Annotated in this window: 106 protein-coding genes and 1 tRNA gene (1 of these 107 only partly in view); 60 read left to right on the forward strand and 47 right to left on the reverse strand. The window is 54.2% G+C overall.

Annotation, left to right across the window (positions count from 1 at the left end; translation table 11 throughout):
* From HCX89_RS22910 to HCX89_RS16635, 11 genes are all read left to right on the forward strand, one after another.
* Positions 1-1675, forward strand: a 1675-nt coding sequence (locus HCX89_RS22910) for a type VI secretion system Vgr family protein (protein WP_254428402.1), incomplete at its 5' end; no start/stop codon positions are given.
* Positions 1675-2232 carry a hypothetical protein gene (locus tag HCX89_RS16590; protein ID WP_144159300.1) on the forward strand — a complete coding sequence of 186 codons (558 nt, stop codon included), beginning with the start codon at positions 1675-1677 and terminating at the stop codon, positions 2230-2232. The genes HCX89_RS22910 and HCX89_RS16590, both read left to right, overlap by 1 nt.
* A gap of 45 nt (positions 2233-2277) precedes the next feature.
* Positions 2278-3141: a DUF4123 domain-containing protein gene (locus tag HCX89_RS16595; protein WP_144159297.1), complete on the forward strand. Its 864-nt coding sequence runs from the start codon at positions 2278-2280 to the stop codon at positions 3139-3141.
* Entirely contained in the window at positions 3138-5219 is a 2082-nt protein-coding gene (locus HCX89_RS16600) for a DUF2235 domain-containing protein (protein ID WP_167716733.1), read from the forward strand. The genes HCX89_RS16595 and HCX89_RS16600 overlap by 4 nt, the downstream gene beginning before the upstream one ends.
* A 1-nt stretch (position 5220) precedes the next feature.
* On the forward strand, positions 5221-6330 hold the full coding sequence (locus HCX89_RS16605) for a DUF2931 family protein (RefSeq protein ID WP_167716735.1): 1110 nt from the start codon (positions 5221-5223) through the stop codon (positions 6328-6330).
* A gap of 22 nt (positions 6331-6352) precedes the next feature.
* Complete coding sequence (locus HCX89_RS16610; protein ID WP_025886893.1) at positions 6353-6637, forward strand: type VI secretion system PAAR protein; 285 nt, start codon at positions 6353-6355, stop codon at positions 6635-6637.
* Positions 6638-6737: 100 nt separating this feature from the next.
* Entirely contained in the window at positions 6738-7319 is a 582-nt protein-coding gene (locus HCX89_RS16615; RefSeq protein ID WP_025009963.1) for a hypothetical protein, read from the forward strand.
* Positions 7320-7410: 91 nt separating this feature from the next.
* Positions 7411-7998 carry a hypothetical protein gene (locus HCX89_RS16620; protein ID WP_045283090.1) on the forward strand — a complete coding sequence of 196 codons (588 nt, stop codon included), beginning with the start codon at positions 7411-7413 and terminating at the stop codon, positions 7996-7998.
* A 3-nt stretch (positions 7999-8001) separates the two neighbouring features.
* Complete coding sequence (locus HCX89_RS16625) at positions 8002-9084, forward strand: rhomboid family intramembrane serine protease (RefSeq protein ID WP_025886895.1); 1083 nt, start codon at positions 8002-8004, stop codon at positions 9082-9084.
* Between the two features lie 254 nt (positions 9085-9338).
* On the forward strand, positions 9339-9674 hold the full coding sequence (locus HCX89_RS16630; protein WP_025009965.1) for a hypothetical protein: 336 nt from the start codon (positions 9339-9341) through the stop codon (positions 9672-9674).
* A gap of 65 nt (positions 9675-9739) precedes the next feature.
* On the forward strand, positions 9740-10330 hold the full coding sequence (locus tag HCX89_RS16635) for a CBS domain-containing protein (protein WP_025886897.1): 591 nt from the start codon (positions 9740-9742) through the stop codon (positions 10328-10330).
* A 63-nt stretch (positions 10331-10393) separates the two neighbouring features.
* Here the strand turns inward: HCX89_RS16635 and HCX89_RS16640 are convergent, their stop codons facing one another.
* The 3 genes from HCX89_RS16640 to pntA form a co-directional block, all read right to left on the reverse strand.
* The gene (locus HCX89_RS16640; RefSeq protein WP_167716737.1) at positions 10394-11638 is read right to left on the reverse strand and encodes an alpha/beta hydrolase; all 1245 of its coding nucleotides are present in this window, start codon (positions 11636-11638) and stop codon (positions 10394-10396) included.
* 155 nt (positions 11639-11793) lie between these two features.
* A complete protein-coding gene (gene pntB / locus HCX89_RS16645) occupies positions 11794-13278 on the reverse strand; it encodes a Re/Si-specific NAD(P)(+) transhydrogenase subunit beta (RefSeq protein ID WP_167716739.1) in 1485 nt (494 codons plus the stop codon).
* Between the two features lie 11 nt (positions 13279-13289).
* Positions 13290-14816, reverse strand: coding sequence for a Re/Si-specific NAD(P)(+) transhydrogenase subunit alpha (gene pntA / locus HCX89_RS16650; RefSeq protein WP_028780235.1), 1527 nt, complete (start codon positions 14814-14816; stop codon positions 13290-13292).
* A 433-nt stretch (positions 14817-15249) separates the two neighbouring features.
* On the opposite strand from pntA, the gene HCX89_RS16655 reads away from it, so the two are divergent.
* From HCX89_RS16655 to HCX89_RS16665, 3 genes are read left to right on the forward strand one after another with little or no spacing between them, the layout of a single operon-like run.
* Positions 15250-17064 carry an assimilatory sulfite reductase (NADPH) flavoprotein subunit gene (locus HCX89_RS16655; protein ID WP_167716741.1) on the forward strand — a complete coding sequence of 605 codons (1815 nt, stop codon included), beginning with the start codon at positions 15250-15252 and terminating at the stop codon, positions 17062-17064.
* Positions 17065-17096: 32 nt separating this feature from the next.
* Entirely contained in the window at positions 17097-18803 is a 1707-nt protein-coding gene (cysI, locus tag HCX89_RS16660) for an assimilatory sulfite reductase (NADPH) hemoprotein subunit (RefSeq protein WP_167716743.1), read from the forward strand.
* Positions 18796-19557, forward strand: a complete 762-nt coding sequence (locus tag HCX89_RS16665) for a phosphoadenylyl-sulfate reductase (protein ID WP_167716745.1) — start codon at positions 18796-18798, stop codon at positions 19555-19557. The genes cysI and HCX89_RS16665 overlap by 8 nt, the downstream gene beginning before the upstream one ends.
* 506 nt (positions 19558-20063) lie before the next feature.
* Here the strand turns inward: HCX89_RS16665 and HCX89_RS16670 are convergent.
* Together HCX89_RS16670 and HCX89_RS16675 are read right to left on the reverse strand one after the other, a co-directional pair.
* Positions 20064-21539, reverse strand: a complete 1476-nt coding sequence (locus tag HCX89_RS16670) for a S41 family peptidase (RefSeq protein ID WP_167716747.1) — start codon at positions 21537-21539, stop codon at positions 20064-20066.
* A gap of 71 nt (positions 21540-21610) precedes the next feature.
* Complete coding sequence (locus HCX89_RS16675) at positions 21611-22522, reverse strand: phospholipase A (RefSeq protein WP_037474669.1); 912 nt, start codon at positions 22520-22522, stop codon at positions 21611-21613.
* A gap of 384 nt (positions 22523-22906) precedes the next feature.
* On the opposite strand from HCX89_RS16675, the gene cobA reads away from it, so the two are divergent.
* Genes cobA through cysC form a run of 5 tightly spaced genes read left to right on the forward strand, consistent with a single transcriptional unit; the run spans position 22907 to position 28456 of the window.
* Positions 22907-23728: a uroporphyrinogen-III C-methyltransferase gene (cobA, locus tag HCX89_RS16680; protein ID WP_025009975.1), complete on the forward strand. Its 822-nt coding sequence runs from the start codon at positions 22907-22909 to the stop codon at positions 23726-23728.
* Positions 23729-23746: 18 nt separating this feature from the next.
* On the forward strand, positions 23747-24655 hold the full coding sequence (cysD, locus tag HCX89_RS16685; protein WP_025009976.1) for a sulfate adenylyltransferase subunit CysD: 909 nt from the start codon (positions 23747-23749) through the stop codon (positions 24653-24655).
* Positions 24655-26070, forward strand: coding sequence for a sulfate adenylyltransferase subunit CysN (cysN, locus tag HCX89_RS16690; RefSeq protein ID WP_167716749.1), 1416 nt, complete (start codon positions 24655-24657; stop codon positions 26068-26070). The genes cysD and cysN overlap by 1 nt, the downstream gene beginning before the upstream one ends.
* Position 26071: 1 nt before the next feature.
* Positions 26072-27808, forward strand: a complete 1737-nt coding sequence (locus tag HCX89_RS16695) for an SLC13 family permease (RefSeq protein ID WP_025009978.1) — start codon at positions 26072-26074, stop codon at positions 27806-27808.
* Between the two features lie 9 nt (positions 27809-27817).
* Positions 27818-28456: an adenylyl-sulfate kinase gene (gene cysC, locus HCX89_RS16700; RefSeq protein WP_025009979.1), complete on the forward strand. Its 639-nt coding sequence runs from the start codon at positions 27818-27820 to the stop codon at positions 28454-28456.
* A gap of 14 nt (positions 28457-28470) precedes the next feature.
* Here the strand turns inward: cysC and HCX89_RS16705 are convergent, their stop codons facing one another.
* Complete coding sequence (locus HCX89_RS16705) at positions 28471-29301, reverse strand: TIGR03899 family protein (RefSeq protein WP_167716750.1); 831 nt, start codon at positions 29299-29301, stop codon at positions 28471-28473.
* A gap of 65 nt (positions 29302-29366) precedes the next feature.
* Positions 29367-30569 carry an MFS transporter gene (locus HCX89_RS16710; RefSeq protein WP_167716752.1) on the reverse strand — a complete coding sequence of 401 codons (1203 nt, stop codon included), beginning with the start codon at positions 30567-30569 and terminating at the stop codon, positions 29367-29369.
* Positions 30570-30878: 309 nt separating this feature from the next.
* Between HCX89_RS16710 and hemG the strand changes: the two genes are divergently transcribed.
* Both hemG and HCX89_RS16720 read left to right on the forward strand, forming a co-directional pair.
* A complete protein-coding gene (gene hemG / locus HCX89_RS16715; RefSeq protein ID WP_025009982.1) occupies positions 30879-31421 on the forward strand; it encodes a menaquinone-dependent protoporphyrinogen IX dehydrogenase in 543 nt (180 codons plus the stop codon).
* A gap of 12 nt (positions 31422-31433) precedes the next feature.
* Positions 31434-31958: a cytochrome b/b6 domain-containing protein gene (locus HCX89_RS16720; protein WP_045283083.1), complete on the forward strand. Its 525-nt coding sequence runs from the start codon at positions 31434-31436 to the stop codon at positions 31956-31958.
* A 63-nt stretch (positions 31959-32021) separates the two neighbouring features.
* Here the strand turns inward: HCX89_RS16720 and HCX89_RS16725 are convergent, their stop codons facing one another.
* Entirely contained in the window at positions 32022-33638 is a 1617-nt protein-coding gene (locus tag HCX89_RS16725) for an AMP-binding protein (protein ID WP_167716754.1), read from the reverse strand.
* 235 nt (positions 33639-33873) lie between these two features.
* On the opposite strand from HCX89_RS16725, the gene HCX89_RS16730 reads away from it, so the two are divergent.
* Positions 33874-34443: an NADPH-dependent FMN reductase gene (locus HCX89_RS16730; protein WP_144221379.1), complete on the forward strand. Its 570-nt coding sequence runs from the start codon at positions 33874-33876 to the stop codon at positions 34441-34443.
* A gap of 49 nt (positions 34444-34492) precedes the next feature.
* Here HCX89_RS16730 and ccoG read toward each other — a convergent pair whose 3' ends face one another.
* The 3 genes from ccoG to HCX89_RS16745 all read right to left on the reverse strand — a co-directional run bounded on the left by ccoG (position 34493) and on the right by HCX89_RS16745 (position 38132).
* Entirely contained in the window at positions 34493-35899 is a 1407-nt protein-coding gene (gene ccoG, locus HCX89_RS16735) for a cytochrome c oxidase accessory protein CcoG (protein WP_045283683.1), read from the reverse strand.
* A gap of 184 nt (positions 35900-36083) precedes the next feature.
* Positions 36084-37505 carry a sigma-54-dependent Fis family transcriptional regulator gene (locus HCX89_RS16740; protein WP_028780222.1) on the reverse strand — a complete coding sequence of 474 codons (1422 nt, stop codon included), beginning with the start codon at positions 37503-37505 and terminating at the stop codon, positions 36084-36086.
* Between the two features lie 84 nt (positions 37506-37589).
* The gene (locus tag HCX89_RS16745) at positions 37590-38132 is read right to left on the reverse strand and encodes a thioredoxin family protein (protein WP_167716756.1); all 543 of its coding nucleotides are present in this window, start codon (positions 38130-38132) and stop codon (positions 37590-37592) included.
* A gap of 199 nt (positions 38133-38331) precedes the next feature.
* Here HCX89_RS16745 and HCX89_RS16750 point away from each other — a divergent pair, with 199 nt between their 5' ends.
* The gene (locus HCX89_RS16750) at positions 38332-38949 is read left to right on the forward strand and encodes a LysE family translocator (protein WP_025009988.1); all 618 of its coding nucleotides are present in this window, start codon (positions 38332-38334) and stop codon (positions 38947-38949) included.
* Here the strand turns inward: HCX89_RS16750 and HCX89_RS16755 are convergent.
* Together HCX89_RS16755 and HCX89_RS16760 are read right to left on the reverse strand one after the other, a co-directional pair.
* On the reverse strand, positions 38938-39837 hold the full coding sequence (locus tag HCX89_RS16755) for a LysR family transcriptional regulator (RefSeq protein ID WP_028780220.1): 900 nt from the start codon (positions 39835-39837) through the stop codon (positions 38938-38940). The two genes, HCX89_RS16750 and HCX89_RS16755, sit on opposite strands and share 12 nt — an antisense overlap.
* A 200-nt stretch (positions 39838-40037) precedes the next feature.
* A complete protein-coding gene (locus tag HCX89_RS16760; protein ID WP_025009990.1) occupies positions 40038-40364 on the reverse strand; it encodes a DUF3144 domain-containing protein in 327 nt (108 codons plus the stop codon).
* A 332-nt stretch (positions 40365-40696) separates the two neighbouring features.
* On the opposite strand from HCX89_RS16760, the gene ung reads away from it, so the two are divergent.
* Positions 40697-41365, forward strand: coding sequence for a uracil-DNA glycosylase (gene ung / locus HCX89_RS16765; RefSeq protein WP_025009991.1), 669 nt, complete (start codon positions 40697-40699; stop codon positions 41363-41365).
* Between the two features lie 114 nt (positions 41366-41479).
* Here the strand turns inward: ung and HCX89_RS16770 are convergent, their stop codons facing one another.
* Complete coding sequence (locus tag HCX89_RS16770) at positions 41480-43435, reverse strand: methyl-accepting chemotaxis protein (RefSeq protein ID WP_062793434.1); 1956 nt, start codon at positions 43433-43435, stop codon at positions 41480-41482.
* Between the two features lie 301 nt (positions 43436-43736).
* Here HCX89_RS16770 and HCX89_RS16775 point away from each other — a divergent pair, with 301 nt between their 5' ends.
* From HCX89_RS16775 to HCX89_RS16795, 5 genes are all read left to right on the forward strand, one after another.
* On the forward strand, positions 43737-44777 hold the full coding sequence (locus HCX89_RS16775) for an ABC transporter substrate-binding protein (protein WP_167716758.1): 1041 nt from the start codon (positions 43737-43739) through the stop codon (positions 44775-44777).
* Entirely contained in the window at positions 44774-45781 is a 1008-nt protein-coding gene (locus HCX89_RS16780) for an iron ABC transporter permease (RefSeq protein ID WP_044733791.1), read from the forward strand. Before HCX89_RS16775 ends, HCX89_RS16780 begins: the two co-directional genes overlap by 4 nt.
* Complete coding sequence (locus HCX89_RS16785; RefSeq protein WP_037436757.1) at positions 45778-46518, forward strand: ABC transporter ATP-binding protein; 741 nt, start codon at positions 45778-45780, stop codon at positions 46516-46518. Before HCX89_RS16780 ends, HCX89_RS16785 begins: the two co-directional genes overlap by 4 nt.
* 39 nt (positions 46519-46557) lie before the next feature.
* Positions 46558-47367, forward strand: coding sequence for a class I SAM-dependent methyltransferase (locus HCX89_RS16790; protein ID WP_123115769.1), 810 nt, complete (start codon positions 46558-46560; stop codon positions 47365-47367).
* Between the two features lie 107 nt (positions 47368-47474).
* Positions 47475-49478: a TonB-dependent siderophore receptor gene (locus HCX89_RS16795; protein WP_217351537.1), complete on the forward strand. Its 2004-nt coding sequence runs from the start codon at positions 47475-47477 to the stop codon at positions 49476-49478.
* Between the two features lie 82 nt (positions 49479-49560).
* On the opposite strand, the gene HCX89_RS16800 is transcribed toward HCX89_RS16795, so the two are convergent.
* Complete coding sequence (locus HCX89_RS16800; RefSeq protein ID WP_123115771.1) at positions 49561-50121, reverse strand: PepSY-associated TM helix domain-containing protein; 561 nt, start codon at positions 50119-50121, stop codon at positions 49561-49563.
* Positions 50111-50578, reverse strand: coding sequence for a DUF4920 domain-containing protein (locus HCX89_RS16805; protein ID WP_025009997.1), 468 nt, complete (start codon positions 50576-50578; stop codon positions 50111-50113). Before HCX89_RS16805 ends, HCX89_RS16800 begins: the two co-directional genes overlap by 11 nt.
* 276 nt (positions 50579-50854) lie before the next feature.
* Between HCX89_RS16805 and folM the strand changes: the two genes are divergently transcribed.
* Complete coding sequence (gene folM, locus HCX89_RS16810) at positions 50855-51562, forward strand: dihydromonapterin reductase (protein ID WP_202880021.1); 708 nt, start codon at positions 50855-50857, stop codon at positions 51560-51562.
* A 1-nt stretch (position 51563) separates the two neighbouring features.
* On the opposite strand, the gene HCX89_RS16815 is transcribed toward folM, so the two are convergent.
* From HCX89_RS16815 to HCX89_RS16830, 4 genes are all read right to left on the reverse strand, one after another.
* Positions 51564-52451: a universal stress protein gene (locus HCX89_RS16815; RefSeq protein ID WP_144217865.1), complete on the reverse strand. Its 888-nt coding sequence runs from the start codon at positions 52449-52451 to the stop codon at positions 51564-51566.
* A gap of 135 nt (positions 52452-52586) precedes the next feature.
* Positions 52587-53561 carry a LysR family transcriptional regulator gene (locus HCX89_RS16820; RefSeq protein WP_025886919.1) on the reverse strand — a complete coding sequence of 325 codons (975 nt, stop codon included), beginning with the start codon at positions 53559-53561 and terminating at the stop codon, positions 52587-52589.
* Positions 53562-53715: 154 nt separating this feature from the next.
* Positions 53716-54474 carry an outer membrane protein OmpK gene (locus HCX89_RS16825; RefSeq protein WP_107353176.1) on the reverse strand — a complete coding sequence of 253 codons (759 nt, stop codon included), beginning with the start codon at positions 54472-54474 and terminating at the stop codon, positions 53716-53718.
* A gap of 43 nt (positions 54475-54517) precedes the next feature.
* Positions 54518-56296, reverse strand: a complete 1779-nt coding sequence (locus HCX89_RS16830; protein WP_045283691.1) for an aryl-sulfate sulfotransferase — start codon at positions 56294-56296, stop codon at positions 54518-54520.
* Between the two features lie 332 nt (positions 56297-56628).
* On the opposite strand from HCX89_RS16830, the gene HCX89_RS16835 reads away from it, so the two are divergent.
* Both HCX89_RS16835 and HCX89_RS16840 read left to right on the forward strand, forming a co-directional pair.
* The gene (locus tag HCX89_RS16835; RefSeq protein WP_037474656.1) at positions 56629-57249 is read left to right on the forward strand and encodes a thiol:disulfide interchange protein DsbA/DsbL; all 621 of its coding nucleotides are present in this window, start codon (positions 56629-56631) and stop codon (positions 57247-57249) included.
* Between the two features lie 5 nt (positions 57250-57254).
* Complete coding sequence (locus HCX89_RS16840) at positions 57255-57863, forward strand: disulfide bond formation protein B (protein WP_234503509.1); 609 nt, start codon at positions 57255-57257, stop codon at positions 57861-57863.
* Between the two features lie 66 nt (positions 57864-57929).
* Here the strand turns inward: HCX89_RS16840 and HCX89_RS16845 are convergent, their stop codons facing one another.
* A complete protein-coding gene (locus HCX89_RS16845; RefSeq protein WP_167716760.1) occupies positions 57930-58349 on the reverse strand; it encodes a VOC family protein in 420 nt (139 codons plus the stop codon).
* Between the two features lie 42 nt (positions 58350-58391).
* Positions 58392-58994, reverse strand: coding sequence for an NADPH-dependent FMN reductase (locus HCX89_RS16850; RefSeq protein ID WP_109247550.1), 603 nt, complete (start codon positions 58992-58994; stop codon positions 58392-58394).
* Positions 58995-59133: 139 nt separating this feature from the next.
* On the opposite strand from HCX89_RS16850, the gene HCX89_RS16855 reads away from it, so the two are divergent.
* Positions 59134-59772, forward strand: coding sequence for a metalloregulator ArsR/SmtB family transcription factor (locus tag HCX89_RS16855; protein ID WP_167716762.1), 639 nt, complete (start codon positions 59134-59136; stop codon positions 59770-59772).
* The gene (locus HCX89_RS16860; protein ID WP_167716764.1) at positions 59762-60475 is read left to right on the forward strand and encodes a 16S rRNA pseudouridine(516) synthase; all 714 of its coding nucleotides are present in this window, start codon (positions 59762-59764) and stop codon (positions 60473-60475) included. Before HCX89_RS16855 ends, HCX89_RS16860 begins: the two co-directional genes overlap by 11 nt.
* Positions 60476-60490: 15 nt before the next feature.
* Here HCX89_RS16860 and HCX89_RS16865 read toward each other — a convergent pair whose 3' ends face one another.
* Both HCX89_RS16865 and HCX89_RS16870 read right to left on the reverse strand, forming a co-directional pair.
* Positions 60491-61573 carry a methyl-accepting chemotaxis protein gene (locus tag HCX89_RS16865; RefSeq protein ID WP_167716766.1) on the reverse strand — a complete coding sequence of 361 codons (1083 nt, stop codon included), beginning with the start codon at positions 61571-61573 and terminating at the stop codon, positions 60491-60493.
* A gap of 137 nt (positions 61574-61710) precedes the next feature.
* The gene (locus HCX89_RS16870; protein WP_028780202.1) at positions 61711-63246 is read right to left on the reverse strand and encodes an MFS transporter; all 1536 of its coding nucleotides are present in this window, start codon (positions 63244-63246) and stop codon (positions 61711-61713) included.
* A gap of 336 nt (positions 63247-63582) precedes the next feature.
* Between HCX89_RS16870 and HCX89_RS16875 the strand changes: the two genes are divergently transcribed.
* Complete coding sequence (locus tag HCX89_RS16875; RefSeq protein ID WP_025886927.1) at positions 63583-63840, forward strand: DUF333 domain-containing protein; 258 nt, start codon at positions 63583-63585, stop codon at positions 63838-63840.
* Between the two features lie 24 nt (positions 63841-63864).
* On the opposite strand, the gene HCX89_RS16880 is transcribed toward HCX89_RS16875, so the two are convergent.
* Together HCX89_RS16880 and trpS are read right to left on the reverse strand one after the other, a co-directional pair.
* A complete protein-coding gene (locus tag HCX89_RS16880) occupies positions 63865-64422 on the reverse strand; it encodes an acyloxyacyl hydrolase (RefSeq protein ID WP_167716768.1) in 558 nt (185 codons plus the stop codon).
* Positions 64423-65102: 680 nt separating this feature from the next.
* Positions 65103-66104 (reverse strand): tryptophan--tRNA ligase, encoded by a 1002-nt coding sequence (gene trpS / locus HCX89_RS16885; RefSeq protein ID WP_025010003.1) that lies wholly within the window; start codon positions 66102-66104, stop codon positions 65103-65105.
* Positions 66105-66437: 333 nt separating this feature from the next.
* On the opposite strand from trpS, the gene HCX89_RS16890 reads away from it, so the two are divergent.
* Complete coding sequence (locus HCX89_RS16890) at positions 66438-67037, forward strand: HupE/UreJ family protein (protein WP_167716770.1); 600 nt, start codon at positions 66438-66440, stop codon at positions 67035-67037.
* A 74-nt stretch (positions 67038-67111) separates the two neighbouring features.
* On the opposite strand, the gene HCX89_RS16895 is transcribed toward HCX89_RS16890, so the two are convergent.
* From HCX89_RS16895 to yjjX, 6 genes are all read right to left on the reverse strand, one after another.
* Positions 67112-67188: transfer RNA gene (locus HCX89_RS16895), tRNA-Pro, on the reverse strand.
* Between the two features lie 112 nt (positions 67189-67300).
* Complete coding sequence (locus tag HCX89_RS16900; protein WP_167716772.1) at positions 67301-67753, reverse strand: SufE family protein; 453 nt, start codon at positions 67751-67753, stop codon at positions 67301-67303.
* A 3-nt stretch (positions 67754-67756) separates the two neighbouring features.
* The gene (locus HCX89_RS16905) at positions 67757-68971 is read right to left on the reverse strand and encodes an aminotransferase class V-fold PLP-dependent enzyme (RefSeq protein WP_101095430.1); all 1215 of its coding nucleotides are present in this window, start codon (positions 68969-68971) and stop codon (positions 67757-67759) included.
* A gap of 79 nt (positions 68972-69050) precedes the next feature.
* Positions 69051-70091 (reverse strand): NADP(H)-dependent aldo-keto reductase, encoded by a 1041-nt coding sequence (locus tag HCX89_RS16910; RefSeq protein ID WP_167716774.1) that lies wholly within the window; start codon positions 70089-70091, stop codon positions 69051-69053.
* 367 nt (positions 70092-70458) lie between these two features.
* Complete coding sequence (locus HCX89_RS16915) at positions 70459-71460, reverse strand: bifunctional helix-turn-helix transcriptional regulator/GNAT family N-acetyltransferase (RefSeq protein ID WP_167716776.1); 1002 nt, start codon at positions 71458-71460, stop codon at positions 70459-70461.
* A gap of 192 nt (positions 71461-71652) precedes the next feature.
* Positions 71653-72189 carry an inosine/xanthosine triphosphatase gene (yjjX, locus tag HCX89_RS16920; RefSeq protein ID WP_167716778.1) on the reverse strand — a complete coding sequence of 179 codons (537 nt, stop codon included), beginning with the start codon at positions 72187-72189 and terminating at the stop codon, positions 71653-71655.
* A gap of 233 nt (positions 72190-72422) precedes the next feature.
* Between yjjX and HCX89_RS16925 the strand changes: the two genes are divergently transcribed.
* Positions 72423-74984 (forward strand): acylase, encoded by a 2562-nt coding sequence (locus tag HCX89_RS16925; RefSeq protein WP_167716780.1) that lies wholly within the window; start codon positions 72423-72425, stop codon positions 74982-74984.
* Positions 74985-75100: 116 nt separating this feature from the next.
* Here the strand turns inward: HCX89_RS16925 and HCX89_RS16930 are convergent, their stop codons facing one another.
* Positions 75101-75550, reverse strand: a complete 450-nt coding sequence (locus HCX89_RS16930) for a GNAT family N-acetyltransferase (protein ID WP_025010009.1) — start codon at positions 75548-75550, stop codon at positions 75101-75103.
* A gap of 302 nt (positions 75551-75852) precedes the next feature.
* Between HCX89_RS16930 and HCX89_RS16935 the strand changes: the two genes are divergently transcribed.
* Entirely contained in the window at positions 75853-77175 is a 1323-nt protein-coding gene (locus tag HCX89_RS16935) for a dicarboxylate/amino acid:cation symporter (RefSeq protein WP_028780193.1), read from the forward strand.
* Between the two features lie 86 nt (positions 77176-77261).
* Here HCX89_RS16935 and HCX89_RS16940 read toward each other — a convergent pair whose 3' ends face one another.
* On the reverse strand, positions 77262-77675 hold the full coding sequence (locus HCX89_RS16940) for an META domain-containing protein (protein WP_025886935.1): 414 nt from the start codon (positions 77673-77675) through the stop codon (positions 77262-77264).
* A 94-nt stretch (positions 77676-77769) separates the two neighbouring features.
* On the opposite strand from HCX89_RS16940, the gene HCX89_RS16945 reads away from it, so the two are divergent.
* Positions 77770-77979, forward strand: coding sequence for a hypothetical protein (locus HCX89_RS16945; RefSeq protein ID WP_234520348.1), 210 nt, complete (start codon positions 77770-77772; stop codon positions 77977-77979).
* 56 nt (positions 77980-78035) lie between these two features.
* On the opposite strand, the gene HCX89_RS16950 is transcribed toward HCX89_RS16945, so the two are convergent.
* Together HCX89_RS16950 and HCX89_RS16955 are read right to left on the reverse strand one after the other, a co-directional pair.
* Positions 78036-78896 carry a GGDEF domain-containing protein gene (locus HCX89_RS16950; protein ID WP_167716782.1) on the reverse strand — a complete coding sequence of 287 codons (861 nt, stop codon included), beginning with the start codon at positions 78894-78896 and terminating at the stop codon, positions 78036-78038.
* Positions 78897-79025: 129 nt separating this feature from the next.
* Positions 79026-79973, reverse strand: a complete 948-nt coding sequence (locus tag HCX89_RS16955) for a deoxycytidine triphosphate deaminase (protein WP_028780191.1) — start codon at positions 79971-79973, stop codon at positions 79026-79028.
* A 129-nt stretch (positions 79974-80102) separates the two neighbouring features.
* Here HCX89_RS16955 and HCX89_RS16960 point away from each other — a divergent pair, with 129 nt between their 5' ends.
* Complete coding sequence (locus HCX89_RS16960) at positions 80103-80639, forward strand: GNAT family N-acetyltransferase (RefSeq protein WP_167716784.1); 537 nt, start codon at positions 80103-80105, stop codon at positions 80637-80639.
* A 26-nt stretch (positions 80640-80665) separates the two neighbouring features.
* Positions 80666-80995 (forward strand): hypothetical protein, encoded by a 330-nt coding sequence (locus HCX89_RS16965; protein WP_167716786.1) that lies wholly within the window; start codon positions 80666-80668, stop codon positions 80993-80995.
* A gap of 61 nt (positions 80996-81056) precedes the next feature.
* On the opposite strand, the gene metK is transcribed toward HCX89_RS16965, so the two are convergent.
* Complete coding sequence (gene metK, locus HCX89_RS16970; protein WP_025010015.1) at positions 81057-82208, reverse strand: methionine adenosyltransferase; 1152 nt, start codon at positions 82206-82208, stop codon at positions 81057-81059.
* A gap of 444 nt (positions 82209-82652) precedes the next feature.
* Here metK and tkt point away from each other — a divergent pair, with 444 nt between their 5' ends.
* From tkt to fba, 4 genes are all read left to right on the forward strand, one after another.
* On the forward strand, positions 82653-84647 hold the full coding sequence (tkt, locus tag HCX89_RS16975) for a transketolase (RefSeq protein ID WP_167716788.1): 1995 nt from the start codon (positions 82653-82655) through the stop codon (positions 84645-84647).
* A gap of 131 nt (positions 84648-84778) precedes the next feature.
* Complete coding sequence (gene epd, locus HCX89_RS16980; protein ID WP_025010017.1) at positions 84779-85795, forward strand: erythrose-4-phosphate dehydrogenase; 1017 nt, start codon at positions 84779-84781, stop codon at positions 85793-85795.
* Between the two features lie 88 nt (positions 85796-85883).
* The gene (locus HCX89_RS16985) at positions 85884-87059 is read left to right on the forward strand and encodes a phosphoglycerate kinase (protein ID WP_025886944.1); all 1176 of its coding nucleotides are present in this window, start codon (positions 85884-85886) and stop codon (positions 87057-87059) included.
* A 114-nt stretch (positions 87060-87173) separates the two neighbouring features.
* Complete coding sequence (fba, locus tag HCX89_RS16990; protein WP_025886945.1) at positions 87174-88241, forward strand: class II fructose-bisphosphate aldolase; 1068 nt, start codon at positions 87174-87176, stop codon at positions 88239-88241.
* A gap of 60 nt (positions 88242-88301) precedes the next feature.
* Here the strand turns inward: fba and HCX89_RS16995 are convergent, their stop codons facing one another.
* The gene (locus HCX89_RS16995; protein ID WP_025010020.1) at positions 88302-88793 is read right to left on the reverse strand and encodes a DUF2938 domain-containing protein; all 492 of its coding nucleotides are present in this window, start codon (positions 88791-88793) and stop codon (positions 88302-88304) included.
* A gap of 115 nt (positions 88794-88908) precedes the next feature.
* Here HCX89_RS16995 and HCX89_RS17000 point away from each other — a divergent pair, with 115 nt between their 5' ends.
* On the forward strand, positions 88909-89589 hold the full coding sequence (locus HCX89_RS17000) for a metalloregulator ArsR/SmtB family transcription factor (RefSeq protein WP_167716790.1): 681 nt from the start codon (positions 88909-88911) through the stop codon (positions 89587-89589).
* An 18-nt stretch (positions 89590-89607) separates the two neighbouring features.
* Here HCX89_RS17000 and HCX89_RS17005 read toward each other — a convergent pair whose 3' ends face one another.
* Positions 89608-91023: a PLP-dependent aminotransferase family protein gene (locus HCX89_RS17005; RefSeq protein WP_025010021.1), complete on the reverse strand. Its 1416-nt coding sequence runs from the start codon at positions 91021-91023 to the stop codon at positions 89608-89610.
* Between the two features lie 141 nt (positions 91024-91164).
* On the opposite strand from HCX89_RS17005, the gene HCX89_RS17010 reads away from it, so the two are divergent.
* The 7 genes from HCX89_RS17010 (at position 91165) to HCX89_RS17040 (ending at position 97815) form a co-directional block, all read left to right on the forward strand.
* Positions 91165-92562: a cytochrome ubiquinol oxidase subunit I gene (locus tag HCX89_RS17010; protein ID WP_028780185.1), complete on the forward strand. Its 1398-nt coding sequence runs from the start codon at positions 91165-91167 to the stop codon at positions 92560-92562.
* Positions 92563-92564: 2 nt separating this feature from the next.
* On the forward strand, positions 92565-93572 hold the full coding sequence (gene cydB / locus HCX89_RS17015) for a cytochrome d ubiquinol oxidase subunit II (RefSeq protein ID WP_025010023.1): 1008 nt from the start codon (positions 92565-92567) through the stop codon (positions 93570-93572).
* A gap of 73 nt (positions 93573-93645) precedes the next feature.
* Positions 93646-93738, forward strand: a complete 93-nt coding sequence (locus tag HCX89_RS22915) for a DUF2474 family protein (protein WP_223828965.1) — start codon at positions 93646-93648, stop codon at positions 93736-93738.
* Positions 93739-93888: 150 nt separating this feature from the next.
* Positions 93889-94626 (forward strand): YdiY family protein, encoded by a 738-nt coding sequence (locus HCX89_RS17025; protein ID WP_044733810.1) that lies wholly within the window; start codon positions 93889-93891, stop codon positions 94624-94626.
* 221 nt (positions 94627-94847) lie between these two features.
* Positions 94848-96302, forward strand: coding sequence for a sodium:proton antiporter NhaD (nhaD, locus tag HCX89_RS17030; protein ID WP_025010025.1), 1455 nt, complete (start codon positions 94848-94850; stop codon positions 96300-96302).
* A gap of 111 nt (positions 96303-96413) precedes the next feature.
* Complete coding sequence (locus HCX89_RS17035; protein WP_144135312.1) at positions 96414-97202, forward strand: helix-turn-helix domain-containing protein; 789 nt, start codon at positions 96414-96416, stop codon at positions 97200-97202.
* Positions 97195-97815 carry a hypothetical protein gene (locus HCX89_RS17040; protein WP_144380054.1) on the forward strand — a complete coding sequence of 207 codons (621 nt, stop codon included), beginning with the start codon at positions 97195-97197 and terminating at the stop codon, positions 97813-97815. The genes HCX89_RS17035 and HCX89_RS17040 overlap by 8 nt, the downstream gene beginning before the upstream one ends.
* Here HCX89_RS17040 and HCX89_RS17045 read toward each other — a convergent pair.
* On the reverse strand, positions 97812-98357 hold the full coding sequence (locus HCX89_RS17045; RefSeq protein WP_144380053.1) for a hypothetical protein: 546 nt from the start codon (positions 98355-98357) through the stop codon (positions 97812-97814). The two genes, HCX89_RS17040 and HCX89_RS17045, sit on opposite strands and share 4 nt — an antisense overlap.
* 10 nt (positions 98358-98367) lie before the next feature.
* Positions 98368-99189, reverse strand: a complete 822-nt coding sequence (locus HCX89_RS17050; protein ID WP_025886951.1) for a hypothetical protein — start codon at positions 99187-99189, stop codon at positions 98368-98370.
* A 426-nt stretch (positions 99190-99615) separates the two neighbouring features.
* Here HCX89_RS17050 and HCX89_RS17055 point away from each other — a divergent pair, with 426 nt between their 5' ends.
* The 3 genes from HCX89_RS17055 (at position 99616) to HCX89_RS17065 (ending at position 102597) form a co-directional block, all read left to right on the forward strand.
* Entirely contained in the window at positions 99616-100362 is a 747-nt protein-coding gene (locus HCX89_RS17055; protein WP_028780179.1) for a helix-turn-helix domain-containing protein, read from the forward strand.
* On the forward strand, positions 100355-100864 hold the full coding sequence (locus HCX89_RS17060; protein ID WP_025010031.1) for a hypothetical protein: 510 nt from the start codon (positions 100355-100357) through the stop codon (positions 100862-100864). The genes HCX89_RS17055 and HCX89_RS17060 overlap by 8 nt, the downstream gene beginning before the upstream one ends.
* 125 nt (positions 100865-100989) lie before the next feature.
* Positions 100990-102597 carry a hypothetical protein gene (locus HCX89_RS17065; protein WP_243756825.1) on the forward strand — a complete coding sequence of 536 codons (1608 nt, stop codon included), beginning with the start codon at positions 100990-100992 and terminating at the stop codon, positions 102595-102597.
* Between the two features lie 21 nt (positions 102598-102618).
* Here HCX89_RS17065 and HCX89_RS17070 read toward each other — a convergent pair whose 3' ends face one another.
* From HCX89_RS17070 to HCX89_RS17085, 4 genes are all read right to left on the reverse strand, one after another.
* Entirely contained in the window at positions 102619-103239 is a 621-nt protein-coding gene (locus HCX89_RS17070) for a LysE family translocator (protein ID WP_044733813.1), read from the reverse strand.
* Positions 103240-103367: 128 nt separating this feature from the next.
* Positions 103368-104081, reverse strand: a complete 714-nt coding sequence (locus tag HCX89_RS17075; RefSeq protein WP_045283706.1) for an RNA pseudouridine synthase — start codon at positions 104079-104081, stop codon at positions 103368-103370.
* A gap of 59 nt (positions 104082-104140) precedes the next feature.
* Complete coding sequence (locus tag HCX89_RS17080) at positions 104141-104815, reverse strand: hypothetical protein (protein ID WP_071238554.1); 675 nt, start codon at positions 104813-104815, stop codon at positions 104141-104143.
* 100 nt (positions 104816-104915) lie between these two features.
* On the reverse strand, positions 104916-106253 hold the full coding sequence (locus HCX89_RS17085; RefSeq protein ID WP_028780176.1) for a Na+/H+ antiporter NhaC family protein: 1338 nt from the start codon (positions 106251-106253) through the stop codon (positions 104916-104918).
* A 289-nt stretch (positions 106254-106542) separates the two neighbouring features.
* On the opposite strand from HCX89_RS17085, the gene HCX89_RS17090 reads away from it, so the two are divergent.
* On the forward strand, positions 106543-107820 hold the full coding sequence (locus tag HCX89_RS17090) for an O-acetylhomoserine aminocarboxypropyltransferase/cysteine synthase family protein (RefSeq protein ID WP_101058255.1): 1278 nt from the start codon (positions 106543-106545) through the stop codon (positions 107818-107820).
* Positions 107821-107858: 38 nt separating this feature from the next.
* Here HCX89_RS17090 and HCX89_RS17095 read toward each other — a convergent pair whose 3' ends face one another.
* Both HCX89_RS17095 and HCX89_RS17100 read right to left on the reverse strand, forming a co-directional pair.
* On the reverse strand, positions 107859-108320 hold the full coding sequence (locus HCX89_RS17095; RefSeq protein ID WP_071238552.1) for a DUF1090 domain-containing protein: 462 nt from the start codon (positions 108318-108320) through the stop codon (positions 107859-107861).
* 102 nt (positions 108321-108422) lie between these two features.
* Positions 108423-111569, reverse strand: a complete 3147-nt coding sequence (locus HCX89_RS17100) for a DUF2339 domain-containing protein (RefSeq protein ID WP_167716792.1) — start codon at positions 111567-111569, stop codon at positions 108423-108425.
* A 254-nt stretch (positions 111570-111823) separates the two neighbouring features.
* Between HCX89_RS17100 and mpl the strand changes: the two genes are divergently transcribed.
* The 3 genes in view from mpl to hpt are tightly spaced (at most 7 nt apart) and all read left to right on the forward strand, a layout consistent with a single transcriptional unit that may run on beyond the window.
* Positions 111824-113206: a UDP-N-acetylmuramate:L-alanyl-gamma-D-glutamyl-meso-diaminopimelate ligase gene (gene mpl, locus HCX89_RS17105; protein WP_167716794.1), complete on the forward strand. Its 1383-nt coding sequence runs from the start codon at positions 111824-111826 to the stop codon at positions 113204-113206.
* Entirely contained in the window at positions 113203-113844 is a 642-nt protein-coding gene (locus tag HCX89_RS17110; protein ID WP_025010042.1) for a flavin prenyltransferase UbiX, read from the forward strand. Before mpl ends, HCX89_RS17110 begins: the two co-directional genes overlap by 4 nt.
* A gap of 7 nt (positions 113845-113851) precedes the next feature.
* Positions 113852-113874 carry the 5' portion of a hypoxanthine phosphoribosyltransferase gene (gene hpt / locus HCX89_RS17115; protein WP_025010043.1) on the forward strand. It continues 508 nt past the right edge of the window, so only the first 23 of its 531 coding nucleotides appear in the window; it begins with the start codon at positions 113852-113854; its stop codon lies off the right edge, out of view.

Here is a 113874-nt window from a genome sequence, read left to right on the forward strand (position 1 = left end):
CAATGCAGCGGAAGAGGACAACAGCAGCCGCGGCACGACTTACAGTAACGAGATAGTGGCGGTGCCATCCTCCATGCAATGGCAAGCGGAGCCGAAGGCCAAACCACAGATGGCGGGGCCGCAGATAGCGACCGTGGTGGGGCCGAAGGATGAAGAGATATTTTGTGACGAATACGGCCGGGTGAAGGTGCAATTCCCCTGGGACAGATATGCCAAGGGTGACGAGCACGGCAGCTGCTGGATACGGGTCAGCCAGGGCTGGGCCGGTGGTCAGTATGGCTTTATGGCGCTGCCACGGATAGGACATGAAGTGATAGTGTCGTTTTTGGACGGCGACCCGGACCAACCCATCATCACCGGCCGGGCCTTCCATGCGGTGAACCAGGTGCCTTACGCGCTGCCGGCCCACAAGACCCGCACTGTGCTGAAGACCCAGAGCCACAAGGGCGAGGGCAGCAATGAGCTGAGGTTTGAGGATGAAGCGGGGGAAGAGGAGATTTACCTGCACGCGCAGAAAGACCTGAACCTACTGACTGAGAATGACAGACACGAGCATATCAAGCACGACAGCCACCTGGATGTGGACAATGAAAGGCGCAGCCGCATCGGCGGCAACGAGCATCTGACGGTGTTGGGCGAGTCCCGTCAGCAGGTAACAGGCGACAAGAGCCTGATAGTGGATGGCAGCCAACAGATCAAGGTTGCAGACAAATACCTGCTGCAGGCCGGGCCGGAAATTCAACTGAAAGCCGGTGCCAAGATAGTGATCGAGTCCGGTGCCGAAGTAACGCTTAAGGCCGGTGGCAGTTTTGTCAAAGTCGATCCGGCCGGGGTGCATCTTTCCGGCCCAGGGATCAACCTCAACTCAGGGGGTAGCCCAGGCAGTGCCAGTGGTTTCAGCGGTTTGGCACCTGTGTTACCCGGCGCGGTTGAACAGGCAATATTGCCTCAGGGGGGAAGTGTTCCCCTATCTGCGCTGTTGGTTGCCGAGGAGTTCGCCGCGCCTTCGGTGCAGGTGTGCCCGCTGACCGAAGAGGCGGCTCAAGCTCAGGCGCAAAGCTCTGCTGAGACTTCAGCTGAAGTCGATACGGCAGAAACAGCAGACGCTGCGACCGGTGGCGGAGCGGCATCTGCAGTGGTGCCCGGTGCCGCTGATAGTCAACAAGCTGAAACGCAGCCACAGACAGAAGAGACTGAAGCCGAGCGTTTTCGCCGTGAAGTGATCCGGCCGACGCTGGCAAAACTCGATGTGGTCGATGAAGATGCTGAAATTCTATTGCTGGGGACGGCAGCTCATGAGAGCCATCTGACCATGAGAGATCAGATGGGTAACGGACCCGCCAAGGGGCTGTACCAGATGGAACCGGCGACCCACAATGATATCTGGGACAACTTCCTGAAGTATAAGTCGAAATTGGCGAAGAAGGTTTCGGCACTGCAAGGCTCGGATGACAGACTATCCGAGCTGCGCAACAATGATGAATACGCCACCGCCATGGCTTACGTGCACTATGCCAGAGCCAGATTCAGAACCGGAGAGGCCTTCCCTGATGGTCAGGATATCAAGGCGGTAGCCAAATATTGGAAGCAATACTACAACACTGTGCTTGGCAAGGGCACAGTGGAGAAATTTGAACAGGACTGGTGGCGTATCACCGGTAAGGCAGACAAATAATGAGGCAGTTGGTATTAGCTTGGGTGTTGTTGTGTTGCGGTGTGATTCCGGCTTGGGCAACAACCGCAGAAAACGGTTTTTCCCAGAAGTCAGCGGAGGCGAGTTTAACGCTTGAGTTGCGGACTATCGCCAGAGTGGATGTCTCCGCCCTCTGGTTTAACGATAGCGAAGGCGATCGCATGCCCACCGCGGAGCTTTATCTGACGCAATATAATCGCCAGGGTTATCCGCGGATCATCGACGGTTTCACAGGTCATACCCCCCAATTGCAAGCGGTTGATCTCGACGGAGATGGACAAGTTGAGATTCTGCTTAGATACAAGGCAGGCGGGCATCAGACCCTGATGAATGTTTATCGGCTCGAGGGCAATCTGCTGCGGCAACTGCCTTCCGATGACTTGGTATCGGATAGAGATGGAATAGAACTGCAGTACACCTCCGCCGGAGAGCCAAGAATCAGAGTCATCAGCGGCAGAGATACAAATACTGATAAGGCTTTGCTGGTTACCACAGATTACCGCTTGCAAGATGGCAAGCTGGTTGAAGCCAAGGATTGATTGCTGCCGAAGTCGCCGTGCGGCTTTGGTTATCAAGGAGTGGAAATGTTTGTGCAACGGAATGACACCCTGAGTGAATTAGGCTATTGGCTGCTTAATCCCCTGGCCAATGAAAAGCTACTGCCCGCTTATTATCAACAGGGCGGCGTGGATGCCGTGCCTTTGTTTCAGGGCACTTTGCTCGAGTCCCATAAGGATAAGGGGCCATGGTTGGTGCCGGCACAGCCGGAATTGTTGCAGCAAGCGCCATTTGCCGATTGTCCTATTCTGGCGCTGGAGAGTCATTTGCCCAGGCCGCAACTGCTTGCCCACTTGAAGAGCCTGCTTCTGGCTGCATGTGATGGTGAACGAGTGGTATTCCGCTTCTATGACCCCAGAGTGCTGCAACCTATGCTGCCGCGCTTTAGTCAAGTTGAGTTGGGGGCTTTTCTGGGGCCGATAACCCGTTTGAGCTTTGTCGGCAAGCCGTTGCCAAGCGGCAACAGCGACGACCCTATGGATGAGGCGCAGCATCTTGACCCCGCCAGCCCCGTTAAGGCCCAGCATGGCAGCATTGTAGTGCAGCACCCGGGCGAGCCCGGTTATACCGAGCATGCGGATATCTGGTGGCAGATGAAACCCGAGCATCTGGCCGGACAAAGTGACATCCAGCGCCATATCTATATTGTTGAGCGCCAGTTATGGCGAGAGTTGCATCCCTTGATGAGTCAGCAACCCAAGCGGCGGGAGATCATTAAGGCGGCGATTCTGCGGGGGCGTGAACAAGGGGTGGATGAAGAGGATATCCCTGTCTTTGCTGCAGCGCGTCTGGGGCGCAGTGTCAGCTATCCTATGCCGGCGATCGCCCAAGGAATGAGATTGAATCAACAGGACTTTTTGAATTTGGCTAAATGGATGGAGCATGCATGAGTCAGCACACTATCCCCTGTGAAACCTTAACTGACTGGATTGAAATCGACTTTCGTGATGAAAGCAATCAGCCCTTATCCGGGTTAACAGCCACTGTTACCGATGCCGCCGGCAACAGTCGACAGCTCAAGTTGACAGGGGGGCCGCAACTGATCACCTGTTTGGCGCCGGGTGCGGTGATGCTGACTTTTGATACCAACAGCTGGCTCAAGGCTGTGATGTCCAGGCGTCCCCTGAATGCTGCCGAAACCTCCGCCGTGCCTGAATATGTTAAGGCGGTCAAGGGCTTCAACAATACGGTTAAACAGCATTTGCAGGCAACGGTTGGTGATTTTTGGCAACAGCCGCCCACAGCAGCCGTGGCCGAGCGCCATCAAGCCGGGAAAGGCAAGAGTGGTGCGATAGAGCTGCTCAGCCGCAACTCCTATGTAGTGGAGATCCAGGCATTCAAATGGTTAACCGTGCGTATGGGGCTGTTTTTCGATGGCACAGCCAACAACACCTATAACGTTGATTGGGGCCGGCAACAGCAGGAGCGGGCGGCGCATTACTGTATGAACCGCTTCTCGGTGGAGTCACAGGAACAGGCCCTGGAACTGGCGGCTCAGTGTCAGGCACCCATGCCCAAGGCGATGGAGAATCTCAGTGCCACCAATGAATACACCAATGTGCAGAAACTTGAGTGGCTTTACGCCAATCAACTCTATGGCGCGGGCCTTTTGCAGTTTGGCTTGTATGTCAAAGGGATAGGTACGTCTCTGGAAGAGCCGGCTAACGGCATAGATGATGATGATGCCTTTGCCGGGGTGGCAGCAGGACGCGGGGATAACGGTGTTGAGTCCCGGGTGGAGCAGGCATTGAATGATGTCTGTCAGAACAAGCTCAAGTCGCAGTGGGGCCGCCTTGCCAACCAGTATGATGGTGTAGGCAAGTTTGAGTTTGATCTCTTTGGTTTCAGTCGTGGCGCAGCGGCGGCACGTCATTGCGCCAACATGGTGCTCAGGGAAAAAGATAACCTGTTCCAGGCCGCGCTGGCGAAGCATTGCAGCGATGTACCGCTGCGCTCGGATATGGACTGGCAAAACAATGAGCATTGTCAGATCCACTTCGTCGGTATTTACGATACCGTCGCCGCAATTGCGACCCTGTGGGACGGCATAGATCCCCATGATGAACACAATGGTGATGTGAAGCTCTGGCTGGATCCCAAGCGGGTGAAGAAGGTGGTGCATCTCACTGCCAATCCAAGGGATGAGTTCAGGTATAACTTCTCGCTCAATAGCCTCAACAACGCCTCTCGAAACCCAACGGCCCCCTTCTTTGAGGCTGTATTGCCCGGGGCACACTCGGATCTTGGCGGTGGCTACTATTCACGCCAGTTTTTCGATGGCAAGGTGCAGTCCTACAACCCGCTGTTTACCGAGACCAAGCTGGTTGCCGCCTATCACAGCCGCTTGCCGAAAAACGCCGTCAGCAGCAATAGCCCAGTGGCCTTTGGTCAAGGGGACGATCCGGCATTGACCGCCAAAGTGATGGCCTCAGATGCAGGTAAAAAGGTGCTGCGGGAAATCGATCGTTTGGTCACCATGAACTGGTGTCAGACCTCGGACTTGAGTATCGATTATGTGGTCAGGCCTGTATTGCAGGGCAACAAGAACAGGGAGCCGGAAGAGAGGGTAACGGTGAAGCTGACCATGACGCGGATTGTTGAAGGGGATCTGTCACGCCTGTATCTAAGACTGATGGCCGGTTTGGCCAAGTTCAGCGGCGTGAACTTTGATGAAGGCGCCTTCGAGCAGAAATGGAGCTCGGACAGCAGCTACAAGGTGGAAGATCTCAACGGTCACTTTAACCTGCTTGGCCGTTCATTCGCCGCTATTTGCGAAGAGGTATTGCAGCAGGCGACGCAGGGGCAACTGCACCCGCTGCTTGGCGATGAATCTTTCAGGCGGGCACTGAGGCCACACTTTATTCACCACAGCGCCGATGTGGTATCGGTCGCCGGTGGTTTTATCGTGCCTTATATCCCCAACGACGGCAATGCTCGTGCCGTGCACCCGGCCGTAAAAGGGAAATAGTATGCCTATGGGGTTTGCCACAGTACTTCGCCTGTTGTTATTGCTGATGAGCGGCTTTCTGTTTGCCTGTTCGGGAGGCAGCATGACCGCCAGAGCCGCGTCTCAGAGCGAAGGTATTCCCTGGGATATAGAGATAGTGGCGCCTTTTTATTATGAAGTCATGCCCATGGGCAATCCTGTGCCGACTGTCTATGGCCTCAACAGTAAGCAGGACTGGACTTCGGTGCATACCGGCTTTCGGCGGATCCCGGACCTCAAGACCCATAAGGCCAATGCCTCCGGCGGGCTGGATCCCTGGACACTGGATTTTTGTTTCAACTGCATCAGCAGTTTTTATAACGCCGATGCCTATGTTCAGCCGCCGGAAGAGATATTTATCCGCTATCTGGCGCTTACTGAAGAGCGGGTCTATGAACTGAGTTTCCGCCTGCCTGATGAGTTGCAGCGGCAGATGTTGGCCGCGGCAACCGGCGATAATGACAGTGGTAAAGCTTGTCAAACCGGCATTTTATTTGGCTTGTTGCCGGGCGGCGAAGCCAAGGTTTGGCTCGCGGTTTGCGGCCGTTATCAGTACCTGCGTCAGGCCCAGGCTCAGTTTGGCCCCATGACACTCGATGCAAGCGACAGGGATTATCGCCAGTATATGCTGGCCATTGAAGGGCAGAGGCGCAAAAATGCCGCGTCCGCAGAGTCTTTGCTGCCTGTCCGCCCTGAGAGGCTGGAGTCGATGCGCCAAAGTGGCCCGGGAATGGAGCAAGAACCGATGTTGGTGAGCGATAGCCGCTGCTGGGCCGATAAGCCCGAGCGCCCCTTGAGCCCACAAACGCCGCTTAGTCTGCAGCAACAACGCTGGCTCAGCCGTTTATGGCTCGATGCCAAGCCGCTGCTGGATAGCAGTGAACTCTATTACAGCTTGCCGCAGGCGGTCACTCTGGCCTGGGAGGAAGCCGCCGCCAAGGGCCTGACTCCAAGAGAGTCTGAATTATGGGTGCTGGCCAGAGTGGCTGCATCATCGAGCGGCGAGTTGGCACCCTTGGCAGCCAGGCTGCAGCTGACAGATACAGAGCTTGCCATGGTGCAGCAATGGGCAGATGAATTTTGCGGACGTTAATCAAGGTATTAAGGAGTCAGTTATGGGTAATGCCGTTAAGTTGGGCGATATAGGGACAGATCATGATGGGTTTCCACCCACGCCGGTGACTTCGGCCTCTTCCACGGTCAAGGTGGATGGTATTCCGCTGGCACGTCAGGGCGATTCATTGGCCCCCCACGACAAGCCCAAACATCCGCCGCACCCTCGTACCATTGCCGCGGGTTCGGGCAGTGTTTTTATCGATGGGAAACCCGCCGCCAGAACCGGCGATGCGGTTGACTGCGGCGGTACTCTGGTGGGCGGTGGCACTGTGAATATTGGTTGAGATCTGAGGGGTAAAAATGGCCCATGGGACTGGCTCGTTGCAGTGGCCTTCTGTATGATGGCGGCCTTGAAAATTCAGTCAGTTCCACAGAGGTATCGAAATGGAAGTCAATCAAGAGCAGAGCCAGCGTCGTGGCGCCAAAAAGATCAGATTTGATAATCAGGAGTTGGTGAAAACCAGCTTTTGGGTCAGCCAAATTTTTATGATTATCGCCACTGTTGCCGGGGTTTATTTAGCGGCGCAGGAAGGTCTGTCACAGGCGATTAAGTTTGATAGCCTGACCAATATGCAGAACAACTATCATCTGCAACATTCTCTCTATGAAGAGCTGAAAGACAATGTCACTGTAATGACAGAGTATGCTGAGCGAATAGAGAAAGAAAAACCTTATAATATCAAAGAATATCATCCAGTTATGGCGGACTTTGTCTGGCAAAACATGAAGTATTCTGCCTACACCCTGGAAACCCCCAGCGATATCCTCTCCGGTGCCCGTCGTTTCTACATGGGCTCTGAAGATATTGTCGGCAAGATTGAACGTAAGTTCTATGGCCCAAGCTTTGGTACCAAACAACTGAGAGTACTGATTGAAGAGGTCGAAACCAAGACCTTGCCCAAGTTGGAGCAGAGCTATAAGAAGATGGCCGACGAACTGAAACGTGCCGGTATGGATGTAAACTGACAAATCCGGTTGTTGTTTGGGAATCGGCCGACAGATAACTGAGTTTCCCTGACTCACAATGACAGGTTTAATGCCATCATTGGGAGTTACTATGGAAAGGAAATCTGAGCCGGTATCAAACGGCCGTAAAATTCATTTTGACAATAGTGAGCTGGTGAAAACCAGCTTCTGGGTGAGCCAGCTGTTTATGGTGGTGGCAACGGTTCTGGGCGTTTATCTGGCGGCGCAGCAAGGGCTGTCACAGGCGATTAAGTTTGATTCTCTGGTCAATACCCAGAACAACTATCATCTACAACGTGCCTTGTATGACGAAGTGCGGGATAACCTGCAGACGCTGGAAGCCTATATGGCGGACATAGATAAACTCAGACCGCTGGACTTGCGGTCATTGCATCCCCAGCTTAGCGATTTTGTCTGGCAAAACATGTATTACTCGGCCAATGCACTGGAAACACCGGCTGAGATCCTGACCGCTATCCGCAGGTTCAGAATTGAATCTGCCCAGCTGATTGAAAAAATGGAAAAGCAAGAGTTGAGCCGCGGTGTCGGTACAACCAGGTTAAGAGCCTTGGTAGGGAAGATTTCGGCCGATACTCTGCCTAAGCTGCAGCTGAGTTTCCAGCGTATGGAGCTTGAGTTGCAGCGTAGTGGCATGGATGTGAATATCACAGAGGAATAATCCATGAGTTTAAAATGTCCCGGGTGTCACAGCGAGTCGATGCGCACCTTTGAGCTTTACGGTGAGCAGGTGGACAGCTGCAATCAATGTGAAGGCATCTGGTTTGACAACGGCGAGCTTAACGGTGCGCTGTCAACAGCCGACAATGGCAACGATCATGTGCGCATCGAGGAGTCGCTGGGGCCGCACCTCGGGCTTTCCAAGCGCCAGTGTATGCACTGTGAAGAACAGATGCACAGATACCATCTGATGGACGGCTATCAGATAGAGCTGGATGTCTGCCACAGTTGCAGTGGGGTTTGGGTCGACAAGGATGAAAGGGATAAGGTGGTGCAATCCCCAAGGCTGCAAGGGCTACTGGCCGAGCTGAATGGCAAGATCAGTGTGAAGACTTGGCTGTTTCAGTTTTTGTCGCAAATGCCGGTGGAGTTTAATCTCAAAACCCGTTCACAACCCGCCATCACCTACCTGCTGCTGGCACTCAATATCATGATCTTTGCCGCTTATGGCACAGACTTGGACATAGCCGACACCGTATTTGCCAACTTTGCCCTGCGGGCCGATGAGGTGTTGCACGGCAGCCATGTATGGACCCTGTTCAGCCATATGTTCCTTCACGGCGACTGGATCCACCTGGCGGGCAATATGTACTTCCTCTATGTGGTTGGCGACAATCTGGAAGACGCCTTGGGACGCATGAGATTCCTTGGGCTTTATCTGCTTTGTGGCCTGGCGGCTGCGGCGGTGCAGATTATTGCTGATCCCGGCTCCAATATCCCTATGGTGGGTGCCAGTGGCGCCATTGCCGGCCTGTTTGGCATGTATCTATTGTGGTTCCGTCATGCCAGCCTGACCTTTATGTTTGTTATCTACCAGAAGAAGCTGTCGCCTATGGCTTTCTTTGCCATCTGGCTGGTATTCAACGTGGTTGGTTTGATGATGGCCGGTGAAGGCGTGGCTTACTGGGCTCATATCGGTGGCTTTGCCATGGGACTTATCCTGGGGTTTGGCCTCAAATCCAGAGTGATGCAGCAAAATCCCTTGCTGGCGATGCTTAATGAGCCAGAGGTGAAGATCCGTCGCTGAGTTTCAGTTAGATTCGTAGGTAAGGTGCGAATAAGTCCTCGTGGCACTCTCTTATGCAGAGAGTGGCTTGCACAGCAATTGGCGTTCAAGGCATCCGACTGAAGGTATGCCGGGGCCTGTCGAAGTCGGCCTTCTCCAATAAACCCCGGTCAGTTCTCTGAGCGGGGTTTATTTTTTACCGCTGAAAAATATTGCGCTTTTTTCCAAGGCAGTGTTATTGTCGGTAAATGGGTGTTTTGAGATCTGGATCACAGATGAGCCGAATCGAGAGGTGGTTTGCATTATTGCTGGTCAGTATTTTGCTGACGGGCACTCTTGCAGCTATCCCCAAGGCCCATTCTCAGCAGGTTTCTCTGGTACCGGTTTCAGCCTCAATACCTCTGGCGGTGCAGGGAGATAATTCCCAAGGCCTGTTCCTCAAGACGCTGACAGATTCTCAGGAACCGACGCTTCCGAAACAGAAATCTACTCATCTGGCGCCTTCGGCCGAGTTGGTACTGCGCTTGCCGTCGCTGGAGTCATTGCAATCCCATGCACTGCATGTATTTCCTCAGGCACAGACCCGCGCACCGCCATTAGACCTCATTTGAAAACCGTCTTTCGGGTTCGCACTAATGCGAAGCCCGGCAACCCAGTTTCCAAGTGAGGTAACAATATGAAAACACTTCATCCTTTTGCGATTGCCAGCAACGACAGGCTGCAAGCCTCTGCTTTAGCCAATCAACTCAACCCTTATGACAATGCCTTAGAGGCCATGATGGACTTCAGCCACAGTGCACGTATGGTCATCAGTGCCGATATGCCGGCGCCTGATGCCTCAGCCCTGATGCAGAGTGAACACAGCGCATTGCACTTTGTCATTAATGCCCGTCATGAAATGCTGGGTATTATCACCCAGGAGCTGTTGGCGCCGGACAATCTGCTCAAGCTTGTCGACAAGGCCCATCAACCTTCCTCCTGGACGGTATTTGATTTGATGCTGCCAAGAGAGCAACTGCAGGCACTGGCCTATGATGAGGTTGCCAACGCCAGCGTCGCCGATGTACTGCAGAGCCTGCGTCACAGCCGCGAGAACTATTTTGCTGTGGTCGATACCCAGACCCATCAGATCCGCGGATTGTTGAGCCTGGCCGATATCAGCCATCGTTTAAATGTTGGCCAGTTGAGGGAAGACAAGGGCGGCAATCTGCTGAATATTCTGCGGCAGATAAACACCAGTCATGGCCTGGTTCAGCAGATAGCCTGATTTCGGCGCTGTTGCCAATAATGTGAATGATAAAGGCCCGGCAGCCTTGGCGCGCCGGGCCTATTACTGCAGTTCCCACCACTCCCAGCTTTCCAGTTGATAGGCTTCGGCCAGTTCCAGCGCCTTGGCATGAGCTGCTTTTGCCCCAAAGCTGTCGCCTTCAGCCGCCAGTGCCAGGCTCAGTTGTTGCTGCCAATCAGCCTGGGTTGCGCCCGCTTTTGAGGTCATCAGCAAGAGTTCCTTGGCCAGCTTAAACTCGCCCCGGTTGTTGAGCACTTTGGCAAAGCCGGCACTCAGCTCTGCAAGATCCTCTGGAAACTGCTTCTTGGCCAGGGCGAGCACTTCGGCCATCTTTGATTTCTGCTCGCTGTAATAGAGGTACTTTCCCAAGGTGTAGGCCTGCAGCCAGTCGAAATGAAAGCCGCTCCAAAGTGTTTTCTTGGCCTCAAAGTGCGCCAGTACCTCTTCGTAATCGCCAAGCTGCAGCAAGGGGCCAACATCGGTAAAGTAACCTGGCGTCAGGCTTTCCAGCCCGGCAAGCAGCGCCGGCATGGCGGTGCTGTAGTGCGTCTCTGAGGGAAAGAAACGGTAGTCGAAGTGCCATTCGGGCGCCTGCTCAGCGAGCAGTTTTCTGAATTCATCCACACCCATGCCTTGCTCGTTGGCCAGAGAGAGAAAAAGCCTGGGGTAGGCCGATGTCTGCCTAGGCTGTTTCAGCCAAGGAGCGGCCCGCTCAAGCAGCGCCATATTGTCGTACCAGATGCTGGGACTCATGGCGAGAAAAGCACTGAAAGGACTCTTGGATTGCAACATCATCTGCAGGCTCAGCAAGCCCCCCAGAGAATAACCGGCAAGGGCATTGTGGCCCGAGGTGCGGTAGTGTTTATCGATATAGGGCACGAGTTCCTGTTGCAGGTGGGCGAGCATTTTGTCGCTGCCGCCAAATTCTGCGCCTTCAGCCGATGGCCAGGTGGTGGAGTAGAGGTAGTCTTTTTGCCCCTGCATGGCGATACCCACTACTATCATGGGCGGTATCTTGCCCATTCTGGCGAGGTTATTGACCGCAGCGGAGACATGGCGGAATTGGAAGTCGGCATCGACGATATAGAGCACGGGATAACGGCGACCACTGTCTTGGGTGGCATGGTAGCGCTCCGGCAAGGACAGCATCCAGCGCCGCTCGCTTTGGTAGACCTTGGATGCCAGAGTATCACTGTAGCCATAGAGCAAAGGCTCTGGCTTGGCCAGGGCGACTGAACTTAAAAGAAGTGCCGGCAATAAAGCCAGCAGCGGCAGCCTGAGTTTCATGGTTCATCCTTGGTTGTTTTTTAATTTTGTACCTGAATAAACTCCTGGAGGAAAGTGGCGATAGGCACGACCACTGGCAGAGGCAAGCACAAGGCAAAAGAAGAGGGAGCCTTCAGGCTCCCTCTGTTAGTCATGCTGTAGCTGCGATAGGCCGCTTAGAGTGATTTCAAAATCGCTTCTACGCTGGCCTTGGCATCGCCGAACAACATCTGGGTGTTGTCTTTGAAGAACAGTGGGTTCTGCACCCCGGCATAACCTGTGTTCATCGAGCGTTTGAAGCCGATGACATTGCGGGCCTTCCACACTTCCAGTACCGGCATGCCGGCGATTGGGCTGGAAGGATCTTCAGTGGCTGCCGGGTTAACCGTGTCGTTGGCACCTATCACCAGTACTGTATCTGTGTCTTCGAAATCATCATTGATCTCGTCCATCTCCAGCACTATGTCATAAGGCACTTTGGCCTCGGCCAACAGCACGTTCATATGGCCCGGCAGACGTCCGGCAACCGGGTGGATACCGAAGCGCACCTTAACCCCCAGATTACGTAGTTTCTGGGTGATCTCGGCCACGGGATATTGTGCCTGGGCTACTGCCATGCCGTATCCGGGGGTGATGATCACTGAGCTGGAGTTTTTCAGCAGCTCGGCCACATCCTCGGCTGTGGTTTCACGGTATTCGCCCATCTCTTCATCACCGCTGGAAACGGCGCCATCGGTACCGAAACCACCGGCAATCACAGAGATAAAGGAACGGTTCATTGCCTTACACATGATGTAAGACAGGATGGCACCGGAAGACCCCACCAGGGCACCTGTGACGATCAGCAGGTCGTTGGACAACATAAAGCCCGCCGCTGCAGCCGCCCAGCCAGAGTAGGAGTTGAGCATGGATACCACAACCGGCATGTCGGCGCCGCCTATGCTGGCTACCAGGTGCCAACCAAAGGCAAAGGCTATCAGTGTCATGATAAGCAGAGGCCAGATACTGCCACCTACGTTGACGAAGTAAATCATCAGCAGCAGGGATACCACAACCGCCAGCAGGTTGAGCTTGTGGCGATGAGGTAACATCATCGGCTTGGAGGAGATAATGCCTCTGAGCTTGCCGAATGCGACTACTGAGCCGGTGAAGGTCACTGCACCGATGAAGATCCCCAAGAAGACTTCCACCAGGTGGATGTTGAGCATGGCGCCAGTCATGGGCTCATGCGCTGCCGAGGCGGCGGCTTGCTCTATGGCTGCCCTGGCGGCTTCCAGAGTGGCATTGAGGTCATTACCGACAGTGACTATTACTTCGTTTATCGCCTGTGGGTGCAGGCCGAGGAAAGAGTTGAAACCCACCAATACGGCGGCCATACCCACAAAACTGTGGAGAATGGCGACCAGCTCAGGCATTTCTGTCATCTCAACCTTGAGCGCCAGACGAATACCTATGGCACCGCCTATCACCATGGCGATAATGATCCAGTGAACACCATTGGTTTCAGGATTCAGTATGGTAGCGATCAAAGCGATCGACATTCCTATGATCCCAAACAGGTTTCCATTTTTTGCAGACTCCTGCTTCGATAAGCCGGCGAGGCTTAAGATGAAGAACAGGGCCGCTATGATATAGGCTGCTGTTACCAGTCCTTGAGACACGATATACCCCCTTAATCCTTACGGAACATCTTCAGCATGCGCTGGGTGACGGTAAAGCCACCAAAGATGTTGATACTGGCAATCAGCACGGCGATAAATGCCAGTGCGGTCATCAGGGCCGAGCCCTGGCCAACCTGCAGCAGTGCACCTACCACAATAATGCCGGAAATAGCGTTGGTGACTGACATCAATGGCGTATGCAGCGCATGAGTCACGTTCCAAACCACGTAGTAACCCACCACACAGGCGAGCACGAATACAGTAAAGTGCGACAGGAACTCAGCCGGAGCCACCGAGGCCACGGCACCGAAGGCGGCCACACCCAGAGCGCCCAAAATATACTTGAGCTTGGATGGCGCTTTCTCTTCAGCCTTTTTCGGCTCGACTTTGGCTGCCGGTTTCTTGGGCGCTGCGGTCACAGAGATCTGTGGTGGCGGGAAGGTGACTTCACCGGCCTTGACGACCGTCATGTTGCGCATCACCACGTCTTCAAAGTCTATGTTGGCGTTGCCGTCTTTCTCCTTGCACATCAACTTCATCAGGTTCACCAGGTTGGTGCCGTAAAGCTGGGAGGATTGTGCCGGCAAACGCCCTGGCAGATCTGTGTAACCTATGACTTTAACGCCATTGTCGGTCACAAACAGTTCGCCGCTTTGGGTGTATTCGCAGTTGCCACCGGTAGCGGCCGCCAGGTCCACTATCACAGAGCCCGGCTTCATGGAGTCGACCATCTCTTTGGTGATGAGCTTGGGCGCAGGCTTGCCTGGAATCAGTGCGGTGGTGATGATGATATCCACTTCCTTGGCTTGCTCGGCGAACAGCGCCATTTCAGCCTTGATGAATTCATCAGACATCACTTTGGCATAGCCATCGCTGGAAGAGCCGTCTTCCCCGCCGAAGTCCAGCTTAAGGAACTCACCGCCCATGGACTCGATCTGTTCGGCCACTTCCAGACGGGTATCGAAGGCGCGTACTATGGCGCCCAATGAACCGGCGGCACCAATGGCGGCAAGACCGGCAACCCCGGCACCTATCACCAACACCTTGGCCGGTGGGACTTTACCCGCGGCAGTGATTTGGCCGGTAAAGAAGCGGCCAAACTCGTGGGCAGCTTCCACCACGGCGCGATAACCGCCGATATTGGCCATGGAGGAGAGGGCGTCGAGGGACTGGGCACGGGAGATCCGCGGCACCATGTCCATCGCCATCACGTTGATGTTGCGTTGTGACAGCTTTTCCACCAATTCAGGATTCTGGGCCGGCCAGATAAAACTTACCAGGGTGGCACCATCTTTGATTTGGCTGATTTCATCTTCGGTTGGCGCGTTGACCTTAAAGATCAAGTCGGCCTGCCATACATTCGGTACCACACTGGCACCGGCGGCTTCGAAGGCGGCATCACTGAAGCTGGACAGCGCACCCGCGTCTGCTTCCACTGCCACTTCAAAGCCGAGTTTTTTAAGTTGCTCTACCGTTGCCGGGGTCGCAGCGACCCGGGTTTCACCGGCGAGACTCTCTCTCGGTATTCCAATCTGCATGACTATTCCCTGATGGTTGATAAACAAAATTCACCCCGCCAAAACTCCGCTGGCAGAGTGAAAGAATGCAAGTCTGTTGACCTGGACTCGGGGACTGGTCTTTCCCTTCCATTGGGGACTTCCTGAAATATTCTCAGGAACCAAGCCCGCTCATGAATGAAATCCTGGGTGTGGGGTACAGATATTCCCTTCATGGCACCTAGCGTGCTTTTGGCATTGTCGCAAGTCTTTCAATGGAAACAAGCTCATATTCTTCATGTGGTGTGTTTCTCCACTGGTCAGAGCAAATTCTTTGCGCCAGGCCACACTTTTGTAGCTTAATTTTTATACCATGCATATTCCTTATTGATATAAAAAATTAAATATTATTCTTTTTTGCTTTTCGATGGCGGGGCTAAGCTTGCTGACATTACTCTGTCACCGGGCCGTCTCAATGTTACTGAAAGAACTCTCTTCACTGGCTTCGCCACTATCAGCGCCACAAGTGGATAAGCTTAAACAACTCACCGCCGAGCTCAGCCCGCTGCAGCTGGCATGGGTCAGTGGTTATCTGGCCGCCAGCGCTCAGGGGCAGGAGGGCGCTCCCCCCCAAAGCCAGAGCGGGCAAACTCTGACCATACTCTATGGCAGTCAGACGGGCAATGGCCGGGGTATCGCCAAGGCGTTGGCCGCCAAGGCCCAGAGTCTGGGCTATGGAGTTAACCTGGCATCTATGGGCGAATACAATGTCCGTAACCTCAAGCAGGAAACCCTGCTGGTGGCCGTAGTGAGTACCCATGGTGAAGGTGAAGCTCCCGATGATGCCATTGAGCTGCACAAGTTTCTCGGCTCCAAACGTGCCCCCAAGCTGGATAAGCTTCAGTATGCGGTTCTCTCTCTGGGAGATTCCTCCTATGAGTTTTTCTGCCAGACAGGCAAAGACTTCGATGCCCGCCTGAGTGCCCTCGGGGCCAAGCCTTTACTGCCGAGAGTGGACTGTGATGTGGACTATCAGTCACAGAGCGACAACTGGCAAACCGAACTCCTCGAGCGGGTTAAGCCTCTGTTGCAGGTGGCCGATGGCGCTGCGACCAATGTAGTGTCTATCAATGCCGCCAATCTTGGTATCAATAGCAATACCGGCCTGGAGTATGACAAGCAAAACCCCTACAGCGCCGAAGTGATAGTCAGCCAGAAACTGACGGGCCGCGATTCACTCAAGGATATCCGTCATCTGGAAATCGATTTGGGCGAGTCGGCCATCAGCTATCAGGCGGGTGATGCGCTGGGGGTCTATTTCCATAACGATGAGGCTCTGGTGGCCGAAATTCTCGAGGCGCTGGCGCTGGAGCCGGATACCCGGGTCCAGCTTGGCGCCGAGTCTTTGGAGTTGCGTGATGCCCTGATTGAGCACAAAGAGCTGACCCAGCTCTATCCCGGTCTGGTGCAGTTTTGGGCCGAAACCGTACAGAGCGACGAGCTGCTTACTATTAGCCAAGACAAGGAGCAGACCCGGCGGTTTATCCTCAGCCACCAACTGGTGGACCTGGTGAAACGTTATCCTCTCAATGGCGCCAAGCTGGATTCGGCCCAGGCTTTGTTGGACAAGCTTCGCCCCATTACCCCAAGGCTATACTCCATTGCCTCGAGTCAGAGTGAAGTGGAGTCCGAAGTGCATCTCACAGTGGCGCTGGTGGAAGAGGAGCGTGATGGCCAACGCCGTTTCGGCGCCGCATCTCACTTCCTGGCCCGGGCCGAGGAGGGCGCTCAGGTGCGGGTGTATGTGGAACCCAACAAGCACTTCCGCCTGCCCGAAGACCCACAGACGCCTGTGATCATGATAGGCCCGGGAACCGGTGTCGCGCCATTTCGGGCCTTCATGCAGCAAAGAGTGGCCGAGGGCGTGGCAGGCGACAGCTGGCTGTTCTTCGGTAATCCCCATTTCGAGCAGGATTTTCTCTATCAGACCGAGTGGCAACAGTACCTCAAGAGTGGCGCCCTGAGCCGGATCTCGCTGGCCTTCTCCCGGGATCAAGCGGAGAAAGTCTATGTTCAGCACAAGATTAAACAACAGGCCAAAGAGCTGTGGCAGTGGCTTGAGCGCGGGGCTCATATCTACCTGTGCGGCGATGCCGAGCGAATGGCCAAAGATGTGCACCAGGCACTGCTGGAAGTGGCCATGGAGCAAGGCGGTTTGACGAGCGAGGCGGCCGAAGTGTTTCTCGATGAACTGCGCAGCGCCAAGCGTTACCAGAAAGATGTCTACTGAGCTGAAGAACCTAGGAATAAAGAGATAAGGCCATGAGTGAGCAGAAATTATCCGCCAACGAGCATATCAAGACCGACAGTGACTATCTGCGCGGCACCATACGTGAGGGCCTGGGCACAGAAGTGACAGGCGCCTTCAGCGACGACGATCAGCAGCTGATCAAGTTTCACGGTTTCTATCAGCAGGACGACAGGGATCTGCGCAACGAACGTAAGGAGCAAAAGCTCGAGCCGCTGTACAGCTTTATGCTGCGGGCCCGGGTGCCGGGTGGTGTCTGTACTCCAGAGCAGTGGTTGGGCGTGGACAAGATAGCCTCGGAGCTGACCAGCTCCAACAGCATACGTTTGACGACCCGGCAGACATTCCAGTATCACGGCATCCCCAAGCGCAACCTGAAAACCATTATTCAGGGGCTGGACAGGGAAGCGCTGGACTCGATTGCCGCCTGTGGTGATGTGAACCGCAACGTCATGTGTAACCCCAACCCGGTAGAGTCCAAGCTGCATCAGCAGGCTTATTTCTGGGCCAAGAAGTTGTCGGATCATCTGCTGCCGCATACCCGTGCCTATGCCGAAATTTGGCTCGACGAGGAGAAGCTGCTCAGCACAGAGGACGAGCAGCCAGCCAAGGTCGAGCCTGTGTACGGCAAGACCTACCTGCCGCGTAAGTTCAAGATGGCGGTAGCTGTGCCACCGGACAACGACGTGGATGTTTACACCAATGACCTGGGTTTTATTGCCGTGGCGCAAGAGGGGGAGCTGGTGGGCTTCAATCTGGTGGCCGGTGGCGGTATGGGTTCGACCCATGGTGAAGTGGAAACCTTCCCGCGGCTGGCCGATGACTTTGGTTTTATCAAGGCCGAAGACACCATTAAGTTTGCCGAGGCCGTGATGACGGTACAGCGCGATTGGGGTAACCGCAGCAATCGTAAACGCTCCCGCCTCAAATACACCATAGTGGATCACGGCTTTGAGGCCTTTAAGGCCGAGGTTGAGAAGCGTGCCGGGGTTAAGTTCGCCCCCAAGCGTGAGGTGGTCATAGGGGATCGCGGCGACAGATATGGCTGGGTTAAAGGCATAGACAACCACTGGCATCTGACCCTGTTTATCGAAGGTGGCCGGGTGAAGGATACCCAGGGTAAGTTGTTGCAGACCGGGCTTCGGGAAATCGCCAAGATACATAAGGGCGATTTTCGGATGACTTCCAACCAGAACATCATCATCGCCAAAGTGGCGGATGAGGATAAGTCTGAAATCGAAGCACTGGCACGTAAGCATGGCCTGATGGGGCAGGTGATCACCGCAACCCGTGGCCATTCTATCGCCTGTGTGGCGCTGCCGACCTGCGCCCTGGCCATGGCCGAAGCCGAGCGTTATTTCCCCGAGTTTATCGACCATGTGGATGCGCTGCAGGCCAAGCACGCCATAGGTGAGCAGGCGATAGTCGTGCGCATGACGGGCTGTCCCAATGGCTGTGCCCGCCCCTTTGCCGCCGAAATCGGTTTTGTGGGCAAGGCCCCTGGGCGCTACAACATGTATCTGGGCGCCAGCTTCGAAGGCACCCGATTGAACAAGATGTACCGTGAAAATATTCAGGAAGCCGAAATCCTCAGCGAGCTGGATAACCTGTTTGGTCGCTATGCCGCCGAGCGCGAAACCGGCGAGAGCTTCGGTGATTTCACGGTGCGCGCCGGAATAGTGAAACCTGTATTGGACGCAGCGAGGGACTTTCATGGCTGATACCACAAGTTTATTGCACAGCGCCGAGGCGCTGCTGGCCTTGCTGGATGCGCCGGCCGCTGAGCAGCAAAGCGCCCTGGCTGCCATCAATGGCTATCTTGGCGGATTGAGTGCCGAGGAGCGGATCCAATGGGCCCTGGCCTATCTGCCCGGGAGCCATGCCTTGTCGTCCAGCTTTGGTATTCAGGCGGCAGTGATGTTGCATCTGGTGAACTCGGTGCAGCAAGACACGCAAGTGATCTTGACCGACACCGGCTACCTGTTTCCCGAGACCTACCGTTTTATCGATCAACTGACCGAGCGGCTCGGACTCAATCTCAAGGTCTATCGGGCCGAGACGAGCGCAGCCTGGCAGGAGGCCAGATTCGGTAAGCTTTGGCAGCAGGGGCTAGAGGGGCTGGAGCAATACAACCGCATCAATAAGGTGGAGCCGATGCAGCGGGCACTGGCTGAGCTGGAAGTTGGCACCTGGTTTGCCGGTTTGCGCCGTTCCCAGGCATCGACCCGGGAAGGGTTGCCGATTTTGGCCATCCACGGCAAGCGCTATAAGATGCTGCCGATTATCGAGTGGAGCAACAAGCAGGTGCATGAGTATCTCAAGCGCTATGACTTGCCCTATCATCCCCTCTGGGAACAGGGTTATGTCTCTGTGGGTGATACCCATTCGAGCAAGCCCCTGGAACTGGGGATGACGGAAGAAGAGACACGTTTCAACGGGCTAAAACGCGAATGTGGATTGCACTACGAGATCTGATTTGTGGCCGCTGTCATCAGCGGCTTTTTTCTGCCTGTGGACAAGTTGCCCGGCTTGTCATCTTGTGGTCATCTTGGGGCATTAGCCTTGGCAATTCCGATTGTTAGTGCCTCTGGATAATCGGAGCTCATACTTTAGTACATATTTGTTCACAGGGTTATGCACAGGATGTTTTTCTGGTTTATAATCCAAAGTTCCCGCTGGGGAAAGTGTGATATGCCATTCTGTATCGGGTGTTTTTATGAAACATCGGCTTAGCGGCAGGCAGTGAGGTCGGCAATACACATCAAGACGGCTCGCCCTTTTGGCATCGGTTGCCCAAGTTTTTCAGCAGTCGGTCGCGAGTGACCCCGAGCTTTGATTGGCTTGCTGGCGCAGCTTCAAAGCACTCTCCGTGTCCCGGATAGCCCGATCACCCTTTCATGGGGCTATCCGGGAATTGTTTCTTCCTTGCTTCAATCCTCTTTGACTCAATCTCCCGCAGGCTTTTATCCCTGCTGGGCTTGTTACTGCTGATCTTTTTCTGATTGATGGTCCTCTACTTGAGTGTCTTTTGCCTGAGTGTCCCCGGATTGCCCCTCTGCAGAATGCTGCAGGCTTTGCTCCGGGGAGATGAGAGACAGCAATCCCTGCCATTGCAGGGGTTCATCTGTTGGCAGTTGCAGATCCGGCTCTGTGCCGATGCCGGAAAGCAACTGGCCATAGCCGTCATAGCCAAGCGAGGCGCTGATACTCAGTTGCAGGCCACTGGCCGGCAGGGTGAAATGATGCAAACGCCCCAGATCGCCACGGGTCGGCTCGCCGACCAACAGCGCCCTGCGCCAACGTTTGGCTGCATAGGCAATCCATTCACACTCCTGGCGGCAATCCGGGCCAATAAGCAGTACCAGGCGTCCCGAGTCAGGCACAGGCGCAGCAGCCAGCTTGGGGATAGGGCGGGCATACCAGTTACTCAGGCTGGGCAGGGGCTGGTTGTCCAGCGCGGCCCGCACCGGCGGAAACGGCGCGAATTGAGTGAGCGGCTCAAAGTGCAGTGGCCGCAGAAAGTCGCGCCGCAGCTGCGGTGAGCGGCGGTAGCGGCCATAGCCCAGAGGTTGGCTGCTGAGCCCATTGTGATAGTTGCCGAGAAATTGCAGCAGGCTGTCGCTGAAGCCTCGGGCGTGGCGCAGATCCAGCACCAGGGTGTGATTGCTCATCGCGCGCAGCAGATCTTGTTGCAGCTGAGGATCTGTCTCTATTGCGTTGAGATCCGTCAGGCTAAACAGGGCTGTGTTAGGCGCCAATTGTTGCCAGCTGGCCAGAATGGACAAAGGGGCACTGCGAAACTGCAGCGGTACTTTCATCTCTATGTTTTGCGGCTGGAGATCGGCGCCATAGAGAGTCAGCAGCACCTCTTCTTTGACTCTGAGTCCCATCTCCCGCCTTAGCAGATCCAGCTGTTGCAGCCAGGGCATCTGCATCTGCACGCTATTTTGCTGCTCCGGTGGCAGGAAGCGATTGGCAATCTTCTGCCAATGGCTGATGGGCAGGCCGTCGATATGGCTGATAAAAGGCGTGTCACTTTGAAGGGGCTCGTCTCTGTCATTGAGGGCCAGCCACTTGTCTTCCATGGGCCTGAGCCTGAGGGGCAAGACTCCGGAAGGCAACGCCGCTTGGCTGAGTCGAATGCCCGGGTCTTTCAACTCTCCCAGCAGCTTGTTGACTTCGGCGGTGAAACGGTTGATGGCAATGCTGTCTCGGTATTCCTGTTTCAGCCGTTGCAGCCGTTTCTCGAGCCGGGATTCAATGTCCGGATCCAGCACCATAAAGGCCGAATGCTGCTGCAATTGTTTGAGCAGCACAGTCAGATCGGCCTTCATCTGCCTTTGGCTAAGCTGCTCTTTTTTCGGTGGCTCCGGTAGCAGGAATCGTCCCAACTGCAGACTGGAAATCAGCAGCAGGAGAATAAAACAGCTAACCACTTCACGGAATCCCGGCTTCATATCACTCCCTGATATCAGCCTCTGAACCAAGAGATGGCGCAGAGGCAGTCATCGAGTTTGTTCTTGGCGGCTCAAAGAATATCGTTGATGGCGACACCTATGCCTATACGCTGGTTATGGGCGTTATAGTCGATAAGGCTTTCGCCGTAGCCATTGAAGTATTGTGCATACAGACGCAGGTTACCCAAGATGGGGTAACTCCAGGTAAATTCCACTGCGCCGCGGTTGGGGCTTTGCAGATTGTTACGCAACATCAGGCTGAATCTGTGGTCGTCTATGCCGTAGACACCTGTCAGCTCGAAGTGGCCGAGGTAATCACTGATATCCGGGTTGTCGTCGCCACGGGGATCGCCCTCATATTCTTTTTCACTTTCCGGGATCCGCCACCACACCTTGGCCGCCAGCGCTATAGGGCCCTTGTCGAACACCATGGTGCCGTAAATGCGGTTCCAACTGCGGGACAGATCGCCTGACTTGCCATTGGATTGATGCACGGCGCCAAAGCCCCAGAAGGAGTTGGTGAAGCCGGCTATTTTCCAGTCGTTGTTGAACAGCATAAAGAGTTCGGGTTCGTGGTTGGTTTCCCGAAACGGTGAAGAGATATCCTTGTTGTATACCTGCCACCAGGATTGGTTGGTATAGGCGAAAAACAGGTGACCATTGTCGCCAAACACGTTGTACATCAGCGGGAATTTAAAGCTTATCTGAAACTTGGCTTCATATTCGTCCAGGGTATAACCCTCTTCAGCCGCTTCCGCCGCAAAGGGAGTCATATTGGGTGATGGGTTATAGGTGACCGGCAGTATATAGTTGACCTTGTGCGGAGTGATCACAAAGGGCCGCTCTGAGGTTTCCAACTCCTCTTTTACCCTCTGATCGACCAGCGAAGGCTTGCTGTCTTCGGCGGCATAGAGTTGGCTGGTCGGCAGTATTGCCAGGGCCAAGGTCAGGCCGCTGAGGCTGGAACGGATTTTGGTATACATATTCTTCCCTGTTGTCTCTGAGGCTTGATGGAGTGCCCGGCTGTTGCTTTGGCTTGAGAGTGTAACATCCCGGCTTTACTGTGCACATTCCCATCCCAAGCCGTTGTCACCGAGATAAAACTATAATTTTTTGCCATAAGTTAGTGCCAAAAGCGGCAGTAGACAATAGGAAATTTCAGCAATCCACTTCCACTTTGATTTTGTAATTTATTGAAAATAAAAAGTAATGTTTTTTATTGACAGATTTCTCAGTCTCCGGGCGCTTTCTTGTTACCGCGATTCCTTTCTATATATCTAAAAGTAATAACAACTAATGATTATCTATTTATAGTGGAATATAACTAGCCGCTATATTGCTTACATCAGCAAGATGGGGAATAGCGCATGGAATTACTGACACTGCCCGGCAAGCGGGCCAAGGGCAAAGTTTATCTGCTTGGAGCCGGTCCCGGCGATCCTGAGCTATTGACCGTCAAGGCCTGGCACCTGCTGCAGCGCGCCGATGTGGTGCTGTTCGATGCCTTGGTCAGTCCCGAGATCCTGGCGCTGATCCCCGAAGGTGCCGAGCGCATCGCCGTGGGCAAACGGGCCGGTGAGCACAGTGCTTCTCAGAGTGAAATCAACCGTTTGTTGCTGACCAAGGCTTTTACCCGCCAAACCGTGGTCAGGCTCAAAGGGGGCGATCCCTTTATCTTCGGTCGCGGCGGCGAGGAGTTGCAGACTCTGGCACAGGCCGGCGTCGCCTTCGAAGTGGTGCCTGGCATCACGGCCGCCAGCGGTACCGCCGCCTATGCGGGTATTCCCTTGACCCACAGGGATTTTGCCCAAGGGGTCAGCTTTATTACCGGTCATTGCCAGCTGCAAAACCGCCCCATGGATTGGCAAGGCTATGCCAACCCGGCCAACACCCTGGTGGTGTACATGGGGATCCTCAATGCCGGGCTCATTCAGCAACAACTGATTGCCCATGGTCGCAGCCCGCAGACGCCGGTGGCCATAGTATCCAAGGCCACGACCAGACAGCAGCAGCTTGTTATCGGCACTCTGGAGCAGTTGCAAACCCTGGCTCAGGACCCGCGGGTAGTGATGCCGGCGCTGATGATCATAGGCGAAGTCGTCGCTCTGGCAGACAGCCTCAGCTGGTTTGAACCCGAGGCGGCAAATAATGACCTGCAACTACAACATGATGCTGCTACAGCACTTTGAATCAATTGGAGAAATAAGATGTCAGGGCCAGTGTTGAGTCACCTTGAACAGTTGGAAGCCGAGAGCATCCAGATCTTTCGCGAAGTTGCCGCCGAATTCGACAACCCGGTGATGTTGTACTCCATCGGCAAGGATTCTTCCGTGCTGTTGCATCTGGCGCGCAAGGCCTTCTATCCGGGCAAGATCCCATTCCCCTTGCTGCATGTGGATACCGACTGGAAGTTTCGCGAGATGATACGTTTTCGTGATCAGGCGGCCAAGAAGTACGGCTTCGAGCTTCTGGTGCACAAGAACCCGCAAGGCCTGGCGATGGGCATGAATCCCTTTACCTTCGGCTCGGCCAAGCACACAGACGTGATGAAGACCGAAGGCCTGAAACAGGCCCTGGATAAATACGGTTTCGATGCCGCCTTTGGCGGCGCCCGCCGCGACGAGGAGAAGTCCCGCGCCAAGGAGCGTGTCTATTCCTTTCGCGATCGCCATCACCGCTGGGATCCCAAGAACCAGCGCCCCGAGCTGTGGCATACCTATAACGGCCAGGTCAACAAGGGGGAGAGCATCAGGGTCTTCCCGCTCTCCAACTGGACCGAGTTGGATATTTGGCAATACATCTATCAGGAAAACATCGACATAGTGCCGCTCTATTTTGCCGAGCAGCGCCCGGTGGTGGAGCGCGATGGCAGCCTGATCATGGTCGATGACGAGCGGATGCCGCTCAATGAAGGCGAAGTGCCCGAGTATCGCCGGGTGCGTTTTCGCACTCTGGGGTGTTATCCCCTGACCGGCGCCATAGAGTCCAGTGCCGCGACACTGGCAGAGATTATCGAAGAGATGTTGCTGTCCCGCTCCAGTGAGCGTCAGGGACGGGTCATCGACAGGGATTCGTCCGGGTCGATGGAAAAGAAAAAGCGTGAGGGGTATTTCTAATGTCGGTTGCACAACAAGTCAATGAGCTGGGTATAGAGCAATATCTTGAAAATCAGCAGCATAAATCGCTTTTGAAGTTTCTGACCTGTGGTTCCGTGGATGATGGCAAGTCAACCCTGATAGGCCGTTTGCTGCACGACAGCGCCCAGATCTATGAAGATCAACTGGCGGCACTGCACAAGGATTCCAAGAGCCATGGCACCACGGGCGAAGCCGTGGATCTGGCTTTGCTGGTGGATGGCCTGCAGGCCGAGCGCGAGCAGGGGATCACCATAGATGTGGCCTATCGTTACTTCTCTACCGAGAAACGCAAGTTCATCATTGCCGACACTCCCGGGCATGAGCAGTACACCCGCAATATGGCGACCGGCGCTTCCAACTGCGATCTGGCGATTATTCTGATCGACGGTCGCTACGGGGTGCAGACCCAGACCCGCAGACACAGCTTTATCTGCTCTCTCTTGGGGATCAAGCAGTTCATCGTGGCCGTCAATAAGATGGATCTGCTGGATTTCAGTGAGGAGCGTTTCGAGGCGATCAAGGCCGACTATCTGGCGTTTGCCGGCCAGTTGCAGTTGGACGATATCCACTTTGTACCGCTGTCGGCACTCGATGGCGACAACCTGGTGAACCGCTCGGCGCGCACCCCTTGGTATCAGGGCGAAACCCTGCTTGCCATGCTGGAGAGTGCGCCTGTGACCGGCTTTAACCACGCCTTCGATGCCCGCTTCCCGGTGCAGTATGTCAGCCGTCCCAACCTGGATTTCCGCGGTTTTGCCGGTACCTTGGCCTCCGGCAGTCTGCAAGTTGGCCAGAGGGTCAAGGTGCTGCCCTCGGGGAAAGAGTCGACTATCGCCTCGATTGTCACCTTCGATGGTGAGCTCAAGCAGGGCTATGCCGGCCAGGCACTGACCCTGACCCTGAGTGATGAGATTGATATCAGCCGCGGCGATGTGATAGTGCCGGCGGCGAGCCCTCTGGGCGTTTCCAACCGGTTGCTGGCCAAGGTGGTGTGGATGCACGAACAGCCGCTGACACCCGGCAAGCAATACAACATCAAGCTGGGAACCAAAAAGGTGCCAGCCAGTGTCAGCCGCATACTGCACAGCATAGATGTGAATACCTTGGCACAGGACAGTGTTGCCGAGCTGAGCCTCAACACCATAGCCCTGGTTGAACTGGAGTTGAGTGAGGCCGTGGTGTTCGATGCCTATAGTGACAATCGCGATACCGGCGGTTTTATCTTTATCGATCGCATCAGCAATGTCACTGTCGGTGCCGGTATGGTGCAGCAGGCGCTTGGGGAAACTGAAAAAACGACCCATTTCAGTGAGTTTGAATTGGAACTCAATGCCTTGATCCGTAAGCATTTCCCCCATTGGCAGGCGCTGGATATCCGCGCTCAGGGAGACTGAATTGTCTGAAACCTGGATCCTGGGGTTAATACTGCTTGCGCTGGTGGCCGGACTCGTCAGTGGTCTGGCATCACCGGCCATGCTGTTTACCATAGCGGCGCTGCTCAGTTACCTCTTGGGTATGCTGGAGCTTGAGTCGCTGCTGGGCAGTTTTACCAACGCCAGTCTGGTGACTCTGGTGCTCCTGGTGCTGGCAACCACGGCACTGGAGAAGACGCCCTTGCTCGGCAGGCTCAGCCAGGTCATAGGCTCAGGCTCCTTGGGGCTGACCATGGCCAAGCTGGGGTTTTCCACTGCGTTGCTGTCATCTTTCACCAACAATACCGCCGTGGTGGCCTCGCTGATTGGCGTGGTGCGTCGCAATCAGCAGCACGCACCGGCCAAGTTATTGCTGCCCTTATCCTACGCGGCGATTTTGGGCGGCACCCTGACCCTGATTGGCACCTCGACCAACCTGATAGTGAACTCCTTTGTTGAAAACGCCGGGCTGAAACCCCTGGGCTTTTTTGAGTTTTCCTTGATTGGCCTGGCCGTGGTGGTGGCCGGTATCGCGCTTTTGGTGTTGCTGTCACACTTGTTGCCCGATGGCGATGAGCAACATGGTGATGAAAGTCTGCCCTATCTGTTGGAAGCCAAAGTGCTGCCCGGCTCGACCCTGGTGGGCCGCAGCGTGCAGGACAACAGACTCAGAGCCCTGAAAAAGCTCTATCTGGCTGAGCTCGAGCGCAGCGGCATTCGCATCTGCCCTGTGCCGCCGCAACTCGTGCTGGCCGCGGGGGATGTGCTGCGCTTCAGCGGCGCGGTGGAGTCGGTGGAGTTGCTGCATCAATTCGATGGTTTGGAGTGGTTCGGCAAGCAGCAGGCCAGGGGCCAGAATCTGGTGGAAGCCGTGCTGGCGCCGTCTTCGGCTTTGGTGGGATCGTCGCTCAAGGCCTCACGATTTCGGGAGCAGTTTGATGCCGCCGTAATGGCGATTCGCCGCGGCCATCATCCACTCAAGGGCGGCTTGGGCGACATAGTGCTGCAGGCCGGAGATGTGTTGCTGTTGACTCCGGGCGATGGCTTTGGCCGTAATCCGCGTCTCAGTACCGACTTTGCCGCCGTCAGCGGCCTGGACTTGAGTGTCAGGCTGGACAGTCGCCGCAGTCAGTGGGTGCTGGCGGGCTTTGTGCTCACCATAGCTGCCAGTCTGCTGGGCTGGCTGCCGCTGGCCAAGGGGCTGGTGCTCTTGTTGCTCAGTTATCTGGCGATAGGTGCGGTGACCCTGGGCGAGCTCAAACGGCGGTTCCCGCTGGAGCTGGTGTTGATTGTCGGCAGCGCCCTGAGTCTGGCCAATCTGATGTTGGATACCGGCTTGGCCAAAGGGATGGCCGATACTCTGCTCGGCGCCTTTTCCGGCTTTGGGGTCTTTGGCGCCTTTGTCGGGGTTTATTTGTTGACCTTGCTGTTGACCGAACTCATAACCAATAACGCGGCGGCGGCCTTGGCTTTTCCCGTGGCCTATGCGATTGCGACCAGCTTCGGGGTCGACAGTCGGCCCTTTATTCTGGCAGTGGTGTTTGGTGCCAGCGCCAGCTTTATTTCGCCCTATGGTTACCAAACCAATCTGATGGTGTTCAATGCCGGTAATTACCGCTTTATTGATTTTGTGCGCTTGGGGCTGCCGCTGTCGCTGCTTTACTCGGCGATAGTTTTGTTTCTGGTGCCCATGCTGTTCCCCTTTGATGCGGGTCTTTAAGGAGTGACGATGAAGAATTCTACCCAGCCCAATGCCGATATCGTTTGGCATCAGCATGCTGTCGATCAGGCGGCCAGGGCAGCCCAGAAGGGCCAACAACCTGTGCTGCTCTGGTTCACCGGGCTGTCCGGCGCCGGCAAGTCGACCCTGGCAGGCGCCCTGGAGCGGGCACTGTTCGAGGCGGGGTTTCACACCTATCTGCTCGATGGCGACAATGTGCGTCATGGTCTTTGCAAAGATCTCGGTTTCAGCGCCGCCGATAGGGATGAAAACCTGCGAAGAGTGGGCGAAGTGGCGCACCTGATGGTGGATGCCGGTTTGCTGGTACTGTCGGCCTTTATCTCGCCGACCCGGGCCGAGCGTGATGCCATTCGCTGCCGGTTTGCCGCGGGGCGTTTTATCGAAGTGCATGTTTCCACGCCACTGGCTGTGTGTGAGGCCCGCGATCCCAAGGGCTTGTATCAGAAGGCGCGTAAGGGGGAAATCCGTGACTTTACCGGGATTTCGGCGCCCTACGAAGAGCCGCTGGCTGCCGAGTTGACCATAGATACCAGCAAGGGCGATCTCAATACCCAGGTGCAGGCATTGTTGGATTACCTCTCTGCCTTGGAAGTGATCCCGTCGACGCGATTACAGGCCAGCGCCTGAGGCTTAGTAGATGCCTAGCTAATGCTGAAGTCTTTGGTAAACAAGGCCTTCAGCGCATTGATATAGGCTTCGTCTTCCCTTGGACGCACCAAGAGTGCCAGTTCATCGCCCACTGGGGTAAAGCGGTAGTAGCTGAACAGCAGGTGGCCTGATTTGGGGGTCAGCTTCAGGTGTTGCTGTTGGATCTGCAGTTGCAGCGGGCTCTTGCTGTCCAATATGCCGGTCTCGAACTCGCCCCTGTGCAGTATGCCGCCGTCCACCAGGGTGAGTATGCTTGAGTAGGGCATGCCGAATTGCGACAACCCCAGGTTGACCGCGCTGTGTTTACGAAAATACTGGCCTATGCCGCCGCTGACTCTGTAACCACTGATAAGCTTGAGTCGGCTCTCATTGTTGACCTTGACCGCCATTCCCAGCGCTTTTTCCAGTATGTGTGCCTCTCTCAAGGTCAACTGTTTCAGGGTTGCCAGGGTACGCAGGCTGAAATTGCCTGGATTGATAATTTCACTTGAGAGTATCCGAGCCCACAGATCCTGCATCTTGCGATTGTGGATCTGCTCGGCCATTTGGAAGAATTGATGTACCCAGTCGGGATCCAGCTCCACCCCGGTCACATCGGACGGGGTATAGCTCAGTGCCATGGCGTAGATGTTTTCCAGGTTGCGTTGGTACTGGGCTTGTTGTTTGTCGATGCGAAAGGCCGCCCGTTCGGCGACGCTGGCATTGGCGGGTTTATAGTCCTGCTCAGAGGCGAGCCCCAGCAGGCGCCCGAGGCGCAGTGCCTTCTTGCGGGCCGATGCCTGACCTAGCTCTTCTATTTCTCTGGGGAGTTTTTCCTCTGCCATCTTGATTATCTTCTAGCGAAAACTGTGCTTCTTTATGCATAATTTTCAGTTAGTTGTCCAGTAATTCAGCCGGCTTCCTGCTGTTGGGTTTCTGCAACGAGAACCTTGTGCCAACTGAGTTCTCGTCCGGGGGCCGGGTCCTTGGGCACCAGGCGTGCCAGCAACAGCGAACAAGCGGCGAGTCCGGCACCGATATAAAACACTGCCGCAGGTGAACTGAGCCAGAGTACTCCGAGCAATACCGGGATCACCACGGCCGCGATATGATTGATGGTAAAACTGACCGACATGGTGGCGGCAATGTCTTTGGGATCGGCAATTTTTTGGAAATAGGTCTTGATGGCAATCGCCATGGCAAAAAGCAGGTGATCTATCACATAGAGCGCCGCTGCCATGTGGCCGTCCTCCACCAGTGCATAACTGATAAACAGCAACACCAGGCCGATATATTCCAGGGTCAGGGCGTGCCTTTCTCCTATGCGGCCGATAAAGCGGCCTATGGCCGGGGCAAACAGCAGGTTGACTACATAGTTGATCAGAAACAGAGCCGTGATCTCACTGACGCTGTAACCGAACTTCTCCACCATCATAAAGCCGGCGAACACCATGAAGATTTGCCGTCTGGCTCCCGAGAAAAAGGTCAGCAGGTAATAGAGCCAGTAGCGTTTTCTGAGGATGATTTTCTTGTGCTGAACTTCGCCGGTATCGAACCTGGGGAAATAGCAGTAGAGAGTGATCACCATCAGCAGCCCCAAGGCGCCTATGAGGCTGTACATCCAGACATAGTCCAGCTTGAATACTGTCATCACCAACCAGATGCTGCCGTAGCCGCCCAAGGCGGCCGCTGCGCGCCATGACATGGCCTTTCCCATAAAACCGGCTGTCTGGGACTTGTCGACCCACTGCAGGGTCAGGGATTGATTGATGGTTTCAAAGTAGTGAAAGCCGACCGACATTAAAATGGTCGTCAGATAGAGCCCCAATACCTGGGGAAAGAAACCGGTAATGCCCACCCCGATACACAGCAGCGCCAGCGACAACAGGGCGAAGGCCTGTTCTTTGATCAATAGAAGCACAAAAATGGCGCTAAAGGCCAGAAACCCAGGAACCTCCCTGAGGCTTTGCAGCATGCCTATTTCGGCGCCGGTAAATTGTGCTCTTTCAATAACAAAGTTGTTCAGCAGGGCCTGCCAGACGGCAAATACCAAGGACATGACAAAGGTCATCCACAGTAGCAAGGCCTGGGGATTGCGGGTTGGTTGCTGCATCTTGTTTCGAACATGGCTGGGGAGTATCAGCTTATGCTAATACCTGAACCTGGAGATAACCAGAAAACTTTGTTGAAAAATATAATCCGCCTGTAAAGCCACTGTAGCGCCAGGGTTCCACTGCCATAGAGGCTTATTGAGGGGCGGTTACTCAAAGGGTCCCACAGCGGTTATTTTTTGTGAACTACCCGGTATTTCCGCGGCTTGGACAGCGTTTCGCCCTTTGGCCGTGATCTGTTTCATGTAAATAAGCTAATGGATCACCTAAGATGACACCAGTACTAAGAGATTGAACTACTAGGGGTTAAGGTGAGCAAGACTCTTCTGCTGTATTCCAGCGTGCATGGTCAGACCCGCAAGATCTGTGACGTTATGGCAAAGCAACTTGGCGCTCTGGGGCAGCAAGTGACCATGGCGGCGATTGATGATGCGCCGGATCTGGCCGATTTTGATCGGGTTGCCATTGGAGCCAGTATTCGTCACGGCAAACACAATCCCGCGGTGTTCGACTATATCCGCCAACATCAGCAGCAGTTGGAAAGCAAGGCCAATGGTTTCTTTTCCGTGAGTCTGGTGGCGCGCAAGCCGGAAAAAAATACCCCTGAAACCAACCCTTACATGCAGGCGTTTCTTGCCAAGACTGAATGGAAGCCCAAGCAACTGGCTGTGTTCGGCGGTAATCTGGACTACCAGGGCTACGGGGCCATGGACAGAAATATCATACGTTTCATCATGTGGATCACCAAGGGGCCGACCGATCCCAATACCTGCATCGAATACACAGATTGGGGCAAGGTGCAGGAATTTGCCGAGCAATTGGCGGCGCAAACTCTGATCTCCAGGGCGGGTTAAAGCGAGGCTGAAATGGCTCTGTTGCAACGTCTTTGGCGCTTTTATAGTGCCCATCAACACTTGTTGTTAATCCTCTTGTGCCTGTTTCTGGTGCTGGGCAGTGGCAGTCTGATGATGATCCGCAGCATCAGGGCCGGCGCCGGCTTCTGGGATCTGAGCCATGTTTATCTCGGGCTCCTGTGCGTACCTTTGTCGCTGACATTTCTTGTGAGCAACTGCACCTCGGGCCGCTGGCGCCAGTATTTCAGCCTGTTTATCGGCGATTGGCGTCAGATAGGCGCCGATATCGGCGGCTTGTTTAAAGGCAAGTTACCGGTCGCCGGAGGCAAGGGGCTGTTTAGCCTGATAGAAGGGCTGGGGATGTTGCTGCTGCTCGGTGTGGCCCTGACCGGCCTGCTCTGGTATTTGACCCAAGGCTCCAGTGATGCGCTGTTCTGGCGAGGCTGGCACAAACATCTGGCCCACGGTTTTATTGGCTTTTTGATAGTACACGCCATCTGTGCCCTCAGTCATCTGCTTGACTTCTTTCGTCAGTAGGGCGCTTAAAGTAAAAAGCTTTGACAATAAAAATGCCGCTTAACAGCGGCATTTTTATCTGACTTATTTGCGCAGTTCACGCCTGAGTATCTTGCCGACCGTGCTCTTGGGCAGTTGGGCGACAAACTCTATCACCTTGGGCACCTTGTAGGCCGCGAGCTCCGCTCGGCAGTGTGCCTCTATGGCTGCTTGAGCCTTGGTGGCATCGACCTCAGGTTTGAGCACTATTACCGCCTTGACGGCTTCACCGCTGCGCTCATCTTCAACACCGATAACCGCGCATTCAAGTACCAACTCACAGCGAGCCAGCACGTTTTCGACGTCATTGGGGTAAACATTGAAGCCGGAAACGATAATCAGATCTTTCTTGCGATCCACTATGCTGTGATAGCCATCTTCACTCTCAATGGCGATATCTCCTGTCTTGAAGAAGCCATCCTCTGTCATCACAGCCGCAGTCTCATCGGGCTTTTGCCAGTAACCACTCATCACCTGAGGGCCGCGCACCGCCAGTTCACCGGCTTGACCCGGTGGCAGGGGCTGGTCATTGCCATCGAGAATCTGCACTTGAGTCTCGATAACCGGTTTGCCTATGCTGCCCAGACGTTCCAGTCCTGGCGCGTTGAGGGAGATAACCGGCGAGGTTTCACTCAGGCCATAGCCTTCAGATATGGTGCAGCCTGTGGTTTGTTGCCAGAGTTTGGCTGCCGCTTCGGTGAGGGCGGTACCGCCGGAAATAGTGATCTTCAGATGGGAAAAGTCCAGTTCACGGAAGGTTTGCTGGTGGCACAGACCGACAAAAAGGGTGTTAAGCCCGGCAAATCCGGTAAAGGGATATTTGGCTAAGGTCTTGATCAGCGAGGCTATGTCCCTCGGGTTGGGAATAAGTACCGTCAGAGCGCCGCGCTCGAAGTAAAGCACCAGATTCACCAAAAAGGCGTAAATATGGTAGATGGGCAGCGGGGCGACGAAGATCTCTTCCCCCTGTACCAGGTTGGCGCCGATACGGGATTCACATTGCAGGGCGTTGGCAATCAGGTTTCTGTGGCTGAGCATGGCCCCCTTGGAAAGGCCTGTGGTACCGCCCGTGTATTGCAGCGCCACCAAATCGTCCAGAGTCAGCTCTACTTCGCTGAATTCCAGCTGACGTCCCAGCTCAAGGACTTTGGTGAATTCGATATTTTTCAGGCCGGTTCTGGGCTGAATTTGCGGCTCGATAAGATCCAGCGGGTGGGTGGAAATCACGGTTTCAATCGGGGTGCTGGCAACGACTTTGGCCAGAATGGGCAAGAGATCTGACAGTACCACCAGCGCCTTGGCGCCGGAATCCTTGAACTGATGGATCAATTCCCGCTCGGTATACAGGGGGTTGGTATTCACCAGCACCAGGCCTGCGCGAATCGCGCCATAGGCGGCAATAACGAACTGGCTGATATTGGGTAGCTGGATGGCGATGCGATCGCCGACTTGCAACTGGGTGTTGTGTTGCAGGAAAGCGGCAAAGGCGCGTGAGTCCCTCTCCAGTTCCCGGAAGCTGATGGCCTTGCCGAGGCAGGCAAAGGCGCTCTTGTCGCCGTAACGCTCACAACTACTGACTATCATATCTGCAAGAGAGTCATAGCGGGAAAAATCCAACTGAGTCTGGCTATCGTATACCTGATTCTGTATCACTCTTGTCATCACCTTTTCCTTTGGGATTTGTTATTGTTATTTGGTTTTGAACGCTTATTTAGCCCTGATATTAACTCTGGCCCCTGTCTCCCCCGAGACTTTCTGCGCTGTGCTGAATGCTGCGCCAAAAAGTTTTGCAACGATCTGGATTCAGGTTAGAGGCAAAGCGCAGCCAAGGCAATGGTGGCGAATGAAAAATCCTGTTCAATAAATAGGTTAATCGACTGTAATTAAGGATAAAAACATGCAGCAACTGCGGATAAAGATTATTTCCGGTAGCCTGAGAAAAGGCTCGTTCAACACCCGTCTGGCCCATTATGCCGCCGCCGTGGCCGCCGAGCTGGGGCTGGAGTCTGAGGTGCTGACACTGAATGCGTTTCCCATGCCCCTGCTCAATCAGGATGATGAGGCAGAATTTGGCGCCCCCGAAGCTGCCGTGGCACTCAAGGGAAAGCTGTTGCAGAGCGATTGTCTGGTGCTGGTGTGCCCCGAGTACAATGGCTCCATAACTGCGGCCTTGAAAAATGCCATCGATTGGCTGTCCCGCCCGGCAACTCAGCCCGCGGGCAATGTATTTGCCGGTAAATGGGTGGCCCTGATGGCGGCAAGCCCGGGAGCACTCGGGGGGCTCAGAGGCTTGACCCCGGTCCGCGAGCTGATGTTCAACCTGGGGGCGCTGGTATTACCCGAGCAGTTGGCGCTTGCCAAGGCTCACGAAGCCTTTACCGAAGATGGTTATCTGCTGGGAGATTACCAGCAGAGCAAGGTGAAAAGCATACTGCAGGGGCTGATTGCTCAGCAGAGTAAAGGATAAAAAAGCGGGCGGCGAAGCAGGGTGAAACACTTCGCCGCCCTGAGGCAACTCAAGGGGCAAAAAATACCGACTTCTGGCTGACGCTATTATCTGGCGCATCGGCCTCGGTCACTTTAAACAGCAGATTGCTGCGATTGTTGTCGATTTGCGCCACAGGCACAGTCAGGGTCAGCGGCAATTCATACTGCTCGCCGGCGGCGATGTGAACGCTATTGGTCGACAACTTATAGGGCAGGGCGCCGCTGATCTCTATCTGGTAGTGCTTATCCTGCTGGGTCTTATTGCGTATTTTCAGCAGATAGCTGTTTTCTATGCCGTCATCCAGGGTTTCCCTGTACAGGCTTTGGCGGTCGCGGATCACATTGAGCGTGATGGGATCCCGCGAGTAGATATCCAGCCCCATGGTGCAGAGTATCGCCAACAAGGCGGCGCCATAGCCAATAAAGCGTTTGCGCTGCCATAGTGGCGGAGTTTGCCCGGTCAGTGACTCTTCACTGGTATAGGAGATGAGCCCAGGGCGATAACCAAACTTGCTCATGGTCTGATCGCAGGCATCGACGCAGGCTCCACAGTTGATGCACTCATATTGCAGGCCGTTACGAATATCTATCCCGGTGGGACACACCTCGACGCAGAGATTACAGTCGACACAGTCGCCAAGCTCTGTGGCTTGCTTGCGCTTTCTTGGGCCACGGCTTTCACCTCGCTGGGCATCATAGGTCACTGTCTTGGTGAAGGAATCGAACATAGCTGATTGGAATCTGGCGTAAGGGCAGCAGTGCAGGCACATCTGCTCACGCATCCAACCGGCATTGAGATAGGTACACAGGGCGAAAAAGTACACCCAGGCGCTATCCCAAAAACCGGCGGAGAAGGTAAAAATTTCCGGATACAGCTGCTTGGCCGGTACAAAGTAGGCGATAAAGCCACAACCGGTGATCAGAGACATTAAAATCCACAGCAGATGTTTGCCGCCGCGCTTGCCGGCCTTACTGACCGTCATGGGCGAGGCATCCAGCTTGATCCTCTGGTTACGACTGCCTTCCAGCTTCTCTTCTACCCAGGCAAAGCCGAACGTCCAGGCGGTTTGCGGGCAGAGATAACCACACCAGACCCGGCCCCAAAACAGGGTCACAAAAAACAGTGCAAAGGCGGCAGCGATAAAGAACCAGGCTAACAGGGTAAAATCCTGGGGCCAGAGGCTGCTGCCAAAAAAGTAAAACTGTTGATTGGCCAGATCGAACCAAATGGCCTGTCGTCCCTGCCAGTCGATAAAGGGCAGTAACAGAAACAGGGCTATCAACAAGGCGTTGAGGCCGCTGCGCCAACGTTGAAAATAACCGCGTTGGCTACGAAAGTGGATTTTGCCGCCCTTGTGGCTGCTTTTCTTGTCTTGGGGGGAGGGGATAAAAGTGACCGGAATCGCTTCCGATGACTGTCTTGCCTGTTGAACCATGCTACTTCCTGAATGACGACTGACACACGGCTAGGCAATGGCAAGAGGCGTGCCAGTTAAAATGCATGTTTAACTTATTGATTTATATCTAATATTATTTCATTGGGATAAATAAAAGCTCACGACATAGCGTGAGTTGGCGATATATCGTGACTTTTGTGGTTTTTGGTTTTCAGCCTCGGCTTCAACTGCCCTGGCGGCGGATCCCCAGCTTTTGCATCCGGGATCTCAAGGTGCTGGGGGGCAACCCAAGACTGCTGGCCGCGCCCCTTGGACCGGATATTCGCCATTGGCAGGCGTCCAGTGTCGCCTTGATATGGGCCGCTTCCACTTCGGCCAGGGTCTGACCCACGGCTGGCAGCGGCGTATCACTGGGCAAGGGAGCGAGATGCAGTATCGGCTCACGGGCAAGAATGGCTTCCCGTTCCAGCAGGTTTTGCAATTCACGCACATTCCCCGGCCATTGATACTGCATCATCCGCCGCAGACTATCGCCATCAACGCCCGCCAGTGGTTTACCCAGTTTCAATGATAGGCTCTTGAGCAGCTGTTGCACCAGCTCAGGGATATCTTCCCGCCGCTGTCTCAGTGCCGGAACCTTGAGCGGAAAGACATTGAGCCGGTAGAAGAGATCCATCCGGAACAGGCCTTGCTCCACCCGCTGCTGCAGATCGTGATGAGTGGCGGCGATCAGCCGAATGTCCACCTTGATACTGTCACTGCCGCCGACGCGTTCAAACTCCTGCTCCTGAATAACCCGTAGCAGCTTGGACTGAGCCTCGAGACTGAGCTCGGCCACTTCATCGAGGAACAGGGTGCCTCTATGGGCCAGTTCGAAGCGTCCCTTGCGCCGCTGGCTGGCGCCGGTAAAGGCACCTTTCTCATGGCCGAACAGCTCACTCTCCAAGAGTCCGGCAGAGAAGGCGGCGCAGTTGACCGAGATCATAGGTTTGTCTTTGCGGCTGCTGAGCCGGTGCAACTGGCGGGCGACCAGCTCCTTGCCTGTGCCGTTTTCCCCTTGGATCAATACGGTACTGTCGGTATTGGCCACCAGGCGCAGCTGTTTGAGCAGGGTTTGGATCATCGGGCTGTTACCGGCGATCTGCTGGCTGCCCGTCTTGTCTTCCAGCTCGGCCTGCAGCCAGGAGTTTTCCGAGGCCAGCTGTTCCGACAGTGCCTGCACCTGTTCCAGCGCCTGACGCAGCGACAACTCGGTTTGCTTTTGCAGACTAATGTCGCGAAATATCGCTACTACACCCTTGAGCTTACCGTCCTGCCACACAGGCGTGGAACTATAGTGTACGGGAAAGCAGCTGCCGTCCTTGCGCCAGAAGACCTCTGTGGTGATTTCTCTGGCTTTACCATCTTTAAGCGTCTGATAGATTGGGCAATCTTCGTGGGGGTAGACACTGCCATCGGCGTGGCTGTGGTGGTGAAAGTCGTGGATCTTGCGCCCCAATAGCTCGGCGGCGCTCCAGCCGGTCATCTTCTCGGCGGCCGGGTTGATAAAGACGGCATTACCTTTAAGATCAAAACCATAAATGCCTTCACTGACGGCATTGAGCAAGAGGCGGTTTTCGGGCAAAAAGCTGTTTGAGTCAGACAAGGGCGGCTCCTTCGGCACTGATGACTGCGCCAGTATAGAGCCGCTTACAGGGCTTGTCAGTACAGATGCACGATATATCGTGCCTTACTGGCTGGCTTGAACATGAGCCAGTACCTTGAGCAGATCCTTGACCGTCAGGACACTGGGCATCATGATCCCCTCGGGGACAGCCGGGCCATGGACGCGGTTGTAGGGGGTTCCCACAACGCCTTGGGATCTCAGGTAACTTTCCACAGCCGGATTGGGCGTGCTGAGGTCGCCGCGCATCAGCACTATATTGGGCTCGGCCAGCGCCCTGACTATCTGCTCCCTATGGAGCACATTGGCCTTGTTGGCCTGACACACAAGGCACCAATCGGCCGTTACATCGACAAAGACAGTCTTGCCTTCTGCCACCAAGGCCGGGATTGATTGACTGTCTAGGGGCCGCCAGCGCAGTTCTCGGTAAGCCTCGTAATCTTCACCTCGATACACAAAACTGACCACGGCAGCGACACAAAAAGCCATTCCCCCCAGTACCAGGATCACCGCCATGGGGATCTTGGCGCCGCGACGCTTTTTGATTAACAGCAGCATAATCACCGCTATCAGGCTGAGTAGAGCCAGTATGCTGAGAGTAAGTATCATCCGGGCCTCAATGGGGTTAGGGAGCTATATAGGCGCTCAGTATAGTGAGCAAGCCTTAAAACTAATTGAAAATTGGCGGCTCGAAAGCGCTGGCATCATAGAGTATATTGACCAACCTGTTGCGAAAGGTGCTTGTTCTATATGAGGCCGGTGTTTGCACAAGACAGGGCAAAATGGTGTGTTTCATTGAGGGGGAACAATGAATTGGAGTGATTGGTTGGGACTGGTGGCTATCTCGTGTCTGGGGGCCATGTCACCTGGGCCTAGCCTGGCCATGGTGGTGCGTCACACCTTGGGAGGCGGGCGCAGTCGGGGCATTACCTGCGCCTGGGCGCATTCTTTGGGGATAGGTGTTTACGCCTTTATCACTCTGCTGGGTTTGGCTGTGGTGCTGAAACACACCCCTTTGCTGTTTAACGGCATCGCCATCTTGGGGGCGCTCTATCTCGCCTGGCTAGGCGTTCAGGCGCTGCAATCCAAGGGTGGAATGCAGCAAAAACTCAGTGCCGGCAAGCCGACGAGCATGTTGACAGCTGCCCGGGACGGCATTGCCATTTCGTTGTTTAACCCGAAAATTTTGCTGTTTTTCCTGGCCTTGTTCAGCCAGTTTGTCGCCGCCGCCGATAGTCTACTGGGACGAGGCATCATAGTCTTGACCCCCATGCTGGTGGATGGACTCTGGTACACCCTGATAGCCTTCCTCTTGTCTCAACCCAAGGTGTTGCCCAAGCTCAGAGAAAAGGCGCAATGGATTGACCGCCTCAGCGGCCTGGTGCTTATCCTGTTGGCCGGGCGGGTGATCTATTCACTGCTGTGACTGCAATGCCTGCTCGAGATGTTCCCTGAGGGCGATAACCAAAGGACTGAGCTGACGTCTGTCGGCGCAGAGCATATTGAGTGGCGCTTCTTCACCGCGCCACTCGGGGCAGAGTTGCAGCAGTTGACCGTTTCTCAGCTCTTCGCTGATATCGAGCCGCGACTTGTAGGCTATGCCTTTGCCTGCCACGGCCCAGCGCCGCACCAACTCGCCATCATCGGCGACTCTATCGCCTTTGACCTGCACTGTGATTTGGCCCGACTGTGACTGAAAATGCCACCTGCTGTGAGTCGCATCGGCCAGCATAAAGCACAGGCAGTTGTGCTTTGCCAGTTCCTCCGGGCTGCCCGGCGCACCGAACCTGGCAATATAGTCGGGAGAGGCGCACAACACCCTGTCATTTTGACGGCAAAGCGGCAGGGCGATAAGCGCCGAGTCGGCCGGCAGCCCGTAGCGGATCACTATGTCGACGGGTTGGCGGTAGATATCCGTCAGGCGATCACTTATCTGCACCCTGATACTCACCTGCGGGTGGCGTTCCATAAATTCATCCAATATCGGCAGCAAACGGTTGCGACCGAGATCCGATGGCAATGACAACTGCAACTTGCCCTTAAGCAGGCTCTGACCTTGTTGAATCGCCTGAAAACCATCGTCGAGAATATTCAGGGCTTCATTGCAGTGCTGCAGAAAGATTTCACCTTCCTGTGTCAGACGCAGGCTGCGGGTAGAGCGAACAAAGAGTACAGTGTTGAGTTGGGCTTCGAGGCGCTTGATGGCGGCGCTGGTGGCGGCCGGAGTCAGATCAAGCAGTTGCGCCACCCGCGACAGGCTGCCCTGTCTGGCGGTTTCGCTGAATATTTTCAAGTCCTGCAATGCTCGTATCATATGCGCTTCCCGGTAGTTGTTCCCTGTTGTTACCCCAGCTGTTATTTACGCCTGTAATCGACAGATATTCAAATAAATTTTGAAAGTGTCGCGGGAGAAAGGAAAGGGCAGAGACGGTGGTGCGCTGACGGGACCGAGAAGGGGAAAGCCGAAATGGTGTAATAGTGCGGGGGCACAGGCCCCCGTAGTTGTCAGGAAACTCAGATCTTGAATTGCTGCACGGCATTGCCTGCCGGTTCGGCAGCTTCTTCGCTGTTGACCACTGGAGGGTTGGCAATGTGATCTTCCAGGTTGTCATCCAGCATGTCGCGATATTCGGCGGTAAACCACTCAAGAGCATTGGCTTTTTCGGCGCCCAGATCGGCAGACTTGATAGCGGCTTCAAAAGCATTGAAGCGGGCGGCGGCAAATCTCAGGGCGGTGCCGACTTTACCTACGTCGCCTTCTTGCTGGGTCAGCTCATTGGCGAGGGCGATAAACTGATCTGCTAACTGGAATATGGTGGTTTGGTTGTTGTCGTCTGACATACTATATTCGCTCTTGCTAAGCCAAAGATTGAGGGCCGATTCTAACCTAAAAAGGCGCTGTGCCAAGGAAAAATATTGATGATTGGGATCTGAATCCCCGTGCTTGCTTGCCAAGATCCTGGCATTTGGGCAAAAAGTCGCTTCAACAGTGGCTGCAGTTGCTGTCACTCAATTCTGTGTCCGCGGGTTATCTTGGCTTACTCCTCAATAGGTTGGCTTGTAAAATCGACTCAGGTTCCTTTGAATCCAGGCCACAGAGCCAACACTCGGCGCTTGTATCCCGCAGTCGGCACTCTTAAGCTATGGCCTCTTTTACACAGAGGATTATCACCATGGCGCTCCCCACTGACTGGCAGGCATTTATCGCCGCTGAACAACAGGCCCCTTACTTCCAGCAACTCAGTGAGTTTGTTGCCGCGGAGCGCGCCGCCGGCAAGGCTATCTTTCCTCCTGAGGACGAGGTATTCAGCGCCTTTGAGCTGACACCACTGGACAAGGTGAGAGTGGTACTTATAGGTCAGGACCCTTACCATGGCCCAGGTCAGGCTCATGGCCTGTGTTTCTCGGTTAAACCCGGGGTGAAGACGCCACCTTCGCTGGTCAATATGTATAAGGAACTGGCGACCGACATCCCAGGATTCTCAATCCCGGATCATGGCAATCTGCTGAGCTGGGCCAAGCAAGGAGTCTTGATGCTCAACACTGTGCTGACGGTGGAGCAGGGCAAGGCGCACTCCCATGCCAAGGCGGGCTGGGAAACCTTCACCGACAGGGCGCTGCAACTGCTGGATCAGCGTGAAGAGCCGATTATTTTTGTCCTCTGGGGCAGCCATGCCATTAAGAAAGGCAAGCTTATCAAGGCGCCGCAGCACAAGATCTTAAGCGGCCCGCATCCTTCGCCTCTGTCAGCCTATCGTGGCTTCTTTGGCTGCGGCCATTTCTCGGCCATCAATCAGCAACTGAAACAGTGGCAGCAAGCCGAAATAGATTGGCAGGTTTAGAGAAGGGCTTATTTCGCACTTTCTTCGCATTTTCCTTAGCTAGAGAGATAGCAGCTATTTCACAGTATCGAGCAGAAACCTGGGTTACTGCTCGATACTGTGGATTGAATTGCCTCAGACCTTGAACTGAGCTGTGGTGACACCAAGCTGATTCGCCAGTCCCAGCAAGCTGCGGGTGCTTATGGCCACTTGGCTGATGGCGGTGCTGTTTTCCTCGGCCGCGGCACTGAGGCCGGAAATCCCTTTGGCCAAGGTTGCCGATACCGTCGTTTGTTCCTCGGCTGCCGTAGCCGTTTGGCTCATCAAGGACTTGAGTGTCTGCAGCCGGTTACTGATATCATCGACCGCTTCACGCATGCCTTCGGCTTTCTCGGCGGTAGAGGCGGCTTCATCGCTGCAGGTTTGACTGTGGCTGACCAAAGAACCGGATTGGCGCTGGATCCCTTGCAGTACATTGCCTATATCCTGGGTGGCTTCCTGCACCTTGACCGCCAACTGACGTACCTCGTCGGCAACCACAGCAAAACCGCGACCGTGTTCGCCGGCTCGGGCCGCCTCAATGGCAGCATTGAGCGCCAGCAGATTGGTCTGTTCGGCAATGCTGTCTATCACTTCAAGCACAGTGCCTATTTTCTGGCTGTCCTGTTCCAACGAGTTAACCTCTTTGTGGATCTCGGCAAAGTTGTTGAGGGTGACTTCCAAACTGGCGCGGGTATGATCCAGGTTTTGCCTCAAGGTTTCACTGGCGACCTGACAGGCGTTCACTTCATCGGCCGCGTGGGCAGTATTCTGGCCCACTTCGGCGGCGGCATAGCTCATCTCTTCCACCGCAGTTGCCAGCATGTCGGTTTCCTTGGCCTGAAGTTGAATGCTGCAATCGGCCTGGGTGATGGCGGCTGAATTTTGCTCTGCTGCCGATTCCAGCTCCTGTCCCATACCTATGAGCTGGGCGATGATCTCCCTGAGCTTGCTCTGCATTCTGGCCAACCAGCTCATTAGATGGCTGTCGCTCTGTGCTACTTGCAGCGTGCTGGTGAGATCGCCGGATGCTATCACTGAGGTGAGTTGACACATGTCGGCAGGCTCGCCTCCCAAGGGGCGCAGCACAAAGTTGCTGACCAGCTTGGCTGCCAGCAGTGCCAGCACTATGGCGCCGAGGCACACCATGGCACCGACATAAACCATATGCAGCGCCGGTGCTGCGACTTCGGCCTGATCGATTTCAGCTAAGAGCGCCCAACGAACCCCGAAGGCATCTATGGGAGCATAGGATGAAACCACTGGATTGCCTTTGTAATCCTTGAGCTGCGTGACACCGCTTTGACCCTTGAGCGCCTGTTCCACCGCTTGGGTATCTATGCCATTTTGCCTGACTGTACCGGCAAAAGAGGCTTTGACTGTGCGATTGACCGGGTCGAGAAAAGAGTCGGAGCGCATACGCTTGTCGGCACCCACCAGATAAGTTTCACCGCTTTGGCCCATACCCTCGCGAATTTGCATCACCCCATTGATCCTGTCGATGGAGAGCTGGGCGGCAACCACCAAGGGGCGGCCCTGATATTGAATGCTCTTGCCGATAAAGGCTGCCGCTTCATTGCCCGAGGGGGCATAAGGGCTGAAATCGGCCATCACAGTTGCGCCGTTGCTGTTGATAGCGCTTCTGAACAGACGCCCAAGACCTGAATCTGCATAAGGCCCGGTTCGCAGGTTACTGCCCCAGTCGGCTTCATGGGTCACAGTGTCTTTCACCAAGCCTGAGTCTTCGATGATGAAAATATCGTAGAAGCCCAACTCTTTGTTGAGGGCTTCCAGCATGGGGCGGGACTGGCTGAGACTGTTGAGTGATTCACTGTTTTGGATCACGGCCGCGATTGCATCCAGATTGTTGCCGAAGTTGGCAAACATGGCATCGAGCTGGCGCTCTTTGATTTCTCTGACGGCCAGCAGCCTTTCTTCGGCCTGATTATAGAGCTCATCTTTGGCGAGCCAACTGACCAATGCCGTTGCCAGCACTAAAGGAACCAGCACGATAAGCAGACTGATAAGCTTGATTTTGGTGGTAAAGCGCATAGGTTGACTCCCTGTCAAACGGCTGAGAGAAACAGCATCCAATTCCATTCGATGTGACACAGCACAAAAGTTTTTGGCTGCTTAAAATTTAGAACAGGAGTGAGCAAGCGGCCAAAAAATTATTGTGTAAATTTTCGCCTTGGGAGTAACGCTATCCTGCCAGTCGCTGATCGCCTTTAAGCAATTGCTGTTGCAAATCTTTTAATTGTGATCTCCATCCATTGCCAAAGTGGGTGGAGAAAGGTAATTTTCAGCGTTATATAATTTTGTATATAACGATTGTCGGCGAGGAAAAACAAGATTGGATAGAAGGAGTGTTATCAAGGCCGGCTTGAGTCTTGGGTTGTTGGTTTGTTTCCCCGCGCTGGCCAATCCTGTGCCGGCCTATGGGACTGAGCCGAATTCAAACGGACAATTGGCGCTGCCGCCGGCTGCAGATATCAAGCGGGTGGTCAGTGCCGGAGGGCCGGCGGACCTGCTGTTGTTGGCCTTGAGTCCGGAAAAGCTGCTCGGTTATGCCCACCTCAAGCCGGCCTTGTTACAACAGCATGGCTTTGCTCTAAGCCTGTGGCAAAAGCCGAGACTGGGCCGTTTGGTGGGCCGCAATGCCAGCCTTTCGCTGGAAAAGCTGATGACTCTGGATGCGGATCTTGTCGTCGACTATGGCAACCTCAGCCAAAACTACTTATCTATGGCGCAAAAGGTGGAACGCATCAGCGGCGTGCCGTTTCTGCTGCTCGATGGTTCACTCACAGGCACCCCGGCGCAATTGAGAAAACTGGGGCAGGTACTGGGAGCTAACGAACGGGCAGATTTTCTTGCCCAGCGCACGGCCGAAATACTCAGTGATGCCAGAGAGTTTGGCCTTAGCCAGGAAGAGCCCATCTCTTTTTATTTCGGCCGCAGTGCGACGGGTCTTGAAACCGGGGTCACAGGTTCCATTCACACCGAAGCCATAGAACAGCTTGGGCTTAAGAATGTCGCCAAGGCCGGTGACTATCGCGGTTTGGCCAAAGTTTCTTTGGAGCAATTGATGGCCTGGGAGCCTGAGCTAATCATCAGCCAGGATCCCGCCTTTATCCGCCATATTCGCCAAGACCCTGTCTGGGGCTCGCTGGCGGCGGTACGCAACAAGCGGGTCTATTGGTTGCCGAACAAGCCCTTTGGTTGGATTGACTCGCCGCCGGGAATAAACCGGCTGCTGGGCATGAGTTACCTTAGGTTGCTGTTGTCCGGCGCTGATGAGCAGGCCAGGCTGGCGCTCGTTCAGGATTTCTATCGCGATTTTTACCACAGTGAGCTTAGCGAGGAGCAGGCGGCCAATCTGCTGCGCCCCGAATGAACGACAGAATCAAATACCCACTGGCGACCGGAATTTGTCTCAGCATTCTCTGTTTTGCCGCAGCCAGTGGCCAGTATCCTCTCAGTCTGGCGCAGCAGGGGCAGGCGCTTTGGCATGCCATCGGTGGCGATGTGGCCGCCCTGGACAGCAAGAGCATCAGTGTCTTTTGGCATTTGCGGCTGCCCAGAATTTTGGCGGCGCTTATGATAGGAGCCGGTCTGGCCGCCAGCGGCGCCGCTTATCAGGGAATGTTCCGTAACCCTCTGGTATCACCTGATATTCTGGGCGTTTCTGCCGGCGCCGGTCTGGGCGCCGTATTGGGCATTTATCTGGACTTATCGGTTTACAACATCCAGCTGTTTGCCTTTCTCGGTGGTTTGCTGGTGGTGGCTCTGGTTTGTCTGCTGGCGCGGCTCAGTCGTCAGGGCGATCCTGTGTTGTCTTTGGTTCTGGTGGGCATAGCTATTGGCGCCTTGTGCGGCGCCGGTATTTCATTGATGAAATTGTTGGCCGATCCCTACAGCCAACTGCCTTCCATTACTTTCTGGCTGATGGGCGGGTTGTCGGATATTACTCTGGAAGATCTCAAGTCCAGCCTGCTGCCCATGATACTGGGATTGGTGCCGTTAATGCTGCTGCGCTGGCGTATGAATCTGTTAAGCCTGGCCGACGATGAGGCCAGCAGCCTAGGGCTCAACATAGCGAAAACCCGGCTGATATTTATTCTGGCGGCCACACTGTTGACTGCGGCGGCGGTATCCATCGCCGGCATTATAGGTTGGCTCGGGCTGGTGGTGCCGCATATCGCTCGTATGCTGGTGGGCGCCGATTTCAGAAGGCTGTTGCCCATGTCCATGCTGCTGGGCGCCTTTATGTTGCTGCTGACCGACACCCTGGCGCGCACTCTGGCGCCGATTGAGCTGCCGCTGGGGATTTTGACCGCGTGTATCGGCGCGCCCTTCTTTATGTTTTTGCTGCTGAGGGGTGGAGGCCGGGGTCAATGATAGCCAGCATGCAAGGTGTCACAGTGGGCTATGCCGGTAAGCCTTTGCTGGCTAATGTAGAGCTTTGCTTACCGGAAGCTGAAATCGTTTGTTTGCTCGGCTGTAATGGCAGCGGCAAGACCAGCTTATTGAAAACATTGCTTGGCTTGCTGGTGCCGCTTGCCGGTGAGATAAAGATAGCCGGCAGGCAAATTCATCAATGGTCGCAGCGCGAGCTGGCACAACAGATGGCCTATGTGCCACAGGCACAGTTGAGCCGTTTTTCCTTTCGGGTGTTGGAAATGGTGCTCATGGGCTGCCAGTCGCGGCTGGGACTGTTTGCCGTGCCCGGCGCGAATGAGCAGAAGCGGGCGCTGGCGGTCTTGAAACAACTGGATATAGCTCACCTGGCCGATTGCGCCATGGATCAGATAAGCGGCGGCGAGCGCCAGTTGGTGTTGATTGCCAGGGCCTTGCTGCAATCTCCAAGATTGCTGGTGATGGATGAACCGGCCGCCAGCCTGGATTTCGGCAATCAAATCAAGTTGCTGGCTCAGGTTAAACGACTCAAGCAGCAGGGAATCGCAGTATTGATGTCGACTCACCATCCGCGTCATGCCGAGCTGTTGGCCGACAGTGTGGCGCTGGTGGAACCCGGTCATGGCCTGAGACAAGGCGCAGTGGCCGGGCAGTTACAGGTATCAGGACTGGCGCAGCTCTATGGCGTCAGTGAGTCTGCGATTGCCGAGCACCTTTAAGGTGCCGGCTGAGGGTTAAATCTTAAGCAAGGTGATTTCATGATAATAGAAGAGCTGGACTTTGCCGCCATGTACCGCGAGCACCTGCAAAGGGCGGAACGCACCCATAAGAGTGCCGAACATTGGGACAAACGGGCCGAGAAGATGGCCGAAAACTGCGCCAGACCCAAGGACAGTTACTTGGAGGGCTTTTTCAAGCTGATGGATTTGAGTGATAGCGACACGCTTTTGGATATGGGCTGTGGCCCTGGCTCTGTGTGTCTGGGGCTGGCCGACAAGATGCGTGCTGTCTATGGCCTGGATTACAGCAGCGGCATGTTGGAAGTGGCCAAGCGCCGCGCAGATGCGGAAGGCTTGAGTAATGTCACTCTTATCCAAAGAGCCTGGGAAGATGATTGGAGCGACATCCCCGTGTGTGATATCGCAGTGGCGTCGCGCTCGACTCTGGTGGGCTGCCTCAAGAGTGCCCTGGAAAAGCTCAATCGCCAGGCCCGCAAGCGGGTTTATACCACTCATACCGTCAGCTCAACCTTTATCGATCCCGCCATTATTCAAGCCATAGGTCGTAAGCTAGTGACTCTGCCGAACTATCTGTATGCGGTGAATATTTTGCAGCAGATGGGCATTAAGCCCAAGGTGGACTTCATCGAGTCCAGTGGTTGCATGAACCAAGCCGAGAGTTACGCCCAGTTTGAAGACAACGTTGCCTGGTCGCTGGGGCCTCTGGATGACGCCGAAAAGCTGCGGTTGCAGGAGTATTACCAGAGTCATAAGCAACAGGGCAAACCTCTGCGAACCGGCGATCGCAGCTGGGCCATGGTCTATTGGGATGTGATACCCCAGGCCTGAGTCAGAGTCTGATTAGTTATTGCCCGGACTCGCATCGAGCTCCGGGTATTTTTTAATAATCGATATATAAAAAAATATACATCGATTTAATGTTGAAGGTCTGTAGTATGAAACCAAAGCACTATTACTCTATTCTGCCGCTGATGCTGGCTTCTCCGCTGGCGCTTGCCGATGGCAGCGTGGCTGAGTCTGAGAGTAAAAACGAAACCAAAATAGAAAGGATCAGTGTCTGGGGCAGCCCGGTTGCCGCCAATCAGGACAGCGTCAATCAAGACACCATCAAGATGCTGAACAAGCAAAACGTGGCCGAGGCGCTGAATATTATTCCAGGGGTCAGCCTGCAAAAATCCGGTCGTCGTAACGAGGTTCAGGTTAAGGTTCGGGGTTTTGACAGTAAGCAGGTGCCACTGTTTTTTGATGGGATCCCGATTTATATCCCTTATGACGGCAATCTGGACTTGGGGCGTTTTCTGGCATCGGATCTGGCCTCGGTGGAAGTCTCCAAGGGGTATGCCTCTTTGCTGCAGGGGCCGAACATGATGGGCGGTGCCATCAACCTGACGACCCGCAGACCCAAGAAGAGTTTTGAAGCACAACTGAGCGCCTCCCAAGGCTGGGCCCGCGGAGAGGACAACGGTTATAGCCTGGATGCCAGCCTGGCCGGCAGCAATGATTGGGGCTTTATCCAATTGAGCGGCAACAAGCTGGACAAAGACTTTGTCGGCCTGTCCCACGACAACGACAACCCGATCGCCGGCAGCGACGGCAAACGCGCCAACTCGGCATACAGCGATAGCCGCGGTACCGCCAAATTTGGTCTGACTCCCAATGAAACAGACGAGTACATCTTTACCTATATCCGCCAGGAAGGAGAAAAGAACAGTCCGCCCTATGCCGGCACTGAAGCCGATATTCGCCCTACCTATTGGCAATGGCCGCAGTACGACAAACAGAGCTTTTACTACAGCGGCTATACAGAGTTCAGCCCAGGGGTTGTGCTGCACAGTCGCCTCTATCGCGATGAATTTGAAAACACCCTGAGGATATACAAGAGCCTGGAAAACCTGCAGCAACAAAAAGGCCCCTACAGTCATTATGACGATGCCAGCAATGGTGCCGGCCTGCAGCTCAGTATCGATATGCGCAAAGACGACATCTTGTCGTTTGCCGCTCACTGGAAGGAAGACCTGCACAAGGAGCAAGGGGAGCCTGACGGGGAGTTTGACAAGTACAAGGATAGAACCCTGTCGGCGGCAGTGGAGTATCAATGGGCACTGAGAGATAACCTGGATCTGGTAGGGGGCATCAGCTACGACTCCCGCAAGAGCCTTGAAGGCTACAAGCATGAAAAGGATGGCAGCCTGACCCGCTATGAAGACAACTCGCAGCACGCCTTCAGCTGGCAAGTGATGGTCCGCTATGAATTGGCAAACCTGGATACACTGCAACTGTCTCTATCCCAGCGTAGCCGCTTTCCGACGCTGAAAGAACGCTACACCACTTTCAGGCCCGCCTATGGCCAAACCGCCATAGTCAATCCGCATCTGGAGCCTGAGCGGGCGACCAACCTGGAGCTCAGTTATCAGGCGACATTGGCGACTAACTGGCAGTTGGACAGCAGTGTCTACTATAACCGGGTGTCCGATGCGATTTTGACCCATAACATCACCCCGACACTTATCCAAAACCGCAACAGCGGTAGGGTAGATTACAGCGGGCTGGATCTGGGGATTTATGGCGATCTCAGCGATTGGGCCAGTGTTGGCCTGAGCTACAGCTATATTCACGCCGATGTTGAGGATGAGCAGCTCGATGTTACCGGCCTGCCGGATCATCAACTCTTTGCCTGGGTTAAGCTGACTCCACTGGAGGAGCTGGACATCATTCTGAGTCAGGAAGCTCGCAGCGACAGCCTCAGCAATTCAAATGGCAATCAGGTCGCCAGTGGTTTCGGAGTGACCGGCATTCGCTTCGACTACCGCATCTGGCAGGGGCTGAGTGTTAATGCCTCGGTCAACAATCTGTTTGACCGTAACTACGCCTATAGTGAGGGCTTCCCCGAGGAGGGACGTAACTATTGGCTGGGGGTGGAATACCGTTTCGGTCACTAAGCCTTTCAAGGAGGCAGAAAACAGAAGAACCCGGCTATGACCGGGTTCTTTGTTATCTGATAGCGTTTGTGCTCAGAGTGCGTTAGCGCAGCAGAATGAACAGCAAAGGCAGCAGGACGCCTGTGAGAGTCAGCCAGGTCTTGCGGCTCTTGAGCAGGTTGCCACTACGCAACATCACCAGCGCCGATAGCGCCAAAAACAGCAGCATGGTGGCATAGATGTCGGCAATCCAGGTCCAGGCGTCACGGGCATGGTTAAGATGCAGATAGTTGAGTGCCTGCAGTAATGGCCTGCTGTTTACCATCTCGGCCGAGACTGTGCCGGATACCAGGTTAGCGCTAAGCAGGCTGCCATCTTTGAGAAAGACTTGGTACTCATTGGCGCTGGCACGATAACCGCTGCGGATATTATCCTGCAGCGAAAAGTGGCGGCTCAACAGGCTTTGAATGTCATTGTTACCCAGTGAAGGATTCAACCCTTCGACACGGCTCTCACTCTGGGTTATCTGGTAGTTGGGGTTCCAGTCATTGATGTGATTGACGGCAATCCCCGAAATGGCATACACCAGAGTCATGCCTATGCACAGATACCCTATGTCTCTGTGCAATAAACGGATCCTTTTGCGCAGCTTGTTACTCAGCATCACGGATTTCGACTCCGTATGGATGCAACTGATAGAAAGTCACTGCTTGAGTTACGGACTCAGGATCGAAGGGCTTGTTGTGTTGCTGGGCCTGATGCCCGAGATAAGCGCGGGTCTGTTCGAGATCCAGCTCAATTGCCTCTAACGCTCCGGTAGCATAGGCTTTTTGCCCACGGGCACTGACGGGAAAGACCATCTCGCCATCGCGAACCTTGACTCTCAATCGATCAAAGCTGTCGTCGGTTGCCAGTTCCATCCAGCAGCCCCGCTTGCTGCACACTGAGACTATGGTGCCTTCTACCGTGAGCTCCTTACCCACATAGTCATTCGGCGATGCCATCAATGTGGAAATGGGCACGAAGATATTCAGATCGACCGGTTCGCCGAACTTGCTGTCGGCACTAAAGGCCAGAGGGGTAAACAGGGCTGCCAACAGGATTAACTGATTGATACGCATGGGAGTAACCTTTGTAGTTGAATATGATTTATTGAGAATGGTTATTATTTAATGTTGCGATATTATTGAAGCCTGAAGCGATATTCAAGTATTCAGGGCATTGAAATCCCAATATGCGAGCTGGTCGGCATTTTGCCGATTAATCAAGATTATCTGTCTATTTTCAATAGGGTTTCCAAGAGGTGATACTCAGCTGTTGGGCCCCGGATGGCGAGACTGGCCAGAGTGCGGCCGAACGTGAAACAATAGCGCGACGGACAAATGGAAGGAAAACACATGCAGCCTATTTTGATCACCGGCGTCGGAAAGCGTCTGGGACTGGCAATGGCCAGGGACTTGATGGCTCAGGGCTATCCACTCATCGGCACCTATCGCAGCCATTACGCCGCCATCGACGAGCTCAAGGTCGCGGGCGCCGAGTTGCATCAAGTGGATCTCTTGCAAAATAGCGAGATCAAAGCCTTTATTGCCGATGTAAAAAGCAAGCATGAGTCTCTGCGGGCAATCATTCACAACGCCTCGGATTGGATGCCGGAGCGGCCTGATACAGATGCCGCAGAGGTTTTTGACAGCATGATGCAGATCCACGCCTCCGTGCCCTATCAGTTGAATCTGGCACTGGCGCCGCTACTGGAAACTGATGAGATAGGCTGCCGGGATATCATTCATATCAGCGACTATGTGGCGCAGAAGGGCAGTGAGAAGCACATAGCCTATGCCGCCAGTAAGGCGGCGCTGGATAATTTGACCCTGTCATTTGCCGCCAAGTTGGCGCCGGGCGTCAAGGTCAACGGCATAGCACCGGCACTGATGCTGTTTAATGAGCAGGATGATAGCGCCTACCGGCAAAAGGCGCTTGCCAAGGCATTATTGCCCAAAGAGGGCGGCGAGCAGGAGATGCTGGCCGCAGTGAAGTATCTGATGACCAGCCGTTACATGACGGGCCGCACTCTGTCACTCGATGGTGGGCGGCCGCTGAAGTGATTTAATGCAGCAAGGGACAACTGGGCTTTAAGGCCAGCACATCGCACTGTAGTTGATTGAGCATCTGCTCAGAGGCGTGGCCGTTGAGTTCGCTCAGCAACCCTCTGTGCTCTGCCGCGCCCATGATGACTATGTTGCTGTGCCATTTGTTGGCGGCCTCCGGTACCACATGATCCGGCATGCCGCTGGCCAGATGCAACTGCTCGTCACTCAAGGCCAAAGGTCTGGCGACCTGCCGCAGTTTTTGCCACTGATTGTCTTTCTGAGAGCGACAGCCGGGTTGCTGGTTATCGAAGGCCATACTGATGTCCGCTTCCTGATAGCAGTTGAGCAGATGCAGCCTTTGTTGCAGCAAACCGGCAAACTCAAAGGCCTGTTGCAGCAATCTGTGATTGAAATGGGAATGATCTTCCGTGTCTTCATCCAGCTCCAAAGCCGCCAGTAACGACCCTTGCTGCTCCCAGGGAGAGTCGCTGACAAACATCACCGGCAGGGACACCCGTTGCAGCAGTTGCCAGTCATCTGTATGACCCAATTCACACTGCAGGGCTGAGTAGCTGTGATGTTCTACCAACAGCAGATCGTAATGCGCCTGTTTTAGCTCGGTGAGAATGGCGGTCGGCAGATCCTTGGCCTGACACTGCTTCAAGCAAAGGTTCAGTTCCCTCGATGGGTAATGTGGACGCTTTTCCCTTAGATGGGAAACCAAGGGCTGTGGATGTACTTTTTGCTGTAGCCACTGACCAATACCCTGATATTTAGGGGTTTTGACTCTGAGCAGTGTGAGCTCGGCATGGCTGGCATTGGCCAGTTGCACCGCTTTTCTCAGGGCCAGTTTTCCTCTGTTACTGTCGTCCGAAACGGCCAGCAAGCGTGTAAATACACTCATGACTCTATCCTCGAGGCCAAGACTATTATTGGCTTCGTATAAGTCTAGCCATACCGCGCCACGCCATCAGATCCTTTTGCTCTTGAAATGTCCGTCAATAGCGGCTTTTGGTCTGTTTGGCCGCAGAGTTTTACATCAGTCTTTGCCCTGTAGCAGTGACTCCAACATATGGTATTTACGGCAGGCAAAATGGCGGAACGATTCGCTGATAAAGCTGATTAACCAGTCGGATTCCAGCGAGCCATAGCGGGCGGAAGAGATGTAAAGCTTGTAGGTAAACTCCACGTCGGAAAGGCAGGATGGCGCCTCCAGCACACTGAGTTCAGTACCTATTTCCTCTAACGGGAAAGCCAGAGCCGAGGTGTATACCAGAGCGTTGCTGCTCTTGAGTACTTCGATGATCTCGCTGATGCTGTCTATTTTGGCTCTGATCTTGAAGTCCGGGAACTTGAGCTTCATGGTTTTTTCTATCAGGGACTGGCCATAGGAGTTGAAGCCGCACAGGTCGTGCAATACCACAGGGAAGTCCTGCAGATCTCTCAGACAGATACTGCCCTTCTTGGCCAGGTAATGGTCATGGCGCATAAAGAAGTATCTGCGACAGGGCAATAGATCTACCTTATAGAGGGAGTTGAGCGAGGTTTGGTTGACGTGAATGCCGTAGTCGATTGATCCTGTGAGGATTTCATTGAAACTATTTTGGTTCCAATTACGGGTACAGAGCACCATTCTGGGGGCTATTTGACTGGCCTGTTCTATTAGTTCAGGGAACCAGTTGCAGATAGTGTTATCGGCCACAAGCCATACTTCCTTGTCAATATTCATAGGCGAAAAATCACTGCTGTTCAGCAGATCATCTTCAATCCTTAAAATAATATCCTGAATCGTACTTTTAATTCGTTTGCACTTTTCTGTTGGGGTAAAACCGTACTTGGTTCTGACAAACATTTCATCGTTGAATATTTGTCGTATCTTTTTCATGTGATAACTGATGCCGGATTGAGTTAATCCCAATTCTTGAGCAGCAACACTGGCATTTCCATGCTCCAGGATCAGCCTTATCAGCTGCAAATGAATTAGCGACAGATTGTTTATATCGGCTTTGTTCATGGCCTGCTCCCCTTTTTTATAAGGTAATATATTAAAGGCGAATTTTCTGTGACCAGTATCAGTCAGCGGCAGTGCTTTTGTTAAAGTATGTAAAGGTAATAATGTGATCACTATTACCTTTACAATAGGTTATGTGTTTTCTCGCTGATTATTTTTAAAACTGATACCCTAGTTCGAATAATAGTTCGCCTCCATGATGAATTGAGCCGCCCCAGGCATCACGATACTTATATGCCAATGAAGCCGAGGCTTGAGGCAGGAATTGATAATCCAATCCCAGAATCGCTTGATAACCTGAATCCCGGTACAGGAAAGTTGCCACTTGTTCATCACTGCGGTCGAATTGGGTCTCAAAGTAGAATTTACCCAGTAATTCCTGAGTCACAGGATAAGCCAATTGCACCATGGCGGCATAACCACTGCTGCCATTAAAATCTTGCTGGGAGGCGTCCATGTCACCCCAGGCGTAGTGGGCGCCTATCGCCATGGTTCCTTTGAGCTTCTGCCATTGGATGTCGTAAGACAGGCCATAGTAGAAGTTTTCTTCGGTACGGTTTTTATTGTTGGCCGTAAAAGACTGTAGCCAAAGATTAAAGGGGATATCGCCCAGGTTATAGTCCAGTTTTAGCCAGGACTTGACTGTAGCACCGGCCTTATTGCCTTGCTGATTGTCGTTGTCGTCCAAGGGGTTTTCCAGTGTCAGCCAAGCTGCAAAATCGCCCCAACTGGCGCGGGTAGTGTTGGTAAAACTGAGATAACTCTGGCTGTAGAGATTGGGGTTATTGTCTTTGGCATCCAACAGATGCTCATAGCCGACTTTGATGCCATTTTGTTGTTGGAACACCTCGGCTTGGGCCGTGGGGATCAGCAACAGCAATGGCAATAGCCCGAGTAATGAAGTCCTTATTAACATGGTGTCACCTTAGGCCGGGATGGTCCCGGCCGTTAGAGTCAAATCAACGACCGAACATCTTTGCCGGCTCGATAAACAGGCCGCGGTAATGGGGCTGACCAGCCTTATCGGAGAGGACATCGATTTCCAGTTTCACTTCCTTGGTGCGGTAATCAATCTCATTGAATTTGCCCGTGACTCTGCCGGGCTCAAATAGATTGATAGAGCCACCAAAACCAAAGATGGTGTTGTGGTCGGCAACGTATTCCACGTTGGAAGTGATAGGGCTATACCACTCGTAGCCCCGCTCTTTGCCGTATTCCCAGATTTGCTGCACAGTCATATTGTTTTCGTCGATTTTGTATTCCACGAAGCGACTGTATTTTTGAGTCGGTAGGGCGGGTTGGGTGTAGTGGCGACCATCTCCATTATCAAATACGGTCAAAGTGCCTTTGCTGCTCAGCCAAGCTGTGTGCTGGGTATAGGTGAAGTCAAAGTCACCTTGGCAGTCACCTTGTTCAGAGCAGGAGATGGCTTTGCCTTTGGCATCGACAGGTTTAAGGAGCTTTTTGGCCAGCTCTCCCTTCCAACCTATGCTGGGAGTGAGGATCCATTTGACCTGTTTGTCGCGGGTGATCTTCACAACCCCTTGGTGGCGCAGCGATAGAATGATGCCGTCATCTTTGGGATCATAGGAGATGGAGTTGACGTGAGCCCAGTTCCGGCCGGCCGCTACCCCCGGAATATCGCCATAGGGCGCATCTATCTTCATTTCACCGGCAGCTTGACCTGCATGGTCGAGATCCACGTTGACGCAAACGGCCCCCATATCCAAAGCCTTAAGGAGGGCATCGCGGTAGGGATCGAGAATTTTATTGAGATCCCAGACATCGAGCAGGTTACCCTGTTGGTCTACCTCGAGGATATGATCCCTGACAGTATGGACCTTGTCCCCTTGCGGGTTGACATAGTTGGTTTTGGCGCCCCTGAGCAATAGGTTGCCATTGGGCATGGTCACGCTCTCATGGGATAAGTCTTGATAGCCCCTGGGGATCTTGAAGTCGACAATCTTGCCCATTAAGTCCAGATATCCGAAGTGCTGGCCTTGGACAAAACTCAGATTACCGCGACCATCCTTTCTCAACCCCATCAGGTAACCACGTTTATTGACGTCGATATTCCGACCATTGTAGGTGGCATCCTGATCCAACCACCAACGAGTTTCACCTTGTGTATCAATGATATAAGTTAGTGGTGCCATGTCGAAGGTCATGGAGCCCAACGCCGGGGTAGACTCGAAAATCCCGGCGTTTTTGCCCTTGACCCCGGACCAGTGCAGATCAGAACCCTGGAACAGCATAGTGTGGGAGTTCACCAGCAGCAGCCTGTCTTTAAAATCCTTATCGACTTTCCTGACCTTCACTTCCTGCATTGAGGTGATGTTACGGTTATCTATGTACTTGTTTTCGAGGGCACTGGTGAGAATTTCATATTTATCTGTGTATTTTTTGCCATCGAGAGTGAAGTCGACACTGACCTGATTCTTGTAGTCGGCATACAGGCCAAAAATAGGAATACCGTCGTGTCGGTTGATGGTTTTGGGGCCGACCGGATAGGAGATACTGACTCCGTTCTTGCCTTTCCCTGCCACGGTAACGGTAACATTGGACACTCGCTTGCTACCCAAATCGACCAGAGCAGTGAGTGGCGAATTACCATATGGGTTGACAAAAATACCTCCCAAATGCCCGGCCGGAGGTGCAGGGTAAAAACCTGCGGCAGAGACAGAAGTTGATAAGCCAATACCTAATATTACAGCCAATGAAGTGAGTGACTTTTTCATATCATATCCTTTGTTTTTAATAGACGCTTATTAATTAAGTTGAATGGAGGGATTTAATTTGGGGGCGTAATCACATTTGCTGTTTTTAATTTTTAGTTAATGTTTTGTTTGTGTTCTTGTTTGCAGCTTAATTTGGTGGTTCAAAAAATTTGATTTGCCTTATTGGCTTGTTTGTATTCTAAAGTTCTTGAAATCAATATCAGTTTATTTGAACTCTGTTCTCTATATCGTTGTTATTCACAGTATTGCTAATAAGCTGGATTTGCTTGTTGTTATTGAATTTTATCTTGGCATGATTTAATCGAATCTGATTGATGGATAAGAGGTCCAAAATGAAATTTATTAAAAGAATCGTAGTGGGTGCTTTTTTACTGGGAAGCTGTAATGCAATGGCATTGGATTTGGAGGAGGGGAATCATTACCAAGTTCTACCGGAAAGTGTTCAGTTTCAGGCTGATAAACAGGTAACCAAGATATTTTCTGTCAACTGCCCATTCTGCTACAAGTATGAAAAGTCTGTCATTCCCGGAATGGTTAAAAACCTGCCATCCACGATAAATTACGATGCTTATCATATATCGAGTAAATCTCCTTTTGGTGCTGAAGCTTCTGAGGTCTTGGCGGTAGCCAAGACTGTGGGAGAGGCCAAGTACAAAGCCGCCAAAATGGCTCTATACGCCAAGATCCACGATGAAAAGACCAAGTTTGCCACTGGTGATGAGTTAATCCGCTTTGGCCTGAGTCAAGCCGGGATCTCACAAGAAGAGTTCAACCGTCTCAAAGGTAATCCCGAAGTGAAGCAACTCCTGGCCAAGTGGGACCAAGGGATTGCCATCGCCAAAATCCAGGGGATCCCGGCGCTGGTGGTCAATGGCAAGTATCTGATCAACACCAAGTCGATTCGCAGTATGCCTATGCTGGACGAAATGATCCTTGAATTGTCCAAGAAGTGAGGATAATGAAGATGAATCTTGTGAGCCGTTTGTTCGCTGAATTCAAGCAAGCTCCTCTGTCTGCTTTGGGCCGCTGGCAGGCCCAGAGAGGTGTGTGGTTGCTGATGGCCGGAGCTGCGCTGTTTCTGTTGTTGTCGGCAATGGGGTATTTCCAGTGGTTTTTGGCCATGGATCCCTGTGAGCTTTGCGTTTATATCCGTTTCAGTCAGTGCTGTATCTTGATTGCCGGTATCGCCATGGCGATCAAGCCTTCCAGTCAATGGCTCAAGATCTTGGGGTTGGTGCTGGCCTGGTATGGCGTGATCCAGGGGATGCTCTGGTCAGTTGAGCTGCAACAGATACATGCCGCGGCGCACATGCTGGATGGCGGCGATATCTTTGCTACCGGCGGCGGTGGTGCCGCTTGTTCCACCGAGCCGCATTTCCCCTTGGGGTTGCCGTTGCATGAATGGCTACCCTATGAGTTTGCACCGACAGGGGGCTGTGGAGAAGATGATTGGTCACTGCTGGGAATGAATATGGCTGACTATTGCATCATAGCCTACAGCATTTTCAGCCTGGCGCTGGGTGCCGTCACCCTGGGTTGGTTATACAGTCTGTTTGCCAAGAAGTGAATCAAGGCGGCTCCCCCACCCAGTGAGCGAAGGCGAGGGAGCCTGTAAGGTTACTTATGACTGCCCTTAGCTAGGGCGATTGCGCTGTTTTGGCAGATCGCTCAGGTACTGGACAAACTCCACTTCAAACCCGGCCGGGTCGATAAAGTACACATTGCGGCGCCAGGGCTCGTCAGCACCGTCTTTATCTATGCTATAGCCTGCGTCCTGCAGGCGCTTGATCACCCCGTCAATGTCTGCTGTGACAAAGGCGAAGTGGGCCAGCCCGGGTTGATGACCGCTCAAGTCGCGGTTATAGCCTTCACCGTTATCGCTGAAAGCCAGGTATTGATAGTCATCACCGAAGTGGAGCCATTTTCGTGGCTTGCCATACCAGCTTCCTTCTCCTTGGCAGCGGATCTGCCAGTGAGGAAAGGCGGCGCGGTAAAAATCCAGGGTCTTGGGGAGGTCTGCGACCACCAGGTTCAGATGTTCCAGTTGTATCATTTGCGTTCTCCTTGCCCTTTTACTGCCTGTTTGGGCCTTTGTTTACATGCCGTAGCAATATTCCTGTTGTTTGGGAAAGGGGGCGTCCCTGTGGGCAAAACGTATCTGTGCCAGTGCTGCTGCATACTGGGCCAACATATGCAGGCTATAACCTATCCTTTCTCTTAATCTGGCATCGCGGATGCTGTCGCATTCGGGGTTGAGCATTTTATCGACATCGCGGACGATCAAATGATCCGGAACGGCCACCAGTTTGTTGTTTTTCATGGCGTTCATTCTCAATTCACTGATGGGATAGGCACCGCTTATGCCTGAGACAACTGCAACCAGCAGCACAGGCTTATGGGCCGTATGTTGGCTGTCACACATCAGCAGAAAGTTCTTCAGCAAAGGTGTCGCCATGCCGCCCCATTCCGGGGTGATAAGCACCAGAGCATCGGCTGCTGTCACCTTGGCTTCTATCCCTTGCCAGTCGGCTCCCTTGTTTTGTTGCTCACCATCCCAGAAGGGAAGATTGAAACCACAGAGCTCCAGATGTTCCGCCTCTGTGAGTTGCTTGGTCTTTATTTCCCGGGTGATGAATTCTGCGACCTTGGCACTCTGGGATTGGAAACGTTGGCTGGCGCTGACGACTAGGTATTTCATGTTAAGTAAACCCTTTTGTTTATTTATTGTTTTATAAGGTATGTGCTTTACTTAATAATGTAAAGATAAAATAAACAAAAAAGTTTATTTATTCTGGATGCGGCGTCCTGAACCGGGCATAATCAGCGCTGGAGGTGCCATGAAGACCACAGACAAGATAGTCGACATTCTCAAGTTGAACGGAGCCCAGACGGCCCAGAGCTTGGCCGCAGAGCTGGGGCTGACCAGTATGGGGGTACGTCAACATCTGCAAGCCCTTGAAGCCGAGGGGCTGGTGCGGACCGAAGACAGGGCCGAAGGCCGCGGCAGACCTGCGCGTTATTGGACGCTGACCGAGCAGAGTCGCTCGCTGTTTGCCGACCGTCACGATGAGCTGAGCCTGCAGCTGATAACTTCAGTGCGTCAGGTCTTTGGTGACGAGGGCTTGGATAAACTCATCAGTCACAGGGAGCAGCAAAGCCTCGAGAGCTATTCGAGCCAGATGGCCGCTGCCGCTTCCCTTGTCGATAAGCTGGAATGCCTAGCCGAGATCCGAAGCCGTGAAGGCTATATGGCGCAGATTGAAGCGGACAGTACCGGCTTTTGGCTGCTGGAAAACCATTGCCCCATTTGCGCGGCGGCCACGAGTTGCCAGAACTTTTGTCGCTCTGAGCTGGCGTTGTTCCAGCAGTTGCTGGGGCCTGAGGTGGAAGTCAGTCGCCGCGAACACATTCTGGAAGGTTCACGTCGCTGTGCTTATCGGATTGAAGCTAAAGGTACTTTAAACGATGCGCAGTAAGAGGGGACGGCTGGACAGGTTTCTCGCCGGGCAGCTGAATATTCCCCGCAAACAGGCCAGGCAATTGCTTGCCGATGGCCGGGTTTGGCTCGATGACGAGCAGGTGTTTGCCGCAGACAGACTTATCCATGAGTTCAGTCATATTCGTCTCGATGAGCAATGGCTGCAGCGGCAAAACCCTGTCTACTGGATGCTGAACAAGCCTGCCGGAGTAGTGAGCGCCACCCAAGATCCCGAGCATAAAACCGTGCTCGACTGCCTGCCCCCGGCGGCATTGGTGCCGGGGCTGCATATCGCCGGCCGCCTGGATAAGCAGAGTACCGGGCTGGTGCTGCTCAGTAATGACAGCCGCTGGACCCAGGCGTTGACCCTGCCTTCATCGAGTAAAGCCAAGCGTTATCGGGTGCGTCTGGCCAATCCGATGGATGACACTTATATCGAGGCTTTCAGGGACGGATTTTTCTTTGAGTTTGAAAACGTCATCACAGCGCCGGCCGAACTGAGAATTTTGGCAAGCCATGAGGCCGAGGTGATACTCACTGAGGGCAAATATCACCAGATAAAACGCATGTTCGGCCGCTTTCGTAACCCTGTACTGGCGCTGCATCGCAGCCAGATAGCTCAGATAGTGTTGGATGACTCTCTGGCCGAGGGCGAAGCCAGAGAGTTGACCCGGGAAGAGGTGGAGTCGGTCGCTTACTGACGATTTTACTGACGGCTACTGAACTGCGGCGATAATGCTATCTATGGCCTGCACCACCTGCATACTGGCATCTTCCATCCGTTGCAGCGCCATTACCTGCTCTGTGGTGTCGCCGGCTGCGGCGTGTTCCAGCGCCAGGCGGCCACTCTCGTGCACCAATGCATGCGGCGCTTCCAACTCGCGGAACCCCGGGAGTGAGCTATAGAGGCTGGCGCCTTGTCCTTCGTAGTACCACTTACCCAAACGGCAGTCATGGTGGCTGTTTACCGGCTGATCAAAACACTGGTTTTGCAGCAGTTCATAGATATTCTGCTTCCATACCGCATGATCCAGCTTGGTGGTGTTGAGGAAAGACACAGTCGCGGCATGGCTGATCACCTGCTGCATCTGCGCCGATTGCGCCAACACCTGAGTGACCACAGTGTCTATCTGTACCGCCGAGCTGGCCACTTCATCGGCGCAGCCTTGGTTGTCATCTGTCAGAGTTCGTATGCTTTCCGACTGAGTGATGATCTGCTGCACCAACTGCTCTATCTGTTGGCTGGCGTCACTGGCCTTGGCCGCCAACTGCCGGACTTCATCGGCCACCACGGCAAAGCCGCGACCAGCCTCTCCGGCGCGTGCGGCTTCGATGGCTGCATTGAGCGCCAACAGGTTGGTCTGTGCCGAAATACCCTGAATGGCGCTGACAAACTGGCTGATGCTTTGGGTACTGGTATCCAGCTGCGCCACTGTCCCCAGACTATGCTGTGACTGTGAACTGAGCAGATGGGCTCGCTCTCCCAGCCTGGTCACGGCGCTGCGGGTTTGCTCGAACAGGGTGTTGAGCTGCTCCAGCTTACCTTGCTCCTCAAGCAGACGTCCGGCGTCTTCGGCCATGGCCTCGCGTACCGATTGCAACATAAGCCCGCCCTGGTTCTGGCAGGCCAGCATGGCGGCGAAGTCGCGGTTTTGCGCCAGTGCCTGGTCCCTTTCCTGTTTGAGCTGCCCCAGTTGCAACTGCAATTGCTCCAGTGTCGCCTGGTGCTGCTGGCCCTGTTCCTCGAGCCGCTGTTTCAATGAATCTATCTGCCGGTGAAGACGATGGTTAAAAAGCATAAAACTTCCTTGGATACAAATAGTTGCATTCTATTTATGGCTATTTTAAGCATAGACTTTGGCCCGTTCCCTTGGCGGGATCAAGCTCTCATTTACAATCAATATATAAAAACGCCACCCTGAGGTGGCGTATTAAATCAGGCTTGGGCCTGCTGCATTCTCAGCAGCCACTTACCGTAGATATAGATGCCGACGGCGGAAATGGTGCCTATGGCGCCTATGATGTACCAGGCCATGCCTATGTTATGGCTCTGGTAGAGGATCTCGGTTAGCTCGCGGCCACTTTGGCCGGTGAACTCAACCAGTTTATGAAAGGCCTCCCCCTGCGGAATGGCGGCCACATCCTTCTGTGACATGCCCTTATCCAGCAGCATCTCACGGGAGAAGATCTCTTTGGAGGCAAAGATTTCATAGAGTTTGGGGCCGAAATAGCCTTCCAGGCCCCAGCCTATGCCCTGTGGCAACATCACAAAGCCGAGGTACATGGCCTTCTTGCCTTCGGGGGCAATATTACCCATAAACTCGTTCTTCTTTGGGCTTATCATCATTTCGCCGAGGGAGAACATGGCGATAGCCAACACGATAAACCAGGCCGCATGGGTGGCACCGATCAACACAAAGGCAAATATAGACAGCAGACAGCCGGCCAGCATGGCGCTGGTGATGCGGTACTTGGCGGTCAGGGCAGCTATCAGGAAGCAGCTGGTCATAATCAGACCCGCGTTGAGGTTGAGCATGCCTTCCGGCATGACCTTGGTGCCTTCGTTGTTCAACCCGAGCCAGAATTGCAGTATGCCGTTGCTGGTGCCTTCAGGACCAAACAGGCTGGTGACAATCACGCTGGTATCCACCCATTCGGCGATATGAATAGGCAGCACGTCAAACAGGGAGTTGAACAGGAACCAGAAGCCGGAGAACACCAGCATATAGTAAATGACTACCGGCTTTTTCAGCTCGCTCCAGGCATCTTTCCATAGCATTTCCTGCTTGAGTTCGCCGGACTTGATCTTACGTTGCCGTTCCAGGCGTTGCTCTTTACCCGGCTCTTTGTACGTCAGCAGGAACAGGAAGTTGAGCGAGATAATGGCGGCGCAGGCGTAGAACACATTGTCCCAGGACAGCTGCCGCATATGCACTGCCACCAAGGGGCCAAGGAAGCCACCGATATTCACCACCTGATAGAAGATACCCCAGGCCATGGAGGTGTTGTTACGGTTGGTGGACAGCACCAGCGTTCCCTGGATACCGGGCTTGAAGATGCCGGTACCGGCCGCCAGCAACATGGCGCCGAACAAAAAGCCCCAGAAGCTGGGGAAGAAGGCCATACAGAGGTAGCCACAGATCTTGATAATGGTTGAGGCAAAGATGGTCTCTTTGTAGCCCACCCTATCTGAGATCCCGCCGGTAAATACCGGCACAAAGGTCTGCAGTAAGGCCCAGACTGAAATAATGATACCGTAATCGCTGAGGCTGATACCTAGGCCACCTTCGGAAGCCGGTGCCTTGGCATAGAGTCCGGCACTGGCCTTAACGCCGTAGTAGGCGATACGTTCAACCAGTTCCATACCGCCGACCAGCCAGAAGATATAGCTTAAACTGGCGATGGAAGCCCACATCCCCAGTTGCTTGACTTCGCGCAGGTCATTGCCCGCACAGGAGTTGGAGTCGCTCATACTCTTCCCTTGTCTGTATTATTATGTTTGTAGGTCTTTTATCAATTGCAGGCTAATGCCTTGTATCAAAAAAGGTGATAACCGCGACACTTTACCCGCTTTACTGTCAAACACCAAAAAACAAGCCTGATCAAATTGGAAAAATCACGATCCGCCTGGAAAAAATTGCTGCTTACTTTTAACAATATTCATAACTTTCAAATCATTAACTTGGATAAGTGACTCATTCGCTTGCAGACCTTGCTATCTCCTTGTAGCTTGGAGTTTGTTTGAGCTGATACTGGAAAGTCTACGGTGGCAATTGAGCGCGCCCAAGGGACTGAGTAAGGAGCCAAGATGCGAGTATTAACTGTAATGACTGTGGGCACTCTGTTGCTGTTGGCGGGCTGCTCTGAAGAGGCGGCAAAAACCGAGTCCGAGAGTCTGAAAGATACTGTGGGAAGCCCTAATCCGGCAGCGGTATTTTGTGTCGAATCCGGCGGTAAGCTGGAGCTGGTTCAGGAACAAAAGGGCACTGTAGGCTATTGTCACCTGCCGGATGGCAGCATTGTGGAAGAGTGGACCTATTTTCGGGCCAATCATCCGGTAAATTGATTGGCCCGATTCTCTAAGAGGGTGTTAGAAGCGGTAGCTGTAGGCCAGGTTGACAAAGTCGAGCCCTGGGTTGGGCTTGCTGAGGCCGGCATTGGAATAATGCAGGTAGGTGATGGAGACAGTCTGTTTGCGCTCACGACCAAATTTGAAGGCAAAGCCCAATCTGTCTTCAAACTGATAGTGTGAGCCGACATCCTTACCGGCAAATTGGCTGTCATCCAAGAGGGCAAAGCCGATCCCGGCCTCGAGATAAAAGTCCAGCCATTGCCCCCTCATCAGCGGGTATCTCAATATGGGTGACATGGCCAGCACATGATTGACATCATGCTGGTTATCCTCGCCGTATTCCCAAAAGTTGATACTGGCTTCCAGGGTCAGTTCCAAATCTTCACTGATAGGTTTCAGGGTATCCAGATACAGCTGATAAGCCAGTTTGATACCGTTGGCCTGGCCTTCGCCATGGATATAGTTGATTGCCATGCCCTGTTCGGCGGCGTTGGCATCTCCCGGCAATAAACAGCCCGGCAATATCAAGCTGAGCATGAGTGTCAGCAGGGGGAATAGTCTCTGTGAGTGTTTCATCTCGTTTCTGCCTCTCGAATCAATGTCGGCAGTTTAAATCCGTAAAATTAGAAAGAATATCGCAATAAGAGCGGGTTAATTTTCTAAAAAATGGAACTGTCAGCCTGTGCCAAGCCGAATGCAAACCAAACTGTATTTGCTGGTAAAAGCAAACTAAGTGGTCAGGTTCAGCTGGTTCAAGCCAGTCGGATTTAATGCCTTAAGGGGTATTACAGAGGGAATATCGCTGTACTTGGCTATTTTAAGGAAGGTGCGAATAAGTCCTCGTTGCACTCTGGCTTGCACAGCAATTGGCGTTCAAGGCATCTGACTGAAGGCATGCCGGGGCATGTCGAAGTCAGATAACGCAGAGAGCCGGTTGCTGTGAAAGCCCCGAAGGGCGTGGCTTACAAGCCTGCCTGCTGTGTTGTGCTTCTTGCAAAGGACTAGGGCCATTTGCTGCGAACCACGCCTTGCGTCCAGGCCCGTAATCCGACGCAGAGCACACATGGGACTTGTTTGCACCTTCCCTAACCCTATAGTCATACCGGGATTAGTCACTCAGACAGTGACAGTGTGTTGCATCTTGGCGGGCAATGCCGGCCGGTGAAAAGTCCGACCGATTGCGCTGCGAGAGGCTCAGCCAAGGGGCGGGCGTATGGCCCCTTGGACTGAGCTAGTACAGCTGAGTGACCCATTGGTTAGCGAAATAGATTAAGTCCCATGGCGGCTTTGACATCTTGCAGTACGGCATCACTGATGGCTCTGGCTTCTTCCGTGCCCCGCTGCAGTATCGCCAGCAGTTGCCCCTTGTCTGCCATAGCCTGACTGCGCCGTTCACGCATGGGCGCGAGTAACTCCTGCAGGCAGTCATTGAGTATCCGTTTGCACTTCATGTCCCCGAGGCCTCCTCGGCGATAATGGGCCTTGAGCTCGGCTACCAGCGCCTTGTCCGGGTGGAAAGCATCGAGATAACTGAACACCGTATTGCCCTCGACTCTGCCCGGATCTTCCACCCTCAGATGGTTGGGATCCGTATACATGGAAAACACCGCTTGCTTGAGTTCATCACTGCTCATTCCCAGTTCTATGGTATTGCCAAGGGATTTGGACATCTTGGCTTTACCGTCGAGTCCCGGAAGACGGCCTGTGTCACTGAGAATCGCCTGACACTCCTTGAGCACTTCAGCCCCCACCAGGTTGTTGAAGCGACGGACGATTTCATTGCTTTGCTCCAGCATGGGCAACTGATCCTCACCTACAGGCACATGAGTGGCGCGAAAGGCGGTAATATCAGCGGTCTGGCTGACGGGGTAGACCAGAAAACCCGCCGGTAGGCTGCGCTCAAAACCTTTTTGCTGGATCTCCGCCTTGACCGTGGGATTGCGCTCAAGCCGGGCAACCGTCACCAAGTTCAAGTAGATGCAGGTGAGTTCCGACAGCGCCGGCAGTGCGCTTTGCAGGCAAAAACGTGTCTTGGCCGGATCCAGCCCGGCCGCCAGGTAGTCGGCCATGACTTCGAGAATATTGTCGGTCACCTTGGCCGGGTTATGGCCGTTGTCGGTCAAGGCCTGATAGTCGGCAATCATTACGTTCTGATCGAATTCGTCCTGAACCTGGACTCTTTGCCGGAGTGAACCGACATAGTGGCCGATATGCAGTTTGCCTGTGGGTCTGTCGCCTGTGAGTATGATCTGTTTCATCTTGTTCTCCTTGAAATTGCCGGAGCCATAAGACGTACAGATACACAAAGGCCGCCTTATGGCGGCCCGGAAGATATGATTTTACCTATGTTTAATCCTGACGCCGCCGGTTTGGGCTGCGCCACCAAGTCTGTTGCATGAGCAATGAGTCGATTGGGGAATACATGGGGTTAATCAAAATGTGTTTAAAGACCCAAGGATAGTAAAGCCTTGGTCTGTGGTATGCAAGTCACTAAAGGGAGGTTATTTGTCAGGAGTTTGTGCCAGGTCAAGCATTTTTTAACTGTAAGGTATAAGGTTAAAGCATAGTCACTCGGCAAGTGAGAGGTGCTTATGATGCGGTCCTTGTTTGCTGGCAGATCTTGGCTGTTCTTGGGTGTTGGTGCCAGTCTGCTGTTGTCGTTGGGGGTTGTGGGACGCTTTCCCGAGCAGGTGATGCAACTCAACCCTCTGATGCTGGTAGCCAGTCTGCTGGTGGCCGTGGGCGTCGGTGTCTGGTCGGCGCAGCTTGGCGGTAAAGCCTTGTGGGCAGTACCTCTCTCCTTTGTGCTGGTGATGTTGGCCGGTACTTTGATGGCGCAAACCTCGGTGGCGCTTATCGTCAGTAAATCCTTTGTCCTCTTGTCCATGTTTGTGCTCGGCATGTTGATTGCCGGTAATATCTGTTTTGCCACCCATATCGCCGCGGCCATGGTCGCCATGTTGGCATTTGCTCATGGCTACACCCTGGGCAGCGCCAATCTGGGTGTAGCCGACTGGACCCTCAGTGGTTCCAATTTGTTTTTGGGCTATCTGGTGGGGATTGGCGCGACGGTGTTGATCCTCAGCATGGTGGGGGAGGTAACCTGTAAAGTACTGGCCAAGAAACAACTGCAATACGTGCTCGGCACTTGTTTGTTGCTGGCCGGCTTGATGATGGTTGTTGCAGTGTGACGAAGCAGAAACAACAAGGGCAAGTTCGATGAACCTGCCCTTGAGTCTTTATGCCGCTTGGATAGCGGTTTGATTGGTCGGAGCGACAAGATTCGAACTTGCGACCCCTGCCTCCCGAAGACAGCGCTCTACCGGGCTGAGCTACGCTCCGACTCTGGAACCAGATGGTAAGTGAAGCTTAATTGGAAAAATGCCAACCAGGCCGCAAAATTATTCTCCGATGTGAGCTTGATAGTTGAAGCGCTGAAAAAAGCATCATGGCATTAGCACTGGCTGAGCTCGATGATTCTGCTTATCAGGGCATAGAGGCCGTTGCTGCGGGATGGGCTCAGTTGCCCCTCCAAACCCAGTTGCTTGAGATAAGCCTTGGGCTCAAATTGCGCCAGGGTTTGGCTGTCGCTGTTATTCATAGCATGCAGCAACAAGGCGATCAGCCCCTTGACGATGCGGGCATCGCTGTCGGCAATAAACAGATGCTTGCCATCGATTTGGTAGTGGTAGAGCCAGGCGGCGCTTTCACAGCCGCGTACCCGGGCGGCTTCAGTTTGCAGCTCGGGTGGCAGGGCCGGTAACAGCTTGGCTCCTTGCATTAACTGGCGGTATCTGTCCTGCCAATTATTGGCCGAAGAGACGGCTTCAAATAAGTCGGCCAGGGGCACCTGGGTTTGCTTGGCAAATTGGATAAAGTCGGCAGCAGTGAGTGTTTGCTCTGTCATGGTTCAGTATCCCAGTAGTTCGGCGCTTGCCTTCAGGGCATCGAGAAAACGTTTGATATCTTGCTCATCAGTGTAGATCCCCACAGAGGCCCGGCAGCAGCCCTTGATACCCATCAGCGACATCAGTGGCATGGCGCAATGATGGCCGCAGCGTACCGCTATGCCTTGTTGATCCAGCAGTATGCCTACATCCTGGTGATGCTCGCCCTTGAGATTAAAGGCCACGGCGCCCAGATTATCTCTGTGGGCGGCGTAAAGCTCGACCCCGGCAATGGCGGATAACCCCTGTTGCAGTTTGTTCAGCAGTTTTTGTTCGGCAAGCGCCAGGGCTTGTCTGTCCTGCTGCTCAAGAAAGGCGATGGCCTCTCCCAGACCTATGACCTCGGCTATCGGCGGGGTGCCGGCCTCGAGGCGGTTGGGCAAGTCGCCAAATGTACTGCCCTGGAAACTGACGGTTTTTATCATCTCACCGCCGGTCAGCAGTGGCTCCAGGGTGTCCAGCAACTCATAGCGGCCCCAGAGTACGCCTATGCCGCTGGGGCCATACATCTTGTGGCCGGAAAAAGCATAAAAGTCGCACCCCAGTTGCTGCATATCCAGCGGCAGGTGGGCAACGGCCTGGGCACCATCCACCACACTGATGGCACCGGCGGCGCGAATATCCTGACACAGGCCTGCTATGTCATTGACTGTACCCAATACATTGGAGACGTGACTGAGGGCCACCAATTTGGGCTTTTGCTGGAGCAGCAGGCCAAAGGCCGCCTTATCGAGGCGCAGATCTTTATCCAGTGGTATGGGTTCCAGCCTGGCACCACTGCGTTTGGCCAGTTGTTGCCAGGGCAGCAGATTGGCGTGATGAGCGCAGCTGTCGACCAGAATGAGGTCATCCTTGCCAAAGCGCTCGCCAAGGCCCCAGGCCAGCAGGTTGATGGCTTCGGTGGTGCCGTGGGTGAAGATGATCTCTTCCCGCCGGGCGGCATGGATAAAATCTTGCAAGGCATCACGCACAGCTTCGTAGGCCTGGGTCGCCCGGGCGGAAAGCTGATGGGCCGCTCTGTGCACATTGGCGCAATCTTCACGGTAGAAACGCGCCATAGCTTCCAGCACCCGCCGGGGTTTTTGGCTGGTGGCGGCCGTGTCGAGATAGACCAGGGGATAATCCCCCAACATCTGGGTGAGCGCGGGAAACTGGGCGCGCAATTGTGGAGTGCTCATTGCTGTGGATCTTCAATCAAAAGGGCGCACAGATCTTTATGGATTTGTGCGCCCAATGCAAGGCGAAATATCTCAACCCTTAAGGACAGGGCAGGCGAAATCGGCTCGACAGCGAGTTGAGCTCACCGAGCAGTTCATCACTCAGCTTAAGCTGCGAGGCGGCAATGTTCTCCTTTAACTGCTCCAGATTGGTGGCGCCTATGATATTGCTGCCCACAAAGGGACGGGAGTTGACGAATGCCAGTGCCATCTGTGCCGGGCTCAGGTGGAATTTTTGGGCCAGCTTGACGTAGGCCTCGGTGGCCTCAAGCGCCAACTCGGTGCCGGTATAGCGGGCGAAGCGCTTGAACAGGGTCAACCTGGCGCCTGCCGGCCACTGACCGTCGAGGTACTTGCCTGTGAGGGTACCGAAGGCCAATGGCGAGTAGGCCAGCAGTGGTAACTCCTCGCGGTGGCTTATTTCACTCATGCCCACTTCAAAGCTGCGATTCAACAGGTTATAGGGGTTCTGCACGCTGACAATTCGCGGCAGGCCGTGTTTCTCAGCCAGTTGCAGGTATTTCATCAGGCCCCAGGGCGTTTCGTTGGAGACCCCTATATAGCGCACCTTGCCGGCGCGGATCACTTCGCTCAAGGCTTCTAGGGTATCCAGGATGGGAGTCATCGACTCCTGCTCCTGCTGCTCATAGAAGAGTTCGCCGAAGAAGTTACAGTTTCTGTGGGGCCAGTGGATTTGGTAGAGATCGATACAGTCTACGCCCAGGCGCTGCAACGATGCATCCACCGCCAGCTGGATATTGCGCCAGTCCAGTGCCATCTTGCTGCGGATATAGTCACTCTTGCCGCCGGGAGCCGCCACCTTGGTGGCAATCACCAGGTTGTCTCTGTTGCCGCGGGCCTTGAGGTAGGTGCCAAGAATGCGTTCGGTCTCACCCTGAGTCTCGGGTTTTGGCGGCACCGGATACATCTCGGCAGTGTCGATAAAGTTAATCCCTTCGGCTAGGGCCATATCCAACTGGGCGAAGGCGTCGGCCTGGCTGTTTTGCTCGCCCCAGGTCATGGTGCCGAGGCACAGTTTGCTCACTTCCAGAGTGGAGTGGGGGATACGTCTGTATTCCATTGAAAGCTCCCGCTAATTTCCTTATCTGCAAGCTAACAAGTGACAGAGGTTGATTGTCAATAAATAAAACCGTTTTCGTGTCACTTTTGTTATTTTTCAGTTTGTTGAGCGGGAGGTGCAGGAATGGGAAGTATGGTTTGGATTTCAATCTGTTGCATAACACCATCGCTGATGAATCAATCAAGGGAGAGGTGGCAATTGAGGACTTTGGGCAGGCATAACCGATTGCCAAAGTCACACTCCGGGAATAGCTGCAGCAATCACAGCGGCATTGCATCTATTGTGTTGGTGCGCTTTTTAGGCGTGGGCCGTAGCTGCCACCAGAGCCTCCGGTGGCAGCGGCTTGCTTGGTTAGAGGCTTGCTCGGCTAGAGTGTCAGCAACATGGGAATTTCACAGGCGCTGTGGCCGGTATTGCCAAGGGGCTTGGGCAGGACGGTAAAGCCCAGGCTGACGTAGAGGCCGAGCGCTTGTGGCAACAGTTTAGTGGTTTCCAGATAACAGGCCTTATATCCCTGCTCGCGGGCAAAGCTGAGGCATTGCAGTGCCAAACGGCGGGAGAGTCCCAGGCCTCGCAGTGCGGGCATAAAGTACATCTTCTGCAACTCACATACGCCCTCTTCGCCGGGCAAGGGTGCTATGCCGGCACCGCCGAGCAGTTGCTGCTGTTTTTCAATTACCCAATATTGGCTGCCTGGCTGGCCATATTGGTGACTCAAGTGATCTAGGGTCGGATCGGCTACACTGTAACCCTTATCGGGAGTCAGGCCATATTCGGCCGATACAGCACGTATCACGGCGGCCAGCCCGGCATCGTCTGCCGCCTGTAGTGGCCTGATTACCACCCCCTGTTGGCTCTTGGCTTTGGTAATCGCCTTGTTGTAGCAGCGCAGGCTGGCTTCCAGTTGGGTCACTTCGCTCGGTGCCAACTGGGCAAGAATGTCAGCAAATTGATTATCCTGCTGGTTATCCAGTTGTTTCAACATCTTATGCCCGGCCGGAGTCAGACTTACCTGCAGACAACGATTGTCTCTGGGATTGGCCTTGGTTTGGGCCAGTTGTTTCTTGACCAGATGACTGACGGCACGACTGGCATTGGATTTATCTATATTGAGCAGGCTACTCAGTTCTTTAATGCTGAGATCTTGCTGTCCCAGCTCCAGCAGTGTGTGTGCCTGCACAGGTGTCAGCGGCAGTTGCCCGCAGGCACCGGACAACATACCCAGCTGCCGTACCAGATGACGAGACAGATGTCTGAGCACAGGGCTAACCTGGGCCAGTTCATCCTGAGATGCTTCCTGACGATTGCCCGGCTCTTTAACATCAGGCTTGGATGAGCCCGAATTTAGCGGTTTTGTACTGAGGGACATCTAAGGGGATACCTCGCAAAAAGATAAAATGGTTGCGATAAGCAACTAATGTTGAATTCAAGTTAGCTCAGTCTGTATCTATTTGCAACAGCTGGGTTTGGTAATTGTCCCGTATTTACACAGGTCGCTTGGGAAAGATTAAGGTGGGGCGGTCAACAACACCGCCGTTATTAATAACAGCGGTGACTGGTATCAGTAAAGCTCCGGGTAACGCAGTGGCGCCGATGCGAGCAGCAAGGCCGAGTGATAAATACTCTCGCGAGTAGCATGCCCTTGGGTCAAGAGCCCTATGGCGCCACCTGCCTGTTTGACATTGACGGTATTGAACAGCGAATCCATCACATCCCCCAGCTCTTCACCGGCCTTGAGCGCGGCATAAACCTTGGGCGGCAGGGGCAGGTGAGCACTGCGGCCGACGCAGAGGCGTTCTTTGGTGGCTATGACGACATAGGCAAAGGTGGCCGGCCCCTGGGGGAAATCATCCACCCCACCTTCCATTGCCAGATAGTAATCGGCATCTGCATTCGCCTTGCACCATTCCACCCTGTTGATGGCTCCGTGGCGGGTATCGGCATCTGTCATGGGTTGCTCCGCCACACCGGATGGCGCCTTCATGGCTTGGCAGTGGATTTCGGCGTCGGGATGCAGGGCGCGAACCGCATTCTCTGCGGCTTTGAGTTTTACCGGGTTGGTAGAACCCACCACTATCTGTAACTGTTTTTGTTTCATATTTGTTTGTTTGATGGATCTTTAATGTGGACGACCGTTTAAATCATTGTTTAAATGATCGGAGGTGCGACCTTGAGTTGGGCGCCATTGTGACGTGCCATAAATCACAACGCAAGATGCACCGAGGGACACGACATAAGCGCCACGACAGACCCGTATGGCTTTTGGGGAGTTGTATTGTTCAAGGGGCTGGGCCTTGTCGGATAAATGGCATTAAAAAAGAGATAATTATAATGAAATTCAACAAACTCATGTACGCCATGGGGCTGGCAGGCACCCTGGCACTCGTTGGCTGTTCGGATGACGACAATGATCAGAATCCGCCTCCGGTCGACAACACACTGCAGGCATTTGCACCGGACGGCAAGCTCTCGGTCAGCGTTCGGCGCACCAGTTTCGGTGTACCTCACATTCAAGCCGACAATTTGGAAAGCCTGGGATTCGGTAACGGCTATGTGCAGGCGCAGGACAATCTGTGCATCCTGGCCGATGGTTTTGTTAAGGCCAACTCAGAGCGTTCCATGTATTTCGGCCCCCATGCCAGCCTGGACTTCACCACAGGGATCCCGGCCCGTGAAGACAATGGTAACCTGATCTCCGACTTTGCCTACAAGGCGCTCAAGGTCAGAGCTCAGGCCGAGGCCAAATGGCCTGAATTCAGCGAAAACTCCCGGGCACTTATCAGCGGGTTTGTCGCCGGCTACAACCGGTATTTGAGCGATGTGGCCGAAGGCAAGCAACAGGCCGAGCCCTTCTGTGCCGGGCAACCCTGGGTCAAGCCTATTGAACCTGAAGATGTGGTGACCTACCTGTTTTCAATTGCCCTGTTACCGGGGGCGGCCAACTTCCTGGATCTGATCTTTTACGCCAATCCGGGTGATGGTGATGAATATTTGCCGCGAATAGTCGGCCCGGCTCCTGCCTCTGCCGCCCAGACCGCTTTTGTCAATGACATCAACAGCAAGCTGATTGCCAGAGCCGCCAATATTGCCACCCCGGAGACCAACCCGGGTGAACTGGGCTCCAACGGCTGGGGCCTTGGCAAAGACAAGACGGAAAACGGCAAGGGCATGGTGCTGGGGAACCCGCACTTCCCGCATACAGGTAACCTGAGGTTCTGGCAGTCCCATGCCACCATTCCCGGACACCTGGATGTGATGGGCGGCTCTCTGGTCGGCATGCCGGGCCCAATCAATATTGGTTTCAACAAAGATCTCGCCTGGACCCATACTTTCTCCACCGCCGAACATTTTGTGGTCTATAACCTGGAGCTGGTTTCCGGCGACCGAATGCAGTATCTGTTTGATGGTGAGCCTATGCCTATCAGCAAGGAAACCGTGCAGGTGCTGGTCAATGCCGGTCCGGCGGGTATGTTGGTAGCCGAAAAAGATATCTATACCACTCCCAAGGGACCTATAGTCGAAGCGCCTGCCACCCAGGCACCTTTTGGTTGGGATGATGGCCAGGCCTTTATGTTGCAGGATGCCAACATGGCGACCATGGATCCCGTGGATCACTGGCTGGCGATGAACATGGCCGCCAACAAGCAGGAGTTTGTGCAGGCATTTAAAGACTATGACGGCATGATCTTCAATAACACCATGTATGCCGACAGGGAAGGCAACGCCTTCTATATCGATGACTCTACCGTGCCTGGATTATCCGAGGCGGCTGTGGTATTGCTGAAGACTTCCCCTGAGATCAAGGCGGCCAAGGCGCAGGCGGGCTTTACCATATTGCCGGGCAATACCTCACTGTTCGCTTTCGATGGCCCCACGCCTTTCGAGCGGGCGCCCAAGTTGGAACGCACAGACTTTGTGCAAAACTCCAATAACTCCTTCTGGTCTACCAACCCGGCCGAGCCGCTGGAGTATTTCTCCCCCATGTACGGCCCGGAGCGTGGCCAACTGAGCATGAGAACCCGTATGGGACTCAAGCTGCTTGGTGATGCCGCCGGTAGTGATGGCAAGTTCAACCTGGATGAACTGGAAGCGGCAGTGCTCAACAACCGCAGCTATCTGGCCGAAATGGTTTTGGATGATCTGATTGCCCAGTGTGAGGCCAAGGGCAGTGAACCTGTAATGGTCGGTACCCTTGCCAAGGATATCGGCGCTGCCTGCGCGGCGCTCAAGGCCTGGAATGGTCATCAGGACAACGACAGTAAAGGCGGCGCCTTGCTTCGGGAATTCGCCCATTTGTTCAATGACAAAACCATGTTGACCCAAGGCTTTGATTATCTGCAGCCGGCGACCACTCCCACTGGACTGAGTTCTGACGGTTCGGCGCTCACCGCGCTGGCACATGCCGCGCTCAACCTGGAAGCGGCCGGTTTTGCCGTCGATGCGCCCCTTGGCAGTGTGCAGTTTGTCGAGCGTTCATTGCCGGATGGCAGCGCCAGTGGCGTGCGTTTGCCCTGGCCCGGCAGTCATCATGCCGAGGGTGGTTTCAACGTATTTTCCACCAAGACCAGTGGTGACGACACGCTTATCCCGCAGCACTCTTACGCTCCGGCAACCGATGTACTGAGCGGCAAAGCGCTGGATTCCGGTCTGAGCGCCAAGGGCTATCAGGTTCGTTATGGTTCCAGCTGGATGATGGCGGTGAGCTTTACCGATGAGGGCCCGGAGGCGAAAGGGATACTTACCTACTCAGAGACCAGTAATATTCTGCGTCCTGAGTTTGCCGATCAGACCGCGCTCTACTCCAGTGAGAAACGTTTCCGCCCCTTGCTGTTCAAAGAAGCGGATATTGATGCAGCAACTGTATCCAAGATGGAACTGACGCTCGAGCGTTAAGCGCTATTCTTTCAGCTTCAATGCCGCTCATCGAGATGAGCGGCATTTTTTTGCCTGTGATTGCCAACACAGTCAAAGTGGCCTGGCTAACATGACAATCTATATCTGCGCTGAACTTAGGCGGGCTTTTCCTCGTACATGAGGTAGTGGCTCTGACTCATGCCCAGTGATTGGTAAGTTTGTTGGGCACGGGTGTTTTCCTGCTCCACATAGAGCCTGAAACTGGCTGCCCCACCTTGCTTTTCGGCCAGCGTCTTGACCTCCTGATACAGGGCGCGATAGATGCCTTTTTGTCTGTGCTCTGGCTTGATATAGACGCTCTGGATCCAGTAGTAGTCTGCGGCGCGCCAGTCACTCCACTCGAAGGTAACCATCAAGGAACCTGCGATTTCACCTTCGATTTCTGCTACCAGATAAAAACCTTTGGCGGGATTTTCCAGCAGGGTGCTGACGCCCCGGCTCAGGGTGTCACTGTCCAGTGCCAATCCTTCGGTTTCCTGAGCCATCGCCTGGTTGAAAGCCACCAGGGCCTCGGTGTCTTTTGGGGTACCTTTTCTTATTAGCATAGTTATTCCTTTGAGTTCTGTTTGCTTGCATGCTCGTAGGGGCGGGCACAATTTATCAGCAGTCCTATGTTGGTGCAAAGGGGGACTGGATTAAAAGTCGTCATTTCCGGTTTTATCTGGATTACCCTGGCTCGGCTCAAGATAACGGCTCAAGGGAACTCAAACCTGTAACCGGGCAGCGTGATACAGATCATCCTTGCTGCAGGCGAGCTGTGCTAAACTCGCGCACCGGCCTTGATGTCTGATCTCGGCCATCCGCCAAGGATATGGCCCCTCTCTTTTTCAAATATCAAGGTTTACACATGTCAAAACACCAACCTTCACTTGTCGGCCGTCTATGGTCACGCTGGTCGGGGCTGCCGCTGTGGCTGAAAATACTGATAGGTATGGTTCTGGGGATGAGTACCGGACTGATACTGGGTAAAGATGCCATCTATCTCAAGCCCATAGGGACTCTGTTCGTCAACACCATCAAGATGCTGATAGTGCCATTGGTGTTCTGCTCGCTGATAGTGGGTGTGACCTCAATGCAGGATACCGCCAAGATGGGGCGGATAGGTTTCAAATCTTTTGCCTTCTATCTGGGGACCACTTCCATTGCCATCAGCCTGGGGTTGATAGTCGGTTCTGTCATACGTCCGGGCTCCGGGCTGAATATGACCCCTGAGGTCGGTACCGAAAAGGCTACCCAGGCGCCTTCTGTAATGGAAACCCTGATCAACATAGTGCCCACCAACCCGGTATCGGCTCTGGCCGAAGGGCAGATACTGCAGGTGATAGTATTCGCCGTGGCACTGGGGATAGCTCTGGTGTTGATTGGTGAGCATGGCAGGCCAGCGATTCGTGTATTCGAGAGCCTGGCGGAAGCCATGTACAAGCTGACCGATATGGTAATGAGTCTGGCGCCCTATGGGGTGTTTGGCTTGATGGCCTGGGTAGCCGGTGAATACGGCATGGAGATGCTGCTGCCGCTCATTAAGGTGATTGTTGCCGTTTATATCGGTTGTTTCCTGCATATTGTCGGCTTCTACAGCCTGGTATTGAGTGTGTTTGCCCGCCTCAATCCACTGCAGTTCTTCAAGGGGATCAGCAATGCCATGGCGGTCGCCTTCACCACATCCAGCTCGGCGGGAAGTCTGCCTGCCAGTATGAAGTGTGCCAGCGAATACCTGGGAGTGAACAAGAAGATTTCCAGCTTTGTGCTACCGCTGGGCACCACAATCAACATGGATGGTACCGCCCTCTATCAAGGGGTGACCGCGCTGTTTGTGGCTCAGGCCTTTGGCATAGACCTTACCTGGGTCGATTACATCACCATTATTCTGACCGCGACCTTGGCTTCCATAGGTACTGCGGGTGTGCCCGGTGCCGGCTTGGTGATGCTGACGCTGGTGCTGACCACTGTAGGTTTGCCACTGGAAGGGGTGGCGATTATTGCCGGTATCGACCGTATTCTGGATATGGCCCGAACTGTCGTTAATGTGTCCGGCGACTTGGTGGCAACCACTGTGATTGCCAAGTCGGAAAATGAGCTGGATATAGAGCACTATAACGCTGATATGCAGCAGAGTGCTCTGATAGCCGAGCAGAATGCCGTCAGCGCTGCAGAGGAAGGGCGCAGCTGAATTTTGCAATATGAGCGTGACTGAGAGTGTGTTGCAGTCATAAAAAAACCGCCGGAGGGCGGTTTTTTTATGACTTGAGGCAGAACTCAGAGGCTGCTGAGTTGCAGTAACACCTTGCCGTCATCGCTTTTGAGCAAGAGTTTGCCATTGCTGACTTCACCTTGGGTTACCTGAGGCAAAGCTTGCATCACCAGTTGCTCCTGGGCCATCAGGGCATCGACACAGGCTTTCATTGTGCTGCCGGCCGGTGAGAGTTTCAGCTTCTGACCTTCCTGGGAATAGGTTCCGAAGAAGTTATTGCAGCTGTTGTTGCCGGACAGTTTGCCGTCATTGGTAAAAACCAATTGGGCAGGGCTGTAATCTATAGTGGGTTGTCCCATAATGCTTTCTACATGCCAGCTGCCTTCCAGTGGCAGATACTGACCTTGGGTATCAGGGGTGGTTTGGCATGCAGCCAGACCAAATAGCAGCGCAGCGGCTACGAAGGTTTTCTTAATCATGGTCATTTTTCCATTAGTCTATTAAGCCTCTATAGTGTGACAAGAATAGCGCGGATTAAAAAGGGGGAGAAGGGTGATATCCAGGGCTAACTCAGTGATAGGCCTTCTGAAATTGTTACATTGGATAGGTGTGTTAATGCTGCTTGGCGGCATTGGGCTTTACATGTTGACCGATATGGCACTTGAGGTCAGCGGAATGTTGACCATTGCCTCACTGATAGGCTTGGGGTTGGTATTCATGTCCCCTTATCCTGTGGTTATTTTTATCCAATGGGCCAAGGCTCAGGATCAAAAACCGCAATAATCGCCCAAGTTCGCAGCTTGGTTTACTCAACATAAGCGGCTTATCCCGGATTGGCGTTAAGTTTTATATTGCAGCAGATCTTGCTCTGCCTGTTCCAACATGGGTGAGAGCTCGAAGTGGGAGTCCGGTGCGAAGAAGCTTTGCCCCACCAATAACTGCAGGCCGCAATCACTGCGGCTGACCTGCTTTTTCAGGCGACTGGCGAGGATATCCAGGTGCGCCTGGCTGTCCACAAATGCCAGAATAATGAACTGGTTGTGATTCAATCGGGCACATATGTCGGCTTCGCGCATGTTCTCCAGTATCACCCGTGCCAGCATTTTCAGGGATTGATCCTGCTGCAGTCCGCCAATGCGGTTTGAATCCAGCTCCTTGCCTTCCAGCAGCAGAAGCCCGGCATGGGAGCCCAAACGGCGACTGAGGCTCAGTTGCCTCGGCGCCAACAGATTAAAGCCTCTGGGGTTGAGCATACAGGTGAGTTCATCCTGCAGAGATAGAGACTCCAGCTGCTCCATCAGTTGCAACTGTCCAAGCTCGGCCTTGAGCAGCGCCAGCATAGGCTCGAGCAAAGACTGCAACTGCTCTAATGCCACCTTGGGTTTGCCATTGAGGATCAGTAATTCGCCAAACAGCTTGCCATCGGACCAATGAAGTGGGTACTTGATGGTCTCCGCCGGGTTAGCTGCAAAGTGTTGCAGCAGGGAGGCGATACCTTCAAATTCAGTTGGGATTTCAGCCGCCGGGCTGTGGCTCAGGACCTGCAGCTTGGTATCTGGCATATGTTGCAGTAACAGCACAGTTTGGGCGTGAAACATCTCTCTGACAGTAACCAAGCGACTCTGCCAATGGTCGAGCTGCAAAGGGTCGTTGGGATGGTCTCTTAAGCTGCTGGTTCTTTCCGTCAGTTGCGCATGCATATAGTTATAGTATTTGTGATGGCAAGGATTGCCTCAGAATACCCAACTGCGTGCGTTAATAAAATGAAAACATTCGGTTATTAGATCTGGGTCTTTTTAACGTCTCTTCTGTGCTTTGAATCAAGGGGCTCATGCTTCTTTCTTTTGCTGTTTGGATGACTTGAGTCCCGCCCTGGCACTTTCCAGCATAGGCGCCAGCTTGGCGGCAGAGTCAGGGCTGAAAAAGCAACTGCTGGAGTCCAGTTGTAATGGGGCCGAAAACTGGCTCATCTGCCGTTCAAGGCGTTTGATGATATGCTCCAGATCCCGCTCCAGATCGACAAACACCAGCAGGACATATTGGCTGTCGTTATAGTGGGCAGCGATATCTGCGGTTCTTATGGTATTGAGGATCAGGTTGCCGAGTTCTCTATGGTGACGTGCCAGCGTTTCGGCATCCATATTCATCCCGGGTATCAACTCGAAAAAAATAATGCCTGAATGAGCACCGAAGCGGCGGCCGAGATTGAGCTGCCTGGGTGCCATCATGATAAAGCCGTAGTGGTTGAGCATGCCGGTTTCCCGGTCGCGCATGGACAGCGACTCAATTCTGTGACTCTGGCATAAGAGCGCCAAGTCTTGCTGCAGCAGAATTTGGAACGGCTCCAGCATATAGGGGCTGATGTGTTGCTGCTCGTTGGCATGGGCATTGATGACACACAGGCAACCGAATACCGAGCCGTCGGGCCAGAGCACTGGCCGGGATAGAATCCCCAGGACATTGCTGAACTCTTTTGGGTTGTCATCATTGGTGGAGCGGGTGAGATCCAGATTAACGCCCTCGGGTGGGCTATCGACCATACGCTGGAATACACTTTCATCGGCAGAGAATACCTTGCCGGGCGGGAACCTGTGGCTGGCATCGGCGGCGCTGACAATAACTTCGAATCCCTGATCTGTCTTTTGCAGCACAAAGACTTTGTCGGCCTGGTAGTAACGTTTCATTAGCTCACATTGATGCATCCAGCGAATAAGGTTGAGTCTGTGGCTTTCATTTTCCAATAGGCTCTTGCCTGGGTCTATGGTATCCGGGAGCATATCTCTTCCTGAGTCGAGTGGCTTAAGTTCAACTTTAAGTGTGGAAGCAGTATGGGAATTTCGCAAATCGAGTGCGGCTGCAACAGGCTTTGGCTATAATGCGGCTTCTTTTATTGCTGAGCCTTTTTGATGCCAGAAACCATGCAATACCGCCAGGCTGAGGCGGCCGATGTTGAGACGATTGCCAGCCTGGAGCAGCGCTTCGGCCAGGATGAGTTGAGTGCCAGAGAGAGTACACGGGGCATGCAAGGGCAGGGCTTTTCGGCCAAGGAGCTTGAACCTCTGGTGGCCGCCGGTCATGTGTGGTTGGCGTTGGACGCGACTAAGGTAGTCGGTTATCTGATAACCGGCAGTTGGGATAAACTCAAGCATTCGCCTTTGTGTCAGGCCCTCTGTCGGCAACTGACCCAGAATCGCTTTGACCTGGGGCTGAACTGGCAGCAAACTCTGCATTACGGCCCGGTTTGGGTGCATCCTGATTATCGTGGCAAGGGCGTGTTTGATAAGCTTTACGGCGCCGCCAGAGCCAACATCAGTGCGCCTTGGCTGGCACTGATCGCCGAGGACAACGAGGCGTCTATACGAGCCCATAGCAGGGATGGCCGCATGCGCACCCTGGACTTTGTCACCCTTTGCGGCAGGGATTTTTATCTGCTGCTGGGCTAACAGCCGCTTTGACGCGGGAGAGCAAGATGCAAAACACGCCAGAAACCCTACTGCAAGCCTGTGAGTCGCGAAGGTTATCTGCCTGGGATAATGTCAGATACCTGGTGTCTGTCTTGACGCTGCAGGGCGAACAGGCAAAGGCCTTTGAAGCCCAAATCGATGGCAAGCCGCATTATCTGCTGCAAGCCTTGGGCGTCTGTTTCGACTGTGGGCGCAGCAACAGTTATCAGGTGCAGATCCGTCTGTTGACCGATACCGAATTCACTCCAATGAAAGTGTTGGATATCACGCCGCTATCGGCCGAGCAGTTGGGTTACCTCTGTATGGAAACGGCCCATTTCGATCACTGCTACTGAGTGTCAGTTCGACAGATATAAAAAAACCGCCCTGAGGCGGTTTTTTTGCAAGCTGAGTCTATTACAGACCTGCGTCGGCGCGCAGGGCTTCAGCCTTGTTGGTTTGCTCCCATGGGAACTCATCACGGCCGAAGTGACCGTAAGCGGCGGTGCCTTGATAGATGGGACGCGCCAGATCCAGCATCTCGGTCAGGCCGTATGGGCGAAGATCGAAGTGCTGACGAACCAATTGGATCAGCAGCTCTTGCGAGACTTTGCCGGTACCGAAGGTTTCCACACTGATGGAAGTCGGTTCGGCCACACCAATGGCGTAAGACACCTGGATTTCACAGCGATCCGCCAGACCGGCAGCCACTATGTTCTTGGCAACGTAACGGGCAGCGTAAGCGGCGCTACGGTCAACCTTGGATGGGTCTTTACCTGAGAAGGCGCCACCACCGTGACGGGCCATGCCGCCGTAGGTATCAACGATGATCTTGCGACCGGTCAAACCACAGTCACCCATAGGGCCACCGATAACGAAACGGCCGGTTGGGTTGATGAAGTACTTGGTGTCCTTATTCAGCCACTGGGCAGGCAGTACCGGCTTAATGATGGTTTCCATCACGCCTTCCACCAGATCCGCCTGACTGACGCTGTCGCAATGCTGGGTAGAAAGTACCACGGCATCGATACCGACAATCTTGTTGTCTTCGTAGGCGAAAGTCACCTGAGACTTGGCGTCGGGACGCAGCCAAGGCAGAGCGCCGCTCTTGCGTACTTCGGACTGGCGCTTAACCAACTGGTGAGCATAAGTGATAGGAGCCGGCATCAGCACGTCAGTCTCATTGCTGGCGTAACCGAACATCAGACCCTGGTCACCGGCACCCTGTTCTTTGGGATCGGCACGGTCTACACCCTGGTTGATATCGGGGGACTGCTTACCGATGGCGTTCAGTACCGCACAGCTGTCGGCATCAAAACCCATATCTGAGTGGGTATAACCTATTTCGCGAACGGTTTTACGGGTCAGTTCTTCAATATCGACCCAGGCAGAGGTGGTGACTTCACCGGCTACCAATACCATACCTGTCTTGACCAGGGTTTCACAGGCTACACGGGCCTTGGGATCCTGAGCCAGGATCGCGTCGAGTACCGCATCAGAAATCTGATCGGCGATTTTATCTGGATGTCCTTCTGAGACCGACTCAGAGGTAAACAAGTGTTTTGCCATAATTCGGAAAATCTCGTCTGTGGAATTCAAACGTGTAGAAGCATCTACATCTAGACGGCCATTTTAGTAGAATTCGACTTGGATGACACCCCTTGTCGCAAATATTTGTGCGCCATGGCGCAGGAATCGGCTCAAATGACTCAAATCTTTTTTACTGTTTTCAGCTATTTTGCTGAAATTTATCAGATTCATCTGTATCTGAATCTAGACTTTTCCTCTGGCAATTCAGCCTTGGCATTTGCGTTGAAAGCGATCAGCGGACAGGCAAGTTGACAGCTTTGTGAGCGGCAGGCTTCGCAAATGAGGTGCAAATGTAAACACAAAGCAAAGCCTGGGCTGCTTTTGGCGCCGTGGGTGGGCGAATTTTATTTGCGTCCTTCTGCCCGGTAGGGGAAAATATGGCTCCATTTTGCCCAAGACCTCTAAGATCAAGCAGGAGAGAGCATGTCTTCCCGTAAAGAACTCGCTAACGCTATCCGTGTTTTAAGTATGGACGCTGTCCAAAAGGCCAATTCCGGCCACCCCGGTGCTCCCATGGGGATGGCAGATATCGCCGAAGTCCTGTGGCGGGATCACCTCAAGCACAACCCTGTGAACCCTCAATGGGCTGACCGCGACCGCTTTGTGCTGTCAAACGGCCATGGTTCCATGCTGCATTACTCACTGCTGCATCTGGCGGGTTATGATCTGGGCATTGAAGATCTCAAGCAGTTCCGGCAACTGCACTCACGTACTCCGGGCCACCCTGAATATGGTTATGCTCCCGGCATCGAAACCACCACAGGGCCTCTGGGCCAAGGCATCACCAATGCCGTAGGTATGGCGATTGCGGAAAAGACTCTGGCGGCTCAGTTTAACCGTGACGGTCACGATATTGTCGATCACCATACTTATGTCTTCATGGGTGACGGCTGTCTGATGGAAGGTATCTCCCACGAAGCCTGCTCTCTGGCCGGTACTCTGGGTCTTGGCAAACTGATCGCCTTCTGGGACGACAACGGTATCTCCATCGACGGTCATGTTGAAGGCTGGTTCAGTGATGATACCCCCAAGCGCTTTGAAGCCTACGGCTGGCACGTGGTTGCCGGTGTAGACGGTCACGATCCGCAAGCTATCAACGCTGCCATCGAAGCCGCCAAGGCCGATCCGCGTCCATCGCTGATCTGCTGCAAGACCATCATAGGTTACGGTTCTCCCAACAAGTCCGGTTCTCACGATTGCCATGGTGCGCCGCTGGGTGATGCTGAAATCGCCGCCGCCCGTGAATTCCTGGGCTGGAAGCACGACCCATTCGTGATCCCATCTGAAATCTATGCCGCCTGGGATGCCAAGGAAGCCGGTAAGGCCGCCGAAAGCAGCTGGAACGACAAGTTCGCCGCCTATGAAGCCGCTCACCCCGCGCTGGCCGCCGAGCTCAAGCGTCGCCTCAACGGTGAACTGCCAGCCAACTTTGACGCCGATGCCAAAGCCTATATAGAGCAGTTACAGGCCAATCCTGCCAATATCGCTTCCCGTAAGGCCTCGCAAAATGCCCTGGAAGCCTTCGGTAAAATGCTGCCGGAATTCTTAGGGGGCAGTGCCGACCTAGCGCCTTCCAACCTGACCATGTACTCAGGTTCCAAGCCTATTTCGGCCGAAGATGCCAGCGGCAACTACCTGCACTATGGTGTGCGTGAGTTTGGTATGACCGCCATCATCAACGGTATTGCCCTGCACGGCGGGTTTGTACCTTACGGCGCCACCTTCCTGATGTTTATGGAATACGCCCGTAACGCCATGCGCATGGCTGCGCTGATGAAGGTGCAGAACATTCAGGTCTATACACACGATTCCATCGGTCTGGGTGAAGACGGCCCGACTCACCAACCGGTTGAGCAGATTGCCTCGTTGCGTATGACTCCCAACATGAGCACCTGGCGCCCATGTGACCAGGTAGAATCTGCCATTGCCTGGAAGTACGCCATAGAGCGCAAAGACGGCCCAACTTCACTTATCTTCTCGCGTCAGAACCTGACCCAGATGCCACGCAGCGCCGAGCAACTGAGCGATGTGGCCAAGGGCGGTTATGTGCTGGTGGATTGCGAAGGCGCGCCTGAGCTGATCATCATTGCCACCGGCAGCGAAGTTGAGTTGGCGGTTAAGGCACAGGCTGAGCTGGCTGCTACTGGCGCCAAGGTGCGTGTGGTTTCCATGCCATCTACCGACGTATTTGACCAACAGGACGCGGCTTATAAAGAAGCCCTACTGCCAGCCAATGTCACAAAACGACTGGCAGTGGAAGCGGGCATAGCCGATTACTGGTATAAATATGTGGGCCTGAACGGTCGCATTATTGGCATGACCAGCTTCGGTGAGTCAGCGCCTGCCAATCAGTTGTTTGAGATGTTCGGTTTCACTGTAGATAAAGTGGTTGAAGCCGGTAAGGCTCTGCTCGCCTGAGCCGCGCCTGCCTGATTGGAAATGACTGTGCGGCAACCAGGCAATGGAATGCCGCACAGGAAGTGCAACGGCCTGTCAGGAAGACAGGCCGTTACCCAATCAGCATCCCTCATTAGAGGAACAGGATCTCCATGATCAGAGTCGCAATCAATGGTTATGGCCGCATCGGCCGCTCAATTCTCCGTGCCTTATACGAATCGGGTAAAAGGCAGCAAATTCAGATCGTTGCCATCAATGAACTGGCCAAGCCCGAGGCCATAGTCCACCTCACCAACTATGACACCACCCATGGTCGCTTCCATAGCCGCGCGAGTCTTGCAGACGGCATGATGCAACTGGGGGACGATAGCATCAGACTGTTGGCCGAGCCGGAGGCAGACAAACTGCCCTGGGGCGAGCTGGATATCGACTTGGTGTTCGAAGCCACAGGCGCCCTGTCTGATAGACAGAGCTGCGAGGCTCATATCCAGGCCGGTGCCCGCCAGGTATTGATAAGTCATCCCTCTTCGGCGGATGTTGACGCCACCATAGTCTATGGTGTCAACCAGGAACTGTTGGCCGCCGAACACACTGTGGTGTCCAACGCATCCTGTACCACCAACTGTATTGTCCCTGTTATCGATGTGCTGGATCGGCACTTTGGGGTCAAGAGCGGCGCTATTACCACTATCCACTCGGCGATGAATGATCAACAGGTGATAGATGCCTATCACGACGATCTGCGCCGAACCCGCGCCGCCGGGCAATCGATCATTCCGGTCGATACTAAGCTGGCCCGCGGCATAGAGCGTATCCTGCCGCAGATGAAGGATAAGTTCGAGGCCATTTCAGTGCGGGTGCCCACTATTAATGTCACCGCCATAGATGTGTCTGTGACTCTCAATGACAGAGTGGATATTGCCAAGGTAAACCAGGTGCTGGAACAGGCGACCCATGGCCGGCTTGAGGGCATTCTGGGCTATACTGATGAGCCTCTGGTATCATGCGATTTTAATCATGATCCGCGTTCCAGCGTGGTCGACGGCACCCAGACCCGGGTCAGTGATGGACAACTGGTGAAGCTGTTGCTTTGGTGCGACAACGAATGGGGCTTTGCCAACCGTATGTTGGATACGGCGCTGGCGATGATCAAGGCCCGCAGCGCCTGAGAGGCTGCAACAGATTATTCCAGGGTGGCAGGGAAGGCGCCGCCCTTAGTGAAACAGATTTGTTTTTGATTAAGAAGGAAGCGTAAAAATGGCAATTATCAAGATGTCAGAGCTGGATCTTCAGGGCAAGCGTGTGCTTATCCGTGAAGATCTCAACGTGCCTGTGGCCGATGGCGTGGTCACCAGCGACGCGCGTCTGCGGGCTTCGCTGCCCACTATCAAGTTGGCACTGGAAAAAGGGGCTGCCGTGATGGTGATGTCCCACCTGGGACGACCAACCGAAGGCGAATACAATGAGGAGTTTTCCCTCAAGCCTGTGGTGGATTATCTGGCCAAGGCGCTGAACTGCCCGGTACGTCTGGAAAAAGACTATCTGGATGGCGTCGAAGTTGCCCAAGGTGAAGTCGTGGTGTTTGAAAACGTCCGCTTCAACAAGGGTGAGAAGAAAAACGACGAGGCTCTTTCCAAGCAACTGGCAGCCCTGTGTGATGTCTATGTGATGGATGCCTTTGGTACCGCTCACCGCGCCCAGGCCTCGACTCATGGTGTCGGCATGTTTGCCCCGATAGCCTGCGCCGGCCCATTGCTGGCGGCTGAGCTGGATGCCCTGGGTAAGGCGATGGATAACCCGGCGCGTCCCTTGGTGGCGATTGTCGGTGGCTCCAAAGTGTCGACCAAGCTGACAGTGCTTGAATCTCTGTCCGGCATAGTGGATCAACTGGTAGTGGGTGGTGGTATCGCCAACACCTTTATTGCCGCCGCCGGCCATCCTGTGGGCAAGTCGCTCTATGAAGCTGACCTTATCGATGAAGCCAAGCGCCTGGTGGCCAATGCCCAGAGCCGTGGCGGCGATATCCCTGTGCCTACCGATGTGGTGGTTGGCAAGGAGTTCAGCCCTGCAGCCGTGGCTACCTTGAAGCCAGTGGCCGAGGTTGCCGACGATGAGATGATCTTCGACATAGGCCCGGATAGCGCCGAAGCCCTGGCAGCTATCTTGCAACAAGCCGGTACCATAGTCTGGAACGGTCCAGTTGGGGTATTCGAGTTCGACCAGTTCGGCGAAGGTACCAAGCGTATCGCCCAGGCGATCGCCGAGTCACCGGCCTTCTCCATCGCAGGTGGCGGTGATACTCTGGCCGCCGTGGACAAATACGGCATTGCCGACAAGGTGTCATACATCTCTACCGGTGGCGGCGCCTTCCTCGAGTTCCTCGAAGGTAAAGAGTTGCCGGCTGTGGCCATGCTCAAGGCCCGCGGTAACTGAGCAAAATCAAAAGAATTATAAAGAAACCGCTCCCGGCTTTGCCGGGAGCATCAAGTTAAATCCAAGCGATAGCGACCTCGGTGAAGCAATTCACCCTATTATTGGAGTAAAAAAATGGCCCTTATTTCCCTACGCCAACTGCTGGACCACGCCGCCGAACATGGATACGGCGTCCCGGCGTTCAACGTTAACAACCTGGAGCAGATGCGAGCCATCATGCAGGCCGCCGAAGCCACCGACAGCCCTGTGATTGTGCAGGCTTCAGCCGGTGCCCGTAAGTATGCCCGTCCTCAGTTTCTCAAGTATCTGATGGCGGCTGCCCTCGAGCAGTATCCGGATATCCCTGTGTGTATTCACCAGGACCACGGTACTCACCCTGACGTGTGTCAGCGTTCCATCCAGCTCGGCATGAGCTCTGTGATGATGGACGGTTCCTTGATGTCTGACGGCAAGACTCCTGCCTCTTATGAGTACAACGTCGATGTTACCCGCAAGACAGTGGCCTTCGCCCACGCCTGTGGTGTTTCTGTTGAAGGTGAAATCGGTTGTCTGGGTAGTCTGGAAACCGGCATGGCCGGCGAAGAAGACGGTATCGGCGCCGAAGGTACCCTGAGCCACGAGCAGATGCTGACCAGCCCGGAAGAAGCCGCCCGCTTCGTGGCCGACACTCATGTGGATGCCCTGGCCATCGCCATAGGTACCAGCCACGGTGCTTACAAGTTCAGCCGCAAGCCTACCGGCGATGTGCTGCGTATCGACCGCATCAAAGAGATCCACGCCCGTATTCCCAACACTCATCTGGTCATGCACGGCTCTTCTTCTGTACCTCAGGAGTGGCTGCAGATCATCAACCAGTATGGTGGCGCCATCCCTGAAACTTACGGCGTGCCGCTGGAAGAGATTGTTGAAGGCATCAAGCACGGTGTACGTAAGGTTAACATCGACACAGATTTGCGCCTGGCATCTACCGGTGCGGTACGTAAGTTCCTGGCTGAAAACCCAGCTGAGTTTGACCCACGCAAATTCCTCAAGGCCTCCATGGAAGCCATGGCCGACATCTGTACCGTTCGCTACGAAGCCTTCGGTTGTGCCGGTATGGGCTCCAAGATCAAGCCGCTGTCATTGCAGGCCATGTACAAGCGTTATCAGACCGGCGAACTGGACCCACAGATCAACCTGTAATCCCGTTCTCTGTATTGAAAGCCCGCATTCGCGGGCTTTTTTACGTCTCGTTTCCGGCGTTTAAAGCAGAGATAACAGCAGCGCCGTCAGGTAGAGTCCAAGGCCAAAAACCGTATGGGCCAACAGACTTCTGCATCTGGCTGTCCAGGGGGCCGGGGTACGTCTGGCCGCAAGGCCGGCACCCAGTCCCGGCTGCAGAATAAGAAAGGGCGCCAATACACTGATAATGCCAAGCAGCAGCGCCGGCATGATCTTCGGTGCTTGCAGCCATTGCGAACCGCAGATCGCCAGCAAGATGGCGGCAAAGATGATGCCTATCAGATAATGCGCTCCCCAGCCAAGCCAGGCTTCGCCCTTGATAGCAGCCGAGGCGCCGATAGGGCTGTGGATCAGTTTTCCCTTGGGTAAATGACCTATCCAGCGACCGACCATGGGATAGCTCAGTGAGGGGATCCCCAACAGCATTTTTTGCGCCAAGGCCCAAATATCCATTACCAGAGTTGCACCGACACCTAAAAGCAGCGCATTGAGCCAAAAGGGAAATTCCTGCATCTATCTTACTCCTTGTCGTATTTTGTCCATCCGGGCTGGGCGGTTGTCGCCCCTGATGGATGATGATAATCTATCATTCAATAAATTAATTGAATGATTGTTTGGTGAAGAAAAAATGTCAAGCGACAATCTGACCGAGACACAGGGGCAGCAGCTCGATAGTCACTACCGGGAACTGGCAGATATTGCCAAGGTGCTCTCTCATGGCCACAGGTTAAGGCTGCTGGAGCAGATAGCGCAGGGGGAATGGCCGGTCGAGCGTTTGGCCCAGCAGTGCGGTCTGACTCTGGCCAACTGTTCCCAACACCTGCAGCAACTGAAACGCGCCGGCATGGTGGACAGTCGCCGTGAAGGCAAACAGGTACTCTATTCTCTTGCCGATGGTCCCTTGTTGGTGCTGCTGCAGAGCCTGGCGCAGCTGGCCGATTTTCAGCGTTCCCGGGTTAATCAATTGGTGGCACGCCATAAGCCGGAGCCGGGTAGCGGTGAAGGGGTTTCCCGGGAGGCGTTGTTGGCGCGGCTTGAAAGTGGTGATGTATTGCTGCTGGATGTGCGTCCCGAAGAGGAGTTTTTACTCGGCCATCTTCCGGGGGCTCTCAACCTGCCATTGCCGCTGTTGGAAGCGGAACTGGCACGTCTGCCCAAGCACACAGAGATAGTGGCCTATTGCCGCGGCCCTTATTGCGCCCTGTCGGATGAGGCGGTGGCCTTGCTGCAGGCACAGGGCTTTAATGCCAAGCGACTCAATGCCGGTTTCCCCGACTGGAAGGCGGCTGGCTTGGTGGTGGAAGTCTGACTTGGACAGCTGAACCTATCACAAAACACCTTTTATCAGCTTGGCCAGGCTGGCTATCGATTGCTCCAACTTTGGCCCACCAGGCAGTGAGGCATTGATGCGAAAACAGTGGCTGAACTCCCGGTGCGCCGAGAACATCTGTCCCGGCGCCAGGCTTATTCCTTGCGAGAGCGCCTGGCGATAGAGCTCTGTGGTGTCCCGCCCCTCGGGTAACTCTACCCAGAGAAAATAGCCGCCATCGCCATAATGCACTCTGACACTGTCGGGTAAGCGGTTCTTCAATGCCTGCCAGGTGGCGAATTTTCGTTGCTCCAGGGTGCGCCTCAATTGTCGCAGGTGGGTCTCATAACTGCGGGTCGACAGGTAATGAGCCAGCGCCAATTGCACCGGGGTGCTGGTGGCCAGGGTGCTCATCAGTTGCAGTTTTTGAATACTGAGCGCCATCTTGCCGGCGGCCACCCAACCGACGCGAAAACCGCCCACCAGAGACTTGGAGAAGGAGCCGCAGTGCAGGGTTCTGTTGTCCGGGTCGAAGGCCTTGGCCGGCAGGGGCTTCTCCTTGCCGAAATAGAGTTCACTGTAGACATCGTCTTCAATCAAAAAGCAGTCGTGTTCCTGCAAGAGTTTCAGCAAACGACGCTTCTTGTCATCGCTCATACTGCAGCCCAAGGGATTTTGAAAGTTGGTCATCAACCAGCAGGCCTTGACCCTGTGAGTTTGCAGCGCCTGGGCCAGAGACTGTAGATCTATTCCTTCCTGGGGATGGGTGCGAATGGCGAGCGCCTTGAGACCGAGGCGCTCCAGCGACTGCAGGGCGCCGTAAAAGGCGGGGTTTTCTATCACCACCCAATCCCCGGGACGGGTGACCGCCTGCAGGCTCAGGTTCAATGCCTCCAGTGCTCCCGCGGTGATCACTATTTCATCCGGGGAGATGCTCATTCCCTGCGCCGCGTAGCGCTGGGCTATGATATGCCTGAGCGCCGGGTTCCCGGGGGGCAGATTGTCCAGAGCGCTGGCGGAATCCAGGGTCTTGGCGCTTGAGATTAAGGCCCGGTTCAACTGTTTGTGGGGCGACAGCCCGGGATCCGGGTAGGCGGAGCCAAACCCCGTGATCCCCGGATCGCGACTGGCCTGCAACACCTCAAAGATAAAGGCGTTGATATCCACCGACTCGGCGCGGGTCACAGCACTGGACTGATGCAGACCTTGAGGCTTGGGGGCAGCCACTTTCGGGGCGACAAAGTAACCTGAGCGGGGGCGGGAGATTATCCAGCCCTGGCTTTCCAGTACCTGATAGGCATGCATTACTGTCATCAAACTCATCTGGCTCTGCTGAGTCTGCTCTCTGAGTGAAGGTAAGCGGTCACCCACCTGCCAGACACCGCTCTGTATCTGCTGCCTCAATTGCTGGATCAGGGTTTCATATTTGGCCATGGTTTACTCTGCTTTATTGCCCGTGCCCAGCATAACAATTATTCAATCTGTTATATATAAAATCGTATTTTCTGTATCTATTATAGTTTTGTCTCAGTCCTTAAGATGCCAGCCAGGTTTATTGACCCTTTGAGGTGGTTCATGTTTGGACTGGATGCATTCGAAATGGCACGCATACAGTTTGCCTTCACGGTTTCTTTTCACATTATCTTCCCGGCCATCACCATTGGCCTGGCAAGTTATCTCGCGGTACTGGAAGGGCTTTGGCTCAAAAAGCGTAATCCGGTATACAAGCAGCTGTATCATTTTTGGTCCAAGGTATTTGCGGTCAACTTTGGTATGGGGGTGGTTTCCGGCTTGGTGATGGCTTACCAGTTTGGCACTAACTGGAGCGGCTTTTCCGAGTTTGCCGGAAGTATTACCGGCCCTCTGCTGACTTATGAAGTGTTGACCGCCTTCTTCCTCGAAGCCGGATTTCTGGGAGTGATGTTGTTTGGCTGGAAAAAAGTCGGCGATCAGCTGCACTTCTTCTCCACCTGTATGGTCGCCCTCGGCACCATAATGTCCATGTTCTGGATCTTGGCCTCCAACAGTTGGATGCACACGCCCCAGGGCTTTGTCATTGAAGCCGGTCAAGTGGTACCGACAGACTGGTTGGCTGTCATCTTCAACCCTTCCTTTATTCCGCGTCTTTCGCATATGGCGGTGGCCGCCTTTATCTGCTGTGCCTTGATGGTGGCGGCATCGGGCGCCTGGCATTTGCTTAAAGGCAACGACAACCCGGCGGTGCGCAAGATGTTCTCCATGGCGCTGTGGATGATCCTCGCCTGTGCACCTTTGCAGGCCTTGCTTGGGGATATTCACGGGCTCAATACCCTGGAGCATCAGCCGGCCAAAGTCGCCGCCATGGAAGGGCACTGGGACAACAGCTCGGGGGAGCCGACACCGCTGATCCTGTTTGGCTGGCCCAATATGGAGACAGAAACCACTGACTATGCCCTCAAGATCCCGGCGCTGGCCAGTTTGATCCTGATGCACGACAGCCAGGCCCAGGTGCCGGCGCTGAAGGAGTTTGCCGTGGAAGACAGGCCCAATGTCCCTATCGTCTTCTGGTCATTTCGGGTCATGGTCGGACTGGGCATGCTGATGCTGCTGCTCGGTGTCGTCAGCCTTTGGCTCAGACGCAGTGGTGGCCTGTACCAGAGCCGCTGGTTTCTGCGCTTCAGTCTGTTCATGGGACCATCGGGACTCATAGCTCTGTTGGCCGGGTGGATAACCACGGAAGTGGGGCGGCAACCCTGGATCATTCATGGGGTAATGCGCACCCGGGATGCGGTCTCCGCCCATGGCGAGCTGCATATGAGCCTGAGCCTGCTGGGGTTCTTTGTGGTCTACAGCCTGGTGTTTGGTTTGGGGTATCTCTATCTGCTCAATCTTATCCGTCAGGGGCCCAAGGTCGAGGAAGTCTTATCCGAAAGCCCTGCGTTGGTCGGGCGTATTTCACAGTTTCACAGCGACGAGCTGCATAAGGAGAGCTGAGTATGGGCATTGATCTGGCTGTTATCTGGTTTGTGATTATTATTTTCGCCACCTTGATGTACATAGTCATGGATGGTTTCGACCTGGGAGTGGGGATACTGCTGCCCTTGGTTGGAGACAGGCATGACAAAGATATCATGGTGAACTCAGTGGCACCTGTGTGGGACGGCAATGAAACCTGGCTGGTACTGGGCGGGGCTGCGCTGTTCGGCGCCTTTCCGCTGGCTTATGCGGTGATTATCGATGCCTTGGCGATTCCGCTGACCTTTATGCTGGTGGCGCTTATCTTTCGAGGCTTGGCGTTTGAGTTTCGCTTCAAGGCGTTTGAAGGCCACAGAAAAGCCTGGGACAGGGCATTTGCCATCGGCTCTGTGGCAGCGACCTTCTTCCAGGGGGTGGTGCTGGGGGCTGTGATATCCGGTTTCCCTGTCATAGATCGCAGCTTTGCCGGCTCGCAGCTCGACTGGTTGGCGCCTTTCCCGCTTTTATGCGGTGTCGGGCTGGTGGTCGCTTACGGACTCCTTGGCAGCAGCTGGCTAATCATGAAGACCCAGGGGCATCTGCAGCAACAGATGTTTCTGCTGAGCCGCTCTTTGCTCATAGGCTTGCTGGTGGCAATAGTGCTGGTCAGTATCTGGACGCCTTTGGCACATCCCCAAATCGCCGAGCGTTGGTTTTCACTGCCGAACCTGATTTTCCTCTCACCCGTGCCTTTATTGACGGCACTACTGGGATGGAATCTGTACCTGGGCCTGCAAAGGCAAGATACTTACCAACCCTTTGTGATGACGCTGCTCTTGGTGTTACTGGGGTTCTGCGGTCTTGGGATCAGCATCTGGCCCTATATTATTCCACCGGGTATCAGCATCTGGCAGGCTTCGGCACCACCCCAGAGCCAAGGCTTCATGTTGGTGGGGGCTCTGTTTATTATCCCCATTATTCTGGTTTATACCTGCTGGACCTATTATGTGTTCCGCGGCAAGGTGAGCGCCGATGAAGCCTATCATTGACGCTTTGAGGGGCCGGGCCATCCGGCTGCTGGCCCCGGCTAAGAATTGGCTCGATAGCCGTCCAGGCTGTTGGATGCTGCTGCTTTGGTGCTTGAGTGTTCTTTCTTTGCTGAGTGTCTCTTCGCTGTTGCGACTGCTGATGTCTGCGGCCGGGTTGAAGGCCTGATAGCCTTGTCTCTGTCAGACAAAACGGTTACCGGTGTCGGAAATCAGGTTTTTTCAGCTGCAAAATGCGAGCTGTTTCGTATTTTTCGCCATAGATGTTAAGATGGCGCCCGTTTTTTTAGGGGATTGCTTTGAACGGAGATGCACAAGAATGAAAAAACTGCTTAGCGCTGCAGCCATTCTGCTGGTCGCACCATTTGCTCACGCTGGGGCTGACTTTGTCGAAGGTGATAAAACATTTGCCGGTGAGGCGGAGTTGGGGGCAACCCTGACCACAGGTAACACTGAAACCTCTTCGGTGAAGGCTCGCCTGGCGATGAAACACGAACTGGGCAACTGGGAAAACCAGTACCTGCTCGAAGGTCTGTACAAGGAAGATTCTGAAGAAGTTACTGCCAAGCGTTATTTTGGTGGTGTTCAGGGCAACTACCGTCTGGATGAGCGCAGCTATCTGTTTGCCAACACCAGCTACGAAGCCGATCCCTTCACTGGTTACGATTACAAGTTCAACAGTGCGGCCGGTTACGGCTACCGTGTATTCCAGGGCAGCAAAAGCTTCCTGGATGCCGAGATAGGTCCTGGTTACCAGTATCAGCGTCTGGACAGTGAGCAAAGCGCCATTCTGGGCTATAACTCTGACGCCAGCTGGGTCGCTCACGGAGTGATCAACTATGAGCTTGAGATCAGCAAGACCTCCAAGTTCCGCCAGATGTTTATTGCCGATTATGGCGACAAGCTCGACGCCCGCTCCGAGACTTCGCTGACCGCCAACATCATCGGCGCCCTGGCAATGAAGTTTGCCGTGATTGTGCGTTATAACAGCGATCCGCTGGACGACAAAAAGAGCACTGACACTGAAACCAATATGACACTGCTGTATTCTTTCTAAAAAAGCCGTGACATAAAAAGTGTGAACCAGATAAAAGCGCCTGCGGGCGCTTTTGTGATCTATGGTGTTTTTTTACCAGTCTTTTTCAATTCTTCTGCTGCGGTCTGCCACTTAGAGCCGGGTCTTGCTCACTTAAATTGCAGAAATTTGCGTTTTATCAAGATTCGCTTTCCATTCTCTGTGCTAGGTTTTAGTTAATTTCCTACCAAGAGAAGAAAGAGATGAAGTTAATGCGTTTGCATGGGGGCTGCGCAGCCTTAGGGGGAATTTTGTCAGGACTGTTTTCGCCTGTGGTCCTGGCTAGCACGGAAGCCACAAATAACCTGAGTCTGACAGACTCAACCGTGGGGTATCTGGCTCTGACTCTGTTTGCCATCGCCTATTTACTGGTGATGGGGGAGGAGAAGCTGCACCTGAGAAAGTCCAAGCCTGTGTTGGTCGCTGCCGGTCTCATCTGGGGCATGATAGGTTATGTCTATACCCAGAATGGTATGTCGGAAGTGGCCGAAGCCGCCTTCAAACATAACCTGCTCGAATATGCCGAGTTGTTGCTGTTTTTGCTGGTGGCCATGACCTATATCAACGCCATGGAAGAACGTAAGTTGTTCGACGCCTTGCGTTGTTGGATGGTCAGCAAGGGCTTCAGTTTATACCAGATATTTTGGCTTACCGGTTTACTGGCCTTCTTTATTTCGCCCATCGCCGACAACCTGACCACTGCGCTGCTGATGTGCGCCGTGGTGATGAAAATGGGCGCCGATAATCGCCGTTTTATCACCCTGTCGTGCATCAACATAGTGGTGGCGGCCAACGCCGGTGGCGCCTTCAGCCCCTTTGGGGACATCACCACTCTGATGGTGTGGCAAAAGGGTATGGTGCACTTTTCCGAGTTCTTCAAGCTGTTCCTGCCATCACTGGTGAATTTCCTGGTGCCGGCGGTGATCATGAGCCTGTTTATTTCCAGGGAAAAATCTGATGCCCTGGTTGAAAAGGTTTACACCAAGACAGGCGCCAAGCGGATAGTGCTGCTGTTCCTGTTCACCATAGCCATGGCTGTGTGTACCCATTCACTGCTGGGTCTGCCGCCTGTGCTTGGCATGATGACAGGCCTTGGACTGCTGCAGTGTTTTGGCTTCTACCTGAGGAAGAATTTCCCCAAAGCGCTGGCAAGAGCGCAGGAGAAGGCGCGCCTGATGCAGGATGAAAAGCGTCTGGAGCAACTGGGTAACGTGGTGCCTTTCGATGTATTCAGCCGTATTGCCAGAGCCGAATGGGACACTTTGCTGTTCTTCTATGGTGTGGTGCTGTGTGTCGGCGGTTTGGGCTTTATGGGCTATTTGAGCATGGTATCCCATGCCATGTACACCCAGTGGGATCCCACCTATGCCAACGTCGCCATTGGGGTGCTGTCCTCTATCATAGACAACATTCCAGTGATGTTTGCCGTACTGACAATGAACCCGGATATGGCGTTGGGACAATGGCTGTTGGTAACCCTGACCGCCGGGGTTGGGGGGAGTTTGTTGTCCATCGGCAGTGCCGCCGGGGTGGCGCTGATGGGGCAGGCGAGAGGGGTATACACCTTTGGGGCTCACCTCAGGTGGACACCCGTGATCGCCCTGGGTTACGTAGCCAGCATTCTGGTGCACCTCTGGATTAACAGTTCTACATTCTAGATAAGAATGTATCATATTGTTAATTAACAAAATTTCAATTGTGGGAAAAGTCTGAGAGACGGTTCACGCTTCTTGTCAAAAGCTTAAAAACACCCATACAGATCACTCTGGATGGGTGTTTTTTTCCCTTATACTGCCGCCATTCATTTGCTGCTGAGCCACGCCATGCAGATAGGTTGCTATTGGTTTGATGCCGATACCGGCACGCTCAAACATACTGGATCCGGGATGAGCTGGACACTGTCTGAAACAGAGCAGTGTGTGCTGAATATTTTGTTGGCTCACAGGGGGCAGGTGGTATCCAGAATGCAACTGCTGCAGGAGGCCGCCATTCCCGCCAATCAAGGGCATTTATTGGAGCAGGCGGTGGCCAGGATCCGCCAATACCTGGGACCCGAGCACAGCGACCTCTTGGAATCCGTAGACAGGCAAGGTTTTTTGCTGCATAGCAAGACTCGAGGCCGCAGGCCCATCTCTTTGTCCCCCAAGGGACAAACGCCCTGGCGTCACTATTGTTGGATGTTACTGCTGAGCGCACTGGCATTGGTTTTTTTGTCATCCAGGGTTGGGCCACTGCGCTATCTGGAAACGCCGGATGAGGTGATTAAACTCGTACACCCTTCGGGCAGTACTACCTTTTTGCGTCTCTACGGCGAACCCAAAGCATTGGCCGCATTGAAAGATTTGACTCAAGGCATTGAAGACTGGCTGGCACGCTGCCCCGATAGTTGGCGCACCATTTCCATCTCCCTCAGCGATGACAACAAGGTGTTGAGTATGGTGGTCAAGGGAGAAGGCGACCAAGGCGAGTACCTCAAGGCTTATAAGTTGACCATGGCCCAGATGAACGCCTGCGCCCCCGAATATACCTGGCTGAGGGAGGCACTGCGCTGTGACTGAATCGACTCTGCGGCGGCGGTTACGCCAAAACCGGATCTGGATACTGCTGCTGTTATTACTGCTGTTGTTTGCTGCCGGCATTCTCTGGGGCGATACCCTGATTTCCAAACGTCTTAGCCCTAATTTCAACTGTGAAGCGAGTTTGATCCGTCCCGGCATGGCAGTGGATCAGGCCAACACTGAAAAGCTCAGGCTCAGGATAGCCACAGAAAATGGTCATGTCAGACTGCGGGTGAGCTATCGTCACGACTCTGAGCCTTGGGCCAGCATCGAACTGACAGGGCTCATCAAAGGGATTGAGCCTGGCTCCCTGAGCTATTTGATAAGCCTGGAGCAGCGACAGGAAAAGCTGCAAGTGGATGAAGCAGAGTTACCCCCATATCTACTGACGATGCGGGACAGTATCAATAAGGTGTTGGCTCAGTCAGGCAAACTGGATCTCAGACTGCATGTACTTGAGATGGATATTCTGGCCGACTATGCACTTATCCAGGTGACGCCTGGAGATCACCTCTGGGCCTGTCGTATGAGTGAGTTTGAGGAGGATAAGGCCCAAGAGCCGCTGCTCTCCCTGATCAGCGGCTTATTTGATGGGGCAGTTTTCGGGGGTTAGTTCGCACCTTCCCCTGTGGTGGGAGAGTAGAGTGTCAGCTCATTGCTGATCTCTGTGCCAAACACCTCTATGGCCACCTTATAACGGCTGACGGCACCGCTGGTGGCATTGGCATCCCAATCCAGTCCAGATGGACTGAAGCTGTAGCTGCCGGCACTGTCCAGAGCCTGCAGCGGTTCAGCGCACTCGGTCGCCGGATCGCAGCTGTAACCATAGGTCACATGCCAGCGTTTCCAGGCCTTGGGCTTGGTGGAAGCCTGCTCTTCTGCCGGATAACCAAAGTAGGTGATCTGGTACTTGGCGGCATTGGTGAGCGCCTTGCCTTCGGCGTTTTGCAGGGCAAAGGTGACCTGGCCTGAGTCGGGATCGAAGCTATTGAGGGTCAACTCAATACTGCTTGCCTCGGCAATATCCTGGCTGGGTTTCTCGACCGGCGGCGGAGGGGTGATCTCGCCACCGCCATTACTGTTGTCATCATCGCTGCCACAGCCTCCCAAGAGCAGGGCCGAGCCGAGCAGCAGGCTCAGATAGCTGATTTTCATCGGATAATCCTCAGTTAAAGTGCCCGGTATGACAGGTGGTACATTCCATATCTGTCTTGACGCTGGCGGCTGGCCCCATGGTGCTGCTGGAGCCATGACAGCTTTGGCAACTCTGGGCTTCGGTGCTGGGTTTGCTCTCCGGCAGGGCGGCCAAGTCTTCGCCCTTGTGGGCTCGGTTCAGGAGTTCCACCAGATGATAGGCAATGGAGGCCGATAAACGATAGCAGCGTTCGCCTTTTTCGGAGAAGGTCTTGCCTGAGGCCTTGGACCAGTTACTGATGGAGGAGTGGCACAGCACGCTGTTGGCAACCGAGGACTTGACCACCAGGGCGGTCTTTTCGGCGGTGGAGCCGATTCCGGCAACGAACTCATCGCTGGACAAAGGCAGTTCGGTATTCTCGTAGTAGCGGAACAGGGCGCCGATGACGGCGGCATTTTGGCCATTGATGTCATCGAGAATATTGACCAGCATACCTACCGCATTGAGGTTACCGCAAAGCGTGCCCTGGCCGGTGACCCCGGCAAAACCATAACCGGCCAGCGCCGTTGGAATAGTGGCAAACTTATCGGCATCGACACTGGCGGACTGCGCCAGCATGGTCACAGTAGCGTGAAATACCTGATGCATACAGCCACCGCCGGTTTCATAAGCGAGTTTGGCGGTCGCCATGGGATCCAATGGGGCATATTTGAGTTTTTCCCCCAGTTCCAGGCGGTAGTTTCCTGACTCATCCGTGGCTGCAAAGGCACAAGTGGCCGTGAGGCCGGCTCCGGCTGCTGCGGCGCTAATTCCAATGATCTGGCCGAGGGCCTGACGTCTGTTAATGCTCATATTTATCACCCTTTGTTGTCTTTGTTTTTCCCGACCTGGTCGGTTGTCTTCAGCTTAGGGGGATGCCTGATGAAGGTTGTGATTCAGCGCGCATGAATCCTGAGTTGGCCGAAAACGGATTTTTGACATGCAAAGACGATTGACGGCTTGCATCTTGATACCCATTGAGGATTAGCATTTGATATGGGTCACTTTATTTGTTGCATTCATGTTGATTAATGGCGTCTTCATGGCTTTTTCCCTCAGTCTTCAGTGGCTTCAATCCTGGGTACTGGTTCACAAAATGCCACTTGCTTCCCTCTTGGTCGGCGCCTCGCCTGAGTTGGATCACTTTTTAAACTTTTTCCTGTGTCAGGGTTAAGAGGATCACAGTAGTGATTAGATTTCTTGCATAGACTCATAACCATATAAAACAGGAGGAATATAATGCAGATAGGCGACTGCTGGTTTGATGAAGCCAGTGGTGAGTTACAACACAGGGGCCGGGGGGATAGCTGGCATCTTCCCCGGGCGGAGTTACAGGTACTGAAACTCCTGCTCGCCAATCAGGGGCGTTTGGTTTCCCGTATCGAGTTGCGCGCCGGTGATGACAATCATCCCCCTTTGAGCGATTCGTCCGTAGCCCGTGCTGTCTGTATGTTGCGTGCCTTTCTGGGGCCCGAATATGAGTCTTTGATTGAAACGGTCAAGGGGCAGGGGTATCTGCTGCGCTCATCTGTGGCCCGTAAACCTGCAGGAGTGCTGGAGTCCAGGTTGAATGCCGGTCCCAAACAACTGCTGGTGGGCCTGGTGCTGATATTCATGCTCGGCCTCAGTCTCTTTTATCTGTATCGCTTGCCCAGAGTGGCGCCCACCATTCCGCTGAACAAGCAGGAATTGACCTTGCTTTCGGGTCAGAGAATGGAGCTGTTTTTCTATTCCAACTCCCGCACCAACAACCAGTTGTTGACCGAGCAGGGGAAGGTGTTGGCCTCGGCATTGGCCCAGTGCAAGAGCAGCCCCTGGCGCAAGTTATATGTGTCGCTGTCCCATGATAAGCAGGTACTTAACCTCACCTTGAGAGGCGAGTATCTGGGACAATCCGTGGTGCGTAATCTCAAGATCAGCGATGGCCGTCAGGTGAAGGCATTTGTGAGCGTACCTTGGCTCAAGGAGGTTGATCTCTGTGGCTAGACGTTGGCTTTGGATGATAAATCTGCTGATCCTGATCTTTCTGCTCGGCTGTTTGCTGGTGATCTATCGTTTCAGCCAGACAGCGCCCGCTTTGGCGCTTAACTGCAGCTCCGAGCTCTACGACCGGCAGTTGAACGAGGGCGAAGATGCGCAGCACTACCTGCTGCTGGATCTGCAGACCAAAGGCAAGCGAGCCCTGGTCAACTATCGCTACTTCAACATGGATGGCACCCCCGCCGGCAGTATCTTGATGCAGGGGCAACTGGCTTCGGAAGAAGCCGGCCGTTATCAAATTCTGGTCACGGACAAACAGGAACTCTCCGGCAAGGGTGCAAGGCCCGCCCACATGCAATACCTCTCCTATATTTCCAGTTTCAACCTCAGCAACGAAGGCCTGCATCATTTGGCACTGGAGATCCTCGATGCCGATGAAGCCAAAGACTATGCTATTGTGTTATTCCAACCGAGCAACACAGTATGTGGCTGTCGCCTGATCCATTGACAGCTGAATTTTTGCTGACGATTTCACCATTTCCACTCAGTTAACGCCGGTGCGCTATCCCATTCCCGTGTTGCTTGGGCTATAGTCAGGATCTTTCATCAATTCATTGATAGTGTTCCATTATTGTGTCCAAACTACGTATCAAGCAGGAAGAAAATCTATCCATCAAGTTCAGCCATCTGATGGATGTCGGGGAGCAGCGCAAGCTGGATCTCTACTTTTCCCTGCCCAAGGAGATGGGCATAGGGCCGCAGAGCCTGAATGAAGAGGAATACTACTTCAGCGCCATTCTCGGTCGGCGTTCCTACTACTCGGATGGCCTGCATCTGCCCTTGGTGCAATCCAGGTTTGTGAGTCAGAAGAAGCGTACCGTTGAAGAGTTTCGTCTCTATCTGAACCTGTTTGCCTACCAGTTTGTGGTGGCGATGGAGAACGATGCCAAAGAGATTTCGCGGCAATCCGAGCCGGAAAATTTCTATCCCTTGCTGGAAGAATTAACCGAGCAGACAGCTATTTTGCTGAAGAAGTTTCGCCGCAACGAGCCGGCCGATGCCAAATGGAAGCACTATTTCGAGAATGCCGATAACTATCTATCCTGGTTCTGTGAACAGCAACTGCTGAAGCTGCTGGCCCATGGCCCCAGAAACAGCGACTTCAGCCATATCTCGGACAAGGTGATCACCCTCTGCCGGGTAGAAAATAACTATCGGGCGGAGCGGCACTACAATTCGGCGCAGACCCTGCAGGATCCCAATCGCATTGCCAACAAGATGTTGCTGCTCAGAAGGCTTATTCAGCAAGGGGTGGTACTCAAAGAGGAAATCAAACCTCTGGGCACAGGGCTCAAGAAGCTGACCACAGGATTGGCTACGGCCCTGGTAATGTTGGTGGTGTCGGCGCTGATCATCAAGGCCCAGGGGGTATTCAGCGGTGTGACCCTGGTATTGGTGCTGGTACTGGCGCTGATTTACGGTGCGCGGGAGATCTTTAAAGACGATGTGCGCAATGCCCTGTGGCGTTATATCCAGCGGGGACGACCGCGCTGGAGCCGGATATTGAGAGACACCACCAACCAGAAGTTCATTGCTAAGCAGCTGGTTTGGCTTGAATTTATGCGCAGCCAGGATCTTCCCAAAGATGTCAAAGAGATCCTCAGGCGGCGCCACAGCCAAAATAAGGTCGATGCCGAAATTCTTCACTATGGCATCCAGACCAAGGTGGCAGATACCGAGTTTCTTTCCGGTTACAACACGTTGCAGGAACAGGTGGTGTTCAGCTTAGTACCCTTTGCTCGCTACCTGGAGCGCGGCAAGGCCAAAATTTACACCGAAACCGATGGCAGGATCAGCAATGAGTCGGTGGAGCGGCGTTATCAGATAAACCTGGTGGCTGTGCTCAAAGAGGGCAAGCAGGCGCCGCGCTATGCCAGATACAAGATCACTATGAACCGTTCACAGATAGTGGATGTCAGCCCCAGTGATATTCCGGATTCACTGCCGGGAATTGAGGACCTGCCCTATGATTCAGAGGTCAAGGCCAGTGGAGAGTCCAGACGCAGCAAGGAAGATCGCGCCGAATCCAAGACTATGGCGGAAGAGGAACATCAGGCTAATCTGGCGGCCGTGACTCAGGCCGCCGATCTTCTGTCTGAGCTGCAACCCGGCGGGAAGGAAGATAAAGCCGTCTCCTCCCGGGCAAGCGAGCCTAAAAACGGTGAAGGCAGTCAACCCTGACGGTCTTCACCGTGAAACGGCTCAGGAACGTCCCACAGAGGAAAAGGCCAATCCCAGCCCCAGGCTGACCAAAACGCCGCCTATGGCGCGTTCAACCCAGTGGCGACAACGGGCCACGGAGCGACGGGCAGCTTGCGAGGAAAACAATAAAGCCACCAATGAAAACCACACCAGGTGGGCGGCTGACATAAAGGCGCCATAACCTATTTGGGTCAGAGTGCTGGTCTGGGGATCGATAACCTGGGTAAAGAGTGCTACCACAAACAATGTCGTCTTGGGATTGAGGGCATTGGTCAGAAAGCCACTCTTGAGTGCCGCCCAATCGGAAATCACTTCCTGGGTCTGCAATTCAGATGCTTCAACCGCCTTGCTTCTGAGCATGGTGATGCCGAGATAAATCAGATAAGCCGCACCGGCAAACTTGATCAGGCTGAACAGCCACAGTGACTGGGAGATCAGCAGTCCGATACCGGCAATGGAGTAGAGCACATGTACCCATACGCCCAGTGATATACCGGCACCCGTCATCAGACCGGCCCGGCGTCCGAGTACCATGCTATTGCGGGATACCATGGCAAAATCAGCCCCAGGGCTGATAACGGCCAACATAGTGATACTGGCGACGGCGAAGAGTTCTAGCATGATGTCTCCTGAAATGAGTGATGAGTATGGCTGTCTATTTCCCGGGTGGTGATTGGGGGCAGGGCCAACAAGCCGCTTAGTTTAGCAATAAATCAATCAGGAATCGCACTAAAGATTATGTGGTTTGTTCAGCGTTGAAGTGACGCTTTGAGCGCGGCGATTTGTGCACGGCTGAGCTCTCTAAACTCCCCTTCAGCAAGCCTATCAAGTGTTAATTCCATTATCCGGGTACGGCAGAGATCTGTGACTCTGTAGCCCAAATGCCGACACATACGGCGAATTTGCCGCTTCTTGCCCTGAGTCAGAATGATTTCAAAACTGTTTGCCGAAATTGGCGTGACTTGGGATGCCCGCACCTGGCCATACCCGTAATCCATTGGGTTTCTCAAGGCATGGATAAACGCGTCAGTAAATGCCCGCTCCAGAGTGACCCGGTAGTGTTTGCTGTGGCAAAAATCCGGATGCATCAGTTGCTGGGTCAGTTCGCCGTCGTTGCTGAGCAGCAGCAGGCCGCGGGAGTCTTTATCCAGCCTTCCGGCCGGATACAGGCGTTTATCCTGGGGCAATAAATGCAATAGGCTGCTCGGGTCATCCTTGAGCAGGCGGCAATCTATCCCGACGGGTTTATTGAATAGCAGATAAGCGTAAGGTGCCGGGGCGGCGACGGGTTCGCCCAGATAAAACAGCTTCTCAAGACAATGGCGCTGCCCGGCGGCGAGGGTGACTCTGTCTGTGTGTTTGGCTGGCCTGTCACCCAGAAAAATCTCTCCGGCTTCGATGCGTCTGGCGGCTTCGCGTCTTGAGCACAGACCGGATTGCGCCAAATAGTGGGCAAGGCGCATTGTGGCTTGTAGAGTTGTTTTTGGCGCTGTCGCGTCAGCCCTATACGGTTTTTCAGTCATCAGTCGTTGAGCGGCTGCGACCAGTGCCACAGTCGATATACGGTGGCCGACAGGCTGAGACCGGCAAACACAGTTGCAATGGAATGCAACCACATAAACCATATCGAAGGGCAGAGGGTTTGCACCGAACAAGAGGCATAATTCATCGATGGCCATTGCAACTGGGATAACAGGCCGATGGCAGACATTATCCCCAGAAGGCTGAACAGGCACAGCGGCAGGTTACAGAGCGCTCTGTGGGAGACAAAGCAATAGCAGCAAAGGGTGAACATTACCAAGGTACTGGCAATAAAGAAGATAGCAGCCAGCTGGTGGGCAAAGAGTTCATTATAGGGGAAGACCCCCAGCGCCACTATCCCCAAGCCAACCGCTATGCCTGATCTTGACAACAAGCTGGCTGCCGCGCTGTGCTTTTGCCACCAGAGGCCACCCATGGCCAAGATGAAGCAGGCGCCGCCGAGCAGTAGCGAGATATTGTAGACATAGGCCAGCGGCGAGCTCAAGTAGTCGCCCAGTCTGTCCATGCGCATGCTGAAAATGGCGCTGCCCAAGTTGTCATAGGCGGCCCAGAAGGAGGAGGCCATGCCCAGTGCCGCTATGCTGACGCCCACCAGAGACATCATAAATGCCAGGCGCTGCGGATCTTGCTTATGGTATTGCTCGTACAGGGGCATGGAATGGCTCGTTTGAATACCTGCATTCAATAATAGTCGCCAAATGACGGCGACAAAAAAACCGGTCGCAGGGACCGGTTTGGTTATTGCGCCCGCTAGTTTAACTGCGGGGACGCAGTATCACAATCACCACGGCAACCAAGGCCAGGATCATGCAGTACCAGGTGTTGGCAACGGCTTCCAGGGGAGAGATCTTGAAGTGGGAAGCTATCAGCAATGCCTGGGCACCGTAGGGAATAAGCCCCTGAATGATACAGGCGAAAATATCCAGAATACTGGCGGCGCGTTTCGGGGCAACCCCATGTTTGGCTGCCAGATCTTTGGCGATATCGCCGCTGACCACAATAGAGACGGTATTGTTGGCCACACAGGAGTTGGTCAAAGCCACTATCCCCGCCATCCCCAGCTCGGCGGCGCGACAGGAGGCTTCACCCTTGGCGCGGGAGAAACGGGCTATCAGCTTCTCTATCTGCTGGCTGACAAAGCTCAGGCCACCTTGCTGCTGCATCAGGGCCGCCAGGCCACCAACCAGCATGGAGAGGATAAAGATCTCCTGCATATTGCCAAAGCCTTTGTAGATATCCTTACCGAAGGTCAGCAGCGAGTAATCTTGAGTGACAAACCCTGTTATCCCGGCCAGCAAAATGCCGATGGCCAGTACCACAAACACGTTCAGCCCGGCGACGGCCAGCACCAGAATACTCAAGTAAGGTAATACCTTAACAAAGTCGACCTCCTGTGGTGGCAGTTCGGCTTGACCGGAAGAGAGGAAACCGAACAGCAACAGGGTCACAATCGCCGCCGGAATGGCAAAGATCAGGTTTTCACGGAACTTGTCTCTCATTTCGCAGCCCTGGGTGCGGGTCGCGGCAATAGTGGTATCCGAGATAATAGACAGGTTGTCACCAAACAGGGCGCCTGACATCACAGAGCCCGCCATCAGTGGCAGTTCAATCCCTGCCTGATCGGCAACCCCGAGGGCGATAGGAGCCACGGCGGCAATCGTGCCCATGGAGGTGCCCATGGCGGTGGCGATAAAGGCGGCGATAATGAAAAAGCCGGGCAGCAGCAGATTGGCCGGGATCAGCTTAAGCCCCAAGGCAACTGTGGCATCAACCCCACCAGTGGCACTGGCCACGGCGGCAAAAGCACCGGCCAGTAGATAGATTAGGCACATGGCGATGATGTTGTTGTGGCCTATCCCCGCCATAAAGGTGTTCATGGTCTGGTTGAGCTTTTGCTTGGACAGCAAAATGGCCAGTACAATCGCCGGTAATATCGCTATCGGGCTCGGCAACTGATAGAAGGCAAAGTCTACCCCTTGGCTTTGGAAATAGACCCCGGCACCGATAAACAGCGCCAGAAACAGAAACAATGGCAGTAGTGCCACAAATGAGGCCGGAGCTTTAACGGCCGGAGAAGTGTTGTTCTGGGTCAAAATCTACTCTCTGTGAATCACGTTCGGCCGGGGATTCCCTCCGCAGCAGCCAAACTCGCTGAATTGCATTGTCTTAACGGCATCATCTCCTGACAAATTAGGCGAAAGAATAGGGGATAGCCAGTCGTCTGTCAATTTGGACGTCTAGATGTTTTTACTTCTACGTCGATTTTGTGCACTAAGCACGACTCAGGGAAAACTGCTTGAAAAAAATTTAGACATCTGGATGTCTGTTTGCTAGCTTGATATCAAACTTAAAACTGCATTACTCGTCATCAAGGAGCGCGAGATGAAACTGGAATCCCTGGCGTTGCACCATGGTTATGAATCGGAAGCCACCACCAAGTCGGCGGCGGTGCCCATCTATCAGACGACGTCCTATACCTTCGACGATACTCAACACGGCGCCGATCTGTTTGACCTCAAGGTGCCCGGCAATATTTACAGTCGCATCATGAACCCTACCAACGCCGTGCTCGAAGCCAGAATGGCGGCCATCGAAGGCGGCATTGGCGCGCTGGCGCTGGCCTCTGGAATGGCGGCCATCACCTATGCGCTGCAGGCGCTGACGGAAGTGGGCGACAACATAGTCAGCAGCAGCCAGCTCTACGGCGGCACCTATAACCTGTTCGCCCATACTCTGCCGCGCCAGGGGGTTGAGGTGCGCATGGCGTCGTTCGATGACTTCGATACCCTGGAGTCGCTTATTGATGAACGCACCAAGGCGGTATTTTGTGAATCCATAGGCAACCCCGCCGGCAATATTGTCGATATCGCGCGTCTGGCAGAAATTGCCCACAAACATGGTGTGCCCTTGGTGGTGGATAACACTGTGGCGACCCCTGTGCTGTGCCGCCCCTTCGAACATGGCGCCGATATCGTCGTCCACTCGCTCACCAAGTATGTCGGTGGCCACGGTACTACAGTGGGCGGGGTGATCATCGATTCGGGCAAGTTTGACTGGGTCGCCAATAAACACAGATTTGCGGTGCTCAATCAGCCGGACCCCTCCTACCATGGGGTGGTGTATACCGAAGCCTTCGGCGCGGCCGCTTATATCGGCCGTTGCCGGGTGGTGCCGCTGCGTAATACCGGCGCGGCTCTATCGCCACACAGCGCCTTTTTACTGTTGCAGGGGCTGGAGACCTTGAGCCTGCGGATGGAGCGTCATTGCAGCAATGCCGAAGCGCTGGCAAGTTACCTGCAGTCCCATCCGCTGGTGAGCTGGGTCAATTATGGCGCCCTGACAGACAGCCCTTATAAGGCCAATTGCGACAAAATCACCTCGGGTAAGGCGTCCGGCATTATCAGCTTTGGTATCAAGGGGGGCAAAGAGGCCGGCGGGCGCTTTATCGATGCGCTGCAGATGATCTTGCGTCTGGTGAATATAGGCGATGCCAAGTCACTGGCCTGTCACCCTGCCACCACGACCCACAGGCAGCTCAACGCCGAGGAGTTGGCTCGCGCCGGTGTGAGTGAAGATCTGCTCCGGATCTCTGTGGGAATTGAGCATATAGACGACATCATCAGCGATGTGGCCCAGGCGCTGGAAGCCTCCCAGGCTTGATGACATCATCAAAAAGCCCCGCCAAGCGGGGCTAATACTTATCTGGCGTCCAGCTCGGACTTCAATGCACGTATTTCAGCCTCTTTGGCGCTGATCTTGGCGGCTGTTTTAGCCTCTTCCTCGGCCAGTTCTCGCTGATATTTGGCGACCTTATCGACTTTGCCCTTGCGCTCGGCCTCGGCGATATCGGCCTTCAGTTCGGCGCGATCTTCAGCCAGCTCTTTACGTAACTCGCGAATATCATCCTGCTTGTCACGGATCTTGTTTGCCAATTCATCGCGTGAATCTTGCTGTTTTTTGATTTCACCGGCCTCAGTGCAGTGGGCACGGACTTCGGCCAGCGCCGTTTCCAGCCCCCGTACTCTGTGGCTGTTGTTATGCTCTTTGGCATAAGAGATCTGTTTTTCGATTTCGGCTTCTTTTTTGGCGCAATGACCACCGGCCAGGGCGGGGAGCGAAAACAGAGCCAGGGAAAATAGGGCTATGAGGGTCAGTTTCATAAATCACCAAGGATGGAGTAAGAGGCCGCCATTCTAGCAAAACCTTCAATCTATGGCTGTCAGACCTATCCCAAAGGCGCCCGCAGGCGCCTTTGAGTTGGTTTATTGTGACAGCAGCCGGGCTCTGGACTTCTGGTAGAAGTAAGCCACCCCGAGCAGCAAGGCACCAATCAGCATGAAGACGATGATCTTTTGCAGCAGATCGGCGGCGGCCATATCCAGCAGCAATACCTTGAGGCAACTGATGGCAAACAGACCTGCGGCCAGTTTGAGCATAATCTGACAGCCGGGACGCAGGCTGAGGAACATCAGCCAGCAGCCGTGGGACACCATGAGCACTGTGCTTAAGGTGGCATCGAATCCGGTTGGCATCTGGTAGGCCAGTGGCAGATAGGCCAGCAGCAACAGGGCATGCCAGGCGATAAACACCATATTGGTCGGCAACTGCTGACGATAGCGTCTCATGGCCAATGGCCGTTTACGGATAAACAGCGCCAGCAAGGCCAGGTTGCAAGCTTGTGCCAGCGCCATCAGCCAAGGTTCAGAGGGCCGGGTCAGGACATCGAGCTGCAAATATTGCAGGCTGTCGAGCCAGGTAATCCAGGGCAGCAGCAAGGCGATAAAGAAGCTGGCAAAGGCAAAGGGGTAACCCGGGCGCAGGGCCTTGAGCGGTTTGCGGCTGAGCAGGATAAAGAAGTAGCCGCTTAGCACCACACTGCTAAGTGCCAACGTGTGGCTGAACAATACCTCCAGGCTGTGGCTGACCACCGCCAGCAGCAGGGCGCCATAGAAGGGTGACAACTGCCAGCCGAGTCGGCAGGGGCCTTGCCAGAGCCTTGGCAAGGATGGATAGCGCCACAGCAACAGACCGGAATAGATACTGCCCAGCAGCAGTGCGATAAGCCCAGGCCATTGTCCTGTAAGGCAGGCTAAAGCGGTTTGGGCTATAGCCAGCACCAGCAGTACATCCGCTTCGCGTTTCAGTATCGGCTGCCTGAACTTGCGGGCCAATACTAAGCTGACAAAGCAGGATAACCACAAGACCGGGGCCAGCCAATCTTCAAAGCGAAGGGCGATTTTGGGCAGCCACAGCAGTGGCAAGAGCACCAGGCAGGCCAGGCGAGCGTACCAGGCCAAACGCCTAAGTTCGCCCTTGGGATGGAAGCGCCGGTATGCATACCAGGCCAGTAACAGACAGAGGAACAGCTCTACCCTGGCGATTTGCGCATACAGCGGCTGAGCGCGGAAACTCAGGCTATGCACATCCACGGCGGCGAAGATGACCTGAGCCGCCAGCGGTAACAACAAGGCCCAGGCCAAGGCCTCGCTGACCCTGAGTTGTTGCCTGCGTGCGAGTAGCAGCAAGGTCAGACTCAATCCGGGAATTATCACCAGGAAGTAGCTTTCACTTATCAGCCAGGCGCTAACCAGGGCTAAAGACACCAGCAGCACGTTGGCAAGCTCGCGTCCCAGCTGCAGCAGTTGTTGCTCCCAGCGGCTGAGCTCGGGCTGTTTGCCCAGCAGTTGGTTAAAGCCAAACAGCGTAAGCGTGCTTAGCCCCCAAGCCAGCAGCGGCAGTGACAAGAGCGCCGGCGCTTCATTGATCATATCGCCAAGGGCCAACAGGTTGATGACCAGTCCAAGAGCCAGCAGGGTGATGGCCTCGATTCGCAGCGAGGCTTGCTGCTCACGGCAACCTAGCCACATCAACAGCAAGGCTTCGAGCAGTAACACCAGCCCCAGCAGCTCACCACTGAGCAGGCTGAGCGCGGCAAAACCGAGACAGGCACCGGTCGCCAGCCACAATAGCGTCTGCAGCTGTTTGTCTTGTTTAAGCCAGAGCGACAGGCCGATAAGCACGGCGGCGTTGGCCAGCAGCAGCTCGCCGGCATGGGGGCTGAACTGACTCAGGCTATAGACCAAAAAGGCCAGCAAGGCCGCCGGCAGAGCCAGCAGTCTGTGGCTGAGGCCTTCCCGGCCAAACAGCCAAAGGCTGCCAAGGCCATAACCATAGAAGAGGCCATGCAGGGAGATGAGCGCCAGAACTCCCATTATCCCTTGCCCTTGCAGCGGCAGCTCGACAAAGAAATTCAGGCTCTCGATACAGGCGATGTGCAGTATGGCTGTCGTTTCCAGCAGCACAGGCCAACGTATCTTGTGACTCAAGAGTAAAGAGCAGCCGCCAATCAGCAGCAGGAAGGGTAGATACATCAAAGGCGCCTGACTGCCGGAAAGCAGCATCAGTGGTGCCAGGGAGCCACCCAGCAAGGCGACTATGCTGATGACTCTGGCTTCCAGTTTCAGCGCCAGACTGTAACCGGCCACAGTGATAAGTAACAGCAGCAGATAGCTGACGCCATCCGGTACCAGCTCGAAGTAGGGACCGACAAAATAGGCACACAGATAGTTGATAATCAGCCCAAGGCCCACCAGACCCGAGCCGAAATCGGCCATCGCTCGTTGCCGTTTGCGGATAAAGGCCCCCAAGGCCAGAATGCCATTGGCGCAGACAAAGCCGGTCAAGACCTTTCCTGTGTCCGACAGCCAGTGGTTCATGGAATACTGCAGCAGATAACCAAAGCCCAGGGTCATGGCGATGATCCCGGCCAGGGTCATCATAAATACCGGGCCCTGACCTTTGGCTTGATAGTGCTGATAAAAATCTTTGGCTTGTGCGAAGAGTCCCAGCAGGGGGCTCAGCATAGCGGCAAAAAAAGCGGCCACAGCCTGATCAAACTTACGCCCCCAGTTGGGAGTCTGTTGCTCTCGACCCTCTTGTGTTTGGGGCAATACTCTTTGGGCGGCGGAGGATTTCGAATCAGAGGGTCTCGAAGCGGAAGATTTCGAAGCGAAGGATTTCGAATCTGTGGGTTTCGAAGCGGTTTGCGCTTGGGTTGCAACTGGCGTTGCTGCCATCTCTGCCCTTGCCGGCTTGGTGTGCTCGATAGGCTGAATATCGGCCCTGCGCTGCCAGGCGTCCTGGCGCTGGGTCTGTGACTCCGAGGATAAGTCGGCTACTGGCTCGGCCTGAGGCTCATTGGGGCCAGGCATCGCTGACGGCTCGGCAACCTTGGGCGCCAAAGGCTGAGCTTGCTCTTCCGCAAGCTGATTGACGGCCGCAAACAGCGCCTCGATTCTTTGTTCTATCGCGTCGAGGCGGATATCTGTCCTGATTTCCAGGTTAGTCTCTTTGAGTTTGAGATCTTCAAGCTCGCGCCTGAGATGTTGGAGTTCTTCCGTTAACTGCATGCTGCTTTCCTGATGCTAATCGCATTTGCGTAGGCTGCGGGCATTTTAAACGCGCGGCTCTGTCCTGACCAGCGATCGGCTCAGGTTTTGGGAAATTTCCGCTATCCATTTATCGTATTTGTCATGGGAAGATGAGAGAAAACTGAACAGCAGGCAGAGGCCTCTCGCGTCTTGCCGGTGGCATAGGTACAATGAGCGGCATGCAAACTCGCCCAACCTGGGGCGAGCGGACTCACTGCAGAAGGATGGCCTTAATGCACGTACATATTCTGGGGATCTGTGGCACTTTTATGGGGGGCTTGGCGCTGCTGGCCCGCGCCATGGGACATAAGGTCACCGGCTCCGATGCCAATGTTTACCCACCCATGAGTACCCAGCTTGAGCAGCAGGGGATAGACCTTATTCAGGGGTTTGACCCGTCACAGCTGGATCCCGAGCCGGATCTCGTGGTGATAGGCAATGCCATGAGCCGCGGCAACCCCTGTGTGGAAGCCGTACTCAACCGCGGCCTGAAATACACCTCGGGTCCGCAGTTTCTGCATGATCATATATTGCCCGAACGTTGGGTATTGGCCGTTTCCGGAACCCATGGCAAAACCTCTACCGCCAGCATGTTGGCCTGGATCCTCGAAGCCTGCGGCTATCAACCTGGCTTTTTGATTGGTGGGGTGCCGCAGAATTTCGGCATTTCGGCCAGGTTGGGCGAGTCGCCCTTCTTTGTGGTCGAGGCCGACGAATATGACAGCGCTTTCTTCGACAAGCGCTCCAAGTTTGTGCATTACCAGCCAAGAACCTTGGTGATCAACAACCTGGAGTTCGACCATGCCGATATCTTCGACGATCTCAAGGCGATACAGAAGCAGTTTCACCATCTGCTCAGAATCGTGCCGGGGGATGGCCGGGTGATCTGGCCGCAAGACAGCCAGGCGGTTGCCGGCGTGATAGCCAAGGGCTGCTGGAGTGAGCAGGAAACCTTGAGCCATGAAGCGGGCCTGGGGGACTGGAGCGCCAGGATGTTGGCAGACGATGGTCACGAATTTGAGCTATTTTTCCGCGGTAAATCCCAGGGCGTTTTGAGCTGGGGCCTGATTGGGCGTCACAACATAGACAACGCCACTATGGCGATAGCCGCGGCGCGTCATGTTGGGGTCTTGCCGGTAGATGCGCTCAAGGCGCTGGCAGACTTTACCCCGCCCAAGCGCCGTCTCGAGTTGCTGGGCAGTGTAGAGGGGGTCAGTGTTTATGACGACTTTGCCCATCACCCAACGGCAATCGCCACTACTCTTCAGGGAATGCGCGCCAAGGTGGGCCAGGGCAAAATCACTGTCGTGCTCGAGCCCCGCTCCAACACCATGAAGCAAGGGGTGCATAAAGACACACTGGCCAACTCCATGGCCCTGGCCGATGAGGCTATGTTGTATCAGGCGGATAATATCGATTGGGATATTGCCGCAGCCATGCAGGCGGCGCCGCTGCCGGTGCAGGTTTTGCACGACATAGATGAGATAGTGGCCAAGGTTAGTGGTGAAGCCAAGCCCGGAGATACCGTGCTGATCATGAGCAATGGCGGCTTTGGCGGCCTGCATCAAAAGTTGCTCCAGGCCCTTAAAGCCAGAAGTGGCGAGGTCAAAGCGTGAAATATCAGCAGATTAAGAGTATCAGCCTCGCCTGGACCGGCGCCTCCGGGGCGCCCTATGGGCTGAGGCTGCTGGAGTGCTTGCTCAAGGCCGAGTTTCGGGTTTTTCTGATGGTGTCCAGCGCCGCTCGGGTGGTGCTGGCAACGGAACATGGGCTCAAACTCAGCAGCGCACCGGACAAGGCCACAGAGCAGCTCAGAAAACTGTTTCCCGAAGGCGGTGAGCTGAGGGTGCTCGGCAAGGATGAGTGGTTCTCTCCGCCGGCGTCCGGCTCGGCGGCGCCAAAGCAGATGGTGATCTGTCCCTGCTCAACCGGCACTTTGGCCGCGGTGGCCACCGGCATGAGTAACAGCCTGCTGGAGCGAGCCGCCGATGTGGTGCTCAAGGAGCGCGGTCAGTTGTTGTTGGTGCCCAGAGAGACACCTTTCAACGCCATTCATCTCGAACATATGTTGAAACTCAGCCAACTGGGCGCCATCATAATGCCGGCCGCCCCCGGCTTTTATCATCATCCCAAATCCATTGAAGATCTGATAGACTTCATGGTCGCCCGGATCCTGGATCATCTGGGTGTCGAACATGCATTAACGGATCGCTGGGGTTATGACAAGCCCAAAGACAGTGAGATCGACAATTGAGAGTGATATGAAACACACCACCGAAGTGAT

The organism is Shewanella sp. Iso12 (assembly GCF_012030025.1).
Taxonomy (GTDB): Bacteria; Pseudomonadota; Gammaproteobacteria; order Enterobacterales; family Shewanellaceae; genus Shewanella; species Shewanella algae.

Excerpts from the sequence above, each read along its gene's own strand:
- nhaD (WP_025010025.1), top strand. The coding sequence starts at position 94,848 with ATGAAGTTAATGCGTTTGCATGGGGGCTGCGCAGCCTTAGGGGGAATT.
- HCX89_RS16855 (WP_167716762.1), top strand. The coding sequence starts at position 59,134 with ATGAAGACCACAGACAAGATAGTCGACATTCTCAAGTTGAACGGAGCC.
- HCX89_RS16880 (WP_167716768.1), bottom strand. The coding sequence starts at position 64,422 with ATGAAACACTCACAGAGACTATTCCCCCTGCTGACACTCATGCTCAGC.
- HCX89_RS16875 (WP_025886927.1), top strand. The coding sequence starts at position 63,583 with ATGCGAGTATTAACTGTAATGACTGTGGGCACTCTGTTGCTGTTGGCG.
- HCX89_RS16960 (WP_167716784.1), top strand. The coding sequence starts at position 80,103 with ATGCCAGAAACCATGCAATACCGCCAGGCTGAGGCGGCCGATGTTGAG.
- HCX89_RS16760 (WP_025009990.1), bottom strand. The coding sequence starts at position 40,364 with ATGTCAGACGACAACAACCAAACCACCATATTCCAGTTAGCAGATCAG.
- HCX89_RS17035 (WP_144135312.1), top strand. The coding sequence starts at position 96,414 with ATGGGTGTTTTTTTCCCTTATACTGCCGCCATTCATTTGCTGCTGAGC.
- HCX89_RS16910 (WP_167716774.1), bottom strand. The coding sequence starts at position 70,091 with ATGGAATACAGACGTATCCCCCACTCCACTCTGGAAGTGAGCAAACTG.
- HCX89_RS16890 (WP_167716770.1), top strand. The coding sequence starts at position 66,438 with ATGATGCGGTCCTTGTTTGCTGGCAGATCTTGGCTGTTCTTGGGTGTT.
- HCX89_RS16755 (WP_028780220.1), bottom strand. The coding sequence starts at position 39,837 with ATGATACGAGCATTGCAGGACTTGAAAATATTCAGCGAAACCGCCAGA.
- HCX89_RS16805 (WP_025009997.1), bottom strand. The coding sequence starts at position 50,578 with ATGCGTATCAATCAGTTAATCCTGTTGGCAGCCCTGTTTACCCCTCTG.
- trpS (WP_025010003.1), bottom strand. The coding sequence starts at position 66,104 with ATGAAACAGATCATACTCACAGGCGACAGACCCACAGGCAAACTGCAT.
- HCX89_RS16950 (WP_167716782.1), bottom strand. The coding sequence starts at position 78,896 with ATGCATGCGCAACTGACGGAAAGAACCAGCAGCTTAAGAGACCATCCC.
- HCX89_RS16595 (WP_144159297.1), top strand. The coding sequence starts at position 2,278 with ATGTTTGTGCAACGGAATGACACCCTGAGTGAATTAGGCTATTGGCTG.
- HCX89_RS17090 (WP_101058255.1), top strand. The coding sequence starts at position 106,543 with ATGAAACTGGAATCCCTGGCGTTGCACCATGGTTATGAATCGGAAGCC.
- HCX89_RS17055 (WP_028780179.1), top strand. The coding sequence starts at position 99,616 with ATGCAGATAGGCGACTGCTGGTTTGATGAAGCCAGTGGTGAGTTACAA.
- pntA (WP_028780235.1), bottom strand. The coding sequence starts at position 14,816 with ATGCAGATTGGAATACCGAGAGAGAGTCTCGCCGGTGAAACCCGGGTC.
- cysN (WP_167716749.1), top strand. The coding sequence starts at position 24,655 with ATGTCGGTTGCACAACAAGTCAATGAGCTGGGTATAGAGCAATATCTT.
- HCX89_RS16915 (WP_167716776.1), bottom strand. The coding sequence starts at position 71,460 with ATGTCCCTCAGTACAAAACCGCTAAATTCGGGCTCATCCAAGCCTGAT.
- HCX89_RS16610 (WP_025886893.1), top strand. The coding sequence starts at position 6,353 with ATGGGTAATGCCGTTAAGTTGGGCGATATAGGGACAGATCATGATGGG.
- HCX89_RS16965 (WP_167716786.1), top strand. The coding sequence starts at position 80,666 with ATGCAAAACACGCCAGAAACCCTACTGCAAGCCTGTGAGTCGCGAAGG.
- cysI (WP_167716743.1), top strand. The coding sequence starts at position 17,097 with ATGAGTGAGCAGAAATTATCCGCCAACGAGCATATCAAGACCGACAGT.
- HCX89_RS16600 (WP_167716733.1), top strand. The coding sequence starts at position 3,138 with ATGAGTCAGCACACTATCCCCTGTGAAACCTTAACTGACTGGATTGAA.
- HCX89_RS16635 (WP_025886897.1), top strand. The coding sequence starts at position 9,740 with ATGAAAACACTTCATCCTTTTGCGATTGCCAGCAACGACAGGCTGCAA.
- HCX89_RS16665 (WP_167716745.1), top strand. The coding sequence starts at position 18,796 with ATGGCTGATACCACAAGTTTATTGCACAGCGCCGAGGCGCTGCTGGCC.
- mpl (WP_167716794.1), top strand. The coding sequence starts at position 111,824 with ATGCACGTACATATTCTGGGGATCTGTGGCACTTTTATGGGGGGCTTG.
- fba (WP_025886945.1), top strand. The coding sequence starts at position 87,174 with ATGGCCCTTATTTCCCTACGCCAACTGCTGGACCACGCCGCCGAACAT.
- HCX89_RS16905 (WP_101095430.1), bottom strand. The coding sequence starts at position 68,971 with ATGAGCACTCCACAATTGCGCGCCCAGTTTCCCGCGCTCACCCAGATG.
- yjjX (WP_167716778.1), bottom strand. The coding sequence starts at position 72,189 with ATGAAACAAAAACAGTTACAGATAGTGGTGGGTTCTACCAACCCGGTA.
- ccoG (WP_045283683.1), bottom strand. The coding sequence starts at position 35,899 with ATGGTTCAACAGGCAAGACAGTCATCGGAAGCGATTCCGGTCACTTTT.
- tkt (WP_167716788.1), top strand. The coding sequence starts at position 82,653 with ATGTCTTCCCGTAAAGAACTCGCTAACGCTATCCGTGTTTTAAGTATG.
- metK (WP_025010015.1), bottom strand. The coding sequence starts at position 82,208 with ATGGCAAAACACTTGTTTACCTCTGAGTCGGTCTCAGAAGGACATCCA.
- HCX89_RS16745 (WP_167716756.1), bottom strand. The coding sequence starts at position 38,132 with ATGATACTTACTCTCAGCATACTGGCTCTACTCAGCCTGATAGCGGTG.
- HCX89_RS16940 (WP_025886935.1), bottom strand. The coding sequence starts at position 77,675 with ATGATTAAGAAAACCTTCGTAGCCGCTGCGCTGCTATTTGGTCTGGCT.
- HCX89_RS17000 (WP_167716790.1), top strand. The coding sequence starts at position 88,909 with ATGTCAAGCGACAATCTGACCGAGACACAGGGGCAGCAGCTCGATAGT.
- cobA (WP_025009975.1), top strand. The coding sequence starts at position 22,907 with ATGGAATTACTGACACTGCCCGGCAAGCGGGCCAAGGGCAAAGTTTAT.
- HCX89_RS16730 (WP_144221379.1), top strand. The coding sequence starts at position 33,874 with ATGCAGCAACTGCGGATAAAGATTATTTCCGGTAGCCTGAGAAAAGGC.
- cysD (WP_025009976.1), top strand. The coding sequence starts at position 23,747 with ATGTCAGGGCCAGTGTTGAGTCACCTTGAACAGTTGGAAGCCGAGAGC.
- HCX89_RS16640 (WP_167716737.1), bottom strand. The coding sequence starts at position 11,638 with ATGAAACTCAGGCTGCCGCTGCTGGCTTTATTGCCGGCACTTCTTTTA.
- HCX89_RS16830 (WP_045283691.1), bottom strand. The coding sequence starts at position 56,296 with ATGAAAAAGTCACTCACTTCATTGGCTGTAATATTAGGTATTGGCTTA.
- HCX89_RS17045 (WP_144380053.1), bottom strand. The coding sequence starts at position 98,357 with ATGAAAATCAGCTATCTGAGCCTGCTGCTCGGCTCGGCCCTGCTCTTG.
- HCX89_RS22915 (WP_223828965.1), top strand. The coding sequence starts at position 93,646 with ATGCTGCTGCTTTGGTGCTTGAGTGTTCTTTCTTTGCTGAGTGTCTCT.
- HCX89_RS17025 (WP_044733810.1), top strand. The coding sequence starts at position 93,889 with ATGAAAAAACTGCTTAGCGCTGCAGCCATTCTGCTGGTCGCACCATTT.
- HCX89_RS16995 (WP_025010020.1), bottom strand. The coding sequence starts at position 88,793 with ATGCAGGAATTTCCCTTTTGGCTCAATGCGCTGCTTTTAGGTGTCGGT.
- HCX89_RS16620 (WP_045283090.1), top strand. The coding sequence starts at position 7,411 with ATGGAAAGGAAATCTGAGCCGGTATCAAACGGCCGTAAAATTCATTTT.
- HCX89_RS16725 (WP_167716754.1), bottom strand. The coding sequence starts at position 33,638 with ATGACAAGAGTGATACAGAATCAGGTATACGATAGCCAGACTCAGTTG.
- HCX89_RS16985 (WP_025886944.1), top strand. The coding sequence starts at position 85,884 with ATGGCAATTATCAAGATGTCAGAGCTGGATCTTCAGGGCAAGCGTGTG.
- HCX89_RS16710 (WP_167716752.1), bottom strand. The coding sequence starts at position 30,569 with ATGCAGCAACCAACCCGCAATCCCCAGGCCTTGCTACTGTGGATGACC.
- cydB (WP_025010023.1), top strand. The coding sequence starts at position 92,565 with ATGGGCATTGATCTGGCTGTTATCTGGTTTGTGATTATTATTTTCGCC.
- HCX89_RS17005 (WP_025010021.1), bottom strand. The coding sequence starts at position 91,023 with ATGGCCAAATATGAAACCCTGATCCAGCAATTGAGGCAGCAGATACAG.
- HCX89_RS16795 (WP_217351537.1), top strand. The coding sequence starts at position 47,475 with ATGAAACCAAAGCACTATTACTCTATTCTGCCGCTGATGCTGGCTTCT.
- HCX89_RS16835 (WP_037474656.1), top strand. The coding sequence starts at position 56,629 with ATGAAATTTATTAAAAGAATCGTAGTGGGTGCTTTTTTACTGGGAAGC.
- HCX89_RS16770 (WP_062793434.1), bottom strand. The coding sequence starts at position 43,435 with ATGCGCTTTACCACCAAAATCAAGCTTATCAGTCTGCTTATCGTGCTG.
- cysC (WP_025009979.1), top strand. The coding sequence starts at position 27,818 with ATGAAGAATTCTACCCAGCCCAATGCCGATATCGTTTGGCATCAGCAT.
- HCX89_RS16815 (WP_144217865.1), bottom strand. The coding sequence starts at position 52,451 with ATGAGTGTATTTACACGCTTGCTGGCCGTTTCGGACGACAGTAACAGA.
- HCX89_RS17050 (WP_025886951.1), bottom strand. The coding sequence starts at position 99,189 with ATGAGCATTAACAGACGTCAGGCCCTCGGCCAGATCATTGGAATTAGC.
- HCX89_RS16800 (WP_123115771.1), bottom strand. The coding sequence starts at position 50,121 with ATGCTGAGTAACAAGCTGCGCAAAAGGATCCGTTTATTGCACAGAGAC.
- HCX89_RS16840 (WP_234503509.1), top strand. The coding sequence starts at position 57,255 with ATGAAGATGAATCTTGTGAGCCGTTTGTTCGCTGAATTCAAGCAAGCT.
- HCX89_RS16845 (WP_167716760.1), bottom strand. The coding sequence starts at position 58,349 with ATGATACAACTGGAACATCTGAACCTGGTGGTCGCAGACCTCCCCAAG.
- HCX89_RS16935 (WP_028780193.1), top strand. The coding sequence starts at position 75,853 with ATGTCAAAACACCAACCTTCACTTGTCGGCCGTCTATGGTCACGCTGG.
- HCX89_RS16720 (WP_045283083.1), top strand. The coding sequence starts at position 31,434 with ATGGCTCTGTTGCAACGTCTTTGGCGCTTTTATAGTGCCCATCAACAC.
- HCX89_RS16705 (WP_167716750.1), bottom strand. The coding sequence starts at position 29,301 with ATGGCAGAGGAAAAACTCCCCAGAGAAATAGAAGAGCTAGGTCAGGCA.
- HCX89_RS16780 (WP_044733791.1), top strand. The coding sequence starts at position 44,774 with ATGAACGACAGAATCAAATACCCACTGGCGACCGGAATTTGTCTCAGC.
- HCX89_RS16930 (WP_025010009.1), bottom strand. The coding sequence starts at position 75,550 with ATGCTAATAAGAAAAGGTACCCCAAAAGACACCGAGGCCCTGGTGGCT.
- HCX89_RS16860 (WP_167716764.1), top strand. The coding sequence starts at position 59,762 with ATGCGCAGTAAGAGGGGACGGCTGGACAGGTTTCTCGCCGGGCAGCTG.
- HCX89_RS16625 (WP_025886895.1), top strand. The coding sequence starts at position 8,002 with ATGAGTTTAAAATGTCCCGGGTGTCACAGCGAGTCGATGCGCACCTTT.
- HCX89_RS17100 (WP_167716792.1), bottom strand. The coding sequence starts at position 111,569 with ATGCAGTTAACGGAAGAACTCCAACATCTCAGGCGCGAGCTTGAAGAT.
- HCX89_RS16605 (WP_167716735.1), top strand. The coding sequence starts at position 5,221 with ATGCCTATGGGGTTTGCCACAGTACTTCGCCTGTTGTTATTGCTGATG.
- HCX89_RS16675 (WP_037474669.1), bottom strand. The coding sequence starts at position 22,522 with ATGTATACCAAAATCCGTTCCAGCCTCAGCGGCCTGACCTTGGCCCTG.
- HCX89_RS16615 (WP_025009963.1), top strand. The coding sequence starts at position 6,738 with ATGGAAGTCAATCAAGAGCAGAGCCAGCGTCGTGGCGCCAAAAAGATC.
- HCX89_RS17010 (WP_028780185.1), top strand. The coding sequence starts at position 91,165 with ATGTTTGGACTGGATGCATTCGAAATGGCACGCATACAGTTTGCCTTC.
- epd (WP_025010017.1), top strand. The coding sequence starts at position 84,779 with ATGATCAGAGTCGCAATCAATGGTTATGGCCGCATCGGCCGCTCAATT.
- HCX89_RS16820 (WP_025886919.1), bottom strand. The coding sequence starts at position 53,561 with ATGAACAAAGCCGATATAAACAATCTGTCGCTAATTCATTTGCAGCTG.
- folM (WP_202880021.1), top strand. The coding sequence starts at position 50,855 with ATGCAGCCTATTTTGATCACCGGCGTCGGAAAGCGTCTGGGACTGGCA.
- HCX89_RS16655 (WP_167716741.1), top strand. The coding sequence starts at position 15,250 with ATGTTACTGAAAGAACTCTCTTCACTGGCTTCGCCACTATCAGCGCCA.
- HCX89_RS16630 (WP_025009965.1), top strand. The coding sequence starts at position 9,339 with ATGAGCCGAATCGAGAGGTGGTTTGCATTATTGCTGGTCAGTATTTTG.
- HCX89_RS16870 (WP_028780202.1), bottom strand. The coding sequence starts at position 63,246 with ATGAGCGACTCCAACTCCTGTGCGGGCAATGACCTGCGCGAAGTCAAG.
- HCX89_RS17080 (WP_071238554.1), bottom strand. The coding sequence starts at position 104,815 with ATGCCCCTGTACGAGCAATACCATAAGCAAGATCCGCAGCGCCTGGCA.
- HCX89_RS16790 (WP_123115769.1), top strand. The coding sequence starts at position 46,558 with ATGATAATAGAAGAGCTGGACTTTGCCGCCATGTACCGCGAGCACCTG.
- HCX89_RS16900 (WP_167716772.1), bottom strand. The coding sequence starts at position 67,753 with ATGACAGAGCAAACACTCACTGCTGCCGACTTTATCCAATTTGCCAAG.
- HCX89_RS16865 (WP_167716766.1), bottom strand. The coding sequence starts at position 61,573 with ATGCTTTTTAACCATCGTCTTCACCGGCAGATAGATTCATTGAAACAG.
- HCX89_RS16925 (WP_167716780.1), top strand. The coding sequence starts at position 72,423 with ATGAAATTCAACAAACTCATGTACGCCATGGGGCTGGCAGGCACCCTG.
- HCX89_RS17070 (WP_044733813.1), bottom strand. The coding sequence starts at position 103,239 with ATGCTAGAACTCTTCGCCGTCGCCAGTATCACTATGTTGGCCGTTATC.
- HCX89_RS17095 (WP_071238552.1), bottom strand. The coding sequence starts at position 108,320 with ATGAAACTGACCCTCATAGCCCTATTTTCCCTGGCTCTGTTTTCGCTC.
- HCX89_RS16850 (WP_109247550.1), bottom strand. The coding sequence starts at position 58,994 with ATGAAATACCTAGTCGTCAGCGCCAGCCAACGTTTCCAATCCCAGAGT.
- ung (WP_025009991.1), top strand. The coding sequence starts at position 40,697 with ATGGCGCTCCCCACTGACTGGCAGGCATTTATCGCCGCTGAACAACAG.
- HCX89_RS17075 (WP_045283706.1), bottom strand. The coding sequence starts at position 104,081 with ATGCGCCTTGCCCACTATTTGGCGCAATCCGGTCTGTGCTCAAGACGC.
- HCX89_RS16670 (WP_167716747.1), bottom strand. The coding sequence starts at position 21,539 with ATGAAGCCGGGATTCCGTGAAGTGGTTAGCTGTTTTATTCTCCTGCTG.
- HCX89_RS16785 (WP_037436757.1), top strand. The coding sequence starts at position 45,778 with ATGATAGCCAGCATGCAAGGTGTCACAGTGGGCTATGCCGGTAAGCCT.
- HCX89_RS16955 (WP_028780191.1), bottom strand. The coding sequence starts at position 79,973 with ATGCTCCCGGATACCATAGACCCAGGCAAGAGCCTATTGGAAAATGAA.
- HCX89_RS16590 (WP_144159300.1), top strand. The coding sequence starts at position 1,675 with ATGAGGCAGTTGGTATTAGCTTGGGTGTTGTTGTGTTGCGGTGTGATT.
- HCX89_RS16750 (WP_025009988.1), top strand. The coding sequence starts at position 38,332 with ATGAATTGGAGTGATTGGTTGGGACTGGTGGCTATCTCGTGTCTGGGG.
- HCX89_RS16825 (WP_107353176.1), bottom strand. The coding sequence starts at position 54,474 with ATGTTAATAAGGACTTCATTACTCGGGCTATTGCCATTGCTGTTGCTG.